At 37.1% G+C, this 115,343-nt stretch carries 116 protein-coding genes and 1 tRNA gene (2 of these 117 running past the window's edge); 38 read left to right on the forward strand and 79 right to left on the reverse strand.

The window, feature by feature from the left end:
* The 8 genes from DCS32_RS02235 to DCS32_RS02270 form a co-directional block, all read left to right on the forward strand.
* Positions 1 to 220, forward strand: the end of a protein-coding gene (locus DCS32_RS02235) for an FMN-binding negative transcriptional regulator (protein ID WP_108876813.1). It extends 398 nt beyond the left edge of the window; the window shows 220 of its 618 coding nt (coding positions 399-618); its start codon lies off the left edge, out of view; its stop codon occupies positions 218 to 220.
* Positions 221 to 269: 49 nt separating this feature from the next.
* Complete coding sequence (locus tag DCS32_RS02240; protein ID WP_108876814.1) at positions 270 to 1,670, forward strand: FAD-dependent oxidoreductase; 1,401 nt, start codon at positions 270 to 272, stop codon at positions 1,668 to 1,670.
* A gap of 15 nt (positions 1,671 to 1,685) precedes the next feature.
* The gene (locus tag DCS32_RS02245) at positions 1,686 to 2,132 is read left to right on the forward strand and encodes a RidA family protein (RefSeq protein ID WP_013751407.1); all 447 of its coding nucleotides are present in this window, start codon (positions 1,686 to 1,688) and stop codon (positions 2,130 to 2,132) included.
* Positions 2,133 to 3,575: an aldehyde dehydrogenase gene (locus DCS32_RS02250; RefSeq protein ID WP_108876815.1), complete on the forward strand. Its 1,443-nt coding sequence runs from the start codon at positions 2,133 to 2,135 to the stop codon at positions 3,573 to 3,575.
* 58 nt (positions 3,576 to 3,633) lie between these two features.
* On the forward strand, positions 3,634 to 4,413 hold the full coding sequence (locus DCS32_RS02255; RefSeq protein ID WP_108876816.1) for an SDR family oxidoreductase: 780 nt from the start codon (positions 3,634 to 3,636) through the stop codon (positions 4,411 to 4,413).
* The gene (locus DCS32_RS02260) at positions 4,414 to 4,875 is read left to right on the forward strand and encodes a DUF1648 domain-containing protein (RefSeq protein WP_108876817.1); all 462 of its coding nucleotides are present in this window, start codon (positions 4,414 to 4,416) and stop codon (positions 4,873 to 4,875) included.
* A 79-nt stretch (positions 4,876 to 4,954) separates the two neighbouring features.
* Positions 4,955 to 6,046: an amidohydrolase family protein gene (locus DCS32_RS02265; RefSeq protein WP_108876818.1), complete on the forward strand. Its 1,092-nt coding sequence runs from the start codon at positions 4,955 to 4,957 to the stop codon at positions 6,044 to 6,046.
* 65 nt (positions 6,047 to 6,111) lie between these two features.
* Positions 6,112 to 6,753: an O-methyltransferase gene (locus DCS32_RS02270; RefSeq protein WP_108876819.1), complete on the forward strand. Its 642-nt coding sequence runs from the start codon at positions 6,112 to 6,114 to the stop codon at positions 6,751 to 6,753.
* A gap of 64 nt (positions 6,754 to 6,817) precedes the next feature.
* Here the strand turns inward: DCS32_RS02270 and DCS32_RS02275 are convergent, their stop codons facing one another.
* Positions 6,818 to 7,099 carry a twin-arginine translocase TatA/TatE family subunit gene (locus DCS32_RS02275; protein ID WP_013751401.1) on the reverse strand — a complete coding sequence of 94 codons (282 nt, stop codon included), beginning with the start codon at positions 7,097 to 7,099 and terminating at the stop codon, positions 6,818 to 6,820.
* Between the two features lie 360 nt (positions 7,100 to 7,459).
* On the opposite strand from DCS32_RS02275, the gene DCS32_RS02280 reads away from it, so the two are divergent.
* Together DCS32_RS02280 and rpe are read left to right on the forward strand one after the other, a co-directional pair.
* The gene (locus DCS32_RS02280) at positions 7,460 to 8,323 is read left to right on the forward strand and encodes an RNA polymerase sigma factor RpoD/SigA (protein WP_108876820.1); all 864 of its coding nucleotides are present in this window, start codon (positions 7,460 to 7,462) and stop codon (positions 8,321 to 8,323) included.
* 286 nt (positions 8,324 to 8,609) lie between these two features.
* Positions 8,610 to 9,272: a ribulose-phosphate 3-epimerase gene (gene rpe / locus DCS32_RS02285; RefSeq protein WP_108876821.1), complete on the forward strand. Its 663-nt coding sequence runs from the start codon at positions 8,610 to 8,612 to the stop codon at positions 9,270 to 9,272.
* Here the strand turns inward: rpe and DCS32_RS02290 are convergent.
* From DCS32_RS02290 to DCS32_RS02300, 3 genes are all read right to left on the reverse strand, one after another.
* Positions 9,269 to 11,500 (reverse strand): transglycosylase domain-containing protein, encoded by a 2,232-nt coding sequence (locus DCS32_RS02290; protein WP_239057550.1) that lies wholly within the window; start codon positions 11,498 to 11,500, stop codon positions 9,269 to 9,271. The genes rpe and DCS32_RS02290 overlap by 4 nt on opposite strands.
* A gap of 197 nt (positions 11,501 to 11,697) precedes the next feature.
* Positions 11,698 to 12,399 (reverse strand): Bax inhibitor-1 family protein, encoded by a 702-nt coding sequence (locus DCS32_RS02295; protein WP_108876823.1) that lies wholly within the window; start codon positions 12,397 to 12,399, stop codon positions 11,698 to 11,700.
* Between the two features lie 191 nt (positions 12,400 to 12,590).
* Positions 12,591 to 13,124, reverse strand: coding sequence for a hypothetical protein (locus DCS32_RS02300; RefSeq protein WP_108876824.1), 534 nt, complete (start codon positions 13,122 to 13,124; stop codon positions 12,591 to 12,593).
* A 173-nt stretch (positions 13,125 to 13,297) separates the two neighbouring features.
* On the opposite strand from DCS32_RS02300, the gene DCS32_RS02305 reads away from it, so the two are divergent.
* The 3 genes from DCS32_RS02305 (at position 13,298) to DCS32_RS02315 (ending at position 16,012) form a co-directional block, all read left to right on the forward strand.
* The gene (locus DCS32_RS02305; protein WP_108876825.1) at positions 13,298 to 14,002 is read left to right on the forward strand and encodes a DUF4331 family protein; all 705 of its coding nucleotides are present in this window, start codon (positions 13,298 to 13,300) and stop codon (positions 14,000 to 14,002) included.
* Positions 14,003 to 14,021: 19 nt separating this feature from the next.
* Complete coding sequence (locus tag DCS32_RS02310) at positions 14,022 to 14,645, forward strand: hypothetical protein (protein WP_108876826.1); 624 nt, start codon at positions 14,022 to 14,024, stop codon at positions 14,643 to 14,645.
* 77 nt (positions 14,646 to 14,722) lie between these two features.
* Positions 14,723 to 16,012: a tetratricopeptide repeat protein gene (locus tag DCS32_RS02315; protein WP_108876827.1), complete on the forward strand. Its 1,290-nt coding sequence runs from the start codon at positions 14,723 to 14,725 to the stop codon at positions 16,010 to 16,012.
* 476 nt (positions 16,013 to 16,488) lie between these two features.
* Here DCS32_RS02315 and DCS32_RS02320 read toward each other — a convergent pair whose 3' ends face one another.
* From DCS32_RS02320 to mraZ, 18 genes are all read right to left on the reverse strand, one after another.
* Positions 16,489 to 17,286, reverse strand: a complete 798-nt coding sequence (locus DCS32_RS02320) for an anti-sigma factor domain-containing protein (RefSeq protein WP_108876828.1) — start codon at positions 17,284 to 17,286, stop codon at positions 16,489 to 16,491.
* Positions 17,283 to 17,822 (reverse strand): RNA polymerase sigma factor, encoded by a 540-nt coding sequence (locus tag DCS32_RS02325; protein ID WP_108876829.1) that lies wholly within the window; start codon positions 17,820 to 17,822, stop codon positions 17,283 to 17,285. The genes DCS32_RS02320 and DCS32_RS02325 overlap by 4 nt, the downstream gene beginning before the upstream one ends.
* Positions 17,823 to 18,603: 781 nt before the next feature.
* Positions 18,604 to 18,677, reverse strand: a tRNA-Arg gene (locus DCS32_RS02330).
* A 38-nt stretch (positions 18,678 to 18,715) separates the two neighbouring features.
* Positions 18,716 to 20,674 carry an OmpA family protein gene (locus DCS32_RS02335; protein ID WP_108876830.1) on the reverse strand — a complete coding sequence of 653 codons (1,959 nt, stop codon included), beginning with the start codon at positions 20,672 to 20,674 and terminating at the stop codon, positions 18,716 to 18,718.
* Positions 20,675 to 20,878: 204 nt separating this feature from the next.
* The gene (locus DCS32_RS02340; protein WP_108876831.1) at positions 20,879 to 21,328 is read right to left on the reverse strand and encodes a GatB/YqeY domain-containing protein; all 450 of its coding nucleotides are present in this window, start codon (positions 21,326 to 21,328) and stop codon (positions 20,879 to 20,881) included.
* A 203-nt stretch (positions 21,329 to 21,531) separates the two neighbouring features.
* Positions 21,532 to 23,547 (reverse strand): cell division protein FtsZ, encoded by a 2,016-nt coding sequence (ftsZ, locus tag DCS32_RS02345; RefSeq protein WP_108876832.1) that lies wholly within the window; start codon positions 23,545 to 23,547, stop codon positions 21,532 to 21,534.
* A 93-nt stretch (positions 23,548 to 23,640) separates the two neighbouring features.
* Positions 23,641 to 24,990, reverse strand: coding sequence for a cell division protein FtsA (ftsA, locus tag DCS32_RS02350; protein WP_108876833.1), 1,350 nt, complete (start codon positions 24,988 to 24,990; stop codon positions 23,641 to 23,643).
* A 71-nt stretch (positions 24,991 to 25,061) separates the two neighbouring features.
* On the reverse strand, positions 25,062 to 25,682 hold the full coding sequence (locus DCS32_RS02355; RefSeq protein WP_239057551.1) for a cell division protein FtsQ/DivIB: 621 nt from the start codon (positions 25,680 to 25,682) through the stop codon (positions 25,062 to 25,064).
* An 85-nt stretch (positions 25,683 to 25,767) separates the two neighbouring features.
* The gene (gene murC / locus DCS32_RS02360) at positions 25,768 to 27,120 is read right to left on the reverse strand and encodes a UDP-N-acetylmuramate--L-alanine ligase (RefSeq protein ID WP_108876835.1); all 1,353 of its coding nucleotides are present in this window, start codon (positions 27,118 to 27,120) and stop codon (positions 25,768 to 25,770) included.
* A gap of 55 nt (positions 27,121 to 27,175) precedes the next feature.
* Positions 27,176 to 28,264, reverse strand: coding sequence for an undecaprenyldiphospho-muramoylpentapeptide beta-N-acetylglucosaminyltransferase (murG, locus tag DCS32_RS02365; RefSeq protein WP_108876836.1), 1,089 nt, complete (start codon positions 28,262 to 28,264; stop codon positions 27,176 to 27,178).
* Positions 28,251 to 29,459, reverse strand: coding sequence for an FtsW/RodA/SpoVE family cell cycle protein (locus DCS32_RS02370; RefSeq protein WP_108876837.1), 1,209 nt, complete (start codon positions 29,457 to 29,459; stop codon positions 28,251 to 28,253). Before DCS32_RS02370 ends, murG begins: the two co-directional genes overlap by 14 nt.
* Before the next feature lie 102 nt (positions 29,460 to 29,561).
* Positions 29,562 to 30,899 (reverse strand): UDP-N-acetylmuramoyl-L-alanine--D-glutamate ligase, encoded by a 1,338-nt coding sequence (gene murD / locus DCS32_RS02375; protein WP_108876838.1) that lies wholly within the window; start codon positions 30,897 to 30,899, stop codon positions 29,562 to 29,564.
* A gap of 58 nt (positions 30,900 to 30,957) precedes the next feature.
* The gene (mraY, locus tag DCS32_RS02380) at positions 30,958 to 32,196 is read right to left on the reverse strand and encodes a phospho-N-acetylmuramoyl-pentapeptide-transferase (RefSeq protein WP_108876839.1); all 1,239 of its coding nucleotides are present in this window, start codon (positions 32,194 to 32,196) and stop codon (positions 30,958 to 30,960) included.
* Entirely contained in the window at positions 32,196 to 33,659 is a 1,464-nt protein-coding gene (locus tag DCS32_RS02385) for a UDP-N-acetylmuramoyl-L-alanyl-D-glutamate--2,6-diaminopimelate ligase (protein ID WP_108876840.1), read from the reverse strand. Before DCS32_RS02385 ends, mraY begins: the two co-directional genes overlap by 1 nt.
* Entirely contained in the window at positions 33,656 to 35,647 is a 1,992-nt protein-coding gene (locus DCS32_RS02390) for a penicillin-binding protein (RefSeq protein WP_108876841.1), read from the reverse strand. Before DCS32_RS02390 ends, DCS32_RS02385 begins: the two co-directional genes overlap by 4 nt.
* A gap of 4 nt (positions 35,648 to 35,651) precedes the next feature.
* On the reverse strand, positions 35,652 to 35,972 hold the full coding sequence (locus DCS32_RS02395) for an FtsL-like putative cell division protein (protein WP_108876842.1): 321 nt from the start codon (positions 35,970 to 35,972) through the stop codon (positions 35,652 to 35,654).
* An 8-nt stretch (positions 35,973 to 35,980) separates the two neighbouring features.
* Complete coding sequence (rsmH, locus tag DCS32_RS02400; RefSeq protein ID WP_108876843.1) at positions 35,981 to 36,877, reverse strand: 16S rRNA (cytosine(1402)-N(4))-methyltransferase RsmH; 897 nt, start codon at positions 36,875 to 36,877, stop codon at positions 35,981 to 35,983.
* On the reverse strand, positions 36,864 to 37,334 hold the full coding sequence (gene mraZ / locus DCS32_RS02405) for a division/cell wall cluster transcriptional repressor MraZ (RefSeq protein ID WP_108876844.1): 471 nt from the start codon (positions 37,332 to 37,334) through the stop codon (positions 36,864 to 36,866). Before mraZ ends, rsmH begins: the two co-directional genes overlap by 14 nt.
* 316 nt (positions 37,335 to 37,650) lie before the next feature.
* On the opposite strand from mraZ, the gene DCS32_RS02410 reads away from it, so the two are divergent.
* Positions 37,651 to 38,415: an alpha/beta fold hydrolase gene (locus DCS32_RS02410; RefSeq protein WP_108876845.1), complete on the forward strand. Its 765-nt coding sequence runs from the start codon at positions 37,651 to 37,653 to the stop codon at positions 38,413 to 38,415.
* A gap of 113 nt (positions 38,416 to 38,528) precedes the next feature.
* A complete protein-coding gene (yihA, locus tag DCS32_RS02415; RefSeq protein WP_013751371.1) occupies positions 38,529 to 39,140 on the forward strand; it encodes a ribosome biogenesis GTP-binding protein YihA/YsxC in 612 nt (203 codons plus the stop codon).
* A gap of 10 nt (positions 39,141 to 39,150) precedes the next feature.
* On the opposite strand, the gene DCS32_RS02420 is transcribed toward yihA, so the two are convergent.
* The 5 genes from DCS32_RS02420 to DCS32_RS02440 all read right to left on the reverse strand — a co-directional run bounded on the left by DCS32_RS02420 (position 39,151) and on the right by DCS32_RS02440 (position 43,038).
* Positions 39,151 to 39,516: a GTPase gene (locus DCS32_RS02420; protein ID WP_108879221.1), complete on the reverse strand. Its 366-nt coding sequence runs from the start codon at positions 39,514 to 39,516 to the stop codon at positions 39,151 to 39,153.
* A gap of 137 nt (positions 39,517 to 39,653) precedes the next feature.
* Positions 39,654 to 40,631 carry a hypothetical protein gene (locus DCS32_RS02425; protein WP_108876846.1) on the reverse strand — a complete coding sequence of 326 codons (978 nt, stop codon included), beginning with the start codon at positions 40,629 to 40,631 and terminating at the stop codon, positions 39,654 to 39,656.
* A gap of 547 nt (positions 40,632 to 41,178) precedes the next feature.
* Positions 41,179 to 42,063: a DUF5777 family beta-barrel protein gene (locus DCS32_RS02430; RefSeq protein WP_108876847.1), complete on the reverse strand. Its 885-nt coding sequence runs from the start codon at positions 42,061 to 42,063 to the stop codon at positions 41,179 to 41,181.
* Positions 42,056 to 42,601: a YceI family protein gene (locus tag DCS32_RS02435; RefSeq protein WP_108879222.1), complete on the reverse strand. Its 546-nt coding sequence runs from the start codon at positions 42,599 to 42,601 to the stop codon at positions 42,056 to 42,058. Before DCS32_RS02435 ends, DCS32_RS02430 begins: the two co-directional genes overlap by 8 nt.
* Before the next feature lie 11 nt (positions 42,602 to 42,612).
* Positions 42,613 to 43,038: an OB-fold protein gene (locus DCS32_RS02440; protein ID WP_108876848.1), complete on the reverse strand. Its 426-nt coding sequence runs from the start codon at positions 43,036 to 43,038 to the stop codon at positions 42,613 to 42,615.
* A gap of 205 nt (positions 43,039 to 43,243) precedes the next feature.
* Here DCS32_RS02440 and DCS32_RS02445 point away from each other — a divergent pair, with 205 nt between their 5' ends.
* Positions 43,244 to 44,380, forward strand: coding sequence for a LytR/AlgR family response regulator transcription factor (locus tag DCS32_RS02445; RefSeq protein WP_108876849.1), 1,137 nt, complete (start codon positions 43,244 to 43,246; stop codon positions 44,378 to 44,380).
* 228 nt (positions 44,381 to 44,608) lie between these two features.
* Here DCS32_RS02445 and gldC read toward each other — a convergent pair whose 3' ends face one another.
* Both gldC and gldB read right to left on the reverse strand, forming a co-directional pair.
* Positions 44,609 to 44,947, reverse strand: a complete 339-nt coding sequence (gene gldC, locus DCS32_RS02450) for a gliding motility protein GldC (RefSeq protein ID WP_108876850.1) — start codon at positions 44,945 to 44,947, stop codon at positions 44,609 to 44,611.
* Positions 44,948 to 44,950: 3 nt separating this feature from the next.
* A complete protein-coding gene (gldB, locus tag DCS32_RS02455; protein WP_239057552.1) occupies positions 44,951 to 45,904 on the reverse strand; it encodes a gliding motility lipoprotein GldB in 954 nt (317 codons plus the stop codon).
* Positions 45,905 to 46,016: 112 nt separating this feature from the next.
* Between gldB and nadE the strand changes: the two genes are divergently transcribed.
* Together nadE and DCS32_RS02465 are read left to right on the forward strand one after the other, a co-directional pair.
* Complete coding sequence (nadE, locus tag DCS32_RS02460; protein WP_108876851.1) at positions 46,017 to 46,826, forward strand: NAD(+) synthase; 810 nt, start codon at positions 46,017 to 46,019, stop codon at positions 46,824 to 46,826.
* A gap of 124 nt (positions 46,827 to 46,950) precedes the next feature.
* Positions 46,951 to 47,589, forward strand: coding sequence for a response regulator (locus tag DCS32_RS02465; RefSeq protein ID WP_035335970.1), 639 nt, complete (start codon positions 46,951 to 46,953; stop codon positions 47,587 to 47,589).
* Here the strand turns inward: DCS32_RS02465 and dnaG are convergent.
* The 5 genes from dnaG to rsmG form a co-directional block, all read right to left on the reverse strand.
* Positions 47,586 to 49,562, reverse strand: a complete 1,977-nt coding sequence (dnaG, locus tag DCS32_RS02470; RefSeq protein WP_108876852.1) for a DNA primase — start codon at positions 49,560 to 49,562, stop codon at positions 47,586 to 47,588. The genes DCS32_RS02465 and dnaG overlap by 4 nt on opposite strands.
* 193 nt (positions 49,563 to 49,755) lie before the next feature.
* The gene (locus tag DCS32_RS02475; RefSeq protein ID WP_108876853.1) at positions 49,756 to 50,850 is read right to left on the reverse strand and encodes a hypothetical protein; all 1,095 of its coding nucleotides are present in this window, start codon (positions 50,848 to 50,850) and stop codon (positions 49,756 to 49,758) included.
* Between the two features lie 51 nt (positions 50,851 to 50,901).
* The gene (locus DCS32_RS02480) at positions 50,902 to 51,702 is read right to left on the reverse strand and encodes a hypothetical protein (RefSeq protein WP_108876854.1); all 801 of its coding nucleotides are present in this window, start codon (positions 51,700 to 51,702) and stop codon (positions 50,902 to 50,904) included.
* Positions 51,686 to 52,255: an RNA polymerase sigma factor gene (locus DCS32_RS02485; protein WP_108876855.1), complete on the reverse strand. Its 570-nt coding sequence runs from the start codon at positions 52,253 to 52,255 to the stop codon at positions 51,686 to 51,688. The genes DCS32_RS02480 and DCS32_RS02485 overlap by 17 nt, the downstream gene beginning before the upstream one ends.
* A gap of 152 nt (positions 52,256 to 52,407) precedes the next feature.
* The gene (gene rsmG, locus DCS32_RS02490; protein WP_108876856.1) at positions 52,408 to 53,037 is read right to left on the reverse strand and encodes a 16S rRNA (guanine(527)-N(7))-methyltransferase RsmG; all 630 of its coding nucleotides are present in this window, start codon (positions 53,035 to 53,037) and stop codon (positions 52,408 to 52,410) included.
* A gap of 199 nt (positions 53,038 to 53,236) precedes the next feature.
* On the opposite strand from rsmG, the gene DCS32_RS02495 reads away from it, so the two are divergent.
* From DCS32_RS02495 to DCS32_RS02515, 5 genes are all read left to right on the forward strand, one after another.
* Positions 53,237 to 54,334, forward strand: coding sequence for a fatty acid desaturase family protein (locus tag DCS32_RS02495; protein ID WP_108876857.1), 1,098 nt, complete (start codon positions 53,237 to 53,239; stop codon positions 54,332 to 54,334).
* A gap of 111 nt (positions 54,335 to 54,445) precedes the next feature.
* Complete coding sequence (locus DCS32_RS02500) at positions 54,446 to 55,630, forward strand: pyridoxal phosphate-dependent aminotransferase (RefSeq protein ID WP_108876858.1); 1,185 nt, start codon at positions 54,446 to 54,448, stop codon at positions 55,628 to 55,630.
* A gap of 267 nt (positions 55,631 to 55,897) precedes the next feature.
* Entirely contained in the window at positions 55,898 to 57,682 is a 1,785-nt protein-coding gene (locus DCS32_RS02505; RefSeq protein WP_108876859.1) for a DUF885 domain-containing protein, read from the forward strand.
* Between the two features lie 60 nt (positions 57,683 to 57,742).
* Entirely contained in the window at positions 57,743 to 58,906 is a 1,164-nt protein-coding gene (purT, locus tag DCS32_RS02510) for a formate-dependent phosphoribosylglycinamide formyltransferase (protein ID WP_108876860.1), read from the forward strand.
* A 6-nt stretch (positions 58,907 to 58,912) separates the two neighbouring features.
* On the forward strand, positions 58,913 to 59,410 hold the full coding sequence (locus tag DCS32_RS02515) for a MepB family protein (protein ID WP_108876861.1): 498 nt from the start codon (positions 58,913 to 58,915) through the stop codon (positions 59,408 to 59,410).
* 24 nt (positions 59,411 to 59,434) lie between these two features.
* On the opposite strand, the gene DCS32_RS02520 is transcribed toward DCS32_RS02515, so the two are convergent.
* From DCS32_RS02520 to rpsL, 38 genes are all read right to left on the reverse strand, one after another.
* Positions 59,435 to 60,349: a dimethylarginine dimethylaminohydrolase family protein gene (locus DCS32_RS02520; RefSeq protein WP_108876862.1), complete on the reverse strand. Its 915-nt coding sequence runs from the start codon at positions 60,347 to 60,349 to the stop codon at positions 59,435 to 59,437.
* Positions 60,350 to 60,435: 86 nt separating this feature from the next.
* Positions 60,436 to 60,933, reverse strand: a complete 498-nt coding sequence (locus DCS32_RS02525; protein WP_162533580.1) for a GyrI-like domain-containing protein — start codon at positions 60,931 to 60,933, stop codon at positions 60,436 to 60,438.
* Positions 60,934 to 61,036: 103 nt separating this feature from the next.
* Positions 61,037 to 62,323 (reverse strand): citrate synthase, encoded by a 1,287-nt coding sequence (locus DCS32_RS02530; protein ID WP_013751353.1) that lies wholly within the window; start codon positions 62,321 to 62,323, stop codon positions 61,037 to 61,039.
* 743 nt (positions 62,324 to 63,066) lie between these two features.
* Entirely contained in the window at positions 63,067 to 64,356 is a 1,290-nt protein-coding gene (eno, locus tag DCS32_RS02535; RefSeq protein ID WP_108876864.1) for a phosphopyruvate hydratase, read from the reverse strand.
* Positions 64,357 to 64,506: 150 nt separating this feature from the next.
* Positions 64,507 to 65,619: a glutamine-hydrolyzing carbamoyl-phosphate synthase small subunit gene (gene carA / locus DCS32_RS02540; protein ID WP_108876865.1), complete on the reverse strand. Its 1,113-nt coding sequence runs from the start codon at positions 65,617 to 65,619 to the stop codon at positions 64,507 to 64,509.
* Between the two features lie 75 nt (positions 65,620 to 65,694).
* Positions 65,695 to 66,411, reverse strand: coding sequence for a hypothetical protein (locus DCS32_RS02545; RefSeq protein WP_108876866.1), 717 nt, complete (start codon positions 66,409 to 66,411; stop codon positions 65,695 to 65,697).
* A 155-nt stretch (positions 66,412 to 66,566) separates the two neighbouring features.
* Entirely contained in the window at positions 66,567 to 67,040 is a 474-nt protein-coding gene (gene rplQ, locus DCS32_RS02550; protein WP_108876867.1) for a 50S ribosomal protein L17, read from the reverse strand.
* Positions 67,041 to 67,097: 57 nt separating this feature from the next.
* Positions 67,098 to 68,090: a DNA-directed RNA polymerase subunit alpha gene (locus DCS32_RS02555; protein WP_013751347.1), complete on the reverse strand. Its 993-nt coding sequence runs from the start codon at positions 68,088 to 68,090 to the stop codon at positions 67,098 to 67,100.
* A 25-nt stretch (positions 68,091 to 68,115) separates the two neighbouring features.
* Positions 68,116 to 68,721, reverse strand: a complete 606-nt coding sequence (gene rpsD, locus DCS32_RS02560; RefSeq protein WP_013751346.1) for a 30S ribosomal protein S4 — start codon at positions 68,719 to 68,721, stop codon at positions 68,116 to 68,118.
* 87 nt (positions 68,722 to 68,808) lie between these two features.
* Complete coding sequence (gene rpsK / locus DCS32_RS02565) at positions 68,809 to 69,192, reverse strand: 30S ribosomal protein S11 (protein ID WP_013751345.1); 384 nt, start codon at positions 69,190 to 69,192, stop codon at positions 68,809 to 68,811.
* Positions 69,193 to 69,201: 9 nt separating this feature from the next.
* Positions 69,202 to 69,576 (reverse strand): 30S ribosomal protein S13, encoded by a 375-nt coding sequence (gene rpsM / locus DCS32_RS02570; RefSeq protein ID WP_013751344.1) that lies wholly within the window; start codon positions 69,574 to 69,576, stop codon positions 69,202 to 69,204.
* A 5-nt stretch (positions 69,577 to 69,581) separates the two neighbouring features.
* On the reverse strand, positions 69,582 to 69,698 hold the full coding sequence (gene ykgO, locus DCS32_RS02575; protein ID WP_010519235.1) for a type B 50S ribosomal protein L36: 117 nt from the start codon (positions 69,696 to 69,698) through the stop codon (positions 69,582 to 69,584).
* Positions 69,699 to 69,715: 17 nt separating this feature from the next.
* Positions 69,716 to 69,931, reverse strand: a complete 216-nt coding sequence (infA, locus tag DCS32_RS02580) for a translation initiation factor IF-1 (RefSeq protein WP_013751343.1) — start codon at positions 69,929 to 69,931, stop codon at positions 69,716 to 69,718.
* Positions 69,931 to 71,283 (reverse strand): preprotein translocase subunit SecY, encoded by a 1,353-nt coding sequence (secY, locus tag DCS32_RS02585; RefSeq protein WP_108876868.1) that lies wholly within the window; start codon positions 71,281 to 71,283, stop codon positions 69,931 to 69,933. The genes infA and secY overlap by 1 nt, the downstream gene beginning before the upstream one ends.
* A 13-nt stretch (positions 71,284 to 71,296) precedes the next feature.
* On the reverse strand, positions 71,297 to 71,749 hold the full coding sequence (gene rplO, locus DCS32_RS02590; RefSeq protein ID WP_013751341.1) for a 50S ribosomal protein L15: 453 nt from the start codon (positions 71,747 to 71,749) through the stop codon (positions 71,297 to 71,299).
* Positions 71,750 to 71,761: 12 nt separating this feature from the next.
* A complete protein-coding gene (gene rpmD / locus DCS32_RS02595) occupies positions 71,762 to 71,941 on the reverse strand; it encodes a 50S ribosomal protein L30 (protein WP_013751340.1) in 180 nt (59 codons plus the stop codon).
* Between the two features lie 10 nt (positions 71,942 to 71,951).
* Positions 71,952 to 72,476, reverse strand: coding sequence for a 30S ribosomal protein S5 (gene rpsE / locus DCS32_RS02600; RefSeq protein ID WP_013751339.1), 525 nt, complete (start codon positions 72,474 to 72,476; stop codon positions 71,952 to 71,954).
* Between the two features lie 5 nt (positions 72,477 to 72,481).
* The gene (rplR, locus tag DCS32_RS02605) at positions 72,482 to 72,838 is read right to left on the reverse strand and encodes a 50S ribosomal protein L18 (RefSeq protein WP_013751338.1); all 357 of its coding nucleotides are present in this window, start codon (positions 72,836 to 72,838) and stop codon (positions 72,482 to 72,484) included.
* 11 nt (positions 72,839 to 72,849) lie between these two features.
* Entirely contained in the window at positions 72,850 to 73,392 is a 543-nt protein-coding gene (gene rplF, locus DCS32_RS02610) for a 50S ribosomal protein L6 (RefSeq protein ID WP_108876869.1), read from the reverse strand.
* Between the two features lie 20 nt (positions 73,393 to 73,412).
* The gene (gene rpsH, locus DCS32_RS02615; RefSeq protein WP_013751336.1) at positions 73,413 to 73,811 is read right to left on the reverse strand and encodes a 30S ribosomal protein S8; all 399 of its coding nucleotides are present in this window, start codon (positions 73,809 to 73,811) and stop codon (positions 73,413 to 73,415) included.
* A gap of 86 nt (positions 73,812 to 73,897) precedes the next feature.
* Positions 73,898 to 74,167: a 30S ribosomal protein S14 gene (rpsN, locus tag DCS32_RS02620; protein ID WP_013751335.1), complete on the reverse strand. Its 270-nt coding sequence runs from the start codon at positions 74,165 to 74,167 to the stop codon at positions 73,898 to 73,900.
* A gap of 3 nt (positions 74,168 to 74,170) precedes the next feature.
* Positions 74,171 to 74,722 carry a 50S ribosomal protein L5 gene (gene rplE / locus DCS32_RS02625; RefSeq protein WP_013751334.1) on the reverse strand — a complete coding sequence of 184 codons (552 nt, stop codon included), beginning with the start codon at positions 74,720 to 74,722 and terminating at the stop codon, positions 74,171 to 74,173.
* Positions 74,723 to 74,724: 2 nt separating this feature from the next.
* Positions 74,725 to 75,036, reverse strand: coding sequence for a 50S ribosomal protein L24 (gene rplX / locus DCS32_RS02630; protein ID WP_013751333.1), 312 nt, complete (start codon positions 75,034 to 75,036; stop codon positions 74,725 to 74,727).
* Between the two features lie 13 nt (positions 75,037 to 75,049).
* Positions 75,050 to 75,418 (reverse strand): 50S ribosomal protein L14, encoded by a 369-nt coding sequence (rplN, locus tag DCS32_RS02635; RefSeq protein ID WP_013751332.1) that lies wholly within the window; start codon positions 75,416 to 75,418, stop codon positions 75,050 to 75,052.
* The gene (gene rpsQ, locus DCS32_RS02640; protein ID WP_013751331.1) at positions 75,418 to 75,675 is read right to left on the reverse strand and encodes a 30S ribosomal protein S17; all 258 of its coding nucleotides are present in this window, start codon (positions 75,673 to 75,675) and stop codon (positions 75,418 to 75,420) included. The genes rplN and rpsQ overlap by 1 nt, the downstream gene beginning before the upstream one ends.
* Positions 75,676 to 75,686: 11 nt before the next feature.
* The gene (gene rpmC, locus DCS32_RS02645; protein ID WP_013751330.1) at positions 75,687 to 75,875 is read right to left on the reverse strand and encodes a 50S ribosomal protein L29; all 189 of its coding nucleotides are present in this window, start codon (positions 75,873 to 75,875) and stop codon (positions 75,687 to 75,689) included.
* Positions 75,876 to 75,886: 11 nt separating this feature from the next.
* Complete coding sequence (gene rplP, locus DCS32_RS02650) at positions 75,887 to 76,309, reverse strand: 50S ribosomal protein L16 (protein WP_013751329.1); 423 nt, start codon at positions 76,307 to 76,309, stop codon at positions 75,887 to 75,889.
* Between the two features lie 21 nt (positions 76,310 to 76,330).
* The gene (gene rpsC / locus DCS32_RS02655; protein WP_108876870.1) at positions 76,331 to 77,053 is read right to left on the reverse strand and encodes a 30S ribosomal protein S3; all 723 of its coding nucleotides are present in this window, start codon (positions 77,051 to 77,053) and stop codon (positions 76,331 to 76,333) included.
* A gap of 4 nt (positions 77,054 to 77,057) precedes the next feature.
* Positions 77,058 to 77,468: a 50S ribosomal protein L22 gene (rplV, locus tag DCS32_RS02660; protein ID WP_013751327.1), complete on the reverse strand. Its 411-nt coding sequence runs from the start codon at positions 77,466 to 77,468 to the stop codon at positions 77,058 to 77,060.
* 6 nt (positions 77,469 to 77,474) lie between these two features.
* Positions 77,475 to 77,756, reverse strand: coding sequence for a 30S ribosomal protein S19 (gene rpsS, locus DCS32_RS02665; protein WP_108876871.1), 282 nt, complete (start codon positions 77,754 to 77,756; stop codon positions 77,475 to 77,477).
* A 6-nt stretch (positions 77,757 to 77,762) separates the two neighbouring features.
* Positions 77,763 to 78,587, reverse strand: coding sequence for a 50S ribosomal protein L2 (rplB, locus tag DCS32_RS02670; RefSeq protein ID WP_013751325.1), 825 nt, complete (start codon positions 78,585 to 78,587; stop codon positions 77,763 to 77,765).
* Positions 78,588 to 78,596: 9 nt separating this feature from the next.
* Positions 78,597 to 78,887 (reverse strand): 50S ribosomal protein L23, encoded by a 291-nt coding sequence (gene rplW / locus DCS32_RS02675; RefSeq protein ID WP_013751324.1) that lies wholly within the window; start codon positions 78,885 to 78,887, stop codon positions 78,597 to 78,599.
* 6 nt (positions 78,888 to 78,893) lie between these two features.
* A complete protein-coding gene (gene rplD / locus DCS32_RS02680; RefSeq protein ID WP_013751323.1) occupies positions 78,894 to 79,523 on the reverse strand; it encodes a 50S ribosomal protein L4 in 630 nt (209 codons plus the stop codon).
* A complete protein-coding gene (gene rplC, locus DCS32_RS02685) occupies positions 79,523 to 80,134 on the reverse strand; it encodes a 50S ribosomal protein L3 (protein ID WP_108876872.1) in 612 nt (203 codons plus the stop codon). The genes rplD and rplC overlap by 1 nt, the downstream gene beginning before the upstream one ends.
* Before the next feature lie 153 nt (positions 80,135 to 80,287).
* The gene (gene rpsJ / locus DCS32_RS02690; RefSeq protein ID WP_013751321.1) at positions 80,288 to 80,593 is read right to left on the reverse strand and encodes a 30S ribosomal protein S10; all 306 of its coding nucleotides are present in this window, start codon (positions 80,591 to 80,593) and stop codon (positions 80,288 to 80,290) included.
* A gap of 11 nt (positions 80,594 to 80,604) precedes the next feature.
* Positions 80,605 to 82,731 carry an elongation factor G gene (gene fusA, locus DCS32_RS02695; RefSeq protein ID WP_013751320.1) on the reverse strand — a complete coding sequence of 709 codons (2,127 nt, stop codon included), beginning with the start codon at positions 82,729 to 82,731 and terminating at the stop codon, positions 80,605 to 80,607.
* A gap of 3 nt (positions 82,732 to 82,734) precedes the next feature.
* Positions 82,735 to 83,211, reverse strand: a complete 477-nt coding sequence (rpsG, locus tag DCS32_RS02700; RefSeq protein ID WP_013751319.1) for a 30S ribosomal protein S7 — start codon at positions 83,209 to 83,211, stop codon at positions 82,735 to 82,737.
* Between the two features lie 25 nt (positions 83,212 to 83,236).
* The gene (gene rpsL, locus DCS32_RS02705) at positions 83,237 to 83,611 is read right to left on the reverse strand and encodes a 30S ribosomal protein S12 (RefSeq protein ID WP_013751318.1); all 375 of its coding nucleotides are present in this window, start codon (positions 83,609 to 83,611) and stop codon (positions 83,237 to 83,239) included.
* 231 nt (positions 83,612 to 83,842) lie between these two features.
* On the opposite strand from rpsL, the gene DCS32_RS02710 reads away from it, so the two are divergent.
* From DCS32_RS02710 to rlmB, 13 genes are all read left to right on the forward strand, one after another.
* Complete coding sequence (locus tag DCS32_RS02710; RefSeq protein ID WP_108876873.1) at positions 83,843 to 85,489, forward strand: POTRA domain-containing protein; 1,647 nt, start codon at positions 83,843 to 83,845, stop codon at positions 85,487 to 85,489.
* A 198-nt stretch (positions 85,490 to 85,687) separates the two neighbouring features.
* Positions 85,688 to 88,717 carry a SusC/RagA family TonB-linked outer membrane protein gene (locus DCS32_RS02715; RefSeq protein ID WP_108876874.1) on the forward strand — a complete coding sequence of 1,010 codons (3,030 nt, stop codon included), beginning with the start codon at positions 85,688 to 85,690 and terminating at the stop codon, positions 88,715 to 88,717.
* Positions 88,718 to 88,730: 13 nt separating this feature from the next.
* Complete coding sequence (locus DCS32_RS02720; RefSeq protein WP_108876875.1) at positions 88,731 to 90,182, forward strand: RagB/SusD family nutrient uptake outer membrane protein; 1,452 nt, start codon at positions 88,731 to 88,733, stop codon at positions 90,180 to 90,182.
* A gap of 20 nt (positions 90,183 to 90,202) precedes the next feature.
* Positions 90,203 to 91,054, forward strand: a complete 852-nt coding sequence (locus DCS32_RS02725) for a DUF1735 domain-containing protein (protein WP_108876876.1) — start codon at positions 90,203 to 90,205, stop codon at positions 91,052 to 91,054.
* Between the two features lie 481 nt (positions 91,055 to 91,535).
* Entirely contained in the window at positions 91,536 to 94,739 is a 3,204-nt protein-coding gene (locus tag DCS32_RS02730; RefSeq protein WP_108876877.1) for a SusC/RagA family TonB-linked outer membrane protein, read from the forward strand.
* A 4-nt stretch (positions 94,740 to 94,743) separates the two neighbouring features.
* Positions 94,744 to 96,342 (forward strand): SusD/RagB family nutrient-binding outer membrane lipoprotein, encoded by a 1,599-nt coding sequence (locus DCS32_RS02735; RefSeq protein WP_108876878.1) that lies wholly within the window; start codon positions 94,744 to 94,746, stop codon positions 96,340 to 96,342.
* Between the two features lie 333 nt (positions 96,343 to 96,675).
* Positions 96,676 to 99,888 (forward strand): SusC/RagA family TonB-linked outer membrane protein, encoded by a 3,213-nt coding sequence (locus DCS32_RS02740; RefSeq protein WP_108876879.1) that lies wholly within the window; start codon positions 96,676 to 96,678, stop codon positions 99,886 to 99,888.
* Between the two features lie 10 nt (positions 99,889 to 99,898).
* Positions 99,899 to 101,548: a SusD/RagB family nutrient-binding outer membrane lipoprotein gene (locus tag DCS32_RS02745; protein WP_108879224.1), complete on the forward strand. Its 1,650-nt coding sequence runs from the start codon at positions 99,899 to 99,901 to the stop codon at positions 101,546 to 101,548.
* A 13-nt stretch (positions 101,549 to 101,561) separates the two neighbouring features.
* A complete protein-coding gene (locus DCS32_RS02750) occupies positions 101,562 to 103,058 on the forward strand; it encodes a hypothetical protein (protein WP_108876880.1) in 1,497 nt (498 codons plus the stop codon).
* Between the two features lie 213 nt (positions 103,059 to 103,271).
* Positions 103,272 to 104,924, forward strand: coding sequence for an aryl-sulfate sulfotransferase (locus DCS32_RS02755; protein WP_162533581.1), 1,653 nt, complete (start codon positions 103,272 to 103,274; stop codon positions 104,922 to 104,924).
* 102 nt (positions 104,925 to 105,026) lie between these two features.
* Positions 105,027 to 105,737, forward strand: a complete 711-nt coding sequence (locus DCS32_RS02760) for a hypothetical protein (protein WP_108876882.1) — start codon at positions 105,027 to 105,029, stop codon at positions 105,735 to 105,737.
* A 191-nt stretch (positions 105,738 to 105,928) separates the two neighbouring features.
* Positions 105,929 to 106,660 carry a DUF6503 family protein gene (locus DCS32_RS02765; RefSeq protein ID WP_108876883.1) on the forward strand — a complete coding sequence of 244 codons (732 nt, stop codon included), beginning with the start codon at positions 105,929 to 105,931 and terminating at the stop codon, positions 106,658 to 106,660.
* A gap of 34 nt (positions 106,661 to 106,694) precedes the next feature.
* Positions 106,695 to 107,429, forward strand: coding sequence for a 23S rRNA (guanosine(2251)-2'-O)-methyltransferase RlmB (gene rlmB / locus DCS32_RS02770; protein ID WP_108876884.1), 735 nt, complete (start codon positions 106,695 to 106,697; stop codon positions 107,427 to 107,429).
* Here rlmB and DCS32_RS02775 read toward each other — a convergent pair.
* Entirely contained in the window at positions 107,424 to 108,179 is a 756-nt protein-coding gene (locus tag DCS32_RS02775; protein WP_108876885.1) for a rhomboid family intramembrane serine protease, read from the reverse strand. The genes rlmB and DCS32_RS02775 overlap by 6 nt on opposite strands.
* A gap of 99 nt (positions 108,180 to 108,278) precedes the next feature.
* Between DCS32_RS02775 and DCS32_RS02780 the strand changes: the two genes are divergently transcribed.
* Complete coding sequence (locus tag DCS32_RS02780; protein WP_108876886.1) at positions 108,279 to 109,556, forward strand: replication-associated recombination protein A; 1,278 nt, start codon at positions 108,279 to 108,281, stop codon at positions 109,554 to 109,556.
* Positions 109,557 to 109,563: 7 nt separating this feature from the next.
* Here the strand turns inward: DCS32_RS02780 and DCS32_RS02785 are convergent, their stop codons facing one another.
* The 6 genes from DCS32_RS02785 to radC form a co-directional block, all read right to left on the reverse strand.
* Positions 109,564 to 110,394, reverse strand: coding sequence for a hypothetical protein (locus DCS32_RS02785; protein WP_108876887.1), 831 nt, complete (start codon positions 110,392 to 110,394; stop codon positions 109,564 to 109,566).
* Between the two features lie 7 nt (positions 110,395 to 110,401).
* On the reverse strand, positions 110,402 to 111,808 hold the full coding sequence (locus DCS32_RS02790) for a DUF5723 family protein (RefSeq protein ID WP_108876888.1): 1,407 nt from the start codon (positions 111,806 to 111,808) through the stop codon (positions 110,402 to 110,404).
* Position 111,809: 1 nt separating this feature from the next.
* Entirely contained in the window at positions 111,810 to 112,331 is a 522-nt protein-coding gene (locus DCS32_RS02795) for a hypothetical protein (RefSeq protein ID WP_162533582.1), read from the reverse strand.
* A 95-nt stretch (positions 112,332 to 112,426) separates the two neighbouring features.
* The gene (locus DCS32_RS02800) at positions 112,427 to 113,110 is read right to left on the reverse strand and encodes a YjjG family noncanonical pyrimidine nucleotidase (protein ID WP_013751301.1); all 684 of its coding nucleotides are present in this window, start codon (positions 113,108 to 113,110) and stop codon (positions 112,427 to 112,429) included.
* Positions 113,103 to 114,386 (reverse strand): polysaccharide deacetylase family protein, encoded by a 1,284-nt coding sequence (locus DCS32_RS02805; protein WP_108876890.1) that lies wholly within the window; start codon positions 114,384 to 114,386, stop codon positions 113,103 to 113,105. Before DCS32_RS02805 ends, DCS32_RS02800 begins: the two co-directional genes overlap by 8 nt.
* Positions 114,387 to 114,400: 14 nt before the next feature.
* Positions 114,401 to 115,114, reverse strand: coding sequence for a RadC family protein (gene radC / locus DCS32_RS02810; protein WP_013751299.1), 714 nt, complete (start codon positions 115,112 to 115,114; stop codon positions 114,401 to 114,403).
* A gap of 197 nt (positions 115,115 to 115,311) precedes the next feature.
* On the opposite strand from radC, the gene DCS32_RS02815 reads away from it, so the two are divergent.
* Positions 115,312 to 115,343: the 5' portion of a MarC family protein gene (locus DCS32_RS02815; protein ID WP_108876891.1), read on the forward strand. Its footprint extends 586 nt past the window's final position; only the first 32 of its 618 coding nucleotides appear in the window; its start codon is at positions 115,312 to 115,314; its stop codon lies beyond the right edge, outside the window.

Below are 115,343 nucleotides of genomic sequence, written 5' to 3' on the forward strand. Positions count from 1 at the left end.
AAATCCAATAGATATGGATGCGCTTTCTGAAAAAACTTTACGACAAATAAACGGCGTCGTGGCATTTGAGATTGAGATCAAGAGTATTGAAGCTGTAAAAAAGATGTCACAAAACAGAAACGATAAAAATCACGCTGCTGTAGTATCTAGCTTACGCGAAAATGGAACTCCAAACGATAAAGCCGTCGCAGACGAAATGGAGTGCTTGAGAAATAAATAAAATTTAAATAGTACTAACGGAGAAATCACGTTAGTAATCACAGTATTATATGGCACAACAAGAACACATACTCATTATAGGCGCAGGCCTTTGCGGTTCGCTTCTAGCCTTACGTATGGCGCAACGTGGTTATAAAATCACCTTGATGGAAAAGCGCCCAGACCTAAGAGCCGTACATCAAGATGCTGGTAGAAGTATCAACCTAGCCCTATCAGACAGAGGTTTAAAGGGAATACGCCTCGTAGGTCTTGAGGATCGAGTAAAAGATTTGTGCATCCCTATGAATGGAAGGATGTTGCACGACAAAGAAAGTAACACGCTTTTTAGTCCGTATTCTGGACGTACAGATGAGTACATAAATTCTATCTCTCGTACAGACCTCAACATTATGCTACTCAATGCGGCAGATGAGTATGACACCTTACAAGTTCACTTTAACCAAGCTTGCACAAACGTAGATCTTAAAAATGCTACCGCAACCTTTACAGATTATCACACAAAAGAAGAGCAAACCATCACTGCAGATATTATTCTAGGAGCAGATGGTGCAGGATCTGCAGTGCGTAAGAGTATGTATATGAGTCGCGACTTTTTATTCAGCTTCTCGCAAGATTACTTAGGTCACGGTTATAAGGAACTCACCTTCCCTCCTGCCGAAAATGGCGAATACCGCACTGAAAAAAATGCCTTACACATCTGGCCACGAGGTCGAGATATGATCATTGCTTTGCCTAATCTAGATGGGAGTTTTACTGTAACGCTATTTATAGATTATGAAGATGCACCAGATAGTTTTGCATCGCTAGATAGCCCAGCTGCAATTACAGAATACTTTACACGCCAGTTCCCAGATGCGGTGCCTATGATGCCAGAACTGGTGAAGGAATACGAAGAAAATCCCGTAGGACCTCTTGGCACTATAAAGTGCCATCCTTGGAGCGCCTTTGGAAAAACGTGTATTATGGGAGATGCGGCACACGCCATTGTTCCATTTTATGGACAAGGGATGAATGCTAGTTTTGAAGATGTGGTCGTTTTTGACGAGACGCTCGATGCATTTGGCGATCAAGGGTGGGAGAAAGTTTTCAAAGAATTTGAAAAAACCAGAAAACCAGATACAGATGCCATTGCAGACCTTGCGGTAGATAACTTTCACGAGATGAAAGAGCACACAGCTCACCCTATGTTTCAAGAGAAGAGAAAACTCGAGACACAATTTGAGAAAGAATTTCCTACGGAGTATTACTCAAAATATAGTTTAGTAACTTTCAACGAGGCGATAGGATATAAAGAGGCAATGACCCGAGGTAGAGCACAAAACAAAGCTATTTTAAACCTACTGGATGACGGATTGCTACCTGATTCTCTTTCGCTTAAAGCGAAATTAAAAAAAGTACAACAGGCTACAGAAGACATCTTGCACGACGATGCCATAGCCGGAAACATATAACAAAATCATATACTTATGAGTGATAAAGATTTAGACCTACGTTTACAAGGCGATCCTTTTAATGAAAAGAAAGTGACACCTAGAGGAGCTTATCCTCATATTAAAAGAGCTGGAGATTTTCTATTTGTCTCGGGCACTAGCAGTCGAAAAGCAGATAATACTTTTGCTGGCGTGCACGTGATAGATGCAATGGGCACAATGCACCTTGATATCAAAGAGCAAACCAGAGCCGTACTAGAAAACATAAAGAAAACACTCGCAACCGCAGATGCAACGATGGAAGATGTGGTAGATGTCACGTCATTTCTTGTAAATATGAATGATTTTGGCGGTTACAACGAAGCCTACGGAGAGTTTTTTAATAAAGAAACCGGCCCTGCAAGAACCACCGTAGCCGTGCACCAGCTACCACACCCGCATCTAGTAGTTGAGATTAAGGTGATGGCTTATAAGCCAGAATAGATGAACATCAAAAACTACATACACGGCGACTATAGAAATCCAGCATCAAACGATTGGTTAGATAATTATGAACCGGCTTCTGGCGAGGTATATGGGCAGATTCCTAATAGTAGTGCGCAAGATGTTGAGGAGGCTACCGCTTTCGCGAAAGCGGCATTCCCGCAGTGGTCTAGCACCACACTTGATGAGCGCAGTCGGATCTTGATGAACATTGCACGTGGCATTGAAGCTAGACTTGAAGAACTCGCTCAAGCCGAAAGTCGAGATAATGGGAAACCGGTGTCACTTGCAATGGCGGTAGATATCCCGAGGGCGGCAAGCAACTTTCGGTTTTTTGCAAATGCTATCACTCAGTTTTCGGCTGAGAGTCACGAGGGTGTTGGGCTGAACGCAATGAATTTTACCCTACGTAAACCCATAGGTGTGGTAGGGTGCATCAGCCCGTGGAATTTACCACTGTACCTCTTCACCTGGAAAATCGCTCCGGCAATAGCCGCTGGCAATTGTGTGATTGCAAAACCTAGTGAAGTCACTCCTATGACGGCTTACCTCCTAGGTGAGATTTGTACGGAGGCTGGACTTCCTCCCGGTGTTATCAATATTGTGCACGGACTGGGACACACAACGGGACAAGCTATTTTAGAACATAAAGATATTAAAGCGATAAGTTTTACGGGAGGTACAAAAACGGGAGCTCATCTCGCAAAAACGTGTGCCCCTATGTTTAAAAAACTCTCACTAGAACTAGGTGGCAAAAACCCGAACCTCATTTTTGCAGATTGCAATTATGAAGATATGCTTGCCACAACCGTGAGAAGCTCCTTTGCAAATCAAGGGCAAATCTGCCTCTGTGGGAGTCGCATTTTTGTTGAGCGATCTATTTATGACCGATTTAAAAGTGATTTCATTTCAAAGGTCAAGAAGTTAGTCGTGGGACACCCATCACAAGAGAAAACAAATCTAGGAGCACTCGTTTCAAAATCGCATCTTGAGAAAGTAGAAGATTACATTAACAACGCACAGGCTTACGGAGGCACTGTCCTTTGTGGTGGCAAGCGAGTTAATGTGATAGGATATGAGAATGGCTATTACTTAGAACCTACAGTTATTGAAGTAAACAGTAATGACTGCAAACTGAATCAAGAAGAGATTTTTGGACCTGTGGTGACTATAATGCCTTTTGACACCGAAGAAGAAGCACTTGCACTAGCAAACGGAACAAAATACGGACTCTCTGCAACGGTATGGACTCAGCAACTGGACAGAACAATGCGTTTAAGCAACGCACTTGAAGTTGGTATTATCTGGGTGAATACGTGGATGAATCGAGATTTGCGCACACCCTTTGGCGGAGTGAAAGCTAGCGGCGTAGGTCGTGAAGGCGGCTTTGAAGCGCTGCGATTTTTTACTGAGGCAAAGAATGTTTGTATAAAATATAATTAGAAAATAAAATTAGAGCTCACTCGGACAGATTAGTTCGCTACGCTCGCAATCACATACTATGAAACTAAACCTAACTAATAAAAACGCCCTCGTCTGTGGCTCTACAGCGGGGATAGGACTAGCAACTGCTATGGGTCTAGCAGAAGAAGGCGCAAATGTAACCCTTGCAGCTCGTACAGAAGAGAAGCTCAAAGTCGTAATCACACAGTTACCTAATAACGGCTCACAAAAGCACAGCTATGTGGTGGCAGACTTTACCAATCCACAGGAGGTGGCTGCTGCTGTTTCGGCAACGGGCAATGTGTATCACATATTAATCAACAACACGGGTGGACCTCCAGGTGGACCGATTGTGGATGCAGATGTTACCGCTTTCGCGAAAGCGTTTAGACAACACCTACAAACCAATCATCTATTAACACAAACCGTACTCCCAGGAATGAAAGCCGAAGGATATGGACGTATCATTAACGTGATCTCAACCTCTGTAAAGCAACCGCTAGATGGTCTAGGCGTGAGTAACACCATACGTGGCGCCGTGGCAAACTGGAGTAAGACGATGGCAAATGAACTAGGGCAATACGGGATTACCGTAAATAACGTGCTTCCTGGCGCAACCGCCACTGGCAGGCTCTCTGAGATTATAGAAAACAAGGCAAAAAGGACTGGAAAATCTATAGAAGAGGTATCGCAAACTATGGCAAACGCTTCACCAGCAAAACGTTTTGCCAAACCTGAGGAGGTAGCAAATGCAATCGTTTTTCTCGCTAGTGAAGCAGCTTCATTTATTAATGGAATCAATGTTCCTGTAGATGGAGGACGCACAAAAAGTCTGTAGATGGATATTAAAAAGATTTTCTGGATACTAAGTTGGCTCGTGGCGGGGGTTACCTTTGCGATGATTCTGATACATTATAGTGACATTCCAGACGAAGTACCTATGCACTTTGATGCGACTGGGGTGGTAGATAGATATGGGTCAAAAAATGAACTTTTTATCTTACCCGCAATTAGCGTCTTACTTATCTTACTATTCCAGTTTATGACAGGCAAGTCTATAAAGATTAACAAGCATAAACAAGGGGTTAAAAATGAGGCGCAGGTTACCATTACAAAAACCTTTATGTCACAAATGGCGCTGTATTGCACCCTACTTTTTGGCTGGCTGGTATATCAATCTATGGCAGTTGCCGTGGGCAAACAGGCGGGATTAAGCAGTTATTTTTTGGTTGCAACCTTTGGCGGTTTTATTATACTACTCGTCTTATATTATATACAACTCAAGAAGGTAAAACAGTAAGGCGGTACTCATATAATAATTGTATTTTTAAAAACACAACAGCGATTGCGTAGTACGCTTTCGCGAAAGCATACTCAATATGTCACATAAAAAACTTCGCATAAACGGCCACTCTCACCTACTTCCCTATCCAGAGGAAATTCCTCAGTTTATGAAAGACAAGGGTATATTTTGGGTAGACAAAGACCGAAAGTTTATGCTCCAGAAAGACTGGAGTAGGCCTGTGACAGACTCAAGTTTTTTCTTGCACGAAAAACTGGAGTGGATGGAGCGCAACAAAGTAGACCACGCCGTGGTACTTAACCTCTCGCAGCTTTATGGAAATGGACTACGTCTAGAAGAAATGAAGCAAGCACTAAAGTTTCAAAATGACTTTAATGCGAGAGTGCAACAAGAACATCCAGACAAGTTTACAACTGGTTTTGTGGTACACCCAGGGTTTGTGCGTGGCGCTTTATGGGAAATAGAGCGCTGTGTAGAGGTGTTAGGTATGGATTTACTATGCTTACCTACGCACTATATGGACACCATCGGGACGTGGCGATGTATTTTTGACGAAGAAAATGAACCTATTTTTGAGCTTGCAAGTAAGTATAATCTAGCAGTAGAGATTCACCCTTATGATGGTGAGAAGTTTATAAAACTGCAGAATACAAACTGGCGTTTTCACCTTATATGGATGCTTGCACAATGTGCAGATGCCTACCACTTCCTTACGCTTAATGGATATGCAGATAAGTATCCGGGTATGCGCGTTTGTTTTGCTCACGGAGGACAACTAGCGCAGATTAACCTAGGTAGGCGCATACAAGGTTTTGACGGAAGGCCAGATCTTTTTGAAGGAAAAACACACCCTCGTAAATCTGTAGGGCATCCTAATATCTTTTTTGACACCTTAGTACACGACACAAATTCGCTTAAAATGGTGATTGAAAACCAAGGAAGCAAGCAGGTGGTTATGGGACTCGATGATCCGTACCCGCTAGGTGAGATGGAAAGTGACAACCAGAGTAGTTACCCTGGTAAAATATTAGATCTTGCTTTAGAACGTGAGATTATTAATGCTACCGAGTATGACCAGATATGGGATGATAACGTAGTGCGCTGGTTATATGGAGATGATGAGAAGCGCAAGGAAGCTTTCAGGAAAAGGATATTAGGTCAAAAATAAATTATTGTATTACCTAGACTTATCTCAAAAACGATAGGTAATTTTGTCTTTCAAACTTATTTATAATGCACTTTTTACCAGAGGAACTTGATGATTATGTAGTTGCGCACTCGGCACAAGAACCAGCCCATCTCAAAGCACTTACTAAGGAAACATACCAAAAGATATTACAACCTCGTATGCTTTCTGGCGCATATCAAGGTAGAGTGCTTAGTATGATTTCAAAATTAGTAAATCCTAAGAGCATTTTAGAGATTGGCACATTTGCTGGTTATAGTGCTCTATGTTTGGCAGAAGGGCTTCAAAGTAACGGAACACTTCACACTATTGACATAAAGGAAGAGATGCAAGATTTTCAGCGCAAGCATTTTAACGCTTCGCCTTACGGATCACAGATTATACAGCATCTCGGTCAAGCACTAGATATTATTCCAACCATTGATACTACTTTTGATCTCGTTTTTATAGATGCAGATAAGCGCAACTACATTAATTATTTCCATACTATAATAGGTAAAATGAATCCTGGCGGAATTATCCTTTCTGACAATGTATTATGGAGTGGTAAAGTGGTTGAACCACTAAAGAAAAAAGATGTGGACACAAAGGTGTTATTAGATTACAACATGCTTCTTAATGAAGATCCTCGAGTAGAAACGGTATTACTACCTATAAGAGATGGTCTTACAGTAAGCCGTGTTTTATAAATTTTATTTCCTAAGCTATTTAAAAAATATAAATTAAAATCTCAATGCTGAGATTGGTCTAGAATTATAGAGATCTCTTGATAGGACCAGTAATATCATTAATATCTTCCTTAGCCTTATCAATCTCCTTTTTAATATCCTTAGTAAGATCTAAGTCGATATCATTTCTTTCGGCAGTTTTTGTGATTTCTGATTTGATATCATTTGTAGCGTCTTTAAGTTGGCGCATGCCCTTCCCTAAACCGCGAGCGATTTCTGGAACTTTGTCTGCACCAAAAACCATAATCACTATAAAAATAATGAAGGCAATTTCGGCACCAGAAATAAATAGTGGTAAGCTTATCATAGATAACAAAGGTATTTAATAGCGCAGTAGTTTAAAAATTTTCAAATAGAATAATAACAAACTATATGAGATTGTTTTAAGGATATAAAATACGCTTTCGCGAAAGCGTAACTATTCACACATCACGCTCAATAACAACACATTCTCAGAAATCAACACCTCGCACCTTATAAATCACGCTATGTAAGGATTACTGAAAAATCGCAAATCATTAATTTACATTGAGTTATGCCAATTAAACAAGTTGCATAAGCTATAACTTAAAAATCATTTAAAAAAAACTTTAAGTTTTTTGTAACATTTTGCAACTTTGCTGCGTATAACAGTTATAATAGACAAACCCTAGTTCATTACAACCCTATGAGACAGCTTAAAATTACTAAGCAGGTCACCAATCGTGAGACCGCATCCTTAGACAAGTACTTACAAGAAATCGGTAAAGTTGACCTTATCACGGCAGATGAAGAGGTGGAACTAGCACAGCGTATAAAAGCTGGTGATCATCGTGCTCTAGAGAAGCTTACTAAAGCAAATTTACGTTTTGTAGTTTCTGTGTCAAAACAATACCAAAACCAAGGACTTACCCTCCCAGATCTCATTAATGAAGGTAACTTAGGGCTTATAAAAGCTGCACAGCGCTTTGATGAAACTCGTGGTTTTAAATTTATATCATATGCGGTATGGTGGATACGCCAGTCCATCTTACAAGCACTAGCAGAGCAATCTCGTATTGTACGTTTACCTCTCAATAAGATTGGGTCTATTAATAAAATTAATAAAACCTTTGCTTTTCTAGAACAAGCAAACGAACGCCCACCTAGCCCTGAGGAAATTGCCAAAGAGCTAGACATGTCTATTAATGATGTAAAGGAATCTTTAAAGAACTCTGGACGTCACATAAGTATGGATGCGCCTCTAGTAGAAGGAGAAGACTCAAACTTGTATGATGTCTTAAACTCTGGTGAATCACCAAACCCTGATCGCCAACTACTACATGAATCCCTTAAGACAGAAATAGAACGTGCTCTTGAAACACTTACTCCACGTGAGGCAGATGTGGTTAGACTTTATTTTGGCTTAGGCGATCAACAGCCTATGACCCTCGAGGAAATAGGAGAAACCTTTGATCTTACTCGTGAGCGAGTGAGACAGATTAAGGAAAAAGCGATTCGTAGATTAAAACATACTTCACGTAGCAAGATTCTTAAGACTTATTTAGGATAACCTTATCATTTTTACCGATAATGTGTTAAAACCAATAGCCAATGCTCTTGGTTTTTTTTACAGTGAAAAGATTTGGTATCTTTGTAATACAAAAATGTAATTAACGCCACTGGCGACTTAATAATGACAACAACAGTTTATCATAACTGTTCGTTTTTTGATTGATGAATGAATCCCCGGCTGATTACCGGGGATTTTTCATTTTAAATATTCTGGGTTACAAAACTTAATACTTAATCTTCATACCTTAGAAGAGAATCATATCTTTACATAAAACATCTATTATATGTCGACCACGCTCATTGCCCCATCCATACTTGCTGCAGATTTTGCAAACCTTCAACGTGATATTGAGATGATAAATGCTAGTGAGGCAGACTGGTTTCATATAGATATTATGGATGGTGTTTTTGTTCCAAACATTTCTTTTGGAATGCCAGTGCTACGTGATATTGCAAAACACGCTAAAAAAACTATAGACGTCCACTTGATGATTGTAGATCCAGATCGTTATGTACAAATGTTTGCAGATCTAGGAGCAAACATACTCACCGTGCATTATGAAGCATGTACTCACCTACACAGAACACTACAAGTAATTAAAGCTGCTGGGATCAAAGCTGGTGTAGCTCTTAACCCACACACGCCTGTGAGCCTTCTTGAAGATGTTATACAAGATATAGACTTAGTCTGTATGATGAGTGTGAACCCAGGTTTTGGAGGACAACAGTATATAGAGAACACGTATGATAAGGTTACTGCTCTCAAAACTCTAATCACAAAAAAAAATGCTCCCACGCTCATAGAAATTGACGGCGGTGTAAGTGATAAGAATGCTGCGCAGTTGGTTCAAGCTGGAGCAGATGTACTTGTAGCTGGAAGCTTTATTTTTAAATCATCCAATCCTACGGAAACGATCAAAGAACTTAAAGATATTGCAGCTCGCTAATTAACAATAGGATCAACTACTTGAACCTTTGCTGTATCTTGAATGACAGGAAGCACCTCATCAATAATAAGCGTATCCCTTCTTCTAAGATTATATAAGTACGTCGTATCTGATTGTGCAAATGTTTTTGCTTCTGTCGCATCCATTTCTAAAAACGAAGGACATGGAAAATAGTCAAAATCGTATTCAAAATTTGTGAGCATGGGTGATTTCCAAGAGCTCAGTCCTTTAAATACAGATGCTACCATAGGCATTGCTGTATTTGCACCAGAGCCGTGATAGGTTTTTTCAAAGTGCACTCTCTTATCTCTTGTCCCTACCCACGCTCCTACTACAATTTCTGGTGAGGCACCTATAAACCAGCCGTCCCCATTATTTTGGGTAGTGCCGGTTTTACCTATGAGGTTATATCCTATTTCATAATTTTTCATTCCTGAGGCGCTTCCTTCAGTTATTACCTCTTCCATCATTTTCTGTAATTCCTTTACATGCTGTACACTGGCTACACGCTTTCCAGCAGTAGGAGTATGTTTGTATAATTCATTACCATCCTCATCTTCTATGCGCTGTATTGTATAAGGTTGTATACGTGTTCCACCGTTTGCTATACTTGCATAAGCAGTAACCATTTCAAATAAAGTAAGCTCTGCAGTACCAAGCACGATACTTGGTACTTCTGGAAGAGTGGTAGTAATACCCATCCTCTTTGCCTGATCCATCACTTTCTCTATCCCTACATTGAGCTGTAATTGTACAGATACTGTATTTACAGAATTTGCAAGCGCTCCGTGCATACTATAGCTCCCTCCATATCTTCCACTAGCATTTTTAGGCTTCCAATCTTCATACTGCTTATAGGTTACTAAAGCATTATTATAATAGTTACAAGGATCTTGCCCTCTCTCTAAAGCAGCTAGATAAGTGATAGGTTTAAAAGTCGAACCCACTTGTTTTTTAGTCACCACGTTATCTGTCTGACTAAAACCATAATCTATCCCTCCCACATATCCTAAAATAGCACCAGATCTACTATTTACCGTAAACACTGCTGCGTGTAATCTATTAAGACTTGTAGCTATGGAGTCACGTAGAGATTGAAGCCTTGGCTCATATCCTTTACCTATATTCCAGAAGTCACGTTCTTTAACTTTCATCGAGAACTCGGCAATAGAGGCTGCTGTAGCATTCTTAGCTTTCATTCTTTTTACAGCTGTTTGCTCTTGAACTATTTTATCTAAAAGAGCTTCCTTACCTCCTTCTGTGGTGGTAGCCGCCCAGTATTTATCCATCAATACTTGTAATCGTTCTACTTGTTTTTGTAGCGCCTTTTCTGAGCTTTTCTGTATCGAACTATTGAGCGTCGTAGTAATCTTTAGTCCATCCGTGTGTAGATTATAAATATGACCATCTGCAGCTGGGTGCTGTTGCGCCCACGTATTAAACTCGGCTTCTACAAAGTTTTTATAATAAGTGGAAAATGAGGACTGTTTTTTACTTGCTTGATAATTGATTGCTAGAGGCACTTGCGCTTTTATTTTCTCCTCATCGCTAAGGAAACCATATTTCACCATTTGGTTTAAAACCGTATTGCGCCTGCGCTCTGCACGTTCTGGATGATTGCGCGGACTATAATAACTAGGTGCTTTGAGTAATCCCACGAGCGTAGCACTCTCTGTAGTGGATAATTGCTCTGGAGGTTTATTAAAAAAGCGTAAAGATGCTTTTTCTATACCGTATATATTTTCGCCAAAAGACACTGTATTAAAATACAGCAGTAAAATTTCATCTTTACTATATACAGACTCTAGCCTTCTAGCGATAAAGAGTTCTCTAAACTTATTTATAGGAGTACTGAGAAAAAACTGCTTTTTACGTCCAAAGATATTCTTTGCAACTTGTTGTGTTACCGTACTACCACCGCCTGCATTCTGACCTAAAATAACAGATTTTATAAATACACGACCATAGCTTTTATAATCTATACCTCCATGCTCATAAAAGCGAGCATCTTCGGTTGCCACGAGGGCATTTTTAAGTGCTTCTGGAAGTTGAGCTAAATCTACATTTGACCTGTTTTGCAAAAAGTAAAGACCGATGGACTCGCCTCTAGCATCGTATAATGTAGAAGTAACTGGATTTTTTAATTTTTTGAGATAGTCGGCTGTTGGTATTTTTCCAAATACACCTAAGTAAATACTCAATAAGAATACTGCAAATAATCCGACCATAGTGAGCACCGCATATCTTATTGCTCTAAAAGGTTTGGCTTTAATTTTTAACCAAATTGCCTTAACCTTACTTTTATAACTATACAAATGACTTTGAATTAAAAGATTGAATTAGAATTTCTCGCATTGCTCCATAAAAAAATGCGCACTCCTATTATCTAGGAAAGTACGCATTTATTTTTAGTAATTGAGAGCCCTTAATCTCTTGACATAAATATTCTCAAAATATACCAGAATAATAACATCAGTGAGGCAAATAAACCTAAAGCCGCAGCAACGTACTGCTCTTCATCATATTTATGAACCATATTTGAAGTAGTATATAATATAGACCCTGCTGCAAGTGCAACCATAGCAACACTAAACCATAAGCCGAGGTCAAATCCAAAGAGAAGTCCAGCAACCATAAGGCCTATTGCTAGAAAAAATCCAATGGCAAGTATAGATCGTAAAAATGAAAAGTCTTTTTTAGTAAGAATCACAACTGCAGATAATCCTGCAAATAATGCAATGGTCATCACGGCAGCCTTTTGTAAAATCTCTACTCCATCTATCATAGAAAATGCCTTAAAAAGTAGAGGAATAAAAATAAAAGCCTCTGCAACTACATAAACCCCTAAGGCTAAATAGTGCTGGTATTTATCTCTAGTCTTGAGTGCTAACCCCTCTGCATAGTTTGTGATAAACATAAATGCACCTAACAATAATAGCCAGCTCCAACCTCCTGTGAGGGATAAAGCAAAATTCACAATCACTGGTGATTGAAAAAATAAATATTCGGTGATGATGAATAATAATACTGCAAGTGCTACATAGGTGTATGTCTTGCGATAAAATGCCACTCGGCGCTCATCAGATAATGCACTTACTGGTACTATTTGTGGTTGATATGATTCCATTGATGTTGTTATTTTTAGTTTTGAAAGTGAAGTATAAATGTAAACAAACTAGAAATACGCTATTCCTAAAAAGTAAATATTGTAAATATCTTAGAGAAGTATCTTATATCTAACGGGATGTATTTATTTTTTGCTTTCGCGAAAGCGTACTTATATCATAAATAATCTGCTATATCTAATTACCTCAGCAGTTACTTCTTAGAAGACGCACCTTTAAAGTTTTGAGATGAATTTTTGAACAATACATTGAAGGTTGTGAGACTACCATAAATACGAGTAATGTACTGCTGGAGATCAATTTTATCTTGATCATCAAGTGTTTTACTAGCATTAATCTTTTGCTCCATCACGCGCACACGGTCGCGCACCATCACAATTTTATGGAAGAAGCTTTCTATAGAAATATCCTTTGATGACAAGTTGCTATCCTCTGGAGATAATGTCATCGTTCCTCCTCTCCACTTATCTGCTATAGGCACCACCTCAGATATGTCGCTATATCTCTTGAGTAAATCTCTAAAGGTCTTTTCTACCTCATACATACTCACACTATCTACCTCACCTTCTATTGCTTCTATTACTTCAAAATTATCATCTAGTGTTATAGTCTCGAGTCCACCGTCTATAAAAGTTACCCAGTATAGCTCTGAGGTAACATTTGTAATTACTCCTTTACCTAGCTTGTTGTGGTCTATCCTACTTCCTATTCCTAATATGGTATTCATAATATTATATATAGTTTCTTTTATGTTATTACTTATTTACGAACGCTAATATATGTAATAACGTCCTTGTGTTTTGGTTTTAGATATTTTTCTCTTAACAAGAATTTAACGTCTTAATAGAAACCTTGCGATTATTAACTGCGTAAGTGTTCTCAAATAAACAATATACAACAATGAAAAAATTACCAAAAATTCTAATCGCAGGTGCTGTCTTACTTGGAGTAGGTGCACTTATCGCAGCCGATCACTTAGATGCTCCTGCCGTAGGCGGAACAACCGCAGACATTACTGATTACTTCGCATTTGAAAGTGCTGAGAATTCAAGCAACACCGTATTTGCAGCAAACGTACAAAGTTCACTAGCTGGAGAGGCTGAGTTTGACGAGAACGTTCTTGTTGAATTCAACATCGATAATGACGGTGACTTAGTAGAGGATAGAGTAATACAAGCAATTCCAAGAGACGGAAAAATGTATTTCTTTGGACCTTATGAAATTTCTTCAACTGGACTTAACAGTACTATTGACGAAAGTGCTCTTATTGGATCTGTAGATATCTCTACTGGAGCTGATGCAATCACAATGACTACTACTAATGGAATTAAAATATTTGCTGGATTAAGAGCAGATCCTTTTTTCTTTGATTTTACAACTTTTAATGCTGTTGTAGGAAACCCTGCAGGACCTTTTACAGGAACAACGGGACCAAACGGTGGTTTTCAAACTGCTGAAAATGCTTCTGATCCTTTTGAGGGAACAAATGTACTTTCTGTAGTGGTTGAAGTTCCAAACACGTTATTAGGTGGTACTTCTGCACATCCAGCTGGAACAGGTGTTCAAGTTTGGAATACTTGGGTTGAAGCAAAAACAAAACAATAATAGTTAAAAGACAAATATCATGAAATTACAAAATATAAAATATCTATTTGCAGCAGTTCTTCTAGCAGGAGTTGTATCATGTAGCGACGACGACGATAACACACCTATCACAATTGATCCAGTACCAACGCCTACAGAAGTTGACTTTTCTGGAACGTTTGCTCAACAAGATCAAATGGGACGTGCAGCAATTAACACTGTATTAGGAGGAGACAGCGCAGCTAAAAATAGCTTCAACACGACAATCCCTTCTGAAATGGTTGCAGGATTTCAACAAGCCTTTCTTGACAAAGCTGTAGCATTACACGGTGCATTTGGCGTAGAATATGAAGAAAACATATTAGCTTTAGATGCTCAAACACTAACAACATTATTAGCTCAAGACGTATTACAGGTTGCACCAGACGCACCTACTACTTATTTTGATGGAACTAATGTTCTTACTGGTCGTACTCTTAGTGATGATGTTGTAGATGTATCTTTAATTTTACTTTTCGGAGGAAATAATGGAGACAAATACAATGGACAAGATCTTGATGATGATGGAACTCCAGATTTACCAATCTTAGTTACAGATAACGTAAGTGCTGGTACAGGTGCTATGGGGACTACAACATTCCCTTACCTAGTAGGACCACAATAAAAATTTAATTATTTTTAATTAGCTTAAAAAAGGGTCTGAATTTTTCAGGCCCTTTTTACATAAAACCAATTGATCTTATGAAATATATAACCTTATTATTACTCACAACCGCCTTAATAATCTCTTGTTCTAATGAAGATGAAAAAATTCTCAATAAAGCCGATTATGAGAACTACCTAAAGACTGAAAATTCTCAAGAGATTGCAAAAGCAGAAAAAGAATTAAGCTTCTGGAATGAACGTATAAAAAAAGATAGTATCCAACTTATTGAATTATCAAAAAGTGCAGGAATGCAGACAAAGATTTTTCAACTTAATGCATCTATAGAGCAACTCAAAAATGCAGAAAAAAATCTTACAAGATCTGCGCTAGTAACAAACATAGGCAAAGACGGAAAACTACTGGCATTAGCACAAAACTACATCACTCAGCATCGCTTTAAAGAAGCAAAGACTCTCGTTGATAGTGCTCGCATAGTAGCTGGAGGAGAAATTAAAGCAATTAATCTAGTTGCATTTGATGTAGCAATGGAACTAGGTGATTATGAAAATGCAGAAAAGATCTTAACAAAAGAAACAGACTTCTCAGACTACAACTACTTGATTAGACTTGGAAAACTGGAAGATTACAAAGGTAATCTTGACAAAACAATCCAGCACATGGAAGCTGCAAAAGCTATTGCAGAAAGTAGTAAGCAAAAGGGATTACAAGTGTGGGTCTACACAAATCTCGCAGACTATTATGGACATGCTGGAAGAATTAATGATGCTTACAACCACTATCTCAAGGCACTAGCAATCGATCCTAGCAATACTTACGCAAAAAAAGGAATTGCCTGGATTGCATATTCTTATGAAAACAATCCTACTGAAGCTTTACGCATAATTGAAGCTATAGAAAGAGATAGTAAAAGCCCAGATTACGAACTTCTCAAGTCAGAGATTTACGAAAGTACTGGCGATGAAGATAAAGCAAAAGAAGCGTTAAACAATTTTTTATCCCGAGTTTCAAATCCAAATTATGGAGATATGTATGGAGCATATCTTGTCGAAATATATGCAGGCAACCCTGAGACATCACAGCAGGCCATTACGATAGCTCAGAAGGAAGTAAACAATAGACCTACTCCGATGTCTTACGATCTACTAGCACATGCTTACTATGGAAATGGAGATTATAAAAAAGCCTTAAGCATAACTCAAGAACATGTAATTGGTAAAACTCATGAGCCTATGGCGCAGTTTCACACAGCACAAATTTATAAAGCTCTTGATATGAAAAATGAACTAGCTCCTATCAAAGAAGAGTTACTGGAAACAAGCTTTGAACTAGGCCCTGTTACCTATAAAGAAATACAAAACTTATAATTTTCCTAATCTATGAAACCGCTTCACAATGTTTTACGTAGATATAGTAAGGTTATTAGAAAACTATTAATGGTTGGATAGTTTTTGATTTTGTTTGTATGAGCGTCTTACTCTTTTGAGTAAGACGCTTTTTTATGACCTATAATTCGAGTTAGCTTTATTACCTTTTCTTAAGCGCAAGTCACACATAATAGTATATAACCTACACACAAAAGCTGTCGTCATCCTGCTTGTTTAAATCATGCTCATTTAGTGCCTTTTTGATGACAATTGAGTAAGCATAACAACTAGACAATTCATATAATCTATAGATAACATGAACAGGTTATATGAGTAGTTATTTGACTAGCGAGCTTATTGATTAGTAAACGAATTGATAGCGCATAAAAAACTCCTTGCTATAGAACTAGCAAGGAGTTTTTAGATTGATACTATACCTATATATGTTACATGTAATTAGAAAGCTCTCGTACATCTTAAGATGATGCAACCACTCCTAATGTATATAGTTGCTCAAGTGTAGGAGAAGCACTTCCTCCTTCTGGCTCTAACGTAATACCAAAGGCTTCAGACTCATTAGGATTACTTAGCTCAAAGATTTGATTTCCGCTAGCATCATATTGATCAAGAACTCCTATGCTCGTAGGCGTAAGAGGTTCTAAGGTAAGTGACCACACTTGGTAAACCTTCCCTTCAGGAGGTTCTGGTAATCCTTTTACATCTATATACGCTTTACCACTTTTCTTATCCCAATACACAGATGCATAAGCTTCTGGTGCAATAGCTTGCGCTCCTAGTGGCACTGCTATTAAATCTTGTTTACGTATTACATTAAGTAATCCTCTGGTTTGATCGAGGTTTGTTTCTGCAACTTGTGTTTTACCTTCTTGAAGCAACAATTCTCTCTCCGTATCCACGATACGATCTTCAAGCTTGTTATTTTCAGTATATAAGTAACCTACACCCGCAAGCAGTAATATTGCAGCAGCCCATCCCATAAAAGTGATGATAGGAGTTTGCTTTCGCGAAAGCGGGATTACTTTAGTTTCATTATCGTTTATGTACTTTCTTAGAACACTAACATCCTTAGGCTCACCAGGAGCGGCTGCCTTAGCAAGATGCATTAAATGGTTTTCGATCTCTACTACCTCTTGTAGTAATGCTGTATCTTGAGATACCTCACGAGCAATCTCCACCATTTCCTCCTCAGGAAGTGTTCCATATACAAAGAGCTCGAGAACCCCTGAATCTATATATGTTTGTGAATTTTTCATACTACGCCTACAATATCTCTTAGTTTTTTTATACAAATTCTATTTCGTGTTTTTACGGTACCTAAAGGAATATCTAGCTCTTCGGCTGTTTCCTTTTGTGTATATCCTTGAAAAAACAAGAAGTGAATTATCTTTTTACAAAGCGGTTCTAGAACGTCTACATACTTCTTGATACCAATGGCATCTACCGAAGTATTAAAGCTTCCTTTCGCCTCGAGAATATCTACGAAATATTCGGCAGTATGGTTTTTCTTTTGATTTTTGAAATCTTTAGAACGTGTTTTGTCTATAGCACCATTGCGAGCTATATTAAGCATCCACGTAAAAAATCTTCCTTTAGAAGGGTTGTACTTATCTGAATTATTCCAGATTTTAACAAAGGTGTCTTGCAATAACTCTTCTGCTACCTCTTGGTTATGTACAACACTATTTATAACTCCAAATAAGCTCTCGCTATAGAGTTCATAAATTTTCTCAAAAGATGCAGGATCTTTCTGTAGAAACTTATTAATTAATGCGTCTGGTTGTGTCATCATAGATTAGACTACCAATGTAGGATTATGATTTACCATATGCAACTATTTTGCTGTTAAAGCCTGTAATAATTTACTTGTGCTATTAATAAATCAATCTCACTCTCCTACTAGCTTATGAAATATACATCTGTAATTGAAACTTTCACGAAAGGATTATCTCCGCTGCACTTCGGTGATCCCACAAAGCTCCGCTTTGAAAATAGAAGAGCCCCAATTACAAATTCAAATACACTTGATTTACTATGAGAATTTTGTGCTCATTAGTAACTTGAAAGGGTCAGAATTCAAACTTTTTGAAGGAAGACATAACTGTAATGGAAACTTTCACTGAAGGATTACCTCCGCTGCGCTTCGGTGATCCTCAAAGCTCCGCTTTGAAAATAAAAAAGGAGAAAAATAATTTCTGAGCAAGCTCAAATTATTTTCTCCTTAGTTAACTCAAAGGCACGAGTTCAAACTTTCTGAAGGACGACATAACTATAATGAAAACTTTCACGAAAGGATTACCTCCGCTACGCTTCGGTGATCCTCAAAGCTCCGCTTTGAAAATAGAAAAGGAGAAAAATAATTTCTGAGCAAGCTCAAATTATTTTCTCCTTAGTTAACTCAAAGGCACGAGTTCAAACTTTCTGAAGGACGACATAACTATAATGAAAACTTTCACGAAAGGATTACCTCCGCTACGCTTCGGTGATCCTCAAAGCTCCGCTTTGAAAATAAAAAAGGAGAAAAATAATTTCTGAGCAAGCTCAAATTATTTTTCTCCTTTTCTATTTATTCGTGACCCAGAGAGGATTCGAACCTCCAACCGTCAGAGCCGAAATCTGATATTCTATCCAGTTGAACTACTGAGCCTACTTTTTTTGCTTTCGCGAAAGCGCAAATGTAAATCTTTACTGAGTAATCACAATAAATTCTGAACGACGATTTAATTGATGTTGCTCCTCTGTACAGTCTGAGTTGTTATCACAGGTATTTACGAGCTCTGTCTCGCCATAACCTTGACCAGATATCCTATTGGCATCGATACCTCTAGAGATAATGTATGCCACTGTAGATTTTGCTCTTCTATCTGAAAGTGACAGGTTATAATCATCCTTACCTCGACTATCTGTATGTGACCTTACGCTTATCACCATATCTGGCACTTGCTTCATTGCAGAGATCACTTTTGTAAGCTCTAACGCAGCATCTGGTCTTATGTCAGATTTATTATAATCAAAGTAAATAGGATTAAGATTAAGAAGTTTTGCAAGATCGTCACCTACTCCTACTTCTGTAAGTCTCAACTCGAGCTCTATATCCTTTTGTAATGTTTCTGGCTCTGCCGGTGTGATCACAATAACCTCTTTTGCATAATATAATTTTGAGGTCGCACGTATTACATAATTTTCTGAGCATACGAGACTAAATCTATATAAGCCACGTGCATTTACATCAACTTCTTTTACCACTTCATTATCAGCATTCATGAGCTGTACTTTTGCATCCGTTATAGGTTGCTTTGTCACCGCATCTGTAATAAAACCTAAGACATCTACATCACATCGTGGCTCTGGCTTTTCCTTTTGCTTGAATCTATAAATATCATCACTACCCATTCCCTGATTACGACTTGAAGAAAAGAAACCAGTTTTTAAAGTGTCATTCACTATGTAGGCAAAATCATCTGCAGAGCTATTAATAGGTTCACCCAAGCTTGCAACCGTAATCTCTTCTGATGATGGGTTAGTCACAAAAATATCAAGTCCTCCCAGCCCTGGATATCCATCTGAGGCGTAGTAAAGATTCCCTGTACTACTCATAAATGGAAAGGCATCTCTTCCTTCTGTATTTATAGGTTTCCCAAGATTTACAGGCTCACCAAAGCTTCCATCACCATTAATAGCCACTTTCCAAATATCTGACAGCCCTACACTCCCTGGCCTATCTGATGAGAAATAAAGTGTTTTTCCATCTGGGCTTAACGCTGGGTGGGCAGTAGCATATTCTTCTTCATTAAATGAAACTTCAACCGCTTCTGACCAACTTCCTTTTTCCTTATCTAATAACCTAGATTTATAGATTTTCAATTTATTAATCCCATCTGACGATTTTGCAAAATCTCCATCTGTAAAATTATTTCTTGTAAAATACATTGTCTTTCCATCCTTAGTAAACGTAGGAGTACTCTCATGGAAGATGGTATTTACCTTGCGGTGAAAACGTGAAGGCGGAGACATGCTTCCATCTTCCTTCATAGTGGACTTATATAAATCCAAAAATGGCTGATTGTTCCACTTATGTATACGTCTTGTAATAGAACCCGTATCTCTTGCCGAAGCAAAAATCACTTGATTCTTATAATATGACGGACCAAAATCTGAGTATCGAGAGTTCATCTCTCGTATCATATTAACCGTATAATAGCTTTCTCGGTAGCCTTCTACCTTTGTATAATCTGGATTTTCTTTGAATAATTTTGCTCTGAAGTCATTTCCGCTTCGATCTGCAAAGATTTGCATCATCTCATCAGACTTATCATATTCTTTGATAGCACGTAGTGTTTGCGCATATCTAAAATAGTGCTCATCACTTACAGAGTCTGCATAGCTTTCTGTAAGTTTCCCATACCATTCTTGAGCTTGGGAGTACTTACCATTGTAATAGTAGGCTTCTGCTATTTTATTAAAAACTTGATAAGATTTAAAACCTTCTGCTACGAGGTCTTTATAGATTTCAATCGCATCTATATAAGCTAACTGATTAAACTTTTTATTTGCTCTAGCAAGCTTTCCTTGCTGTGCATTAGCACTAGTAATTGTACTAAAAATAATCACTAAAATAAAGGCGCACCTCATAAATCCCTTCATAACCTCTTGGTATAAAAGTTAAACGTTAAAAACTATTTAGGGGGTTTATTTAAAGACTGCTTGAGTCTCGCTGGGGAACACAATATTAGTAAACCTTTTTTTCAAATGACACAACTATGTTGTCAATTCGATAAAAAGACTGCTTTCACGTATAAAAGGCTATTATATAAGAATTTTAAAGTAAATCAACTGACTACAAGACTATTATGAAAGACGAGCCTTCACAATTGTACTAATGGTTTTACCATCTGCTTTTCCAGTAAGTCTAGCATTAACTTGTCCCATCACTTTACCCATATCTTTCATTCCTTGGGCACCAGTTGCGGCAATTATCTCATCTACTACTTTAGTTACATCTGCCTCACTCATTTGTTCTGGTAAGAATTGAGAGATTACTTCTGCCTGTGCTATTTCTGGATCTGCAAGATCATTACGTCCTTGCTCTGCAAAGATAGCTGCACTATCCTTACGCTGCTTTACAAGTTTCTGTAATAACTTAAGCTCTTGCTCTTCGGTGATCTCTTCTTTTGCTCCTGTCTCTGTCTGCGCAAGTAAGATTGCAGATTTTATGGCACGTAGCGATGTTAATGCATTTTGATCTTTAGCTTTCATAGCTTCTTTCATTGCAGTCATCACTTGTGTAGATAGGCTCATAGTAGTATATATTTTTTTACTCAACACTCCTAATTAAGTTATGGAGTTTAAGAGATAATTTTATTGATTATAAATATCTTATTAAAGTCACGAAGATACGAGAAATGGTGAAATTAAATACACACCCAAGTAGCTTATAAAAAAGAAACCCGACTATCTTGGGGAAGATAGCCGGGTCGCTAAAAACTCTAAGCAGTAGCTGCCTAATCTACATTATCATGTAAAAATGAGTTATTACTTCTCAATTGAATTTCATCATTATCGTCTGTAGAAAGTGATGTTCTAGACAAACTTCCATCTTTTGCTGGTGTTTCTTCTAGATCAATCCCCATACGCTTATACGCAGGTTGCTTTTCTATCTCCTCTATACGAGACTGATTTGTGCGAAATTTATAATTGAATTCTTTCATCTTGCGCTTACGCTCAGAAGCTCTATCTATAAGAATCTGTGAGATAGGACTATTCATTGGGTCTATCTCTGCATTTTCATCTTCACTCTTTTGTTGAGGAGCAACAGTTTTTGTTTCAAAAACAATAGTTTCTTCTTCAATATCGCTTTCATCTTCATCACTAGATGCGTTAGAAAGTGTTTCCTCAAGCTCCATGTAATCTTCAAGACTATATCGAGTTTCTCCAGTATTAGAATGCTCAGTTACTGGTACAATTTCTATAGGCTCCTTAACTTCAATAGATGCTGTAGTGTCATCAAGATCAAACATGATAGGCTTCTCATCTTCCTCTACAGGCGCTTCTGTCGTTAGTGGCATATCAAAAAATAACATTCCATTATTTTCTGGCTCTTTATGCTCTACTCTAGTCGCTTCATGACGCACTGTAGTATCTATGATTTCAAAATCTGCTTCATTCTCTAGAAGTATCTCATCATACACAACTGTAATATTCTTAATTACATCTGTAGTAGGAACTATATCCATACTATATTGCTGCGCAGGAGGCTGTACTGGCTCAGCTTTAGGAGCCTGCTCTGGCACAGCTTGTTGCCTTGTAATTTCTTTTACTGGCGCTTTCGCGAAAGCGGTAGGCCTCTTTTCCTCTATTTCATCAAGATCAAGTGTATGCACTATTTTCTTAGGAGCAACCGGTGCTTGTGGAGCTACTGGTGCCGAAGGTGGAATCTCTACAGTAGCATCTGGCATTAAATCTTGCTGTGCTCTTTGCTCCTCTTCTAGTGTATGAATGATTTTCTTAGTCTCTACGTTTACAATCTCATTCTGCTGCTCTGCATTAAATCCTGTAGCGATAATCGTTACAGAAATTGCATCGCCTAGAGAGTCATCTTCACCTACACCCATGATGATGTTTGCGCTGTGACCTGCCTCTGCTTGAATGTGATCGTTAATTTCTCCTATCTCGTCTATAGTAATCTCATCACCACCAGAAACTATGAGTAATAATACATTCTTAGCTCCAGTAATTTTATTATCGTTAAGCAATGGAGAGTCAAGCGCTTTTGATATCGCCTCATTTGCACGACTTGTACCACTAGCAGTGGCGCTACCCATGATAGCTGTCCCTGATTTACTTAAAACTGTTTTTGCATCACGTAAATCGATGTTTTGTGTATAGTGATGTGTAATTACCTCTGCAATACCACGTGAAGCGGTTGCAAGAACTTCATCTGCTTTACTAAAACCTGCTTTAAAACCAAGATTACCGTAAACCTCACGGAGCTTGTTATTATTAATAACAATAAGTGAATCTACCTGGGCACGAAGTCTATCTACTCCTTTTTGAGCTTGCTCATTACGCATTTTACCTTCAAACTGGAATGGTATCGTGACAATCCCTACGACTAGGATATCAAGCTCACGAGCCATTTTGGCAATAACTGGCGCAGCACCCGTTCCTGTACCACCACCCATTCCGGCAGTAATAAATATCATCTTTGTGTTAGTACCAAGCATTTGCTTGATATCCATCTCACTCTCTATAGCCGCTTGTTCTCCAACATCTGGATTTGCTCCAGCACCAAGACCTTCTGTAAGACCTACTCCCAGTTGTATCTTATTAGGTACTGTACTATTTTCCAGTGCTTGTGCATCTGTGTTACAGATTACAAAATCTACCCCATTTATTCCCTGCTGGAACATATGGTTAATAGCGTTACTACCTCCACCACCTACACCTATCACTTTAATTACGTGACTTTGGTTTTTAGGTAGATCAAATGTGATGTTATCAAATTGTGTCGTACTCATATGATTTGTTTTTGCCCCTTATTCTTATACAATCAATTACTACTTGCGTAGCCGTCTTATTATTCTCTATTTACTCTTTACTGATCTTATAGACTACTCTGCGTTGTCTAGAAAATCTTTAAACTTATCTGCCCATCTATCAAATATGCTTCTCTTAGGCGCCTGTGGTTTTTTAGGCCTTGCCTCGATATCTGTTTCTGGCATTTCATTAATGGTGTCTGTAAAGACCTCTTCTTCTTTTGCAATAATTTCCTCTTCTGGCTCTAACTGACTGTTATATAAACCGTGCTCAAGGCTATTCATTACTAATCCCACAGCAGTAGCATACAGCGGACTCGTAGTCTCTGCATCACTATCTCCAGCAAGATGCTCATTAGGATATCCTATACGAGTATCCATACCTGTAATATATTCTACTAGCTGTTTTAAGTGCTTGAGTTGGCTACCTCCACCAGTAAGTACAATACCTGCAATGAGCTTTTTCTTTTGCTCCTCGTGTCCGTAATTTTTAATTTCTAAATACACTTGCTCAACAATCTCCACTACTCTCGCGTGAATGATTTTTGATAAATTCTTTAGTGTTATCTCTTTAGGTTCACGGCCTCGTAACCCAGGAATAGAAACAATCTCGTTGTCTTTATTTTCTCCTGGCCACGCAGAACCAAATTTAATTTTAAGAAGCTCTGCCTGCTTCTCAATAATTGAACATCCTTCTTTTATATCTTCTGTAATAATATTACCTCCAAAAGGTATTACAGCTGTATGTCTAATAATACCATCTTTAAAAATAGCAAGGTCTGTTGTACCACCACCTATATCGATAAGTGCTACTCCAGCTTCCTTTTCCTCTTGGCTCAACACTGCATTTGCAGATGCCAGTGGCTCTAGTGTGATGCGATCAAGGTTTAACCCTGCGCTTTTCACACAACGACCTATATTTCTTATGGATGCTACTTGCCCTACGACCACGTGAAAATTTGCTTCTACGCGACCACCATACATCCCAATAGGCTCTTTAATCTCGCTTTGCCCGTCTACTTTATACTCTTGTGGTAATACATGAATAATTTCCTCACCTGGAAGCATTACCAGTTTATGTACTTGGTTACATAATGCATCAATATCTGCTGCATCAATTACCTCTTCAGAGTTGTTACGGGTTATATAATCACTATGTTGTAATGAACGTATGTGTTGCCCAGCAATACCTACGACTACATCTTGAATTTTGATTCCTGATACATCTTCTGCTTCCTGTACAGCTTGCTGCACAGACTGTATGGTCTGGGTGATATTATTTACCACACCACGGTGTACACCAAGACTTTTGGACTTCCCTATACCGAGAATCTCCACCTTGTTATACTCATTGTACCGCCCTATCATTGCCACGATCTTCGTGGTCCCTATGTCCAGCCCTACTGCGATATTTTGATTTTCCATACCTTTAATTTTGAGAGTTTACTCCCTCCCGATAGCTATCGGAATAAGCGAAAGTTTACTCAATCCCCGTTTTATTTTTTCTCACAAACTACTTGCCCGTCATACTTGAGCTCTATAGTTTTATACTTATCTAAACTTTTATCTCTAAGTGCTTTTTGATAAAAAGCCTTATAATTACTAAATCTCTTTTCTAACGCTTCTACCTTACCTAGTGATACAGTATACCCTAGTTTTCTAACCTTTAACATATACTCTGCGTTCTTACTTCGAGATATACCTATAATGTGCTTTGCAAGAAACTCATCCTTCCTTATAAAATTTACAAGCTTATAAACTTCGCTTATTTCTTTCTCGGTTGCTCCGGTTACAAGGGGAACGTGCGCGGAGTGATTTTGTGATAATGGCATCACCTCACCACTCTCATCTATATAAAAAGAAATAGCACCGCTAAGTCGTGCTATAGGCTTACGTTGCTCTATTGCAACACCTATATCACCACCCATCGTTACGTAAACATCTGCATTCTTGATAATTGGATGCGCCTTCACGCGCTTTTCCATCTCACTCAAAGCTATATTTTCTTTTACCTTTCCTGCAAGCTTTTCGTTACTTACTATCAACAATTTATTAACGGTCTCACGCGTCACAAAAGGAGCACTTTCATCCTTAAATGAAACACTAACTTCAGCCACTGTGCGCGCCTCATTTCTTTGAATTGCAAACGCAAACAAAAACACCGTCCACAGCAGTAAAACCGACATCTTTATGTAAAACCAGTTAACCTTCACCCCGCAGTTCTTTTGTTACTTTTAAAATCTCTACACCTATATCTCCAGCACCCATCATCACAACAATTTTATGCTTCGTACCTTTTACTAAAGCAATAAGCTCATTTTTCTGTATAATTTGCTTTCGCGAAAGCGTCATTTCACTAAGCAATACTTCGCTAGTTATACCATCAATAGGCTCTTCTCTTGCTGGGTAAATATCAAGCAGTGCTACTTCATCAAAACGAGAAAGCGCTACTGCAAAATCACTCATAAAATCTTTTGTTCTACTAAATAAGTGTGGCTGAAAAATAGCTAGCACACTCTGCTCTGGATACATCTCTCTTACACTTTGATGCACCGCAGCAATTTCTGTAGGGTGATGCGCATAATCATCTATTAACACCATATCTTCTTTCTGGATACGGTATGTAAATCGGCGATTAACGCCTGAATAGCTCGCTAGTGCTTCAATCAACTGTTCTTTAGGACTACCATACGATAATGCCATCCCTAATGCAGCTACAGCATTAAAAAGATTGTGTCTTCCTGGCAGGCTAAATCGTAAATTCTCCAAAACACCACCTGGGTAGTGCAAGTCAAAGACATAAGCACCATTCTCTATACGCACTCGCTGCGCAGTATAATCTGCATCCTCCTCAATACCAACCGTATTTCCAGCTAGTGGAAGTCCGCTTTTTACAAAACGCTTATCTTTTGGAGCTAGTGCCCCAAATTCTTGGAACGTAGCGATAAGGTCTGCCTCATCTTCATAAATATCAAGATGATCTGCATCCATAGAAGTCACACAGAGAATATCTGGCCTAAGCTGTAGGAATGAGCGATCAAACTCATCTGCCTCCACAACCACAACGTCACTTCCTTTTTGGATTAAATTACCATTATAATTATTTGTGATACCGCCTATAAATGCAGTTACCGGGGCTCCGGTTGCCGCCAGTAGATGACCCAAAATACTAGAAGTAGTCGTTTTACCATGCGTTCCCGCAACAGCAAGTGAGAAGCTTTGATTTGCAATCATGCCCAATACTTCTGCTCTTTTTTTAAGGGTAAATCCGCTTTCGCGAAAATATACTAGCTCTCCCATCATTTTAGGAACAGCAGGAGTAAACACCACTAGGGTATCCTCCTTACTCGTAAACGAACTATCAATTGCCTCTTTTTTATCTTCAAAATGAACCTTAATCCCAGATGCTTGCAAAGCTGCCGTTACATCTGAAGGCGTTTTATCATAACCCGCTACATTCTTGCCCTCCTTATGGAAGTACAACGCTAGCGCACTCATACCTATCCCACCGATACCGATGAAGTAAATGTTCTGTATGTCTTTTAAAGGTTTCATTTATCTATGCTACAAACCACAGTTTATAAACTACGGTTGTTATGTTTTCAAATTATTATTTAAATAATTGCTCTACCTCATCCACAATGTCTGCTGTGGCATTTGGTAATGCAAGTGTTTTTATTTTTCTTCCTAGCTCAAAGCGAACTTTCTCATCATTGAAAAGCGCTTTAAATACGAGCTCAAACTTTTTATCGAGATCCTTTTCTGCAATTAAAATTGCAGCACCCATTTTCTCGATAGCTTGTGCATTTTTAGTTTGGTGATCTTCGGCAACGTTTGGAGAGGGAATAAAAATGGTCGCCTTTCCTACAATGCATAACTCAGATACAGACCCTGCTCCAGCTCTAGATATAATAATATCTGCAGCTGCATAAGCCATATCCATCTGATCGATATATGCCATCACCTGAACACCATCTGCCTGATGATGCTTGTATTTATCGTAATATAGCTTACCTGTTTGCCATAAAACCTGCACTCCTTTTCGTTTAAATATTGGGAGTTGCTTCTCTATTAAATCGTTTATAGCTCTTGCACCTAGACTTCCCCCTATAACTAACACTACTTTTGAACTATGAGACAAGTCATATTTCGCCAAAGCAGTACTACGTTTACTTTCTATATCCAATAGATCTGCACGTACTGGGTTACCGGTTTTTACAATATTTTCTGCTGGAAAAAAGCGATGCATATCATCATAAGCCACGCATACTTTCTCAACCGACTTACCCAACAGTTTATTTGTAATACCTGCATAGCTATTTTGCTCTTGAATCAGTGCAGGTATACCTACAATTGTAGCCATCTTAAGCAGTGGCCCACTTGCAAATCCGCCAGTACCTATCACAACATCTGGCTTAAATTTCTTAATAATCTTACGAGATTTCATCAAGCTACTAATGAGCTTAAATGGAAACATAAGATTATCTACCGTGAGCTTGCGCTGTATTCCAGCAATCCACAACCCTTCTATCTCAAAGCCTGCTTGCGGTACTTTTTCCATTTCCATGCGATCACTAGCTCCTACAAATAGAAATTGTGCATCAGGATGACGGCGCTGGATTTCATTTGCAATAGCAATAGCAGGATAGATATGACCTCCTGTTCCTCCTCCAGATAATATGACTCTATATGGCTTCACTAAGTATGTCTAAAGGGTTTAACTCACTCTCATCTTTTGGCACAACTGGTGCTCGTTTTGCACTTACACTAAGTACAATCCCTACGGCAAGACAGGTCATCCATATAGAAGTACCTCCACTACTCACTAGTGGTAATGTTTGCCCCGTAACAGGAAATAACTCCACGGCAACTGCCATATTAATTAAAGCCTGAAAAACAATAGGCAATCCTACACCTACCACAACTAGCTTTGCAAAGACTGTATCTGCCTTATGAGCAACTACGGTAATTCTAAACAATAGCAACATATACAAAAACAGTAAAAATCCTGCTCCCGCAAGACCAAACTCCTCTACAATTATTGCATATATAAAATCTGAGGATGATTGTGGCAAAAAGTTTTTCTGAACACTTTTACCTGGACCTAGACCAATGACTCCGCCTGAGGCTATGGCAATTTTCGCTTTTTCTATTTGGTAATCTGCATCTGCGTCTACTTCGTTATTTGCAAAATTTTCTACACGACTTATCCAAGTATCAACACGGTTAGGAAATACGCCTGGAAAAGCTTTTGCTAACAACACGAAGAACAGAAGTGCAACAACACCAGTGGCAATAACAATACCTAAATATTTTAATGGATAACCTCCCAGGAATACTAAAGCTACTACCATTGCTGCGATAATCGCAGTAGTAGAAAAGTTAGCCGGAAGTATCAATGCAAGAACAGCAGCCACTGGCAACCATAGAGGCACAATAGTTTCTTTAAATGTTACTGCGGTATCCTTAATTTTTGCAAGATACCTAGCCACGTATACCATCAACACAACACCTGCAAATGTGGAAGTCTGAAAACCAACTCCCAGAATCGGGATTTTAATCCATCTACTTGCATTTGCTCCACCCATGGTAGTTCCCTGAGCGAGTGTCACTATGAGCAGTATAATCACAACTGGAAGCGCAATAAAGGAAAGCCCTTTAAAGTAATGATGTGGTATTTTATGAACCCCATACAACATTGCAAACCCTAACACTAAATGCATACCATGTTTAATAAGAAACCTCACCGTATTCCCATCACCTTTAATATATGCGAGGTTACTTGCCGCGCTATACACAGGTAAAAAGGAAAACAATGCAAGAAGGGCAACAATAGCCCATATAGTCTTGTCACCTTGTAATCCTGCAAATATGTTTTTAAATGTGGTACTCAACGCTTAGTAATTATTTGTTATTCGGTTTCTTTAACTAATAAATTCTGACAAGCTGATTGCCTTACACGGGGGAATGAAGTACAATCAGCTTTCAAATCAGAATTAAAGGTTACGTACAGCCTCCTTAAACTGGCGGCCGCGATCTTCATAATTTTCAAACAAGTCAAAACTTGCACAAGCAGGAGAAAGTAATACGTTATCTCCGCGCTCAGATACTTTATAAGCTATTTTTACAGCCTCAGACATAGAAGGTGTTTCTACAATAATATCAACCATGTTTCCAAAATGACTCATCAATTTTGCATTATCAACACCTAAACAGATAATAGCTTTTACCTTCTCGTTAACAAGTGGATATAAATCACGGTAATCATTACCTTTATCTACACCACCTACAATCCACACTGTAGGCTCACTCATACTATCTAAAGCATAAAAAGTTGCGTTTACATTAGTCGCTTTACTGTCATTAATGTATTGTACATTATTGATTTTAAGCACTTGCTCTAATCTATGCTCAACACCCTGAAAACCTTCTAAACTCTCACGAATAGTAGCCTTACGGATATTTAATAGATTTGCTACAGTAGAGGCAGCCATTGCATTTTTCTTATTGTGTTGCCCTTTTAAAGCGAGGTTATTTGTAGCCATGGTAAAGGTGTTATTATCGAGTTGTACTGTTAGGTTATTGTCTTTTATAAATGCGCCATTTTCAAATTCTTTATCAAGTGAAAAAGGCAATAATTTTGATTTAACTGGATGTTTTTTGAGCCAGTCTACACTCACAGGGTCATCTGCATCGTAGATGAGATAATCTGTTTCTTTTTGGTTCATTGCTATTCTAAATTTTGAAGCAATGTAATTTTCAAACTTATAATCGTATCGATCTAGATGATCTGGCGTCACATTTAATACCACCGCGATATGTGGTGCAAAATCTGCGATTCCATCTAACTGAAAACTGCTTATTTCTAGCACATACGTATCAATCTCTTTCTGTGCCACCATCTTTGCATAGCTGTCACCTATGTTACCAGCAACACCTAGATTGATTCCCGCTTGCTCTAGAATAAATCCAGTAAGCATCGTCGTAGTGGTTTTTCCGTTACTTCCAGTAATACCCACAATAGTGGCGTCAGTATATTGAGAAGCAAATTCTATCTCAGAGATTACAGCCACTCCCTTTTCGAGTAACCTCTGCACAATAGGCGCTTTGTCTGGTATTCCAGGGCTCTTCATCACGACATCTGCATTAAGAATCAATGCCTCTGTATGACCTTCTTCTTCCCAAGCAAATCCCTCGGCAACTAGTATCTTTTTATAATTATCCTTAATTTTTCCAAAATCAGATAAGAATACATCATACCCTTTGGCCTTACCTAAAATGGCAGTTCCTACGCCAGATTCTCCGGCTCCTAATATGACTAAGCGTTTCTTCATTTTTATACCTTCTAACTTTAGCAGGTTCAGTGTTAACTTCGCTTTCGCGAAAGCGTGATTATCTAATTTTCAATGTTATAATAGAAAGTACAGCCAGTAAAATCCCTACAATCCAAAATCTGGATACAATTTTACTCTCGTGGATACCTTTCTTTTGATAATGGTGGTGTAGTGGTGACATCAAAAAGATGCGTCTACCTTCACCAAATTTCTTTTTTGTGTATTTAAAATATCCCACCTGCAACACCACCGAAAGATTCTCCATTAAGAAAATTCCGCATAGTATTGGGATGAGCCATTCTTTTCTAGTTGCAATGGCAAGTACCGCTATAATTCCTCCTATGGTAAGACTACCTGTGTCTCCCATAAAAACTTGCGCTGGATAGGCATTGTACCATAAGAATCCTATAAGCGCTCCTACAAATGCAGCAATAAATATGAGCATCTCCCCAGTACCTGGTATGTACATCACATTGAGGTAATCACTAAAAATTATGTTACCAGATATAAATGCAAAAATCCCAAGTGTAAGCACAATAATCGCACTTGTTCCTGCTGCCAGGCCGTCAATACCATCAGTGAGGTTTGCACCATTAGAAACCGCTGTGATTATAAATATTACAATAGGTATAAATATGATCCACGCATACCCTTTCCAATCTTCGTTAATGCTTGTAAGGATTGTTTCATAATTGAGTTCGTTATCCTTGACAAATGGTATGGTAGTTTTTAAACTCTTATGCGCTTCATCAAATTTTGCATCTCCTCTTACAGTAGTAATTTCTACTTTTTCTGTACCAGCAGTTTGTTTGATCTCTCCACGGATAGTGATATCACTATGAAAAAACATCGTTGCACCTACTATAATTCCTAAACCTACTTGACCTATTACCTTATACTTACCAGCAAGTCCGTCTTTATTTTTTTGCATTTTCTTCTTATAATCATCTAAGAAGCCTATGATTCCCATCCATACCGTTGTAACGATAAGAAGGAGGATATATATATTTTGTAAGTCACCTAACAGTAATACAGGAATAAGCGTAGCACCTATGATAATAAGGCCTCCCATAGTAGGAGTTCCTGCTTTTTCTGCCTGACCTTCTAGCCCTAAATCGCGTATTTGCTCTCCCATTTGCTTGCGCTGCAAGAGCTTAATAATACGCTCTCCATAAATAGTAGAAAGTCCTAACGATATTAATACCGCAAGTGCAGCACGAAACGTACTGAACTGAAACAACCCTGCACCAGGCAAGTTATAAGCTTCGTCTAACCATTGAAAAAGATGATACAGCATTACTTATTAAGTTGTTTAAGGGTTTCTTGTACTATTTTATAATCGTCAAAATCAAATCGCTCTCCCATAATCTCTTGGTAAGTCTCATGACCTTTACCTGCGATAAGAATTATATCTCCTGGATTTGCAAGTTGGCAAGCTGTTTTTATAGCTTGCTTTCTATCTGTGATAGATAAAATCTTCTTGTAGTTAATAGGCTCAACACCTGCTTCTACTTGCTCGATAATTGCTTCTGGCTTTTCTGAGCGCGGATTATCACTTGTGATAATAGCTTTCGTACTCAGCGCACTTGCAATGTGCCCCATCTTAGGACGCTTTGTAGTATCTCTATCTCCACCAGCTCCTACAACCGTAATAAGCTCCTCATTTTTAGTGCGGATGTCATTTATGGTCTCTAGTACATTTTTAAGAGCATCTGGCGTGTGTGCATAATCTACTATTGCTGTCACATTACCTTCTGAAATAAAGTATTGGAAACGCCCAGACACACTTTCTAACTCACTTAAAAGCTTTAATGCTTCCATTTGATCTAGTTCCAAAAGCTCTGCCGTTGCAAAAATGGCTAGCAAATTATAGGCATTAAATGACCCAATAAGCTTTACCCAAACTTCTTGATCTTGAATTTTAAGTAATAATCCAGACAGTTGGTTTTCTAAAATTTGCGCTCTATAATCTGCATATGATTTTAAAGCGTAGGTTACTTTTTTTGCTTTTGTATTCTGAACCATAACAGGTCCATTTTTATCATCGTTATTTACTAGCGCAAAAGCAGTTTTAGGCAACTCATCAAAAAATTTCTTCTTAACATCTCTGTACTCTGCAAAGGTGTCGTGGTAATCTAGATGATCGTGAGATAGGTTTGTAAAAATTCCTCCCTCAAAACGCAAACCTTCTGTACGCTTTTGATGAATCCCATGTGAACTCACCTCCATAAAGCAATACTCAACACCTGCCTCAGACATCTCAGCCAGATATTTGTTTATTGTTAAACTATCTGGAGTAGTATGCGTTGCTTTATACTCGGTTTTATCAACTAAAATCTTTACCGTAGAAAGCAATCCTGTTTTATAACCTGCCTTTTGAAACAGTTGGTATAGCAAACTAGCGATAGTGGTCTTACCATTAGTTCCCGTAATCCCGATAAGCTTTAAATTAGCCGATGGGTTTCCATAAAAATTAGAAGCTATTGTAGCGAGTGCGCTAGAAGTATCTGCTACCTTAACGTATGTTATCCCGTTTACAATTTGCTCTGGAAGTTCCTCACATATAATCGCTATTGCACCTTGATTTACAGCGTTAGTTATATAATCATGACCATCACTTTGCGTTCCACGTACGGCAACAAATACATCATTAAGAGACACTTTACGTGAGTCAAAATGAACATTAGTTATTGCCACAGCAGTATTACCCACCACAGTTTCTAGCGTTACTTTATATAATATGTCTTTAAGTAGTATCAAGATAATTGTAGCGTGATTATTTTATTCTTCTCTATTTTATCGCCAGCTTTTATAGACTGACTTTTTACTTTCCCGCTTCCGCGAAAATTTACTTTTAAACCTAGATTTTCTAGTAATGCAATTGCATCCATCCCAGGCATTCCTTTTACATTAGGCATCTTGCTATGTGCTTTATTCACATTTGCATAATACTTCTGATAATCTCCCTCAATAACCTTTGAATTACCTGTAGGCAACTTCACCTCATCAATTACTGGAGTATCTGTATAAATCTTTTGAGCAATCTCCTTAAATACCGGTGCAGCAACAATATTTCCGTAAAATCCGAGAGACTTTTTAGGTTTATTTACTACCACAATACAAGAATACTTAGGCTCATCTGCTGGAAAATAGCCTGCAAATGATGAAATATACCTCCCTGCTTCTATCCAATACTCCGTCTGGCAAGTACCCGTCTTTCCAGCCATTGAAAACTCTTCGCTGTAAATATTTCTAGCCGTTCCACGCTCAACAGTTTTTTTCATCATCTCCTTTACTACATTAATAGTAGCCTGAGATGCGATACGAGAATTGATCACCTCTTTATCAAAAGTCTCAATGGTTTGATCCCATTCTTTCACCTCTTTAATAAAGCGAGGCTTTACCATCTCTCCATCATTTGCAATCGCATTGTAAAATGTGAGTGTTTGTAAAGGCGTTAACTCTATCCCGTAACCAAAAGCCATCCATGGAAGCGTTGTCCCATACCAGTTTTTATCTCCTGGGTAAGGAAAATTTGGTTTTCCTTCTCCTTTAATTTCAAGTCCTAGCTGATCATTAAGCCCCATATTAAAAAGTCGTTTTACAAACTTTTCTGGCTCTGACGCGTAGTTATCGTTTATCATTTTGGCGAAAGCCGTATTACTACTCAGCTCAAAAGCCTTTGCCGCTGTTATCTTACCATAACCTCCACGCTTAGAATCTATCGCGGTGCGATCATAAAATTTTACACGTCCATTTTCTGTGTCAAAAACTGTACTTGAGTCTATTACTTTATCCTCAAGTGCGGCTACCATAGTCATCAACTTAAATGTAGAACCTGGCTCGTGCGCCTCGCCTACCGCATAGTTAAGACGCTCATAGTATTTACCTTCAGGAGTTCTACCTAGATTTGAGATTGCTTTAATCTCTCCAGTTTTTGTCTCCATAACGACCACACATCCATGGTCTGCTTGATATTTTTGTAGACTTGCTAATAATGCATTGTGTGCTACATCTTGAATATTTACATCTATGGTTGAGATTACATCATAACCATCTCGTGGCTCGATCACATTACCTACACCAAGAGGCTTCCATTCTCCTTTTGCAATCTTCTGCTTAAGACGACGACCTTCTTTCCCACGCAAGTAATACCCATATGCTCCCTCAAGACCCACGCGTGTGTAGTAACCACTATCATCTTGACGCTCATACCCTACGGTACGCTCTGCCATTTTCTCAAGTGGATGCTCACGCTCTGTATGCTCCTCGATAATAATCCCGCCTCTAAATTGACCTTTATTAAATAATGGTAGAGACTTAATCTTCACATACTCTGCGTAGCCTAGTTTTCTAGCAATAAACAGGTAACGGTTTTTGGTATTACGTGCTTTACGTAGTCTATTCTCATAATAAGATTGAGGCTTCCCTAAAACTTTAGAAAGACCCTTAGAAAGACCAACTATATTCTCGTTGAAATTCTCCTTAGATGGTGCTACTGCGTCCCATCGTATATCGTATTTGATTTGTGAAGTAGCAAGAAGACTCCCATCTTCTGCATAAAGATTACCACGAGTAGCTGGGATGGTCACCATCTTCTCTGTGCTAGTAGTAGCAAGCTCACGATACTTAGCACCTTGAAACACCTGAATCACAATAAGCTTGTATGCAATTATGATCGCTAGGAGGAACATACATCCAGCGACGAAATAAAGGCGGTTTAATATGTGCTTCTCTGTGGTTGCCACGTTATTAATCTGTTTCTTGCGTTGTTACTTTTATCTTTTTGGGCGGCACATTAGAAGGTTTAATTCCTCTTGCCTCTAACGCTCTTGCCACACTACTATTTGTTTTTAACTTCCAGAGATTTACTCGGCTGTCTACCGCTTCGCTTCTCAGCTCGGCTACTTCTTCTTTTAATCTTGCAATCTCATAGACCTTCTCATCTGCTCTGTGCGAACTAGCAATCATGATTAATGCTAGAACTGAAATGAAAATGATCATCCTCCAGTTTTTAAAGGCGTCCTCATCTACTAGAAATTTACCCTTGAGTATATTATTAAACTTGCTCACTGCGTCCCTTAAAGTTTTTCAGCGATTCTCAACTTTGCACTGCGCGCTCTGTTGTTTAATTTTATCTCTTTACCGTCTGGAATAATGAGCTTTCCTACTTTCTTAAAAGGAACCTCAAAATTCCCATACATATCTTTCTCCGGCTCACCTTCAAACATCCCACTCCTTATATACCTTTTCACTAGACGGTCTTCAAGTGAGTGATAGCTTATCAAGCTTATTCTCCCACCTGCATCAAGCAGTTGCTCTGTTTGCATTAAAAACTCCTTAAGCACTTCGATCTCCTGATTTACTTCTATGCGAATTGCCTGGTAAATCTGAGCAAGTATTTTATGCTCTCTATGTTTAGGCAAAAATGGAGCTAACACTTTTTTAAGGTGCTCACTTGTTTTTATAAACTGACTATTGCGCTCTTGAACAATAGTGCTAGCAAGTTTAGGCGCATTACGAAGTTCTCCGTACTGCCAGAACACTTGTCTTAAATCTTCTTCCTCATATTCATTGATCACATTATAAGCAGATAAAGCATCCTTTTGATTCATCCTCATATCGAGATCACTCTCAAAACGAGTAGAAAAACCACGTTCTGCAACATCAAATTGATGTGAACTCACCCCAAAATCACCAAGAATTCCATCTACTTTTTTCACACCATGAAAGCGCATAAATCGCTTGATGTATCTAAAGTTTTCTGGAATAAGCGTGAATCGCTCATCCTCGATTATATTCTCCTGAGCATCTATATCTTGATCAAAACCATAAAGTTTTCCCTCAGGACCTAGCCTACTCAAAATCTCACGAGAATGACCACCACCACCAAAGGTGACATCTACATAGACACCATCTGGCTTGATATTGAGACCATCTACCGTCTCTTTTAATAATACTGGGTTATGATAATCCATCTGGTATATCGCTATCTCCCATCACTTCCTCAGCAAGATCTGCAAAATCTAGTGCTGCCTCATCAATGGCTTTTTCGTATAAATCTTTATCCCAAATCTCCAGAATATTGAAAGCAGCATTTACCACAATCGACTTCTCAAGTTTTGCAAAATTTCCTAAATCTTTAGACACTAAAACTCTTCCTGTTCCATCAACTTCTACTGGCTTAACACCTGCATTGAAACGACGTATAAACTCATCATTCTTCTTATTAAAACGATTAAGCTTATTCACCTTTGCACTTAGCGTGTTCCACTCTGCAATAGGATATAACTCAAGGCACTTTTGAAACACAGCGCGCTTAAGCACAAAACCATCCTGAAGGATAGGAGCCAGCTGCTTTTTAAACGCTTGAGGCAACATGAGTCGGCCCTTAGCGTCTATTTTACATTCGTATGTTCCAATGAGGTTAATCACTCGAGATAGGTTAGTTTTTATGTATTAACTCAAATATAGCGCAAATATTACCACTTTTTACCACATTCTACCACTTTGTTGATAAGTTATACCACCTACCTCCACTTGTTAACAATATGTTGATGAGTAGAATTTTATAATTTTCTTTCTCTTTTGAGCTTGATTTTCTTTTTTTTGCTTTCGCGAAAGCGTACTAAAACAACTTGCTATAACCTTAAAAATGCTCAGTATCACGCATTAAGACCATTGTAAAAAAAGAGCAACTAATCAAAACCGAAATAAGTATATTTGCTTATACCGATTACTAACCACTTTTATGAAACACGACTTAATTACCGAAGGGAAATTTACTTATCTAGAAAAAGGCGAAGGAACACCGATTATCATTCTTCATGGTTTAATGGGAGGCCTGAGTAATTTTGATGCAGTGACTTCTCATTTCTCGGAAAATGGGTATAAAGTGGTAATCCCGGAACTTCCAGTATACACGATGCCTCTTATTAAAACAGGGGTGAAATCGTTTGCTAAGTATCTTGACGAATTCATTGAAATGAAAGGCTATGAAGAAGTAATTCTTCTAGGCAATTCTATGGGTGGTCATGTGGGACTGTATCACACTAAAATGTCTCCAGAAAAAGTAAAGGCTCTTGTAATTACAGGCAGCTCTGGACTTTATGAAAGCGCGATGGGAGAAAGCTACCCTAAGCGTGGTGATTATGAGTACATCAAAAAGAAAGCACAAGGAGTATTTTATAATCCTGAGTGTGCTACCAAAGAAATTGTAGACGAAGTTTACGACACAGTAAACGATCGCAATAAATTACTTAAGACGCTTGCTATAGCAAAAAGTGCAATACGTCATAACATGGCACAAGACCTTCCAGATATGAATACACCTACTTGTATTATCTGGGGACGTCAAGATGGTGTTACTCCACCTGAGGTTGCAGAAGATTTTAATAAATTACTTCCAGACTCAGATCTGTTTTGGATAGAGGAATGTGGTCATGCAGCTATGATGGAAAAGCCAACAGAGTTTAACGACATTTTGTTGAAGTGGCTTAAACAAAGAGAGTTTTAAAAAGCCTCAACCACAACAAACATACATAGACAACTCATACTCATTCTTGAGACTTTGAGCATATAATGTGCTTCATATTCTTTATTAAACGATTACATTACTATTTTTGCGATATGAAAATCAAGTCTGCCTCTTTTGTAGTAAGTAACTCCGAAGTCACAAAGTGCCCTAACACTCGCATTCCAGAATATGCCTTTATAGGCCGCTCTAATGTAGGAAAGTCTTCGCTTATTAATATGCTTACTAACCGTAAGAGTCTGGCAAAAACATCTGGAAGACCTGGTAAGACGCAGCTTATTAATCACTTCTTGATTAACGAAAACTGGCACCTCGTAGATTTACCTGGTTACGGATATGCTCGTGTATCTAAGAAAGATAAAAAATACTTTCAAAAATTCATTACAGATTACTTTGAGCAACGCGAGCAAATGATCTCTGCCTTTGTGCTTGTAGATTGTCGTCACGAGCCTCAAAAAATCGACATGGAATTCATGGAATATTTAGGCGAAAAAGAGATTCCATTTTCTATCATTTTTACCAAAGCAGATAAGCTACGTCCACAAGCGCTCGAACGCAACATAGAAGTCTATAAAAAGATTATGCTTGATGGTGTATGGTGGGAATTTCCTAAATACTTCGTGAGCAGCGCATCACATGGTGATGGTCAAGATGAAATTTTAGGCTACATAGAAGACCTCAACGAGAACCTAAAGCCAGGCTACTAAACTAAGTCAACTAATAAGATTCTATAATTTTATTGACTTGCTCAATAAGCTCTTGAGAAGATGCAATACCAGTAAATGCATCTGCACTTATTACAACTTCCAGACCAGCTTCTGTAACCGCTAGTACCACGGGAAATTCATACTTAGGCAACCACTTAGATTTATAAGCTTTTAAAAATTCATCCTTGTGAAGAAATTCTAATGGTGTTTTAACGCTTTCGCGAAAGCGTAACCATTCCTCCTTTTCCTTAAACACTCCAAAGGTTAAACTGCACAAATCACACTCGTAGGTTTCTGGACGTATCCATTTGTGCGCACTATCCATAAGTGCATTGAGTTTTCCTGAATTTGCGTTATAAACAAATAGTAGCTTCATTAGAACAAATATAATATCACTTACCTTGAAGCAAAGCAACATTTACTGACTGTTTCTAATTAAAAAAAAGGACGCCCATAAAAGACGTCCTTTTTTCCAACAATAATTAAATAATCATTTTTTTCAACTACAGATTACTACCAGAATGTTACTCCTACATCTTGAGCACCTCCTGTAAAACTATACTCATCTGCTTGTGCTACAAAATTACCTGCACTATCCCATCTACCTGCAGCTACTGCTTGATTTGCTCGTGCTTGATTTGCTGCTCCCCATTGTACATAATCCAGTAATATTGTAGGATCTGAAGAGCTAAATGTATTTGTAGAGAAAACACCTAAACCACCAGTAGCTGGATTTACGTTATAAGGAAGTGTGATCGTTGCATTTGCTCCCAATACAGTACTTCCTGTCGCAACATTTGCAACATTCACATACGTTCCAGGACCTAGACATAACCAGTAAGGACCTACATCTACACTTGTGTTTCCAAAATTTGTTAAGGTTACTAAGTCACCTTCTGCATCTACATTAAGAACACGTACGGCAACAAAAGGATCTTGACCACTCCAAAAAGTAGACCCTACATCTGAGGAAGTACCATCAAAGGTATAGAGACTTACCCCTGCTGCAAAACTAGTTGCACTATCCCATCTTCCAGCGGCTACTGCTTGATCTACACGAGATTGATTTGTTGCTCCCCACTGCACATAATCTAATAAAATGTCTGGATCAGAGCTAGAAAATTCACTGGTAGCAAAAACCGCTAGTCCGTCTTGTGCTTCATTTACATCATAACTTAATGTTATAGACCCATTAGGCGCGACAGCGGTATTATCACTAGTAAGACCAGAGATGGCAGCGTATGTTCCAGGACCGAGACACAAGAAATAACTTCCTAATTCTAGCGTACTATCGCCTAGGTTTGTTACAACTACAAGATCGTTTGTTGCATCTACTTCTGTAATTCTAATAAGACCGGCCACTGACTCCTCTGGCTCATCCGGTGTTTCTGTTACAGGGACTATTACATCTGGTGTTACTGTGTTGTCATCATCACTGCTACAGCTTATTGTCATTAAAACAATTAATAATGGTAAGAAAATCTTTTTCATGTTACGTTTATTTTTAATTCATTTATACTTTTTACTTGGTACAAATAAACTCCAAATCCTTTCTTTTCTTTCTGTAAAATACAGTGAGGAGGAAAAAAAAGCCTTAAAACGGAAAGAACAAACTCTTTATACATGGGCTTTGAGGCAATATTACTATCTAGTTTATTAAAAACCCTTTTTACAGCTGCCGTATCTATTATGGAACACATAGCATTTGATCTATATATTATTAGTGCAATGCATATAGTGCATATTACTACAAAAGAGCTGTATTAAAAAAAGCTCCTAAGATTTAGAAAGGAGCGATGCAGTACTATTTATAGACTACATTAAATGGTTAAAAATAATATGCAATTACATAATATGAGTCTAATACAACTTACATTGCATAACAGCGACTAGTAAATGCCTTTTCTTTAAAGTAGTATTCCCAATACACTTACTTTCTACATTACCCCTATCTTACAGCAAATTGTTAAAACATAAAAAAGCGATACTGTATATTAATACAGTATCGCTTTTCATTAAATACTTTATTTTATCTGGCTTACAGCTGCAAAAAATAGGTGGCATTAAAACCAAAGAAGAAGTTCCCATCTCTAAAGTTAAAATTCTTTCTAGTTTGTGTAATAAAAGAGTCTTCTGTAAACGTTGGGTTATTAGTCATTGAAAATTGTAATAAAATATGTCTTACACTCCAATTGACTCCTAAGGCAAACGCGCCAAATGTCTCGATACTTTCTAACTCATTAGCCACATAATAATACTCTGACACAATACTAACATGATGTGCTACTTTATACCTCCCACCAAAGCCTACAGCAAACTGGGTATTATCATCATTTATATTTCTAGAAGAACTTCGGTACACAAAGGTAGGGCTAAGCTGTAATGAGAAATCTTGAGTAATCTTTCTAGCAATAAGCAATTGCGTTGTAAAAGCTGTTTTTTGAAAAAAATCATCTCTTTCTTCTATATTATTAAACGATTTTGATCTATAAGTAGCGGTTTGTAAACCTGTAATTCCAATAGGGCTACCATTATTATTAATTCCTTGGCGCAATATCCTATACTTTGCATATCCATCTACAATACCATTAGACAGTCCAAAACCAACTCCTGTAGTAAAGCGATCTGTGATAGCGTAGTCTGCACCAAGACGAGTGCTCACTCTATCTGCAATAAAACTATTGCTATTCTCTTGGGTTGTGTTCCAATACCTACTCATAAAGGTAAACTCTAATGCTCCTTTTTTTCTGGTTTCAACAGAATGGCCTAGAGACAATCTATTTCCTTTAAATGTAGATAAGGCAAATTCTGGCTGGACTATAGGTTCCTTATCTAGTAATGTCAATAGATCCTGGGCAACTAAATCTTGCCCGTATACTAATGAAACTAATGCAAGAATATAATGAAGTACTTTATTATTCATAGGGAGTGTAATCAAAATTAAATGCTACCTGAATTTTCTTTGCAATATTAGGCGAAAGCAACGCTGGAATATTAATGTCAAAATCCTGAACTAATATTTCTAGGTTACCATCCACGTAAATAATATTATTTACAACGCGTATGGCAACCTTAAACTCTAGCGGCTTTGTGATACCGCGCAATGTAAAATCACCTCTTACAAGACGCGTGTGAGTATCTTGAATGCTAGCGTCATAATTATCAATACGACCAATGAAATTTGCTTCGGGATACAAATCTGATTCCATATAGCTTTCATTAAAATGCTCTTCCATAAGTGATTTTTCAAATTTAAAAGCTCGCATTAAAACTCGCACTGCAATTTCTCCAGTGTTAGGGTTTAAAAAACTTAAGACTTGAGCATTTTCTGCTTTAATATTCTCGACAGATGTGTAAGACAAAAAGGACATTTTACCCTGTCTAGCAATAACTTTCTCTAGACCTTGAGCATTACTGTACATGGAAACTATAAGAAAAGAAATGAGTACTACTCTATTCATAAATAACATCCTTAAATTTTGATGCAATTTAACAAAATAGCGTCAAGAAGAAATCCTTTAAAAATTCCTTTTACCATTATTTTATCACCCACTTTAAGCTTGCTCATTGCCATATCTTGATCTCTCTGCATTTCACAAATAACGTTGCGTCCCATATTTTCACCTTCTAATATTAAAGAATACACACCATCACGTTGTGTAATGTTTTTTACTACTCCTTCAACTTCGATCGCCTTTTCTACATACCTTGCAAGCTCATCAGGATGGTCATCTTGTAACGGCAGGAAAAAATCTTGTGCCGTCATATTCAATTCTGTTTCTAAAGATTGCGTCTTAGCAGTTTTCTTAGCGCTTATTTTTATAACCACAAACAGCACAACAAAAACCATCATAATTCCTAAAAAAAATTTTATAACTTGATTGTTTGAACCCTTCATACTTACAAATATTGTGTTTTCAATACCGTTAATATTGCTACATAAATACTATTGAAAGTATCAAAAATACATGATCCCATCATCTTAATCATGTAAACAACAAAGAGACTCCCTGAATAGGAATTTCCAGCATTGAAACGGAATATCCCTTACCTAAATCTCAATCAAGAACCACTTTGACTTATCTTTACTGTATTTGAAAAACATGAGAAATTACAAAATCTATCTTTACATTACTTTAGGAACCACTATTTTCTTTTTGATCATTGCTTTTTTTGCAACGCCTTATTTTATCAAAAACACAACGATTACACTTTTAGATAGTGAGATTTCTGCCGCAAAAGCAGAGACTACTCAAATTGCTGTGGTCTTTAGTGAAGGTCAAATTTCTAAAACAGATAAGGAAAAAACAATACAAGGTATACAAAAGGCAATAACAAATACACATAGAGAAGACGTATACCTTTCTCTTATAAACTGGTCGGGAAAAATAGTCTCTCATCCAGATCTCACTTTAATAGGTGCTAAAATTCCAGATCAAGATAACAATACCTCGAGTATAGAAACAATAATGTCTGGAGAAGATCTATACAAGCTTATCAAAAACTCAAAAAAAGATATTTCATTAACCATAAATGATGATATCATCTATATGCTATCTATCCCTAATACGGATCTTATTGTTACCGCATACATTAATAGAAAAAACATTCAGCTACGCATTAAAGAGACTAGAACTCTTTTTAATACAGGTTTTCTCATAATAGGCTTGTTTACACTATTGTTTGTACTAGCGATTATTAGATATATTTCTAGTTATTATGAAGAACAACTAGCATTAAAAACAAGTACAATAGAAGATAGTGTACTTAGCCTTTCAAAGCTTAATACATCTCTAGAAAACTATCAGAAAAATATACTTGAAATAAGAGAAACGCAAGAACTCAACTCAAATGTATCAAAAAAGGAATCTGGAGATGACGTAATTGATACGCAGGAAAAATCTAAACAACGCTTACTTACTTATGTGCGCAACGAACTCTTATCTATATCTACAGATGACATCTCATATATTTATGTAGACAATAGTATTACGTATGTTATAAAAAAGGATGGCCGCCGCAGTACTACAAATGATAGTTTAGATCAAATTTACTCCTCACTTGATCAAGGACTTTTTTTTAGAGCAAATAGACAAATTATAGTTGCTATACACGCCATTGAAAAAATTACGAAATTTGGAAATAGCGCTCTTAAAATTCAAACAAATCCTGAGTCAGAAATTGAAATTATCATTGGAAAAAACAAAGCCGCATCCTTTAAACAATGGCTTGATTTATAAGATTATCACAACTAGCACCATCAACTTCTACGTAAGATAATTCCTTAAAAAAATATAATATGCTAGAATGTATCTGTCACTAGTTCCAATCTTTAGGAACCATTTAATTTATTTAAGGTGATATTTTTTGCTTTCGCGAAAGCATAACACTCCATAAATCTATAGTAGTAACCCAAATTGTTGTGCTAGTTAAGGCGTTCTTATGGAACCAGCCGATAATTATGTGTACTATTTTTCTTTTAGATCAAGGTGTTCTGCAAAATAATCTGCAAAATCTTTCATAGTATCTGCCATTTTCTCATCATTTGTAGCACGACGAAAAGACTCTGTCATACCCACAAGTACTTGGTGAAAAAATTGCTGCATCTCATCTACGGGCATATCTTTTGTCCATAAATCAATACGTACAGTTTCCTTTTGGTTAGGATCCCATAAAGAAAGAAGCATTGCTTTTGCTTCCTCGTTTGCTACTCCACCATCACGTGCAGTCCAAGCCATACTTTCTGGAACACGATTCTCATCAAGTTCGATTGCTATTTTAATTTCAGATTTTTCTTTCTTAGCCATTCCTTAGGGTTTGTATTTTGCGTTTGCAAAGATAATAGTTGCATCTTGATTCAATAAGACTTTAAGCGATACATCGTTGTTATCCATATATGATTTTACAATCTCGTGACCTATATATCTCCCCACTCGACCAGGCGTCTCATTATCAAAGGAAAGATAGAATTTTGAGAAAGGCGCTGGATTTATAAAACGACTTAAAAGCTTTCTATCTGTACTATATAACAGTTCGTTTTTTACAAAAAACTCCCACATATTTTTTTCATTCTCTTGCGCAAATAGTAACTCCTCAGGTGTATAACCTAAGACTTCATGAGCAGGTATCTCACTAAGCAACAGTTGCATGAGGTATAACTTTTTACCTTCATGTATGATCTCAGAAAGGAAGTCCTTTTGACGTAATCTATTAGTTTTTGTTTTTGCAAATGCATCTGCTATATCTACTGGCATCTGCTCTTTTCTAAAATTCTTACTTTGAAATTTTGGAATACCTACATAAAAATGATGATCTGCCCCTAAGTATGTATCTAATCCTACTAACAAAAGGCTGTCTGCTAGCACGACTTTATTTCTATAATCAACTTCTGTCGTTAGGGTTACAATCTTAGGAATTGTAGTTTCTGGGAAGTAATACTTAATATGACGAAAAAGATCTTCTATGGAAGCTTTTTCACTCTCAAAATCTGGAAAAACTTTTGCAATCTCTTCGTTAATTTCTAACTGTATAGTATCTGCAAAACGTTGAGCCCAGTATTCGTCAGGAAATTTTTTTGAAAATAAATAAGGAAACTCTTTCCTTAAAGGTGCTAGGTCTTCCTTTGAAGCAGCAGCAAATAGTTGATCAAATCTCCTAACCTCCATATCTACAGACATTGCTTTGATTTCTGGCGGAGTCTTTGTGTCTTCTGTACAACTAGTAAGGCATACCAGCAATGGCAGAATTATAAGCATTTTATTCATAGAGTTTGTATCTTTATATTTAAGAAAAACGATTCCTTACCTTAAAGCGTATATTAATTATCTTTAAGGACACAAAAGTACCAATTTAAAGCACTTCAAAACAGAGCGACCTATGCAAAGCGATAAAGTAGTAGACCACATTGTAAACTGGCTTAAAGAATATGCAACAAACGCCCGAATGACTGGCTTTGTGATAGGTATAAGTGGCGGTATTGATAGCGCACTTACCTCAACACTTTGTGCAAAAACAGGACTACGTGTTCTCTGTGTAGAAATGCCTATCCATCAGGATGAGCGCCAGGTGACTCGTGCTAAGGAGCATATCAACCAGCTCAAAAAGCGTTTTGCTAATGTCTCAAGCTTGGAGGTGAATCTTACAGAAACCTTCGAACAATTAAAGAGCGCTGTCCCAACTGCAGAAGACAGCGAGCAGCTCAATCTAAGCTTAGCAAACACAAGAGCTAGACTTCGCATGAGTACCCTATATTACTTTGCTGGACTTCACAAATATCTTGTTGCTGGTACAGGTAATAAAGTAGAAGACTTTGGCGTAGGCTTTTATACAAAATATGGTGATGGTGGTGTTGACCTCAGCCCTATTGCAGACCTTATGAAATCTGAAGTTTTTAAACTTGCGGCAGCAGTTGGTGTTCCAGAAAGTATTCAAAATGCAGCCCCTACAGATGGACTTTGGGGAGATGACCGCACAGATGAAGATCAAATAGGCGCAACTTACGATCAACTTGAATGGGCAATGCATCAAGATGAGCTACTTAAAAGTGGTGATAGCAACAAAACTGTTGAATCTTTCACCACAGAAGAAAGACGTGTTTTTGACCTTTACAAGAGATTAAACACTGCCAATTTGCACAAAATGAACCCTATACCCGTCTGCAACATCCCCGTTAACCTAAAAAAGTAGGTATTTGAACGAATAAATGATCAAAAACGTTAAAACTCTGAACAATTGAGCGTACTTTGCAGTGCAAACAAACAAGTACTACCCCTCAATCACTTGTTTCATTACTTGTTAAACAAAATAACTAATGAACAAAGTTTTAATAGCAGATCATCACCCAATCACGCGTAAGGGAATTTCTTCCATACTTCTCGCGGAGGGAAACTATGAAGTAATCGGATATGTTAACGACGGTAATGACCTTCTTAACACCCTGACTACAACAGAGATTGACATCCTCATTCTCGAGATAGACATTCCTAACCTTAATAGTATTACCGCGCTAAAGGCGATAAAAAGAGAATTTCCTCACATCAAGATATTAGTATTAAGCTGTCATCCAGAAGAGATGTATGCTTTAAGCGCTATAAAATATGGAGCTTCTGGTTATGTAGCAAAGACCGCTTCTATACAGCGCGTGCTTAATGCCATAAACCAAGTACAGCGAGGAGGAATCTACCTTAATGAAGCGCTTAGCCAGAGACTCGTAAGTGATGGTAACGCAACACAAGGACTAGCATTTAAGTATAAAAAACTCTCTAGTAGAGAGATAGAAGTATTAAACTTATTATCTAATGGTAAGCGCAATAAAGAAATTGCAGCAGAGCTAGACATTAACGAGAAGACAGTAAGTACTTATAAAATGAGACTCCTTAAAAAACTAGAAGCACAAAACGTTGCAGAGCTTATAAAGCATGCAAGGTTATTACAAAGCAGCCACGTTTAGACAGATAGAACTCGCCCTAGTTTATTACCTAGCAACGTATTAAGAGATTGATAATCAAGAATATCTTTAATGATTTCTTTATTGTCTGTACTATCCTTGGTCTGATTCATCAACTCCTTTATCTTTTCTGTAATAAGATATTTTCTGAGGCTCAGTACCGTTTCTGTAACAAACTGACCTACAGAAGTATCCTTTTTACGCACATAAACCTCTCGGGTATCCCATCTATGAAGCTCATACTTCTCATCATTAAGGATGATATTAGATATCTCACTAGCTTCCTCTGGTGCTAGCTCATTGATAAAATTCTGAACTTGGAAATTTTGATCTAGGTGCATTTTCGCTACTATTTTACCATAGATCACCTTAAAGAGGTCATTTGTAAACTCCACCTCATCATCTTGAAGATCTAGGTAGATTTTTTCAAAAACTCTTGCCTTATGAACTATAGGCTCCAGCTCAAGACTACCATCTTCATTTTCCTTAAGAACAAGATCTTCAAAATCTTCTTCTACCTGCCCGTATAAAAGTAGCGACTCTATGAGCTTACGCTCAAGTTCATATAGCACATTAACTTTCTCAACAGCATTAGGCATCTCATCTGGGACCACAGACATATATTCTGGTGGTGGTGATTGATTACCTCGATCTTGTTTTACTGTTTCTTTTTTATCTTTCTTAAGTATTTGAGCAAGCGTATTATACAACACAGTCTCAGAAACCTCCATTATGCGCGCACACTCTTGCACATAAATTTCTTGCTTTATGGCGTCAGGTATTTTAGAAATACTCTCTACCATATCACGCACAGTATCTGCTTTTTTTACAGGATCGCCAGCCGCTTCTTCTACGAGCAGGTTTGCTTTGTACTGTATAAAATCTTTTGCATTTTCATCAAAAAAAGCAACGATTTCTTCTTTACTATGCTTTCGCGAAAAAGAATCTGGATCCTCACCCTCAGGAAAGGAGCAAACCCTCACGTTCATTCCCTGCTCAAGGATTAAATCAATCCCTCGTAGTGCTGCTCGCTGTCCCGCAGCATCACCATCAAAGAGGACCGTAATATTTTTAGTGAGTCTATTTATTAATCGTATTTGCTCAGGAGTAAGCGCTGTTCCAGAAGAAGAAACTACATTCTCAATACCCGACTGAAACATCTGTATCACATCTGTATACCCTTCTACCAGGTAACAGTTATCCTCCTTTGCAATAGCTTGCTTTGCATAATAAATACCATAAAGCACTTTACTCTTGTGGTAAATATCACTTTCTGGAGAGTTGAGATATTTTGCCGCTTTCTTGCTACTATCTAATATTCTACCTCCAAAACCTAGCACACGACCACTCATAGAGTGTATAGGAAACATCACACGCCCTTTAAAACGGTCAAATTGTTTCTCCTCCTTTACAATGGATAGTCCGGTTTTTTCTAAGTAATCTAGTTTGTATCCTTGGCGTATTGCCTCACTTGTAAAAGCATCCCATTGATCAGGATTATATCCTAACTCAAATTTTTCAATAGTCGCTGCAGTAAACCCACGTTCCTTAAAGTATGAAAGACCTATTGCCTTTCCTTGCTCAGAGTTGAGCATTGTTTTATGGAAATAATCACGAGCATACTCACTCACGAGATACATACTCTCACGCTCATTTGCAGCCTCCTTTTGCTCATCTGTACGCTCTGTCTCCTCTATCTCAATGTTGTACTTTTTGGCAAGGTACTTTATGGCTTCTGGATAGCTAAAATGCTCATGTTCCATTAAGAATGAAACCGCCGAACCTCCTTTACCTGTAGAGAAATCTTTCCAAATTTGCTTAACAGGACTCACCATAAAACTTGGCGTGCGCTCGTCAGAAAATGGAGAGAGCCCTTTAAAGTTTGACCCCGACTTTTTAAGAACTACAAAATCGCCTATCACCTCCTCTACACGAGCAGTTTCAAAAACTTTATCTATGGTTTCTTTGGATATCAAAGCAGTACAGCGTGTTAATTAAGAAGTGCCAGTGGCAGCTTGCAAAAGTACTTTAAATTACAACAGTTTTCAATATAACATACCTTATCGTTGATAAAAAATTGAATCACCCTCAAATAGAAATAGCCTAGACATTTAAATATCTGAGCTATTCTTTTTTTAATCATGCTTTCGCGAAAGCGCAACAACTAACCTATAAGTCTAATCGCAATCCAAGAGAAACATTATTTACCTCTCCCAGCTCTACCGTTTTAAACGCCGAACTCAAATCATACTTAGCATACAAGCTCAGGTCTCCAGTCACTCTTATGTAACTTGACAATCCGTAAACTAGGTTATCTCCGTCAAAGTCTTCTCGTGACTTTGTTTTAATGCGGTCGCCGTTTTCTTTGTATTTCAATTTTTGCTGAGTTCCTAAGCGCACCCCTGCATATCCTCCTATTCCCATTCTAAATTTTCCAGCTGTTCTATAACGAACGTAATCGTCCTTCTGTTCTTTCTTCCATCCTCCAAATTCAAAATGCAATGGTACCACCAGATTTGTAATTCTAAGTTTTGCCTTTTTTAAATCTACTCGGAATTCTTCTAACACATTACCCTCTTCTAAGCTTACTAAAGCTTTATCATCCTTAATAGATAAAAAATTGCTTTGTAAGGAGAGTCCATACTTAAACTGTATGGCTCCAGAATTTTCAAAAACTCTTGTTTTCCAAGCGTACCCTAACTCTACAAACGTAGATTTACCTATAGAAAAGTCATCACCTATATCTGCATTATCACTTACTGCGTTATTAAGACCCGTTGCAAAAACAGTTTCTCCATAGGTGCGCCTGTCATAATTTGTTACTCCAGGTTTATTTCTATTTACAGCAACACCTAATACTCTATTACCATCTCGATCAACACCTCCTAATCCTATCTCTACCGAAGTTCCATAATAGGGATTCATGTGTCCGGTACGCTTCACTAATTCTATTTGATTATCAATAATAGAAATCTCATTTTCTATATTAAGTGCTATTTCCTCTGCTTCCTCTTTTTTTCTCACCTCTACTTCGGCAGCGCTTAGATTTAGCTTCTCTTGTTGCGCATTTATATATTCAATACGTCTTTTAAGTGTTTGTTTCCAGTTTTCTGTTAATTGCTCTTTTCTTTTTTCTAGAGCCGACACTTGACTTACAATATCCTCAGAGACTTCTTTCTTGACTTCCTCAACCTCTTGTGCATGTACATTTTGGGCAAAGATGACCACTGTTGCCGCTAGGGCAATTTTCATAATTGATTTCATAACTGTTTGTGTTTTGTGCGCTCGATGATGGCGCATTATTGATGAATTTTCTTAATTATCTTTATTTGCAACTGCCTCTACGGCTCTATTAAACTCTTTTTTGAGCGTGCGGAACATTCTATCTTTAAAAGAGTCTGGATCTACCTCAGCCTCTACATCTAGTAATAATTCGTTTGCATTTACCACTGGAGTTTGTGCTTCATAGGTTTTCTGTCGCTTTATTTCAGTTTGTGCATTTTTAAGTAACATATCCACTTCATCATCAGTTACCGAGAAGTCACTAGCACCAACAACTTCAACGCCAGTTTTTTCTTGAGACACATATGCCTTGTTAAGTGGCTCATCACTTACGATTCCGACATTATCCTTATCTACCTTCGCTACGGCACTGTTTTTAGTTGAAGCAACTGTGGCTGTTGGCTTATAATTATTGCGGTATGTTTTGGTAGCAGCAGTATTAGTTTTTTGCTTCGCATCACGCTTTCGCGAAAGCGTAACCTCATCCTTCTCCACCTCTGCTGCAGCATCTACTTTTGATGCGTCTACTACCTGTATGTTCTCAATGTTCCTTAAATTAATATTACTTGCATCTTCTTTATCGATGGTATTATTAATAGTTTCTGGCGTTTGTACTATTTGATTTTCTATTCCATCAGTATCACCTCCAAAAATGATAGCTGTAAGAAAAACACCTGCAATAAAACTAGCTGCAATAGCAAGCCAAAAGATTATACCATTCTTCTTTTTACCCTGCTCCGTCTCAAGTTTACCCTCTATACGATCCCAAGCAGATGCGGTAGGTGCTATGCGGCGACCTTCCAACTTTTCTCTAAAATTATCTTCTAACTTCATTGGTCCCATTATTAATTAATTCTTCTTCAAGTTTTGCTTGCAATTGCTTCCTTGCCTTAAACAACTGACTTTTTGAGGTGCTCTCACTAATTCCTAGTGTTTTTGCTATCTCCTTGTGTTTGTATCCCTCTATAGCATACATTATAAAAACTACACGATATCCCTCTGGCAAATCATCTATTAAACTCTGGATGTGTGCCACCTCGAGATCTGTCTGGATATTATTTATGGCATCGTTGCTCTCAATCTCACCATCTTCTGTGAAGTATAACTTCTTTATCGCACGTAAATAAGAAATGCTTTCCCTTACCATAATCCTACGTATCCATCCTTCAAAACTTCCTGCATTTTTAAAACTATCTAGCTTTGTAAATACTTTTAAAAAACCATTACACATTGCCTCCTCCGCCTGATGTACATCTTTTATATAATAACGACACACACTTAGCATCTTAGGCGCATGCTGCTCATAAAGTGCTCGTTGAGCATCTCTATTACCTTTGATAGCTTTTTTAATAAGCTGTTTCTCGTTATTAAACTGTATGACTTTCATACCTGATTGATGGGTTTCTATCTATAAAGACGCAGGCTATTTATAAAAGGTTGCCTCGTACATTGAGAAAAGTTTTAAAATAAAAAATTCCAAAGTCTCCAATAAACATTCTTACTATAAACTTTGGAATCAAATATATGGTTTTAAGAGTTTTACCCCTTAAACTTCATAGGTAAGTGTACTACCTTTTTAGTTTCAAAAAACTCTTCTTCAAAAAATGAAGGAAGCTCATAAATGGTAGTCGTTGTATATTTTTGAAGCTCTTCTGTAAGATCGCCACCTTTTAAATAGAGAATTCCATTTTTGAGTTCGTGAGTAGATTTTTTGGCAACACGACCTTTTACCCAGTGTACAAAAGTTTCCATTTGAGCTACTGCACGAGAGACTACAAAGTCATATTGATCTTTTACAGTTTCAACACGATCATTTGTTGTTTTTACATTTGTAATACCAAGACCCTCTACGACCTCATTTACTACTTTGATTTTTTTACCTATACTATCTACGAGGTGAAAACTCACCTCTGGGTGTAGTATCGCTAGTGGCACTCCTGGAAATCCTCCACCAGTTCCCACGTCAAGAATTTTACTTCCAGGATTAAATCGCTGTACCTTTGCAATGCCCAGTGAGTGTAGTACATGACGTAAGTATATTTCATCAATATCCTTACGGCTCACAACATTGATTTTAAGGTTCCAGTCGTGGTATAAATCCTTTAATTTTGAGAATTGCTCGATTTGAGTTTCGGTGAGATCAGGAAAGTATTTTAATATGATATCCATTAGTAGTATATTAGGACTGTAAAAGTACCATTTTACTCCCTATTATTTTAACGCAGGTTCATAGCTGTGAGCGGGATTAAGTATTACTTTTACAAGGCTATTATAAAAGAAAAACTTTTTCGCGAAAGCGAGAGAAAAACGCTATACAGAGTGCAATATCTTGAATTAAAGTGCGCTATGTAAGGGTAATTACATTATTATGGAAAATACAATTAAATTTTCGCGCACGGACTCAGCAAAATTCTTCAGAACGCTGAATAAACGTGTAAATTCTTATTTTAAAGAAAATGATATTAAACGCACAGGTAACTGGAAATTGTACCTCAAGGCGATTATCATGTTTGCTATATACTTAGTACCTTATTTTTTATTCTTAACCCTTGATATGCCTACGTGGCTGCAATTACTTCTTACTGTTGTAATGGGTGTAGGAATGGCTGGAATAGGTATGAATGTAATGCATGATGGAAATCACGGTTCATTTTCTAGTAAAAAATGGGTTAACAAATTAATGGGTAGTAGTATCTATATTCTAGCTGGTAATGTGTATAACTGGCAAGTACAACACAACGTACTTCACCACACGTATACTAACATACACGGTCACGATGAAGATATGGAAGCTGGACGTGTACTCCGTTTCTCAAAACACGGTAAGTGGCATTGGGCTCATAAATTCCAGCAATACTACTCTGTGTTTTTATACGGACTCCTTACTTTTAACTGGGCGCTCACTACAGATTTTTTTCAAATGAAACGCTACATGAAGCGCAAACTATCTTATGGAAAACTACAAAGTCCTGCGAGACAATGGAGCACACTTCTTATCACTAAATCTATTTATCTAGGTATGTGGATTGTGATCCCGATGATTGTGATGGATCTTGCATGGTGGAAAATTCTAATAGGATTCTTTATTATGCACTACGTAGCTGGAGTAATTTTAAGTGTGATTTTCCAACTTGCACACATGGTTGAAGATGCTCACATGCCATTACCTGATGAAACAGGAACCATGAAAAATACTTGGGCGATACACCAATTATTTACTACAGTAAATTTTTCTACTAAAAATAAAATCATGAATTGGTTTTCTGGAGGTTTAAACCACCAGGTAGAACACCACATCTTCCCTCACATTAGTCACGTACATTATACGAAGATTAGTAAGATTGTAAGAGAAACAGCAAATGAGTTCAACCTTCCTTATCATGAGTATGAAACAACAAGAAAGGCGCTCGTTGCTCACTTCAATCACCTTAAAAATATGGGAATGAAACCTGCGATTACTGCATAAAACAAGCGTAATTTTTCAGAAAATATCAAGTGCCAAATCCCTAAAGGATTTGGCACTTTTCGTTAACTTGCAATACAAAACTTATATCAACATAATATATAATCTCCTAGTATGAATAAACTATCTACCCGTGTAACAGAAATGGCTACCTCTGCAACACTAGCAATGGCTGCCAAAGCAAGAGAATTAAGAGCAGAAGGAAAAGATATCATAGGTTTAAGCCTAGGAGAACCAGATTTCAATACTCCAGACTTTATAAAGGATGCCGCAATACAGGCGATAAATGACAACTATAACTCATACACTCCTGTAGATGGTTATGTAGAGTTAAAAGAGGCAATCATCACAAAATTTAAAAGAGACAACAAGCTCGATTATAAACTACCGCAAATTGTAGTTTCTACTGGAGCAAAACAATCACTTGCTAATATTGCATTAGTATGTCTTGATCCAGGTGACGAGGTAATACTACCATGCCCTTACTGGGTAAGCTACTCAGATATTGTGAAAATAGCAGAAGGTGTGCCTGTTGAAGTACCAACTTCTATAGATACTAATTTCAAAATGACTCCTGAGCAGCTTGAGGCAGCTATTACTCCTAAGACTAAGATGCTTTGGTATAGCTCTCCTTGCAACCCTTCTGGATCTATTTACAGTAAAGAAGAATTACGCGGCCTAGCAGATGTTCTTGTAAAATATCCAAACATCATCGTTGTGAGCGATGAGATATACGAACACATTAATTATGTAGGCGAGCACGCTAGTATGGCTCAGTTTCCAGATATGTACGATCGTACAGTTACTGTAAACGGTGTGTCAAAAGCTTTTGCAATGACGGGATGGCGTGTAGGTTACATAGGCGGGCCAGAATATATAGCTCGCGCTTGTAATAAAATGCAAGGACAGATTACTAGTGGTACAAACTGTATCGCTCAACGTGCTGTGATAACAGCTCTAGAAGCTCCAGTAAGCAAAGTACAATACATGATAGACGAGTTTAAAAGTCGTCGAACTTTAATACTAGACTTACTAAATGATATTGAAGGTTTTAAATGCAACGAACCAAAAGGTGCATTTTATGTATTCCCAAATATATCTTACTACTTCGGAAAAACACTAGGTGGAACAAAAATTGAAAACGCATCAGATTTTTCACTTTACCTACTTGAAGCGGCAAATGTTGCGACGGTTACTGGTGAAGCATTTGGAAATCCAGACTGCATACGTATATCTTATGCAGCTAGTGTGGACAACATAAAAGACGCAATGAAGCAGATTAAAGCTGCCGTTTCATAGTTCTTATTAATTAAGCTTTCGCGAAAGCACAACAATCAAAACCCGCTAATCTCTTAGTGGGTTTTTTTTATAGCTCTATTTCCACAATAAGTCTTAATATTCTTCTGCGTAATAAGGCACCCAAGCGACCACATAATTTATTTACGAATAAGTATCTTAGTAACGTAATAGTGAGTGTGAGAATACCGCTTTCGCGAAAGCGCAACAAACACCTTAAAACAATTTAAACTGCAGAAAACAATAGCTGCAACTTCTATAACCTTCCTTATGAAAAAAACACTACTCGCAGGAATAATGGCCTTAAGCCTAATAGCCTGTAAAAACGATGCCACAACAGAAATAGCTAGTACAGCAGACACATCACTAGCTTTTAACAATGTGCTAGACAACTATTATGAAGATGGACTAAAACTTAATCCGCTTAATGCTACAATGTCTGGAGATAATAGATATAATGACAAATTTCCAGATGCATTATCTCAATCACATAAAGATGCGGTAAAGACGTATTATACTTCGTACCGTGACTCTATCCAGCAGTTTAACGACAGTGACCTCACAGACACAGAGAAGATGAGTAAGGAAGTACTACTCTGGGATATCGCGATCAATCTAGAAGGTATGGAGTTTAAAAAAGACCTTACTCCTATAGACCAGATGTGGTCTCCACATCTTATGTTTGGCCAACTTGCAAGTGGTGCGAGTGCACAACCTTTTAACACTCTAGAAGATTACCGAAACTGGCAAACACGTGTAGACGAATACCTTATCTGGCTCAACAGTTCAGAGCAAAATATGCGTCAAGGAATGACAGAAGGCTACGTACTTCCTAAGTCGCTTATTAAAAAAATCATCCCACAAATGGATGCTATGACGGAAGCAACTGTAGAAAATCACTTGTTTTACAAGCCCGTAGCAAACTTTCCAGAAGGAATAACAGAAGAAGATAAAAACACTTTACGCACAGATTACATTGCCATGATAGAAGGCAAAGTAATCCCTGCCTATGCAAAGATGCGTGACTTTTTACAAAATGAATACCTAGCTGCTGGTCGTGATAGCTCTGGTTATAGTGACTTACCTGCAGGTAGCGATTATTATGACTACGCCATCAAACTTTATACTACCACTACAATGAGCGCAGATGAGATACACCAACTCGGCCTGAGCGAGGTTACTCGCATACGTACGGAGATGGAAAAAGTAAAAGAGCAAGTTGGCTTTAAAGGAGACCTCAAAGCATTTTTTGATGATGTACGTACTAACAAAAAATTAATGCCGTACACTACCCCAGAAGAAATCATTGCAAATTTTAATGCAATGCATGAGACCATTAAACCTCAAGTAGATTTACTTTTTAGCGTACAACCTAAAACAGCTTTTGAAGTGAGACAGACAGAAGCATTTAGAGAGAACTCTGCAAGTGCAGAGTATAATCCTGGATCGCTAGATGGAACTCGACCAGGTATTTTTTACACACCTATACCAGATGCAAGTACTTATAATGTATACTCAGACGAGTCATTATTTTTACATGAAGCTGTCCCTGGACACCACTTCCAGGTTTCTCTAACACAAGAAAGCGAGACACTACCACAGTTTAGAAAAACATTATGGTATAGCGCATATGGTGAAGGCTGGGCATTGTATACAGAATCGCTTGGTAAAGAGCTAGGACTTTATACAGATCCTTATCAATATTTTGGAACACTGGGAGCTGAGATGCACCGCGCAGTTAGACTTGTGGTAGATACAGGAATCCACACTAAAGGATGGAGCCGCGAGAAAGCGATTGCTTATTGTCTAGAAAATGAAGCAGAAAGCGAAGCAGGTATTATATCAGAAATTGAGCGTTATATGGCAAATCCGGGACAAGCGCTTTCTTATAAAATTGGTCAACTTAAAATCAGAGAGTTGCGCACAAAAGCAACCCAAGAATTAGGTGAAAAATTTGATATCAGGGAATTTCATAAAGAAGTACTTGAGACAGGATGTATCCCACTTGCACTACTTGAGGAAAAAATTAATGGTTGGATAGAAGAAAGTAAATAGTACAACTTTCAAGCAAGTGAAGTTTACACGGAGCTTGCCAAAGTGCGAAAGCAAAACATTATGAATAAAAAGATAGTATTACTAGGCTCAGGAGAACTGGGAAAGGAATTTGTAATTGCAGCACAACGCCTTGGTCAAACTGTAATTGCTGTAGATAGTTATGATAACGCTCCTGCAATGCAAGTAGCAGATGGTCGCGAGGTGATAAATATGCTAGATGGCGACGCTCTAGATAGACTAGTCGAAAAGCACAAACCTGATTTTATTGTTCCAGAAATTGAAGCAATTCGCACAGAGCGTTTTTATGAATATGAAAAGCAGGGATATACAGTAATCCCAAGTGCAAAAGCTGCCAACTTCACAATGAATCGCAAATCTATACGCGACTTAGCGGCTAAAGACCTTGGCTTAAAAACTGCAAATTATCGCTATGCAACATCTGCAGAAACATTACAAAAAGCAGTTAAGGAAGTAGGAATTCCTTGCGTGGTAAAGCCCTTGATGTCTTCTAGCGGAAAAGGGCAATCTACCATCAAAACTCCAGATGACATCCAACGAGCTTGGGAATACTCTCAAGCTGGATCAAGAGGAGATGTCGCCGAGGTGATTGTGGAGTCTTTTGTGAATTTCAATTACGAGATTACACTTCTCACTGTTACACAAAGAGATGGTGAGACGCTGTTTTGCCCTCCTGTAGGTCACCGTCAAGAACGAGGCGACTACCAAGAAAGCTGGCAACCAGCAACCATGGCGGATGCTCATCTCAAAACTGCTCAAGAAATGGCATCTAAAGTTACTGCTGCTTTAGGAGGAGCTGGTTTATGGGGCGTAGAATTCTTTGTAGGTGATGATGGGGTTTACTTTTCTGAGCTATCACCTAGACCACATGACACCGGCATGGTAACCCTGGCAAATACTCAAAACTATAATGAGTTTGAGCTACACTTAAGAGCCGTGTTAGGACTATCTATAAAAGAAATTACTCAAGAACGTATAGGCGCAAGTGCCGTGATTCTTGCAACTAAGAATTCTGACAATCCATCTTTCACAGGTATAGAAAATATCGCCGGAGCTCCCAAATCTGACTTCAGGCTTTTTGGAAAACCCACCTCCCGTCCATTCAGACGTATGGGAGTTGTGGTAACCTATGACAAACTAAATGGTAATATTACAAACGTTACCGAAAGAGCAAAAGAGCTCGCTTCGAAAGTCACTGTAATTTAACAGTCAATGACCTCTAACCTGCAACAAATTAAAGCGAGCATTTATGACAAATGCTCGCTTTATATTTCGGATTATCATGACGAGCTCGAAAGCAAATCCTACGGCGCCTGTACATTTACGCTAGCAGGATTAAATATTATATGTAGAGATGCGAAAGTAACGCCTAAAAAAGCAGGCCAATTTGTAACATTCTGGAAGCGCTTGGAAAGCGGAGAAATCTCACCTTTTCACGAAAGTGATGTTATTGATTTTTATGTAGTAAATGTAAAGACAGAAAATGAGTTAGGGCAATTTATCTTCCCTAGATCAATCCTTATCAAAAAAGGAATTATATCAACCCAAACTAAAGAAGGCAAAAGAGCTTTTAGAGTTTATCCAGCATGGGACACTCCAAATAATAAACAAGCTCTAAACACGAAAAAATGGCAATTAGATTATTTTCATCAAGTAGGTAAAGACGTAGATATAGATTTTATTACGTCTCTTTTTACATCCTGTGAATAATAATAAAATGCGTTGATGTAATAACTACTCTCTTATAAGCGGTAGTGTACTACATCTTAGTAATCCTTCTTGCTTTGCAATCTCTGCATAAGCAACTTCTTCTACGGTAATATTCTGATCTCTCAGCCACGTATTTAATCTTGTAAAATTACGTTCAGAAATTACTACTTCTGGCGATATACTGAATATATTAGAATTCATATTAAACATCTCTTGAGACGAGATTTCAAATACATTTTCTTTCCCATAATGGTTTAACAACCAGTTATACTCTTTTTCTTGAAGGAATCCGTTTTTATGTAAAATTGCTTTTCCGTCACCTACTGGCTGGAAACAGCAATCTAAGTGAAGTGCGTTACTGTATGGATCTGTGTTTGATTTTCTAAGATCAAATGACATTACTTTTTTATTTGGGAATAACTCCTGTATCATTCCTACGGCAAGCATATTTGTACGTGCAATGATATAATCTGGATAGTCTGCACCTCTATAAGTCCCGATAAAAATATGATCATCTGCAAGCATCACATCTCCTCCCTCAATATGTGCTTCTTCTGGCAATCTAAACACATGCGTTGGTGCCACTTGCTTTATAATATGCTCTATAGCATCTATTTCCTCTTCCCTATCAGGGAGGATATTAGCCTTAAAAAACTTATCATCAATCACAAATCCTATATCCCTAGTAAAGATCTGATTCATATCTTTTATAAGTTTAGGTCTATACACTTCTACATCATACTTCTTGAATATAGTTGCTACTGCTTCCATCTCTGGAACCATGTCTTTTTCTAGAGGATATGTACCTTCTTTAATATGAAGCGCTGACTTAGGATCGTAAGCATCTTCTAGTGATGGCGTAGGTCCATTACTTTCTGCAGTTCCTAAAACCACGGCTTTAAGACGTGACGTTTCGTTTTTTACATTGAGTTTAAGCATAGCGTGAAATTACAAATTCCACTCTTGAAATCCCAACAACTACGATTAAGTAACATAAAAAACATAGTAATTGAATGAGACTAAAACTATATGATTGGAATCCAGACTTCTTCTTGCGCATCTGGCTGATTAGGTCCTAAATAATCCGAAGCCATGAACTCATAATGTGGTCTATGATCCAATTGATACCCAGATGACGGAAGCCACTCTTGATACACATACTGAGCAAATTTTCCAAAATCACTTGTGGTGCCTTTATATAAAAAAACAGCCCATTTACCCTCTGGGATTTTCAACACTTCTAACTCCTTTGGAATATTATTTTCGGTAGTTACGGCTACTGCTGCCCATTTTACAAACTTGGTTTCTGGTGTAAAAGGAATAGACATAAAATTATCTACATAGCACTGCACGCTATAACTCCCATCATTAGACTTGTTATGGATTAACTTTTTTAAAGGTCCTAAGGTTTGCCATAATTGCATTGTTGTATTATGAGCTAGAGACATTGTAGTCTGTAAACCTGCAAGTATAAGTTCTGGCTGCTCTACAATAATTGGTAATGGGTGGTTGGTAACTTTCACGAAAGTGAATTTACAATTTTTTAGATAGTCTATTACTTACTCTTTTGAGCATAAAAAAAGAGCAAACGAAATGTTTGCTCTTTTATAATTTACTACTGAGTTTTTATCTCTCTGAAACTTCTTTAAAAGATCTTAAGTTTTCACCAGTATATACCTGACGTGGACGTCCGATAGGCTCTTTACCTAATCTCATCTCTCTCCATTGAGCAATCCAACCTGGAAGACGACCTACTGCAAACATCACAGTAAACATCTCTACTGGAATATCTAGTGCACGATAAATAATACCTGAATAGAAATCTACGTTTGGATATAATTTACGGTCTACAAAATATGGATCTTCAAGAGCTTCTTTTTCAAGTCCCTTAGCTATATCCAACACAGGATCTTCTATTCCTAATTGAGTAAGAACATCATCTGCAGCTACTTTAATAATCTTTGCTCTCGGGTCAAAGTTTTTATATACTCTATGTCCAAAGCCCATTAAACGGAAAGGATCTTCCTTATCCTTAGCTTTAGCCATATATTTCTTAGTATCACCACCGTCTTCTTTGATAGCTTCTAGCATTTCAATTACAGCTTGGTTTGCTCCACCGTGTAGTGGTCCCCATAATGCAGAGATTCCTGCAGAAATAGAAGCAAATAAACCAGCATGTGATGATCCAACTATACGTACTGTAGATGTAGAACAGTTTTGCTCATGATCTGCATGTAATATTAGTAACTTATCTATAGCTTCAATAACAGCTTTGTCCACCTTATACTCCTCATTAGGCTTTGCAAACATCATTTTATGGAAGTTCTCTACATAACCAAGAGAATTATCTCCATAATCAAGAGGTTGACTCTTTTTCTTGCGCATTGCCCATGCAGCTAGTACAGGAAACTTCGCTAGAAGTTTTACAATAGCAGCATACATATCTTCTTCAGAATCTACATTTACGGTTGAAGGATTAAATGCTATAAGTGCAGATGTAAGTGCACTTAAAACACCCATAGGGTGTGCAGACTTAGGAAAACCATCTAAGATTTTCTTCATATCTTCATCTACGTGAGACTCAGATTTGATATCTGCGTGAAATTTATCTAGTTGTTGTTTTGTAGGAAGCTCTCCAAAAATCAATAAATAAGCTGTTTCAAGAAAATCTGCTTTCTCTGCAAGCTCTTCTATTGAATAACCGCGGTATCTAAGAATTCCTTTCTCCCCATCTAAAAAAGTAATAGCGCTTTCACAAGACCCTGTATTTTTATAACCTGGATCTATCGTAGTGATTCCTCCAGTAGCTCCTCTGAGCGTCTTTATATCAATTGCCTGCTCCTTCTCTGTTCCTGTAATTATTGGGAACTCGTAACTTTTTCCATCTATCGTTAGGGTTGCTTTATCTGCCATCTATCGTTATATTTTTCTTATTTTATTCTATTGTTTGAAGTTAGGCTAAATTACAAAAAAGAAGTCTCATTTTTTAACATATAGGCTTCATAGAAGGTTAAAAATTAATTAAATTCTTACTAGATAACACAAGAGAGAACTTTCCAAATATAGAAGATACTTATAAACAGACATTTTACACAAAAGCTGATATGCTTCTAGTAGCGCAATAAAAAAGGACATGTACCGTAGCACATGTCCTTTACCCAACTTAAATCTAGATTTTGGATTTCTCCAAAATCCATTTAAAAAAAGAGCGAGTGTACAACATCGAAGCGTAACTGCCCGCTCTTACCCAACTTAAAGTCATACTTGCTTGTTTATTCACTAACGATGCAACGAATGAGCCAGGTAAAAATTTAAAAAACTATATAGATTTAAAATTCGCTTTCGCGAAAGCAAAACCTAGACAACTTCTAAAAGATCATAATTTGGAAATATAAAATTAATGTATTTTAACGTGTTTACCACAGCAATTGAGTAAGATTTTACTTACTTATTGATTTTAACATAAAACACTGAATTACAGAAGTAATAGCTTATGATTTAAACGATAAAGAGTGCTACTAGTTTTAATTTTTAAATGAAAATTACATTACACTAAGCACATAATCCTCAAAATCCGTTATTAATCGGCTCTTATAAAAATAAAAATGCCCTCTCATGGAGAAGGCATTTTTCAAATAATATAGTTCTTATCACTCTTACTTTATCTTAAAGGCATTCATTGCCGGAAAGTATGCGGTATCAGCAAGCATCTCTTCTATACGAATAAGTTGATTGTACTTTGCCATACGATCAGAACGTGAAGCAGAACCTGTTTTAATCTGACCACAGTTAAGTGCTACAGCTAGATCTGCAATCGTATTGTCTTCAGTTTCTCCAGATCGATGAGACATTACAGAAGTATAGCCTGCGTTATGTGCCATGTTTACAGCTGCAATTGTTTCTGTAAGAGTACCTATTTGATTCACCTTAATAAGGATAGAGTTTGCAATCCCTTCATTTATACCTCTTGATAGACGCTGTACATTAGTTACAAATAAATCATCACCTACAAGTTGAACCTTGTCACCAATCTTATCAGTAAGATATTTCCAACCTTCCCAGTCGTTCTCATCCATTCCATCCTCTATAGATATAATTGGATATTTGTCTGCTAGCTCAGCCAAGTAATCTGCTTGTTCCTCACTAGTACGTATTTTTCCAGTTTCACCCTCAAATTTTGCGTAGTTGTACTTTCCATCTACATAAAATTCTGCAGCAGCACAATCTAGCGCAATCATAATTTCGTCACCCCAAGAGTAACCAGCTTTTTCTACAGCTATTTTCACACTATCAAGCGCATCTTCTGTACCGTCTAATGCTGGAGCAAATCCTCCTTCATCACCTACTGCTGTACTCAAGTTACGATCATGTAATACCTTTTTAAGGTTATGAAAAATCTCAGTTCCCATTTGTAATGCATGACTAAAGCTCTTAGCTTTAACTGGCATTACCATAAATTCCTGAAATGCTATAGGCGCATCACTATGTGATCCTCCATTAATAATATTCATCATAGGTACTGGAAGTGTATTTGCACTAACTCCACCTATATATCTATATAACGGCATATTCAATTCGGCAGCTGCTGCTTTTGCACAAGCAAGAGAAACACCTAGGATTGCATTTGCGCCAAGTTTTGATTTGTTTGGAGTGCCATCTAGATCTATCATAAGTTGATCAATAGCGTTTTGCTCAAAAACAGATACTCCAAGTAATTCTGGAGCAATAAGCGTATTTACATTTTCAACAGCTTTCGACACACCTTTACCCATAAAAGCATTACCACCATCACGCAACTCTACTGCCTCGTGCTCACCTGTAGATGCTCCAGAAGGAACAGCTGCTCTTCCCATTACACCTAACTCAGTGAATACATCAACTTCAACAGTTGGGTTTCCTCGTGAATCAAAAATTTGCCTTGCGTGAACTTCTATGATTATACTCATGTTATAGTTGTTTTATTAGTTACGTAAAAATACGATTTTGATGATGATTTTGTAAAGTCTATGTTCTTTTGTAGCGATAACGTTTTCGCGAAAGCAAAATTTTTAAACTAAAAAAATCCCCATCTAACAAATTAGATGAGGATTAGATTTTTAAGCTGTGACACTTTTAATATTATCTATGAACTGATCGAATAAATAAGTAGCATCGTTAGGTCCAGGACTCGCTTCCGGATGATATTGAACGGAAAAGCAGTTCTTATCCTTTAGTTTAATTCCTGCAACAGTGTTATCATTAAGGTGAACATGCGTTATCTCCACATCGTTATTAGCTTCTGCCTCCTCCCTATTAATTGCAAAGCCATGGTTTTGTGAAGTAATTTCACCCTTACCAGTAACCAAGTTCATTATAGGATGATTGATCCCACGGTGTCCATTGTGCATTTTATAAGTAGAAATACCATTTGCGAGTGCTATTACTTGATGTCCTAGGCATATTCCAAATAGTGGATCGTTTGCGCTAATGATATCTTTTGCAACTTGTATTGCATTTTCAAGTGGCTCAGGATCTCCAGGTCCATTAGATAAAAAATATCCATCAGGATTCCATTCTTTCATCTCCTTATAAGTAGTATTGTATGGGAATACTTTTACATATGCACCTCTTTTTGCGAGATTTCGTAAAATATTACGTTTGATCCCAATATCTAATGCAGCAACCTTAACTTCGGCATTTTCTTCGCCAAAATAGTAAGCTTCAGTGGTAGATACTTTTGAGGCTAATTCTAGTCCGTTCATATCAGGAACCTCCGACAACTGCTTTTTCAAACCTTCAATATCATCAACAGCAGTTGAAATAACAGCATTCATAGCACCATTATCACGTATGTGTGCAACAAGCGCTCGAGTATCTACATCCGAAATAGCGAAGAGTTCACTATCATTTAAGAAAGATTCTAAAGACTCCTCTGCATCTTTTCTTGAGTATGTATAGCTGAAATTTCTACAAATTAATCCAGAAATTTTAACAGTGTCAGACTCCGTCTCAACATCTGTTGCTCCATAATTACCTATATGAGCATTTGTAGTAACCATTAACTGACCAAAATATGATGGATCAGTAAAAATTTCTTGATAGCCTGTCATTCCTGTATTAAAACAAACTTCACCAAAAGAAGTTGCTTCTTTGTCTCCTACAGATTTACCATGAAAAATTGTTCCGTCTGCAAGTAATATTATGGCTGGTCTTCTAGATTGATATTTCATTTTTTGTTTTTTCCTTACAGAAGACAAAAGTAGTGAATATAGTCTTTTGAAAAAAGAATAGTTTAATCACTGAAATTAATTCGCAGAAGATCTAAGCGAGCTTAATTTTATAAACATCTTTTTTAAATCTGAATCCTCTTTGTAAGACAACTTATTATCCTTCACATACTGCACCATTATATCCTCATAATCATTGAAAATTGCGAGTACAGAAGATTTCTTTGGCTTAAATTTCTTAAACTCTCCATCACTAATAAGATAATAGTTTATACTACTTACATATTCATCAGGCTCTTGTCCAACTTGTATATCAAATTTTCCCTCTCTTATTCTGACGTTATGGTCTTTCAATAAGGAGATGTCATCAGATTCGTATATAACTTCCATTAATCTAGATATATTATCTTGTGGATTTAACGTTCTTTTGAAAGTTAAATCATTTACACTAACAGAGCCGACAACAAACTGATTTACATCTAATAGATACTCTCCCTCTTTAAAGGAAAATGTACCTCGCTCCATATCAAAATTAACATTACGTACATCTATAACTTGCTTATTCTGTGTTATAACTCTAGCAGAGCTAAACCAATTATCGAATAAAAACTTATCACCCTCTATCTTAGTTGCGGCCTTAAATGTCCTACCCGAGTAGTTTCCCCCATCAAAATTTACTAGTGATCCGTCAATAGCTTGGTTAGAATTTAAACTTGACATAAACGTCACATCTTCAGATTGACAGATTGCTGTAAGAGAATTAATAAGTAAAACGGAGATCAAGAAATATTTCATAACACTAAAGTTGTTTTGTTATAACTAATATAATACCTAAAAACAGAACTCAACAAAAAATAGAAATCTTAACAAGATATTATGAATCTTTTGAAATAAAAAAGGCTCTGCTTAATAGCAGAGCCTTTTTAAAACTGTTTAGACAATAAAATTATCTATTCTTCTTCGTTAGAAGCGTTTTCTTCTGTTGCAGCAGGTGCTACAGCTTCGGCTTTTTTACTTCCACGACGCGTATTTTTCTTCTTTGCTGGTTTTCCTGGGCTGTAAATCTCGTTGTAATCAACAAGTTCTATCATTGCCATATCAGCGTTATCCCCAAGACGGTTACCCATCTTGATAATACGAGTATAACCTCCTGGACGATCACCAATCTTTGCCGCTACATCTCTGAATAATTCAGTAACTGCATCTTTTTGGCGAAGCTTTGCAAAAACGATACGACGATTATGAGTAGTATCTTCTTTTGACTTTGTGATCATTGGCTCAACAAACTGCTTTAAAGCTTTTGCCTTTGCCACTGTCGTGTTTATTCTCTTATGTTCAATTAAAGAGCAAGCCATGTTTGCAAGCATAGACTTTCTATGTGCAGTCTTTCTCCCTAAGTGATTAAATTTCTTTCCGTGTCTCATTGTAATATGTATTTTCCCGCTTTCGCGAAAGCGCTATTGCATTTCTGCTATAGCTAACTAGTCTTTATCTAATTTATACTTAGCTAGATCCATTCCAAAACTAAGGCCTTTTACATTTACAAGCTCTTCAAGCTCAGTAAGTGACTTTTTACCAAAGTTTCTGAATTTCATCAAGTCATTTTTGTTATAAGAAACAAGATCTCCTAATGTTTCTACTTCTGCTGCTTTTAAACAGTTAAGCGCACGAACGGAAAGATCCATATCGATAAGCTTAGTTTTAAGCAACTGACGCATGTGTAGAGATTCTTCATCATAAGTCTCAGTCTGAGCTATCTCATCTGCCTCTAAAGTGATACGCTCGTCTGAGAATAACATAAAGTGGTGAATAAGGGTCTTAGCTGCTTCAGTAAGAGCTTCTTTTGGATGAATAGATCCATCAGTGATGATTTCAAAAACTAATTTTTCATAATCAGTTTTCTGCTCAACACGATAGTTCTCTATACTATATTTCACATTACGGATAGGAGTATAAATAGAGTCTGTAAAGATAGTCCCAAGAGGTGCATTAGACTTCTTGTTCTCTTCAGCAGGTACATATCCACGTCCCTTTTCGATAGTAATTTCCATATTAAGATTTACTTTCTTATCCATGTTTGCTATCACCATATCAGGATTAAGCACTTGGAAACCAGAAATAAATTTTTGAAAATCACCAGCTGTTAATTGATCTACTCCAGATAATGAAATTGTTACAGTTTCGTTATCTATTTCTTCTATTTGTCTTTTAAAACGTACTTGCTTAAGATTAAGGATAATTTCTGTAACATCCTCAACTACTCCAGCCAATGTAGAAAACTCGTGATCTACACCTTCTATACGTACAGATGTAATTGCAAAACCTTCTAATGAAGATAACAATACACGACGTAAAGCGTTTCCTACGGTTAAACCGTAACCTGGTTCTAAAGGTCTAAACTCAAATTTACCTTCAAAATCAGTAGAGTCAATCATAATGACTTTATCGGGCTTCTGGAAATTTAATATTGCCATATCGGTTTTCTAGCTTTAGTGGTTATTACTTAGAGTACAGCTCGACGATGAACTGGGTATTGATGTTTTCAGGAATCTGAAGACGTTGTGGTATTGCCACAAAAGTACCTTCCTTCTTATCGTTGTTCCAAGAAATCCACTCGTAGACGTTACTTGAATTTTGAAGAGAGTTAGAGATTACTTCTAAAGATTTAGACTTCTCACGTACCGCAACAACATCACCAGGCTTAACCTGAAATGAAGGAATGTTTACGATGCTTCCATTTACAGTAATGTGACGGTGTCCTACTAATTGACGTGCACCACTTCTAGAAGGAGACATTCCCATTCTGTGTACAACATTATCAAGACGACACTCACAAAGTTGAAGTAAAACTTCACCTGTAATTCCTGGAGCACGATTTGCTCTGTCGTACATGTTTCTAAACTGACGCTCAAGGATACCGTAAGTATACTTTGCCTTTTGCTTTTCAGCTAACTGTACTGCGTATTCAGATTTCTTTCCTCTACGTCTGTTGTTTCCGTGTTGCCCTGGAGGGTAATTTCTTTTTTCAAAAGATTTGTCTTCTCCGAAGATTGCTTCGCCAAATTTACGAGCGATCTTTGTTTTGGGACCAGTATATCTTGCCATTTTAAATGTATTTGTTGAGGGTGATTAGAAATTAAGGTCAATCCTTTGCTAATCGTTCTCCCTCGAGATATTAATTATAATTTAGTATTAAACGCGACGTCTCTTAGGAGGACGACAACCGTTGTGCGGCATTGGAGTGATATCAATAATCTCAGTCACTTCAATTCCACTGTTGTGTACAGCACGTATAGCAGACTCACGTCCGTTACCTGGGCCTTTAACATACACTTTCACTTTACGAAGGCCAGCTTCGTGAGCAACCTTAGAACAATCTTCTGCAGCAGTCTGAGCAGCATACGGAGTATTCTTTTTAGAACCTCTGAAACCCATTTTACCGGCAGATGACCAAGAGATAACATCTCCTTTCTTGTTTGTTAACGAAACTATGATGTTATTAAATGAAGCAGTTATATGGGCTTCCCCAACTGATTCTATAACAACCTTACGTTTTTTTGCAGTTTGCTTTGCCATTATGCCTTATTATTTAGTTGCTTTCTTCTTGTTTGCAACTGTTTTACGCTTTCCTTTTCTAGTACGAGAATTATTCTTTGTACGTTGTCCTCTTAAAGGAAGACCCACACGATGACGAATACCACGGTAACAACCAATGTCCATCAAACGTTTAATGTTCAAAGAAACTTCTGAACGAAGTTCTCCTTCTATTGTAAATGTACCAACAGCATCACGTATGCGACCTATTTCGTCGTCATCCCAATCAGATACTTTTTTATCTTCTGATACATTAGCAGCTGCAAGAATTTCTTCTGCTCTACTCTTTCCGATTCCAAAGATGTACGTTAATGCAATTACACCTCTCTTTTGTTTTGGGATATCTATCCCTGCAATTCTAGCCATAACTATTAACCTTGTCTTTGTTTAAACCTAGGATTCTTTTTGTTGATTACGTATAATCTTCCTTTGCGACGAACGATCTTGCAATCGGCGCTTCTTTTTTTAATGGATGCTCTTACTTTCATATCCAGCTTTTTTCCGCTTAATAGCGGTAAGTTATACGAGCCTTTGATAAATCGTAAGGACTCATTTCTAATTTTACTTTATCCCCAGGTAATAATTTGATATAGTGCATACGCATTTTACCTGAGATATGCGCTGTCACAACGTGACCGTTTTCTAACTCTACTCTAAACATTGCATTAGACAATGCCTCGATTATAGATCCATCTTGCTCTATTGCTGCTTGCTTTGCCATTATGCTACTGCTTTTCGGTTTTTACCTGATTTCATAAGACCATCGTAATGCTTATTCAAAAGATAAGAATTTACTTGTTGCATAGTATCTATAGCTACACCAACCATAATTAATAGTGATGTACCTCCATAAAACAATGCCCATCCTTGTTGCATACCTAATACATTAACTGCTACTGCAGGAAATATAGCGATAAGAGCAAGAAACACAGAACCCGGAAGAGTAATCTGCGACATTATTCTATCTAAATATTCAGCAGTTTCAGATCCTGGACGTATGCCAGCTATAAAGCCACCACTACGTTTTAAATCATCTGCCATTTTATTAGTAGGTACTGTGATTGCTGTATAGAAATATGTAAAAACAATAATCAATAATGCAAACACAAGGTTATACCAAAAACCAAAAATGTTATTTCCGAAGTTGGTTTGTAACCAAGTTCCAGCAGTGGTATCTGCCAAGAAACTTGCACCACCTATCAACCCAGGAACAAACATAATTGCCTGCGCAAAGATAATAGGCATTACCCCAGAAGCGTTAAGTTTTAGTGGTAAAAATTGTCTACTACCAAAAACATTTTTTTCATAGGCTCCAGTCGCTGTTCTTCTTGCATATGAAACCGGCACTTGACGTACTGCCATAACAAGTAAAATACACAACAAGATAATAACAAACCAAATCACTAACTCTATGAGTATCATGATTAAACCACCGTTTGACTCATTAACACGAGCTACCCATTCTTGTACAAATGATATAGGCATCGTTGCAATAATACCCACCATAATTAAAAGTGAAATACCATTACCGATACCTTTATCTGTAATCTTTTCACCTAACCACATAGCAAAAACACAACCTGTAACTAAAATAAATACAGATGATATATAGAATGTAGGTGTTAAACCCATAACAAAAGCGCTAGAAGGAACTCCTAATGCAGGTAACGCAGCAAGATATCCTGGTGCCTGTAATAAACAGATTGCAATAGTTAACCATCTAGTTATTTGGTTGATTTTTCGTCGTCCACTTTCACCCTCCTTTTGTAGCTTCTGCAGATAAGGTATTGCTATTCCCATTAACTGCACTACAATAGAAGCAGATATATATGGCATAATCCCCAACGCAAAAACTGATGCATTAGAAAATGCACCACCTGTAAATGCAGCTAGAAGACCTAACAAACCTTGATCCGTACTATCCTGAAGACCCCCAAGTTGTGAAGCATCTATACCAGGAAGTACTACTTGAGCACCAAAACGATATACGAGGAGAAGTGTGAGCGTAAGGAGTATTCTATTCCTTAGCTCATCAATCTTCCAGATATTCTTTATTGTATCTATAAATTTCATCCTCTTATATCAATTATAGCGTTACAGCTTCACCGCCAGCAGCTTCAACAGCAGCCTTTGCAGTTGCAGTAAATTTATGTGCAGATACTTTAATTTTAGCCTTAAGCTCTCCTCTACCTAATATCTTAACTAGATCGTTTTTACCAACTAATCCAGCTTCCATAAGAGACTCAATAGATACTTCTTCCGTCAAACGCCCAGCATCAACATACTCTTGTAATGTATCAAGGTTTACACCTGCATACTCTTTTCTGTTGATATTTGTAAATCCAAATTTAGGAACACGACGTTGAAGTGGCATTTGCCCTCCTTCAAAACCAATTTTCTTACTGTATCCTGAACGAGACTTCTGTCCTTTGTGTCCACGACCAGCCGTACCACCTTGACCAGTTGCCTGACCACGACCTTTACGACTATCGTTTTTCTTAACAGCTCCTTTTGCAGGCCTTAAGTTATTTAACTCCATCTGTTATTTATATTAAGCTTCCTCTACAGAAACTAAGTGACTAACTTTACTTACCATACCAAGGATGTTAGGTGTATTATCATGCACCTTTACCTGGCCTATTTTTCTTAACCCAAGAGATTCTAAAATTCTCTTTTGGTTCTGAGTGCGGTTTATTGCACTCTTAACCTTTGTTACTTTGATTTTTGCCATTGTCCTTGATTTATCCTTTAAACACTTTATCTAGTGTGATACCACGTTGCTTTGCAACTGTCTCAGCACTTCTTAACTTAAGTAAAGCATCAAAAGTTGCCTTAACTACGTTATGTGGATTTGAAGATCCTTGATTCTTTGATAATACATCATGTATCCCAACTGATTCAAGTACTGCACGTATTGCACCACCCGCGATAACTCCAGTACCCGCTGCTGCAGGTAATAAAAGTACACGAGCTCCTCCAAATTTACCTTTCTGTTCGTGAGGGATAGTTGCTTTATTTAATGGAATACGAACTAAGTTTTTCTTAGCATCTTCCATAGCCTTTGCAATTGCAGAAGCTACTTCTTTAGACTTTCCTAAACCGTGACCTACTACTCCATTCTCATCACCTACTACAACAATAGCAGAAAATCCAAAAGCTCTACCTCCTTTAGTTACCTTAGTAACACGCTGTACACCAACTAAACGATCTTTAAGATCTAACCCAGATGGTTTTACTAACTCTACGTTTTTATAATCTTGATACATACTTCTTAGAATTTAAGACCGCCTTCTCTTGCGCCCTCTGCTAGTTGTTTAATTCTTCCGTGATATAAGTAACCACCTCTGTCAAATACTACAGCCTCTACTCCAGATTTTGTAGCTTTTTCAGCGATTGCCTTACCTACAAGCTTTGCAGTTTCAGTCTTACTTGATTTTGCAGCTGCGATATCTTTATCACGTGACGATGCTGCCATAATAGTTTTCCCCGTAAGGTCATCTACTAACTGAGCATAAATCTCTTTATTACTTCTAAATACACAGAGTCTTGGTCTCTCCGCAGATCCAGAAATAGTCTTACGAATTCTAAGATGAATTCTATTTCTTTTTTCACTTTTTGATAATGCCATTTCTCTATGTATTATGCAGATTTACCTGCTTTTCTTCTAATTATCTCTCCTACAAACTTGATACCTTTACCTTTATAAGGCTCTGGTCTACGGAAACCGCGTATTTTTGCAGCTACTTGTCCTACAAGTTGTTTATCATGTGAAGTAAGTTTAATAATAGGATTTTTTCCTTTATCAGAAACTGTTTCTACTTTCACTTCTGGAGCTATATCCAAAACTATATTGTGAGAAAATCCTACAGCAAGATCAAGTTTATTACCTTGGTTACTCGCTCTATAACCTACACCTACAAGTTCTAATTTCTTTTCAAAACCGTTAGATACACCTTCAATCATGTTTGCAATCAAAGACCTGTATAGTCCGTGCTTTGCACGAACATCCTTCTTATCTGAGTCACGCTCAAGAGTAATAGTTCCGTCTTCGATTTTAATATCTATACCAGAGTACTCTTGCGTAAGCTCGCCTAATTTTCCTTTTACCGTTACAATACCATCTGCTACGTTTACCGTAACACCATCTGGAACTGTAATTGGGCTTCTACCTATTCTTGACATCTTGTTGTCTTTTTATCTGATTAGTAAACGTAACAAAGTACCTCTCCTCCAACATTGTGTTGAGCCGCTTGCTTACCTGTCATAACTCCTTTAGAAGTTGAAACAATAGCAATTCCCAGTCCATTCAATATACGAGGTATCTCTGTTGATGAAGAATATTTACGTAAACCAGGCTTACTTATTCTTTGTATATCCTTAATAACAGCTTCTTTAGTAATGCGATCATACTTCAAGGCAATCTTGATAGTATCCTGCGCTTTACCTTCTTCAAACTTGTAGCTAAGAATGTACCCTTGGTCAAATAAGATTTTAGTCATCGCCTTCTTAAGGTTTGATGCTGGAATCTCGACCACTCTGTGATTTGCTGCCGATGCGTTACGCACACGTGTCAGGAAATCTGCAATAGTATCTGTATTCATTTAATTATAGTTACGGTAGTGGTTTTCTCTAGTCCCGCTTTCGCGAAAGCATAAAAAGAACCTTCTACCAATTTATACTCTTTGTATTACCAGCTCGCTTTCTTAACTCCTGGTATTAATCCTTGGTTTGCCATCTGACGGAACATCACACGTGATAATCCGAACTGACGCATATAACCCTTAGGACGACCTGTAAGTTTGCAACGATTGTGCTGACGTATAGGTGAAGCGTTCTTAGGTAACTTTTGCAATCCTTCGTAATCTCCAGCTTCTTTTAAAGCCTTACGTTTCTCAGCATATTTTGCAACTGTTTTAGCACGCTTTACCTCACGGGCTTTCATTGATTCTTTAGCCATATCTTAATTCTTTTTAAAAGGTAAACCTAGTTCTGCAAGTAATGATTTTGCTTCCTTATCAGTTTGAGCAGAAGTTTGAAAAGTGATGTTCATACCATCTATTTTCTTGATTCTATCAATATTGATTTCAGGAAAGATAATCTGCTCTGTAACTCCCATACTGTAGTTACCACGACCATCAAAACCTGTAGCATTGATTCCGTTAAAGTCACGTACTCGTGGAAGTGCAGATGTAACAAGTCTATCTAAAAACTCATACATGCGCTCTCCACGTAAAGTAACTTTGGCACCAATAGGCATTCCTTTACGTAATTTAAATGTCGCAACATCCTTCTTAGACATTGTCGAGATAGCTCTCTGTCCTGTGATAAGCGTAAGCTCCTCAACAGCATTTTCTACAAGCTTCTTATCTGCAACCGCAGCTCCAACACCACGAGATACTACAATCTTATTAAGACGAGGTACCTGCATAATATTTTTGTAACCAAACTCTTCTTGAAGGGCTGGCGTTACGCGGTCTTTAAACTCTTGTTTTAGTCTTGGTACGTATCCCATCACTATAATATTTCGTTGTTAGACTTTGCAAAGCGTACCTTCTTATCTCCTTCCATACGGTAACCTACTCTCGTAGTCTTACCATCCTTATCCATCAAAGATAAGTTAGAAATTTGAAGTGGCGCTTCTTTTTCTTTAATTCCACCTTGAGGATTTGCGGCGCTTGGCTTTTCGTGCTTCTTCACCATGTTAACACCCTCAACGATTGCTTTGTTCTTCTCGATAAATACTTTTACGACTTTACCTTCAGACCCTTTGTGATCTCCAGCAATAACCTTAACTGTATCTCCCGTTTTTATTTTAAGCTTTGTCATCTTATTGTCTGTATTAAAGCACCTCTGGTGCTAATGATACAATCTTCATAAACTGTTTGTCACGAAGCTCTCTTGCTACTGGTCCAAATACACGAGTACCGCGCATCTCACCTTGAGCATTTAAAAGAACACAAGCGTTATCATCAAAACGGATATATGATCCATCTGGACGACGTACTTCCTTCTTAGTACGTACAACTACTGCTGTAGATACGGCTCCTTTTTTAATTTGACCGTTAGGTGTAGCATCTTTTACAGATACTACAATCTTATCCCCTACAGAAGCATATCTTCTCTTAGTACCTCCTAATACACGGATAGTCAAAACTTCTTTTGCTCCGGTATTATCTGCTACTTTTAATCTTGATTCTTGCTGTAACATTACTTCGCTCTTTCAATGATTTCTACTAGTCTCCAAGTCTTTGATTTACTCATAGGACGTGTTTCCATGATCCTAACTGTATCTCCTTCGTTGCAGTCGTTTGTTTCGTCGTGTGCTACATACTTCTTCGTCTTTAAAACGAATTTACCATACATAGGGTGCTTTACTTTTTTAACTTCGGCAACAACGATAGACTTTTGCATCTTGTTACTAGTTACTACACCGACACGCTCTTTTCTTAAATTTCTTTTTTCCATCTTAAGCAGCGTTATTGTTCTCTTTTAGTTAATTCAGTTGCAATTCTAGCGACTGTACGTCTCATAGAACGCAGTTGAATAGGATTGTCAAGTGGAGAGATAGCGTGCGCCATCTTAAGATCCATGTAAGATCTTTTTGCTTTTCCAAGCTCTTCTTGCAATTCTGCTACAGATAATCCTTTTACCTCTGATTGTTTCATAGTACTATAATTTATTCAGCTGAAAAATCTCTAGCTACGACATACTTAGTTCTTACTGGAAGTTTTTGAGCCGCAAGACGTAATGCCTCTTTTGCCACTGGTTCTGGAACCCCTCCTAATTCGAACATAATGCGTCCTGGTTTTACAACTGCTGCCCAATATTCTACAGCACCTTTACCTTTACCCATACGTACCTCTAAAGGCTTCTTAGTGATAGGCTTATCTGGGAAAATCTTAATCCAAAGAGTTCCCTCTCTTTTCATGTAACGTGTTGCTGCTATACGAGCTGCTTCTATTTGTCTCGCAGTTACAAAAGATGAATCGAGTGATTTTATACCGAACTGACCGTTAGAAAGCAAATGCCCTCTATTAGCTAGTCCTTTCATACGACCCTTCTGCTGCTTGCGGAATTTTGTTTTTCTAGGCTGTAACATTTTTTACTGTCTTTTTAAAAATTACTTTCTACGACGTGGTCCACGGTTGTCCTTACGACCTCCACCACCTTTTCCAGACTTGCTATTTTGCAGTCCTACTAAAGGAGAAAGCTCTCTCTTGCCATATACTTCACCTTTCATAACCCATACTTTGATACCCAATCTACCATATGTAGTGTGAGCTTCAACCAAAGCATAATCTATGTCGGCTCTAAAAGTAGATAAAGGAATACGCCCATCTTTATAAGATTCTGAACGCGCCATTTCAGCTCCATTCAATCTCCCAGAAATCTGGATTTTAATACCCTCAGCATTCATACGCATCGCTGCTGCGATAGCCATCTTAATTGCACGACGGAAAGAAATTCTTCCTTCTATCTGGCGAGCAACACTTTGACCTACCAGAAATGCATCAAGCTCTGGACGTTTAATCTCGTGGATATTAATTTGTACTTCTTTACCTGTGAGTTTCTTAAGCTCTTCTTTCAACTTGTCTACTTCCTGACCACCTTTCCCAATAATAATACCAGGTCTTGCAGTAGTAATAGTAACGGTTACAAGTTTAAGCGTACGCTCAATTATAACTCTAGACACACTAGCTTTGCTTAAACGAGCGTGAATATAACGTCTAATCTTATCGTCTTCGGCAAGTTTATCACCGTAGTCATTACCTCCGTACCAGTTAGATTCCCATCCTCTGATTATTCCAAGGCGATTTCCGATTGGATTTGTCTTCTGTCCCATCTAATTAATTGCTTTGTGTGTTATCTTTTGCTCCAAGAATCACTGTTACGTGATTAGAACGTTTTCTAATTCTGTGCGCGCGACCTTGTGGTGCTGGACGTAGTCTTTTCAACATTGTTCCAGAATCCACTTTGATCTCTTTAATAAAAAGATTAGCATCTTCGATACTAGCATCCTCATTCTTAGCTTCCCAGTTTGCAACTGCAGAAAGAACAAGTTTCTCAACTTTACGTGACGCCTCTTTATTACTAAATTTCAACAACTGAAGTGCTCTCTCCACCTGCGTACCTCGTACCATATCTGCTACAAGACGCATTTTACGTGGAGAGGTAGGGCAGTTATTCAATTTCGCGAAAGCGATAGACTTATTAGCCTCTTTGCGACGATTAGCCGCTTCTTTTTTACGAACTCCCATCTCCTGTTATCTTTTACCTTTATTTTTCTTATCAGCTCCGTGCCCTCTGTAAGAGCGCGTAGGTGAAAATTCTCCTAGCTTATGCCCTACCATGTTCTCAGTAACATATACTGGTACGAACTGGCGACCATTATGCACTGCAATAGTTTGCCCCACAAAATCTGGGGTAATCATAGAAGCTCTAGACCAAGTCTTGATGACAGTCTTTTTATCGCCTTCTACGTTTGCAGTAACTTTCTTTTCTAACTTATAGTGAACGTAAGGTCCTTTTTTTAATGAACGTGCCATATCTTATTATTTCTTTCTACGTTCTACAATATACTTATTACTCGACTTCGTCTTAGAACGCGTTCTGTAACCTTTAGCAGGTACACCATTACGGTTTCTAGGGTGACCTCCAGAAGATTTACCTTCTCCACCTCCCATTGGGTGATCGACAGGGTTCATAACTACTGGACGTACACGTGGACGACGACCTAACCAACGGCTTCTACCAGCTTTACCAGATACAAGTAACTGGTGATCACTATTAGATACAGCACCTATTGTTGCCATACACGTTGATAAGATTAATCTTGTTTCTCCAGAAGGAAGTTTTACCGTAGCAAACTTACCATCACGAGCCATTAACTGAGCAAATGAACCCGCCGAACGCGCCATAACAGCACCTTGACCTGGACGTAACTCAATACAAGATATTATAGTTCCCAAAGGAATCGCCGAAAGTGGCATAGCATTACCTATCTCAGGAGCTACACTTGCACCAGAAACTAAGTTCTGACCAACTTGCAAACCATTCTGAGCGATAATATAACGCTTCTCACCATCTTGATAATCAAGAAGAGCGATAAACGCCGTTCTGTTTGGATCATATTGGATTGACGCAACAGTTGCAGGAACTCCTTCTTTGTTACGTTTAAAATCGATAATACGGTAACGCTTTTTGTGACCTCCACCTACTTGGCGTATAGTCATCTTACCCGTATTATTTCTACCTCCTGAGCGTTTTTTCGGAGCCAATAGGCTTTTTTCCGGCTTATCAGTCGTAATCTGGTCGAAACCATTTACAACTCTAAATCGCTGCCCTGGAGTGATAGGTTTTAATTTTCTTACTGACATTTTTTTGTCTTAAATGTTGTTATAAAAATCTATTGTATCACCTTCCGCCAGCTGTACAATTGCCTTTTTAATAGCATTTGTTTTACCAGTAAGAACACCAGACTTCGTATGACGAGACTTGCGATCCGGGCGGACGTTCATTGTGCGAACTTTTTCAACTGAAACACCATAAGCAGCTTCTACCGCTTTCTTAATTTCAACCTTATTTGTTCTCATACTCACTTCAAAAGTAAAACGATTCATTTCCTCGCTATCTTTTGTTGCTTTTTCTGTAATAACAGGCTTTATTAAAATACTCATCGTGTCTTATTTTGCTAAATTTGCTTCAACACCTTCTAAAGACCCTTCTAAGAACACAACGTTGTTTGCATTCATTATTCCGTAAGTGCTTAATTCTGAGCTTTTTACGACTTTAGCGGTCTTTAAATTGCGCGACGACAAATATACGTTATTATTTGACTCTCCCAACACTATAAGTGACTTTTTATTCTCTAACCCTAAGGCTTTCAAAACATTCACAAAATCTTTCGTTTTTGGAGCGTCTAGATTAAAATCTTCTATTACAGTGATTGCGTTATCGTTAGCCTTAATTGTAAGTGCCGAACGACGTGCAAGTCTCTTCAATCCTTTGTTTAATTTGAAAGAGTAATTTCTAGGTCTTGGGCCGAACATACGTCCTCCTCCTCTAAAAACACCAGACTTAATACTACCCGCACGGGCTGTACCAGTTCCTTTTTGCTTCTTGATCTTACGAGTAGAACCCGCAATCTCTGCTCTTTCTTTAGACTTGTGCGTTCCTTGACGTTGGTTAGCAAGAAATTGCTTAACATCTAAATACACAGCATGCTTGTTTGGTTCAATTCCAAAAACAGCATCAGAAAGGTCTGCCTTTCTCCCTGTTTCTTTTCCTTTGATATCTACAACTGCTATCTTCATTACTTCTGAATGATTACATAAGCATTTTTGTGACCAGGAACACATCCTTTCACTACAAGTAGATTCTTTTCAGCAACTACTTTCAATACTTTAAGATTTTGAACTTTTATTTTGTCACCACCCATACGACCTGCCATACGCATTCCTTTGAATACACGTGCAGGGTAAGATGCTGCCCCAATTGAACCTGGCGCTCTAAGACGGTTATGTTGACCGTGAGTAGCTTGTCCAACACCACGGAAACCGTGACGCTTTACAACTCCTTGAAAACCTTTACCTTTTGAAGTTCCCGATACATCGACAAATTCTCCTTCAGCAAAATGATCTACAGTAATTGCATCTCCTAATTTAAACTCTCCTTCAAATCCTTGAAATTCGACAACTTTACGCTTAGCAACAGTTCCTGCTTTTTTGGCGTGGCCAGCAGCAGCTTTGTTTGCCTTCTTAGCGTCATCGAAACCAAGTTGAAGGGCTTCATACCCGTCAGCTTCTGTGGTTCTGACTTGGGTGATAACGCAGGGACCTGCTTCGATAACGGTACATGGAATATTTTTTCCATTCTCGTCAAAGATGCTAGTCATACCTACTTTCTTTCCGATTAACCCAGACATAATTATAAATATTTGTTATTAAAAAATCTATTCTAAAAAAAACAAGGCCGAACACGTTCGACCTTGAATGTGTGTTTCCGTTTTTCCCTCGCACGCAGCTCAGGACAAATTAGTGTGGTAATTAATACGCTTTCGCGAAAGCGTAAACATCTATCACACCTTAATCTCTACCTCTACTCCAGATGGTAATTCTAATTTCATCAAAGCATCAATAGTCTTTGAAGAGGAAGAATAGATATCAAGTAAACGCTTATAAGAGCTAAGCTCAAATTGCTCACGAGATTTCTTGTTTACGTGTGGAGAACGTAATACAGTAAAGATTTTCTTATGTGTTGGAAGAGGAATAGGCCCTGTTACTACAGCTCCTGTTGTCTTCACAGTTCTTACAATTTTCTCAGCACTTTTATCTACTAAGTTGTGATCGTAAGATTTTAGTTTAATTCTAATTTTTTGACTCATTTCCTTAGTAATTAATCGTTTGTACCTTTAGATGCTGCAATAACTTCTGCTGCAATATTTGCAGGAGTTTCCTCGTAGTGAGAAAATTCCATAGTAGAAGTTGCACGTCCAGATGATAGCGTACGCAATGTTGTTACATAACCAAACATCTCAGAAAGTGGCACTGTTGCCTTGATAGTCTTTGCACCAGCACGGTCACCCATACTTGCCATTTGACCACGACGACGGTTCAAATCTCCTACAATATCACCCATGTTCTCTTCTGGTGTAATCACCTCAAGCTTCATGATAGGCTCCATTATAACTGCCTTGGCAGCTTTTGCAGAGTTTTTAAATCCAAGCTTAGCAGCAAGTTCGAAAGAAAGTTGATCAGAATCCACATCGTGGTAAGATCCATCTCTCAACGTTACTTTAATTGCATCTACTTCATAACCAGCAAGAGGTCCATTTACCATTGCCATTTTGAATCCTTTCTCAATAGATGGGATAAATTCCTTAGGAACGTTACCACCCTTAATTACTGATTCAAATTGCAATCCTACAACACCTTCGTCTGCAGGCTCTATTGTAAATACGATGTCAGCAAATTTACCACGTCCACCAGATTGCTTTTTATAAGTTTCTCTGTGCTCTGCGGCTCTTGTAATTGCCTCCTTGTACTCAACTTGTGGTTGACCTTGGTTAACCTCTACTTTAAATTCTCTTCTTAAACGGTCTACAATTACATCTAAGTGAAGCTCACCCATTCCTGATATAATAGTCTGACCTGAAGCCTCGTCTGAACGAACTGTAAACGTAGGATCTTCTTCAGCAAGTTTTGCTAAGCCCATTCCTAATTTATCTACATCTGCTTTAGTTTTAGGCTCAACCGCGATACCGATTACCGGATCTGGGAAGTCCATAGATTCCAAAACAATAGGGTGCTTCTCATCAGAAAGTGTATCTCCAGTCTTAATAGACTTGAAACCTACAGCTGCTCCAATATCTCCAGCCTCTATATAGTCAATCGCATTTTGCTTGTTAGCATGCATTTGATAGATACGTGAGATACGCTCTTTTTTACCAGAACGATTGTTTAGTACATAAGATCCAGCATCTAAACGACCTGAGTATGCTCTAAAAAATGCAAGGCGACCCACAAAAGGATCTGTTGCAATTTTAAATGCAAGAGCAGCAAAAGGCTCCTTTACATCTGGCTTACGTAATTCTTCTTTTTCTGTATCTGGGTTTACACCTACGATACCCTCCTTATCCATAGGAGAAGGTAAGTAACGACAAACAGCATCAAGAAGGAATTGAACTCCTTTGTTCTTAAATGCAGAACCACAGATCATAGGAATGATAGACATATCCATTACAGCAGCACGAAGCGCAGCGTGCACTTCATCTTCTGTAATTGAATCCTCATCTTCCATATATTTTTCTAGCAAGTTTTCATCATACGCAGCAACTTCTTCAATAAGCTTACCGCGAAGCATTCTTGCTTCCTCTTTTAAGTTTTCTGGAATATCAACAACATCAAATGTTGCTCCCATTCCTTCTTCATGCCATACGATAGCACGGTTCTTAACAAGATCGACAATTCCTTTAAAATCCTCTTCATCACCAATGTTAAGAACGATAGGCACAGCATTTGAACCTAACATTTCCTTAACTTGAGTACAAACCTCTAAGAAGTTTGAACCTTGACGGTCCATTTTATTTACAAAACCAATACGTGGCACTTTGTAATTATCTGCAAGTCTCCAGTTAGTTTCTGATTGCGGCTCAACACCATCAACAGCACTAAACAAGAATACTAAACCATCAAGTACACGTAAAGAACGATTCACCTCTACAGTAAAATCAACGTGACCAGGAGTATCTATAATATTAAAGTGATAATCCTTAGTATCAGGAAGCGTCTGTGCGTTCTCCATTGGAAACTTCCAAGTACAAGTAGTAGCAGCAGAGGTAATTGTAATACCACGCTCCTGCTCTTGCTCCATCCAGTCCATTGTTGCAGCACCATCATGCACTTCACCAATCTTGTGACTTACACCTGTATAATAAAGGATACGCTCTGTAGTCGTAGTTTTTCCAGCATCAATGTGAGCTGCAATACCTATATTTCTAGTAAATTTTAAGTCTCTAGCCATTTCTTAGAATCTAAAGTGTGAGAATGCTTTGTTTGCTTCTGCCATCTTGTGTGTATCAACGCGCTTCTTTACAGCAGCACCTTCCTCCTTTGCAGCAGCAAGAATCTCTGCCGCAAGTTTTGCAGCCATTGATTTCTCATTTCTCTTACGAGAAAAACTAATTAACCATTTCATAGCCGTAGAGATCTTACGATCTGGGCGGATTTGGTTTGGGATCTGATATGTTGCTCCTCCCACACGACGACTACGTACTTCTACGTGTGGCATCACATTAGATAAAGCATCTTTCCACAATTCAAGAGCAGTTTTCTCTTCGTTTGTGTTTTTTTCTTCTACGATATCAATTGCATCATAAAAAACTTTGAATGCAGTAGACTTCTTACCACTCCACATCATCATGTTAACGAAACGAGTCACTAACTGATCATTAAATTTCGGATCTGGAAGAATTGGTCTCTTCTTGGCCTGTTTTTTTCTCATTACTTCTTCTTAAAGTGTTGTTGATTTACTTCTTAGGGCGTTTTGCACCGTACTTAGATCTCGATTGCGTTCTTCCTGCAACACCAGCGGTGTCTAAGGCTCCACGTACAATGTGATATCTAACTCCTGGCAAATCTTTTACCCTTCCACCTCTTACCAATACTATCGAGTGCTCTTGTAAATTGTGTCCTTCACCACCGATGTATGCATTCACCTCTTTACCATTTGTTAAACGAACACGCGCAACTTTACGCATAGCCGAGTTTGGTTTTTTAGGTGTAGTCGTGTAAACACGAGTACATACGCCACGTCGTTGTGGGCACGATTCAAGGGCAGCAGATTTACTCTTCTTGGTAATCTTGGTTCTTCCTTTACGTACTAATTGTGAAATTGTTGGCATAATTTCTTTCTACCTAATTGTTAATTTTCTTAATCTACCCAAATTTAGGGTTTGCAAAAGTAAGAATAATTTACTAACCATCAAACCCACTTTGATTAAAATTTGGAAAAACTTCTGAATACCAAAAAACTAGCATACTTTCGTAATCCTAAATTCGTTTTAAAACAACACTAAAAATATTACTTGAAACTATTCTATCTATTTTTAATTATTTGCTTCGCCAGACACAATATGTCTGCACAAAAAAATGACGCAAGAATCCAACTAGAAGTAACAAGTAATATTCAATCAGAATCTACCATTCTAGATGACACATATTATAGGACGACATTTGAAGATAGACAGTCCGCATTAGACGAACTGAAAAACCTAAACACACAACTTCAAAATTTAGGATACCTAGACAGCAGCTACGATCTAACTACACAAAGCGACACCTTATACATTGCTACTTTCCTTCTAGAAAAACCATATCCATACATAACTTTAAAAATCAAAAAACACGAAAACCTCGAGAGTTATATAAAACAGACAGGATATAAAATTAAAAATGACAGTATAACTATAGAGACCGCTTTCGCGAAAGCGTACTTAAAGAAACTAAGCTCCATTGCTTCAAACAACGGAAATCCTTTTGCAACGTTTCAAATAACCAACATCACAAAAACAACACAACACAATCTCATAGGATCACTTAAATCTTCTTTTGAAAAAAACAGGACAATTGATAGAATTGAAATAGAAGGTTACACGAATATCCCGAAAAGCTTTCTCAGACATAGTGTCAAATTAAAAGAGGGCGAAATATTTAACCGCGATAAACTCGATAATCAAAGTAAAGACCTCTCCTACCTCCCTTTTGTAAATCAAATAAAAAATCCGCAAGTACTTTTTAATCCGGACAGCACAACAGTCTACCTATACTTAGAACGTAAGAATGCTAATAAATTTGATGGCTTTCTAGGCTTTGCAAATGAGGAAGACAATTCTTTTCGCTTAAATGGTTATCTCGACTTACTCCTTACCAACAACTTTAACTATGGAGAAACATTCATTTTAAATTACAAAGCAGATGGCGGCGATCAATCGCAGCTCCATTTAAAAACCAAGCTACCCTACCTTTTCAAAAGTCCGCTAGGAATTGAAGCATCTCTCAACCTATTTAGAAAAGACAGCACATTTTCCACAACACAGCAGTCATTGGATTTAGTCTATCAACTAAATCAAAAAAACCACCTTACTCTAGGGTACGAATCTGAACAATCAGAAAATCTTAATGACAATACAACTACTCAACTTATAAATCTTGAAGACTTCACCTCTAAAAGACTAACAACATCATTTACACATCAAAATTTATCCACTAATTTATTTTTTCCTACAAAAAGACGTTTGCACTTTAGAGCTACTTTTGGAAATAGAGAAATCACAGAAAGCTTAGACAAACAAATATCCCTTACTGCTATACTAGAAAATGAATTTACCTTAAGCGATAAACACTCCATATTTGCAAAAAGCACCACACAATATTTAATCTCTAACAATTTCTTAACAAACGAGCTTTATCGTTTTGGGGGAATTTTAACTCTTAGAGGATTTGAAGAAAACAGTCTTTTAGCAAACCTTTACAACACCCTTAACACAGAATATAGATACAAATTAAATGAAGGGATCTACATCAACTCAATTTTAGATCTTGGATACCTTGAAAACAATATAGAGAAGACAAAACGAAAACTCTACAGTTTTGGCTTAGGCACTGGCATTCAGACGAAAACGGGAATACTAAAATTAAATATTGCAAATGGTCTATTTGATAATCAAGAGTTTAGGTTTTCAGACACTAAACTCCATATAATTCTTGAAGTAAATTTCTAAGAAACGAGAAAAAACTGATTGACATGTATGCAATAGATAATTCTAATCAAAAGTTATTAGGTTAAAATTTTACCTTCAATTTCACAAACCTAAGTTAACAATAAGTTAAAGTTAAATTATCTTAATTTTTTTAACAAAAAAGTTTGTGATTCAAATAATCTTATTACAGATTTTTGCTTTAAATAAACAAATTTTTTTATGAAAACACTTTTACAAAAAGTACTTGTTCTTTGTACTATTTTAAGTGCCTCCGCCCTGTTTGCACAGGGTCGTATCATTACGGGTACGGTAACTGAGGCTAATGGACCACTTCCAGGTGCGACAGTGGTAATTAAAGGTACCTCTACAGGTACTCAAACAGATTTTGATGGAAACTTTTCTATTGAAGCAGCATCAAGTGATGTTCTTTCTTTTAGTTACGTTGGTTTCAAAACTTTAGACATCCAAGTTGGTAATCAAAACTCAATCAATGCCACTCTTGAAGCTGACAACTCACTAGCAGAAGTTGTTATTACAGGTTATGGAAGTCGCTCAAGAGATTTATCTACAGCAGCTACAACAACCGTAAGTGCTGGCTCTATTGAAGATTTTGTGCCATCTACGAGTGTAGATAACATTCTTCAAGGTAAAGCTGCCGGAGTACAGGTAACTGCTGCAAATGGACAACCAGGTCAAACTGCATTTGTACAGATTCGTGGAGTAGGTTCGATTAATGCTGCAACAACACCATTATATGTAATTGATGGAGCCCCTATTGAGGCTGCGTTTGTTAACAACATCAACCCTAACGATATCGAGACCCTAACTATACTTAAAGATGCTGCTACAGTATCTAAATATGGTTCAAGAGGAGCAAACGGAGTTATCTTAATTACTACAAAAAGAGGTAGAAGTAAAGACGCTAAGTTTGTATTTAGATCTTCTATAGGAACTAGCGAGAGAATTGCAGATCCATTTGATTTAATGAATGCATCTCAAAAATTAGAACTTGAGAGACAATATGCTGCACTAGGTGTACCTCAGGCTCAAGGACTTCCAGGAGCAACATCATCACCTGAAGAATTAGCTAGATTAATTGGAAATGACACCAATTGGGAAGACGCACTTTTGAGAAAAGGTTACATTCAATCTAACTCTCTTGCTATATCAGGAGCTGATGAGAAAATCAACTACTTCTTGTCTCTTGGATATGACAAAAACACAGGTATTATTGATCGTATTGATGGTTTTGAAAGAATCTCAGCCCGTTTAAATACAACTTATGAAGCTAGAGATTGGCTTACAGTGGGAACTAATATTTCTGCGTCTAGAAGTACTACAGATTTACCAAGGGACCGTAACAACGTTCAAAATCCTTTCAGATTTTTATACGACGCAAATCCTTATGAAACTCTATTCTTAAGAGATGGAAACAATGAAATAGTTACAAACGCAGATGGTGAACCTCAATTCAACCCTACGACTTCAGGATTCCCAGTTGCACAGGCACTACAAACTGAACCTGAAACTAACACAAACTTCTTGCTTGTTGCTAATATTTTTGCAGACCTAAAGTTTTCTGATAAATTTTCAAACAGATTTGCAGTAGGTACAACTACTAACAGAGGTAGAACAGTAGCTAGATCTATTGCTGGTGGAACGCTAGACCCTATTGTAGGTGATTCAAACTTCCCTGGTACTCAAAGAGAGTCACTTAATGTAGATTTCCAATATAACGTAAGTAACGTATTTGGATATAAAGATACATTTGGAGAGAAGCACAATATTAGTGCTGATGTACTTTTAGAATACAATGAAAGAATCTTTACTCGTACTAACGTATCAGGTAGAGGATTCCCTACAGCAGATATTCCTTTCTTAGATGTAGCCGCTGATTTTAGTGATGGTGGGTCGACTGAGGTTCGTAACAGTTTATTCTCACAAGGACTATTTGTTGATTATGATTATGACGGTAAATACCTTGTATCTGCATCGGTAAGAAACGATGCGTCATCTCGTTTTGGTCCTGAAAATCAAAATGCGATTTTCTACAGTGGAAGTGCTGCTTGGAATATTGCTAGAGAAGATTTTATGGAAGGAAGTATTTTTAACGACCTTAAACTAAGAGCTTCTTATGGTAGTTCAGGTAATCAAAACATAGGTAACAACCAATTTGTTAACCTTATCGGTTTTGGAACATACAATGGAAATAGCTCTGCAGTACCAGGTGGTATAGCAAATCCAGATATTAAGTGGGAACAACAATTTCTTGCTGATATCGGAGTTGAATTTGGTCTATTTAACAACCGCATTAGTGGTGTTGTAGATTACTACGTAAAGACTTCTGAAGACCTTCTTCTAAATAGACCTATTTCAGGACTTGTAGGTGATGGAAACAATGGAATTTTATCTAACATTGGTAAAATTGAAAACTCTGGATTAGAAGTTGCATTAAACTTTGACGCCATCAAAACAGAAGACTGGAGAGTATCATTAGGAGGAAACATTGCCTTCCTTGACAATGAAGTTAAAGAACTCGTAGATGGTGAAGACATCAATAATGGAAATACAATTTTACGTGTAGGTGAAGAAATCAATACTTTCTTTTTAGTTGAATATGCTGGAGTTAATCCCGCAAATGGTGAACCACTTTACCTTACAGCAGATGGAGATGTAACAAATCAATACAGTGCTGACTTTGCTAAGACTCTAGAAGGTAAATCTCCACTTGCAAACATAGAAGGAGGTTTTTACGGAAATGTACGTTACAAAGGCTTTGGTCTTCGCGGTGATTTTGTTTTCAAAGCTGGAAACTACATCCAAAACTTCCAAAGATCTGCAGGTGTCCAAATCGGTAATATCGATTCAAACCAAAGAGTTGAAGCATTCAATTACTGGCAACAACCAGGAGATCAAAATGTTCTTCCTAACCCATTATTTGAAGCAACAGCTGACCAAACCTCTACTAGATTCTTAGAGAAAGGTGATTATGTAAGACTAAGAACATTAACTCTTTCTTACGACATCCCTAGTCAACTACTAGACAGAACAGGTCTTTCTTCAGTAAGAATTTATGGTACTGGACAAAACTTACTAACGTTTACTGACTATGAAGGAGATCCAGAAATCGGTATTGGTTCTGCTGAAAATAGCGGCCCTGGCGATGCTGGATTTGTACCTGGACAATTTTCTTTATTCAGTTACCCACAAACTAAGTCACTTACATTTGGTGTTGACATCGGATTTTAAAATAAAATAAAATATGAAAACAATAAAAACTTTAATTACGATTTTCATCATGACCCTAGGACTTACGTCTTGTGATGATGAATTGGAGATAGCACCCTTTACACAAGGAGATGCTGATACTTTTTACAACAGTGTAAATAATTTTGAAATTGCTCTTAATGGAATGTATAGTTCATTCTTTGGCTACTATTCAAATGGATCTGGAGTTCAAGGACTTCCGGACATTCTTTCGGATAACGCAATTATAGCTAGAACTGGAAGAGGATCAAATCAAGTTTTTTCTGACTTCACTTATGGAGCAAATAATGGTGGATATATCACTAATGTATTCAATGGAGCTTATACTACAATTCGTAGAGCGAACTTGATGATATCTCAAATTGATAATATTGATGGTGAAGCTGAAAGAGATAATATTCTTGGACAAGCCCTTGCAGGTAGAGCATTTGCTCACCTAGATCTAGTGCGTACTTATGGGAAAATACCTACACAAAGCGCAGATGCAAACGCATCGCTTGGAATTACATACATAAAAGAACCTATTGATGCGTTAAGTCAATTATCTAGAGAAACAGTAGCTAGTAATTATGAAAATATAATTACTGATCTTACTGATGCACTAGCACTTATTGATGAGACGACTCTTGCTAATGGAGATAAAACAGAGGGAGTTTTCAATAAGAATTCCGTAAGAGGTATGCTAAGTAGAGTATATTTATACACTGGAGACTACGATGCTGTAATTGACATTGTAGACGAAATAACAGCTCCTCTAGCTACTAGAACTGAAATACCAGGTGTTTACACAGACTCAAATGATGCAGGTTTACTTGTAGAATTTGCTGTAAACACAGCTTCTGAAAGTAATTTTAATAACGTTGGTGTAATTTACAGTCAAACGATTAGTGGTTCTACAGTTTCAGAATTTGCTGTTGATTTTGGACTATTTAATTCTTTACAATTTTCGGATGTTCGTACGAATATTATAACATTTGCAGCTGAAAATGAAGGGAATAATTACAACGCAATAAATAAGTTTATTGGAGAAACTGATCAAGTAAACGGTCGTGTTGATATTAAAGCTTTAAGAGTAGCAGAAGCTATTTTAAACAAAGCTGAAGCTCAATTTGAGTTAGGTCTAGAAGGTGATGCTTTAATAACTTTAGATTTACTAAGAGCACAAAGATTCTCTCCTTTCACAATTGGAACAGAAACTGGACAAGATCTTGAGGATGCTATTCAATTAAATCGTCGTATCGAACTTGCATTTGAAGGTCACCGTTTTTATGATCTAAAAAGACGTGGTGAAGCTATCGTAAGAGGTACTTTTGGAGACTTAGCAAATGGGACAGGAACACCAAACACAACACAAACTTTAGAAGCTGGTAACTTTAGATTCCAACTTCCTATTCCTCAAGCTGAGATCAATGTTAATCCAAATTACACTCAAAACGAGGGTTACTAATCTTAAAACATATTTATATTATGAATAAATTAAAATATATCGCAGCTAGTTTACTAGTAGGATTTATGACTCTTACTTCATGTGAGGATGCAGAAATCCCTCAAGTAGATGCTGAAAATGGCAGAGCTATAGCTGGTTTCAATGGAGCTACTACAACTCGTACAGTTGTATTTAATCCTGAAGCAGAAACAACTACTACATTTACAGTTGGAGTTTCAACAATATCTTCGTCAGACAGAACAGCGCAATTGTCTATTGATACAGATGCAACAACTTTAGCACAAGAGCTATATAGCGTTAGCACATTAAGTCCTGTTATTCCTGCTGGCCAATTTACTGTGGATTTCACAGTAACTACACTAGGATCACCAAACTTACCTGCTATTACTGATGTTATTGTATTGAATCTTGATTCTGTAGAAGGAGCTGAGATTCTAACTGAAAGTGAGGATCGTTTAACTTTAGGATTAGCAATAGAATGTCCTTCTGTTGATCTTTCTCAAGTAGTAGGATCTGCTGTAACATTAGAAAATCCTTTACTTGAGGCTTTTGGCGTTCCAGCAACCTTTTCAGATCTTAGAACTGTAATAGCTGGACCAGAAGATAACCAGATTACAATTCTTGGAGGAATTTCATCAGATGTTGGTGGTACTGACACAATTCTTACTATTGATCTTGATACTGGATTTGTTATATCTGACCAATCAAGTGATGGCGGGGTTTCTTTCGTAAACGGAAGTACGCCAATACCTACCACTAAAATTTCAGGAAGAGTTCTAACATGTATTAATCAAATTATTATAAATATTGATAATGTGAACTTTGGTCCACCATTTAATTCCTTGAGATTAAAATTACAGGTTCAACCGTAATTTTCTTATTACAAGACCGCTTAATCTAGATTAAGGGTTGAAAATTAAAAGGCTATCTAATTCTTTAGATAGCCTTTTTTTATTTGTTGCAAATCGCTTTCGCGAAAGCGAAACAATGATCACTCAATTATAAACACAAAATATAAATTTAGAAATACCTCTACCTATAAATTATAATCATTTTGAGAGCATTAAATCATTCGAATTCTAAATCCTTATTACTCTAAACAGAACACAATTACTGCTCTCAATATCATGAAAATATAAAGCTATATGTTAAACAAAACTTATCATCAAATAGCTTAATGTTAAATTTTAAGAACTTTAATCACTCATTAAGAACTATTTAACACCTCTAATTGTTAAACAAATTTCATTAATATATCATTTTTGTTAAGACATTCCCAATTTCGTTAAAAGAGTATTAATTAGATTTCTTTATGACTTTATTTGGAATGGCTAATTCAAATAATTTATAAAAATGAAAACAAAGTTTAGTGGAATTTTAACGCTACTACTAGCGTTTGTAGTGCAAGTTTCGTTTGCACAATTAACAGTGACTGGAACGGTGAAAGACGACACCGGCGTACCACTTCCAGGAGCTAATGTCCTTTTAAAAGGAACAAATACAGGTACACAAACAGATTTTGACGGTAATTACTCCATAGAAGCAGAGCAAGGACAATCTCTTGTCTTTACTTATGTAGGTTTTACTGACCAAACTATATTGGTAGGCACTTCTTCTACTATTAATGTAACCTTAGCTGCTGGAGATGCTCTTGACGAGGTTGTGATTACTGCCTTAGGTATTTCTCGAGAGAAGAAATCCCTAGGTTACTCAACTCAAGAAGTTTCTGGTGAAGAAATTGCCGAGACTAGGAACCCAAATGCACTCAACTCGATTTCTGGTAAAGTAGCGGGTGTGCAAATTTCTAATGCTACCGGTAACCTTGGAGGCTCAACACGAGTTGTAATTCGTGGTGCATCGTCAATCACAGGTGAAAACAGACCTCTTATTGTTGTAGATGGTATTCCGTTGGACAACACTAACTACAACTCTACTTCAACCCAGTCTGGTGGTGGTGGTAGAGATTATGGTGATGCTGGTTTTGATATTAATCCGGATGACATTGCAACTATGAATGTTTTAAAAGGAGGACCTGCGGCAGCACTTTATGGATCTAGAGCCTTAAACGGTGTAATACTTATTACTACTAAATCTGGAAAAAAAGGAAGAGCTGAAGTTACAATAAACTCTGGTATTACATTTGAAACTGTAAACATCCTTCCTAAAATCCAAAAATTATACGGAGGTGGTGCTGGAGATGCTAGTACTATTGGTCAAGCTGGGTTCAATCAAGCGACTATAAACGGAACTACGTATGACGTGGTAGATTATGGTACTGATGAGTCATGGGGACCAAGATTTGAAGGACAACAAGTACTACACTGGGATGCTTTTGACCCTGAGTTTGAAGATGATTTTCTTCAGACTCGCGCATGGTCTGCACCTAAAAACAATGTTGATTCTTTTTGGGATACTGGTGTTTCTTATAACAATGGAGTATCATTCTCACAAGGAACAGATAAATCAACAATGCGTTTGAGTGCTAACAATACTAGAACTGATGGAATCGTTCCAAATTCAAACTTGAGAAAAAACTCTATTAACTTTAATGCAACTAGTCAGATATCTGATAAATTAAAAGTTGAAGCAATTGTAAATCTTACTATTACTGAAGGTTTTAACAGACCTGCTTCCGGTTATACTGGTGCGGGTGTTGTACAGCAGTTATATCAATTTGGACAGACTTCTCTTGACTACGGTCGCCTAAGAGATTACAAACTAGCTGATGGATCACAAAGACCATGGAATAGAATTTCTGCTACAAATGGAAATCCAAGATATTCAGACAACCCTTATTGGACCTTGTATGAAAATACTGCAAATGACAAACGTACTCGCTATTACGGAAATGTAGGAGCCACATATAATTTCACTGATGATTTATATGTTGTAGGAAAGGTATATGCAGACACGTATGATTTTAGAATTAATGAAAGAGTTGCTGTTGGTTCACAAGGTATAGCAAGTTACTCTGAGTCAGATCGTGACTTTGAAGAGATAAACTATGAAACTCGCGTACACTTTGACAAAAAATTCTTAGACAACAAAATAAGCCTCAACTCTTTTGTAGGGGTTAACAGAAGAGATACAGAGCGTCATACGCTTTCTGCAGCAACTTCTGGAGGTCTTGTTGTTCCAGGACTTTACAATATAAGTAATTCTACAGATCCAGCTCAAGTTTCTGAATTTGACTCAAGAAAACGTGTAAATAGTGTTTTTGGATCTGTTTCTTTAGGGTATGATAATTTTGCTTATTTAACATTCACAGGAAGAAACGACTGGTCATCATCATTAGCAGAAGATAACCTATCATTCTTTTATCCAAGTATCAACGGTAGTTTTGTGTTTTCAGAATTCATAGAAGCAGATTGGCTTTCTTTTGGTAAGATTCGTGGAGGTTATGCAGAGGTAGGAAGTGATTCAGAGCCTTATCAATTAATAACGCCCTTTTTTCCATCTATCCCATTTTTAGGCGATGTACCTTTCAGCACTTCCAATACTAGCCAAAATCCAAATCTTGAACCAGAATTTAAAAACAGTTACGAGGTTGGTTTAGAGATGGCATTTTTACAAAATCGTATTAGTTTTGATTTTACTTATTATAACGAAGAAACTACAAATCTCATAACACCAGTACAAGTAGATCCAGCAAGCGGATATCCAGCGACATTCACCAATGGAGGAAACTTACGTAATAGAGGTATTGAAGCGTTAGTTAACGCGACAATCATTCAAACTGAAAACTTTTCTTGGGACACAACATTTAACTTCTCAAAAAACAACAGTGAACTTATCGAACTACTACCTGGTATTGAATCATTACAAATCGCCAGTTTCCCGTTTAACTCTGTTACATTGAACGCTGTTGTGGGTGAACCTTATGGAGTTATTAGAGGGACAAACTTTGTTTTTGATGATCAAGGAAATAAAGTAGTTAATTCTAACGGAAGTTTTGCTGAAACTAGAGATCAAGAAAACTTAGGGTCTATATTACCAGACTTTAATTTAGGTATTAGAAATACGTTCCGTTATAAAAATCTAAGCCTAGGATTTCTAATTGATATCCAAGAGGGAGGAAAATACAGATCTCTTACAAATATTTGGGGTAATTACTCTGGTATTCTTGAACAAACAGCTACAGATAACAAACGTGAAGTGGGAACTGTTTTAGAAGGAGTTACGGGAACAGTAACCTATGATGAAAATGGAAATTATAGTGTTACAGACACTGTGGAAAACACACAAGTAATATCTGCTCAACAAGAGGGTACTGATTACTTTTTTGGACCAGATGCAGCAAATGTATTTGATGCAGATTATATTAAACTAAGAGAAGTATCTCTAAGCTATAGACTACCTACTGATTGGATTAAAAATCTTGGTGTATCTGATGTCATGCTTTCAGCTTTTGGCAGAAACTTAGGTGTTTGGGGTCTAGATAACGACAACTTTGATCCAGAAGTAGCTACTTCAGGAAGTGGAAATATTCAAGGCTCTGAAGGAGGATCACTTCCATCAACAAAGAGCTACGGTTTTAACGTACAATTAAAATTTTAAGAAAATGAAAACTAAATTTTATATAATTATGATGCTAGTCATCGCTGGAGCATTTACCTCATGCACCGATGACTTAGTTGATCTAAATATCAACCCAAATCAACCTGAAGTGGTTCCTACTGCAAATATTTTTGCAAGTGCAACAAAAGATTTTACTGATTTCTCAAGAAGTGGATTTAATGAAGGTCGTCTTACATTGCCTTGGATGCAATATTGGGGTCAAACTGCTTATGCTGATGAAGATAGATTCCTTTATCGCGAATCTACTGCAGAATCACTATACACCAATACGTATTTGACGATGACAGACTTCAAGGCAATATTAGATTTAAATACTAATGAAGACACTAGAGAAACTGCAGCGGCGTCGGGAAATAATGACAATCAAATTGCTGCTTCACGTATCATGTTAGCTTATATGTTCTATGATTTGACAAATTTCTTTGGAGATGTACCTTATTACTCATACGGATCTGATAATGAAACTTTCCAAGCCGGGCAATTAAACGATGGAGTCCTATCGCCAGTATTTGCTGCACAAGAGGACATTTACACAGATATCCTTAAAGAACTTAGAGAATCTGCAGATATGATCAACGAAGGTGAAATTGTATTTAACAGTGGAGATAATATATTCAATGGTGATGCAACAAAATGGAAAAAGTTTGCGAACTCACTTATCTTAAGAGTTGCTACAACTATCAAAGGTGTTGACGCTGGTGCATACCAAACAGCTTTTGACGCAGCGATTGCTAGTGGAGTAATGACATCAAATGATGACAATGCTTCACAAGCTTATGATACTGCAGATGCAAATTCATCTCCATTATGGGGAGCATTTCTTACGAGAACTGACTTTGCAGTAGCTGCTCCTTTTATAGAACTACTTAAAGGTGAAAGAGGTAACTTTGATCAAGATCCAAGATTATTTCAAATGGCCGTGCCAATTTCTGTTGACATTGAAGACGTAAAATCTGGAACTGCTGCAGTAACTATGGACTATGACGACTATTTAGGAGTACCTTATGCATTCAGAAATACTAATTTCTTAGATAGAACTACTTATTCATATCCAAGTAGCAATGTAATTAAGCCAGATTATCGTGAAATGCTAATGGAATATGCAGAGGTACAGTTCTTAATATCTGAAAGAAATGGTTTCGCGCAAGCAAACTATGAGAATGGAGTTACAGCAAGTATGGAAAAGTGGGGAGTTCCTGCGGCAGACATCGCTACTTTTGTAGGTAACTTACCAGCGGCTAATCAAGCCAACGTATTAAATCAAAAATATATTGCTTTATATATGCAAGGACATCAAGCTTACACTGAATATAGAAGAACAGGTTTTCCTGATATTCTAGTTCAAGTAGACGAAACTGTTGCATTAGCTCAAGAACAGATTGATGGACTTGCTCCAGAAAACAGAGTTGAAAGTTATGTTTTTGAAGCCGGACCTGTTGACCCTTCAGTATCTGACTTACCTTTTAGACTGAGATACCCACAAGTATTACAAACTCTAAACGGAGCAAACAGAGATGCGGCAGCAGCTAACTTATCGAATGGTGATTTAATAATCAGTAAACTATTTTGGGACGTTAACTAAACTTTCCAAATTAATATCTTAAAAGCCACTCATAATATGAGTGGCTTTTTTTATTTAAAGTTAATAAGAATGTAAACACTATCTTAAAAAAGAGTTAGCCCTCTTAAATTTGTTAATAAAACAAGAATCCCATATTAATTTTACAATTTCATTAACAATTCAAAATTACAACCCAAACCTTTTGTTTACAGCTATTTACATCAAAAAAAGCTTAGTAACAAACCCAAAATCACGTTTATAACATCAATAAATATCCACATTCCGTTAAAGAAATATTAATTTTTATATATAAAATGTTATTTTAGCCACGGCTAATTCAAATAATTTATAAAAATGAAAACAAAGTTTAGTGGAATTTTAACGCTATTACTAGCGTTTGTAGTGCAAGTTTCCTTTGCACAGACAACAGTTTCCGGAACTGTTACCGAAGAAAATGGTCCTTTGCCTGGTGCAAATGTCATTATTAAGGGAACATCAACCGGAACCCAAACAGATTTTGATGGTAACTACTCAATTCAAGCAAGTGCAACAGATGTACTTGTTTTTAGTTTTGTAGGCTTCACTACAAAAGAAGTCACAGTAGGTGGTCAAACAACGATCAACGTAGGTTTGGCTGCAGACAATGCACTTGAAGAAGTGATTGTAACTGCACAAGGTATTAAAAGAGAAAAGAAAGCTCTTGGTTATGCCGTAAGTGAGATTGCATCTGAAGCGATTCAAGAAAATCCAGCATCTGATGTTGCTCGTGTACTTTCAGGAAAAGCTTCTGGAGTGCAAATTACTTCTCAAAGTGGAATTGCAGGATCTGCGACCAATGTTATTATACGTGGTCTATCTTCTTTTAGTCAAAGTAATCAAGCTTTATTTATCGTAGATGGAGTTCCTTTTGATAGTTCAACTAACTCAAATGGTGGTTTTGCTGATGGAAACAATGGTTCTTCAAGATTTTTAGATCTTGATCCAAATAATATTGAAAGCGTGAACGTTCTTAAAGGACTTGCCGCTTCTACATTGTATGGTTCTGCGGGTCGTAATGGTGTGATACTAATTACAACTAAAGGTGGATCTACATCTTCTTCAAAAAATCAAAAATCTTCGATTAATGTAACGCAATCTGTATTTTTTACAGAGATAGCATCTTTACCAGATTATCAAAATGAATATGGTGGTGGTTTTGATCAGGCATTTGGATGGTTCTTCTCAAACTGGGGGCCTTCTTTTTCTCCAAATGGTCCAGCAGGATACTTAAATGATCCTTCTGGAAGTATAGATGAAAATGGAACAGTAGCACACCCTTACTCTACAGCTGCTTTTGCTGCAGACTTTCCTGAATTTGAAGGTGCTCGTTATGAGTTTAGACCATATGATTCTGTTGAAAGATTTTTTAGAACTGGTGTCAACTCTACAACGAGTATTAATGCTAAAGGTGGTAATGGTGATGTAAACTATAACATGAACTATGGTCGTACAGAAGAAACTGGTTTTACACCTGGTAACAAACTTTCTCGTAATGCTATAAGTTTAGGAGGTAATGCAAAACTAAGTAACAATTTTAGAATTGCTGGAACTCTTAACTGGACAAGAACTAACTTCAAAACACCACCTGTTGCTGCATCAGGAGGATCAGGAGCGCTAGGTGATGGTTCATCTATTTTTGGAGATGTATTTTATACGCCAAGAAACGTAGATATTCAAGGACTACCATTTGAGGACCCTGTAACTGGAGCTTCAAGATACTACAGACAAAACAACTCAATACAACATCCACTATGGACTGTACAGAATGCTGTTTTCTCTCAAGAGACTAACCGTGCTTTTGGATCTGCAAATGTATTTTATGATCTATCAGATGATTTAGTGTTAAACTATCGTTTTGGACTTGATACTTATTCTGAAAATAATGTCAACTCTCAAAACAAAGGAGGAGTTGGCGGAAGTACAGCTGTTCAAAATGGTATTTACCAGACTTGGAACAACACTAATAACATTTATGATAACTTCTTAAGTTTATCAGGAAACTATGATCTGACTGATGACATTGGTTTTTCTTTCAACGTAGGTGGAACTTCTAAATTTGAGGAATTTATTCAAAATGGAATATCTAGTTCAGGACAGAATGTTTTTGGCGTGCTTGCACACTTTAACTTCAACACTTATAACCCTATTGAATTTTATCGTCAAAGAAATATTGTTGGTGTATTTGCACAAACTTCATTTGACTACAAGAATTTATTATTTGTAGAACTTGCTGCACGTACTGACTGGGTTTCTAACTTAGACGTTTCAAATAGAAATATCACTTATCCATCTGCTAGTCTTTCTTTTATCCCTACACAAGCTTTCCCTGGTCTTAAAGGTGAAAACGGAAAAGGTTTAAATTATTTAAAACTTAGAGCTGGTTACGGTACATCTGCTGGATTTGCAACAAACTATCCGGTTGCTCAAACATTAGTTTTAGATACACAGGCTTTCCAAAATTCTGATGGAGAGAATGTAGTAAGTAATACTACTTCTACGACATTAGGAAATCCAAATTTAAAGCCTGAGCGTGTAGATGAAATAGAAATTGGTCTTGAGACCAAATTTTTTGATAACCGAGTTACTCTAGACGTTTCTGCTTACACAAGAAGCACAGTGGATTTGATAGTTAACCAACCTCTAGATCCTGCAAGTGGATTTACAAATACTTCAACAAACATTGGAGAGATTCAAACCAAAGGTATTGAAGCTGACTTAGGAGTTAATATTTTTCGTGCAGCAGATGAAAATGGCTTTAGCTGGAACTCTAGCGTGAACTTTACAACAAATACAAGTGAAGTTAAGGACTTAGGAAACACGGATACTGAAGAAATTGTATTTGCAGGTTTTAGTAACCGTGGAAATGCAGCACGTGTAGGTGAAGTATTAGGAGTTATGGTAGGTAGTACAATTGCAAGAGATGATGCAGGAAACTTTATCGTTGGTAGTGATGGTAGTTATATTGAAAATACTGAGAACAGTATTATTGGTAACCCTCTTCCTGACTTCACAACTAACTTCATAAACTCATTTAGTTATAAAAACTTCACACTAGGAATACAAGTAAACTGGACTCAAGGTGGTGATATATATACAGAGACGATAGCGGCTCTTTTAGGTCGTGGATTAACAACAGATATTGGAGATCGTGAAAACACGTATATCCTTCCTGGCGTAAGAGAAGATGGAACAACAAATACTATCCAGATCAATAACTCTGATTACTATTTCTCAAATTTATTTGCTGCTCCTGATGAGACAAAAGTTTATGATGCTACTGTAGTAAGATTACAAGAACTTTCTTTTGGTTATTCTCTACCTCAGAAATTTTTGGAAAAGACTCCTTTCGGAAGTATAAGTATAACTGCAAGAGGTAACAACTTATGGTATAACGCACCTAATGTTCCTAAAGGAACTAATTTTGACCCGAATGTTGCTGGACTTGGTGTTGGTAACGGATCAGGATTTGATTACTTAAATGGTCCAAGTGCTAAACAGTACGGTATCAGTGTAAATGCTTCTTTCTAAAAAAAATATTATGAAAAAAAACACAATTAAATATAACATCTTCTTCATGTTATTGGCATTGGTAGGTTTTACATCATGTGAAACTATCGAGCTTGACCTAACAGAAGATCCTTTATCAGTTGGGCCAGACTCAGCAGACCCACAATTACTATTGAATCAAATTCAGATTGATTTTGCATTTTTCGCAGAAACAAGTGGAGATTTAGGTTCTCAAGTAACGCGTATAGATCATCTATTTGGTCGTCAATACTTAGCCGCTTACGGACCAACATCTTTTGACCGTCTTTGGAGTAGAGCGTATCGCGACATACTTGCTGACATTCGTATTATGAATCCTCTGGCTGAAGAAGCAGGACTTTCTAAGAATGTTGGAATAGGGCAATTTATAGAAGCTTATACAATTGTTACTCTTGTTGATTTATTTGGTGATGTACCATATTCAGAAGCTATTGATGCAACTAATATTAATCCTGTGGCAGATGATGATGCAGAATTATATGATAGAGCAATTGTTTTATTAGATAATGCTATTGCAAACTTTAATACAGCTGGTCCTGATCCTGATACTGATTTTTATTACAATAACAATTTTGATAACTGGATTAAGGCTGCTAATACGTTGAAAATGAAAATCTACTTATCAAGTAGATTAGTAAATACTGATGCTGCCGCTGCATTCAACGCTATAGTATCTTCTGGAGACTTTATTAGCGACAATTCTGAGGATTTACAATTTTCTTTTGGATCAAACGAAGTATCTCCTGACACACGTCACCCAGATTATGCAGCTCAATACACTGGACAAGGTGGAGGAGCTTACCAATCGAACTGGTTAATGAACCAGATGAACTCTTCTAATGACACGAGAATAAGATATTACTTTTACCGTCAAAATGCTATGACACCTGGAGCTGATGGAGAAGATCCTTCTCTTGAAACTTTGGCATGTTCTGCTACTCTAGCACCACCTCACTATGATGGATTTACTTTTTGTTATTTATCTGACGGATACTGGGGAAGAGATTCAGGAGACGATGGAGGTATTCCTCCAGATGGATTACTAAGAACAGCATACGGAGTTTATCCTACTGGTGGTCAATTTGACGACGACACTTTTGGAAATATCGCTCAAGGTTCTGGTGGTGGTGGAGCTGGAATACAGCCTATTTTACTTGCATCTTCTGTTGATTTTTATAGAGCTGAATTTGCACTTATAGGTGGACAGTTACCAGAAGCTAGTAACTTCGTTAGAAGTGGTATCACAAAATCCATTGCAAAAGTTCAAGCATTTGGAGATTTAGACACCAATGCAAACCTTGCATCTTTTGCTCCAAGCGCTAGTGACAATGCATTATTCATAAACGACATTGTTGCCTCTTTTGATGCAAATAACACTGAAGGACGTTTCAACATTTTAGGTGAGCAATTTTTTGTTTCATTATTTGGAAATGGAATGGATGCATACAACTTTTACCGTCGTACTGGATTCCCTAGTACTCTTCAACCAAACATTGAAGCAAATCCAGGAGCATTCATACGTTCTATGTTGTACCCACAAAGTTATGCAGCTACAAATTCTAACGCACAACAGAAACCTGATCAAACGGTACAGGTATTTTGGGACACGAATCCTGCTTCAGGCTTCCCATTATCTAATTAAATAAAAACTTACAATGAAAAAAATAAATAGAATATTTCAAGCGTCATTGATAGGCTTGTTACTTTTCTCCTGTTCTGCAGACGATATTGTAACCGATCAAATTCAAGCCGATGTAACAAACGGAGCTTTCGCAAGAATTATTGAAGAGTTTGGAGTAGCATCAAACGCCACTTCTACTTCAATCACATTTGATAAGGATGGAACTGCAAATCCTTTTACACTTTCTAGTACCGATGAAGCTATTGGAACTGTTGAATCTGAAGTTTTTTCTGTAGGATTAGAGTTAACTGATAACCAAGAAGGAGCTTTAATAGAATCTATAGATGTATTTGTATCTTTTGAAGATCGTACTATCTTAGACGGTGAAACAGAAGATTTTTCAACTACTGAAAGTTTTGTAAAATCAATTCCTGCATCTGAGTTTACTACTACTGTAAATGGTCTTCCTTTTGCGTTAATTACTCTTAATGAGGCAGAACTATTCCCTGGAGTAGACGTAGTAACGGCAATTTCTAATGATCGCGCTGTAGTCCGCATGGCTCTTAACTTAACAGATGGTAGAACATTTAGTGTAAATGACACCAATGCTAACGTTGGAGGTCTTGGAACTTTCTACAACTCACCTTTTCAATTCTTTGTAGTTGTAGATTCATTAGTTGACATTGTATTATCTGATGCCTCACCTGCCTCTTTTAATGAGGTAAATGTAGGCGCTGGTGCTCCAAATACGGGTTATGCAGAAAATGTAGAAATCATTGATCCACTTATGCAGTTTGATTCTGTAGATGTATTTTTAAAATTAGTTGATAATAGTACATTATTACCTACAGATAATGACGTATCGTTTTCTGAAATACTATTAGAAACTGTTTCTGCCACAGACTTCACAGTTAATGCAGATGGGAACCTAGCGAGAGATTTTGCTTATGACCTTACTACTGTATTAAACGGTATTGATCTAGCGGATTTGAAAATTGGTGATACGTTTGTTATTCGATACAATGTAAATCTTGCAGATGGAAGCTCACTATCAGCTAACAATGCTCCTTTTGAATCGACAATACCTGTATTAGAATGTTCAGCTCCTCCACTAGAAGATATCACTTATTTTACGGGTGATTATCAGATGGAGCAAACTGACGGGGTTGATCCTTTCTTCCCTAACTATGGATTAGCATTTGACTCTCAAGTTATAACAGTGACAAATCCAGACGGTGATAATGGACGATTTTTCAACTTTTCATACTTCCCAACAGCATTTGGAAGTCCATATTTCATGGAATTAGATTTAATATGTGATTTTATGTTATTCACTACTGATATTGTCCCAGGAAACGGAACTTTAGGTTGTGGTGATGGATCTATTACTGCTACAGAAAATCCTGCTTTGCCTTCAACTTTTGATTTAAATGATGATAGTGTTATTATTCTTAATGTACTTGATTTTGCTAATGACGCTGGTTGTGGAACAGGATCTGCACCTGTTCAAGTTACTTTGACAAAGCTATAATTGATAGACAATTCTTTTGATTAATTTATTAATGCCGTCTACTTAACTGTAGACGGCATTTTTACTTAATAGAAATCCTATAACGCTCCATTCAACACAACAAAATAATACTCTTACAACGAAAATGACATAATTCATTTAACTTGTAATTCTCAATATATTATACTTATGTCCTCCTATTACACTCTAATTAGATTATTAAGTCCAAATAAAATGTATCGACTCAACTATGTTATCATTATAACAGCTCTTTTTGCAACTCATTATCTCACATCACAAAATACAATAGGTACAGTTTTAAATACGCCACAAGCATTTGATGGCTTAACGCTTATCACCCCAAACTCCAATGAAATTCCTAATTTCACCTATTTAATAAATAATTGTGGTGAAATAGTTAATCAATGGGAAAGTGACTTTAAAGGACAGGGCGCAGATATCATAACTACTACAGGAGATTTGTACAGAGGTGCTTTTGACGACAATTCGACCTTAAACTATGCTGGAAATAACGGACGACTTGAACGTTACAATTGGGATGGTGACTTAACTTGGAGCCTTACTTATTCTGAAGAAAACTTTAGCTTTCATCACGACTATTATGTTCTCGATAATGGCAACATTCTTTTATTAGTTGCTGAGCGTAAAGGATTAGAAGCAGCCATAGATGCAGGACGTGATCCATCTACACTTATTCAAGATGACTTATACACAGAAAAAATAATTGAAATAGAACCTATCAACGAAAACGACTTTAATATTGTTTGGGAATGGGATTTTTGGGATCATCTGATTCAAAATTTTGATTCTACTAAAAATAATTTTGGTGTAATTTCTGAACATCCCGAGAAACTTAACATCAACTTTGTGGGTTTAAGTAATAATATAGCAGATTGGATTCACCTGAACTCAATTGACTACAATAAAGATGTCGATCAGATATTAATAAGCTCTAGATTCACAAGTGAATTTTACATTATAGACCATTCTACAAATTCTACGGAGGCTAGCGGCAGTTTTGGAGGTAATTCAAACAAGGGAGGAGATTTTCTATATCGATGGGGAAATCCTCAAGCTTATAATCAAGGAAATGAAGAAAACCAACAACTCTTTGGACAACATAGCGTTCATTGGACAAACAGTACGAACGAAAATTTTGGGAAAATTCTTTTATTCAATAACGGATTAACACGAGGATATTCTAATGTAGTACTTATAGATACTCCGGACACAGATGATAATGGTAATTATCCAATAATTCCAAATGAAGCCTTTCTTCCATTAAACTTAAATATAGTATATGAAGCAAATCCAAAACAGGATTTCTTTGCACCATTCCTGTCCAGCGCATATGAACTAGAAAACGGAAATTTTTTAATAAATAATGGACCAATAGGAGAAACTTTTGAAGTAGATAGTCAGGGCCTTAAAGTTTGGAGTTATATATCCCCAATAACTGTAACCAATGGCACGTTATCTCAGGGAGATAGCCCACCAGGAATAAATGCTCGTTTTTTTAGAACTAGAAAATACATACTAGATTATGAAGGATTTGAAGGGAGAGATTTAACATCCTCAGGTTACTTAGAAAACAACCCACAGCCAGAAAACTGCGATACACTATCTACTCCTATGGTTAAAGATTCGACTAATTTGTCTAAGCTATACCCTAACCCTACCAATGGCAGCTTTGTTATAGAAAGTTTTAATGAAATCTTATCTACACAAGTATATAATTTACAAGGGAGATTAATCATTTCTTCTAATAAAAATCAACTAGATCTCACAAACTATGCGGACGGAATTTATATAGTCGTTATCAAAACGTCTAATGAAACAGAACGTATTAAATTAATAAAAAAATAATATCACATTATCTTTAATAATTATAAATTATTGATATTCAATATTTTGAATTTATTAGGCACAATTATTGATTACTTTATTCACTCATTAAAACCACTCATTATGAAAATTATCATTTTATCCGCTTCTTTTTTATTTTTAGGTTTATCTAGTAGTAAAGCAGTTTCACAAATTGTTACTTCTAAAACACAAACTGGATTTTCTGCTCAAGCTAGACAATATAACACACTACAAATTCAGCGCATTATTGCATCTGCAAATGAGTTTCCCGATTTAAAAGAAATACAAGGATCTCCATACTACACTGAAAATTTTGTTATGAGCAATATTTCTTTAGATGATAAAGTTCTCGATAGAGAATTGACAAGGTATAATGCCTATTCAGATGAAATGGAAATACCTGGTCCTGGTGAGGAAACACTTGCTATCTTAAAATTTGAAGGTCAAACTATTTTAACTCCAGAAGTAAAGTTTACCTGTCGAAAAAAAATAGGTGATAATCTTGGATACTATATTTTACATGGCTCAGCAGATGACGTTGAAATTTTGGAATCAATAGAAAAAGTTTACGACCAGGGTCGCAAGGCGCAAACAAGTCTAGAAAGAGAAGTGCCAGCTTCATTCAAGGAGAGGAATAAATATTTTCTATTTGATACTAAAGCAAATAAAATGACAGAGATTAAATTGTCTTCAAAAAGAAAACTTAGTAATGAACTACAGAAAATAAGACCAGAATGGAAAGAATCTGTAGCCGAGTATAATAACAAAATTAAAACTCCATCAGACTTAATACAAGCACTAAATAGGAGATAACTACAATTATTATAAAGACAAAGTACATAAACTTAACTAAGTCCAGTGAACACTAATTCACTGGACTTAATTTATTAAATTGCATCTTTCTTATTAAAGTAATAAAATTAACTAGTGGGAGTTTAATCTATTCAAGGACATAAATGTTTACACGTCATAAAAAATCAAATAAATCATTATTCACTCTATTAATGATCATAACATTATTTGCATCATGTAAGAATGAAAACAAGACCCTAGATGTAAATACAGATCCTTTAGAGTTATTTGATAAACTACTAGACAATTATGGAGGCTCTAAATTTTGGACTAGTACATCGACCTTTAATTATGGAGATATTTATTACACGGCTCTACGTAATAATAATATCCTAGAATCGTCTATGTCAATTAATGGAGATGGTAAAAATTATTTAGCCACTTACAAAAATGGATTTAGTGAATATTTTATCGATTCTATTCCTCAAAATGACAACAATTATAAAAGTATCTTCATAGACTCAAAACTTGATGCATTCATTTATCTTCTATCGATACCTCATTCATTAAGTGGTACTGACGTAGCTCTTAACAATAAAGACAACGTATTGATAAAAGGAAAAAGTTATAACGTTTTACATGCTAAATATAAAGTAGACCCAAATCAAACTGGTGATGAGTTCTACCTATATATTGACACTGATGAATTAAAAATAAAATTTATAGCATACCACTATAAGCTTTCTGGAGCAATGAACAAGTTTAGAGCATATGACAATTTCAGAATTGAAAATGGAATTGTTTTTACTGATTATGATGATTACATCTCGTCATCACCAGAAACCCCTCTAGAAGAATTCTACAAATTATTTAATGAAGATAAATTAAAATTAAAAGATAGTGTTGCTCTTACGAATATAGAAGTGACTCCTACAAAACTTTAAGCAGAAAATGATTATTTAAAACTATCTTTGCACTATGCAAAAAGACCTACAAATCTTTGGTACTCGTGCCATCATAGAAGCTATACAAGCTGGTAAAGAAATAGATAAAGTTTTCCTTCAAAAAGGACTTCATAATCCTTTATTGAGTGAACTCAATACACTCATCAAAAAGAATGGTGTACAGACTTCTCATGTACCTATTGAGAAACTTAATAAGCTGACTCAACAAAATCACCAAGGAGCCATTGCAGTAGTAAGTGCGATTTCATTTTATGATTTTGAAGAACTTGTAAATGCTGTTGTAGAAACTGAAGCTGCTCCCCTATTTATATTATTGGATCAATTATCTGATGTAAGAAATTTTGGTGCCATCATACGTACTGCAGAGTGCACTGGTGTACATGGTATTATTATTCCTAAAAAAGGTGGCGCACCGGTAAATGGTGTTGCTATAAAAACTTCGGCAGGTGCTGCTTTTAATATTCCTATTGCAAAGGTTGATCACATCAAAGATGCTATTTATTACCTACAAGGATCTGGTGTACAAGTAGTGGCTGCGACTGAAAAGACTGAGACTACTTTATTTGAAACAGACTTTACTTCACCTACCGCTATAGTAATGGGTCGTGAAGATAGTGGTGTATCTCCTGGGGTTCTCAAAATTGTAGATAAGCAAGCAAAACTCCCTCTTAAAGGCTCTATTGCTTCATTAAATGTATCGGTAGCCTGTGGTGCTTTTCTTTATGAAATAGTTAGACAACGCTCATAAATCACCTTTTTCAGGTGTTTTATGTTCTTTAAACTCATAACTTATCACAATAGTTTCTGTTTCCTCATCTGGATCAATTTCTGGAGGTAACTCAAAAAAGTTTCCATTTTCATCAAACTGCTGCATGAATGGATCTTCATCTGACACATAATCGGGTTTTTCCCAGTTGTATGTGAGTGGTTTTGGCACGCTTTCGCGAAAGCATAACGCAACCAATCCTCCGGCTATAAATCCAGATAAATGTCCTTCCCAAGATATAGTCTCACTAGTGGGAAGTGTTCCCCATATCAGACTACCATAAAGAAAGACAACTATTAATGATAGTGCAATAAGTCGAAAGTGCTTTGCTAGGATTCCTTTAAAGAAGAGAAAAGAAACTAGCGCATATATCACTCCGCTCATTCCGATATGGAAAGAGTCTCGACCTATTAACCAAGTACCTGTGCCGCTTAAAAGAACAAGAAGCAAAAGAACACGCCAAGATATTCTCCTATAAAAATAAAACAAGGCAGCACTTAGCACTAATAATGGAACAGTGTTGTGCCATAAATGTTTAATTCCAGAATGAATAAATGGTGAGAAAATCACACCTCTTATTCCCGATACAGTACGCGGTTTTACACCCCACCTTGTGAAGTCTAACCCAAACTTTATTTCTACCCAAAATATGATCCACATCACGAGCACAAATAACAATGGATACACTACGACCCCGTTATAAAACTTAAAATAATCTGCTTCTTTGTTCATAATACTGTGATTATCTCTTTAACTGCAATTTAACGCCCACATGTGAAGTAGATGTAATATTGTCACGAAAGACCTCATCAAAATAGCTATTTTTGTACCATGAATACTCCTCTTGCAGAAAGGTTACGCCCTAAAAAATTAGAAGATTACCTCAGCCAGCAACACCTTGTAGGTCCTAACGGATCATTACAGCAGGCGTTAAAAGCAGGTATTATTCCGTCGCTTATTTTATGGGGACCTCCAGGCATAGGAAAAACAACCCTCGCTACTATTATCTCTGAAGAGTCTAACAGACCCTTCTACACATTGAGCGCAATAAACAGTGGCGTTAAAGATATACGCGATGTTATTGATAAGGCAAAACAAAGCGGAGGGCTATTTACTCAGAAGAATCCTATTCTTTTTATAGACGAAATTCATAGATTTTCAAAATCTCAGCAAGATTCACTACTAGGAGCAGTAGAGCGTGGCTGGGTTACCTTAATAGGTGCCACTACAGAAAACCCTAGTTTTGAAGTTATTCCCGCATTGCTATCCCGTTGTCAGGTATATATACTGAAACCTTTTGACAAGAAAGATTTAGAATTATTACTTAATAGAGCAATTAAAGAAGATAGTATTCTCAAGAAGAAAGATATCACACTTAAAGAAACGGAAGCACTACTGTTCTTAAGTGGAGGAGATGCTCGTAAACTGCTCAATATATTTGAACTAATAGTGACTACAGAGCCTCAAAAGGAGGTAATTGTTACCAATGATATGGTCCAGTCTAAAGTGCAACAAAACATTGTGCGTTATGATAAAACCGGAGAGCAGCATTACGATATAATTTCTGCTTTTATAAAATCAATACGAGGAAGTGATCCTAATGCGGCAGTTTACTGGCTTGCCCGTATGATAGAAGGTGGAGAAGATGTTAAATTTATTGCTCGCCGTCTTATTATAGCAGCTTCTGAAGATATTGGGAATGCAAATCCTACGGCACTGGTAATTGCTAATAATTGTTTTCAAGCAGTAACTACAATCGGGTATCCAGAAGCACGTATTATACTCAGTCAGTGCGTGACTTACCTTGCCACCTCACCAAAAAGTAATGCCTCATACCTTGCAATTGGAAAAGCGCAGCAGCTAGTAAAACAAACAGGAGATCTCTCTGTACCACTTCCGTTACGTAATGCTCCTACCAAATTAATGAAAGAAATAGGGTGTGGTGATGATTACAAGTATTCACACGACTTCCCAGGTAGTTTTGTAAATCAAGAATTTATGCCACCTGAAATAAGTGGCACTAGGTTTTATGAACCAACTAATAATGCAAGAGAAAAAGCTTTACGTGAAAGCTTAAAAGAGAAATGGGGTTCTAAGTACGGATATTAAAATTGTCCTACTTTTTTATAAAAATCATCTCGATAGGATCTGCAATACCTTTTATTACACGTTCCACAATAAGTCGTCCTTCCTTTAAATATCCTTTACCAGTAAATTGCGTTGTCTTAACTTGAAAAGGAGCATCTACATTTACATTAGTCACCTCACCTATTTTTTGAGAATTTTCAAAAAACTGAATAGATGAACCAGCGGTTAGTGCCTCATAAGCGCCATCTGTACTCACATAAGATTGTACCGCTAACACAGCATTTTTGGCAAGTGACTCATTACCTACTTGCTCTTGACTAGAAGTAGTAGACTTAACCATGTTATCTACCTCAGGAGTTTTATTTACTGTAGGTTTTTCAACATTTTCTGTCATAGTAGGTTCTTCCTCAACTACCACAGTGTTATTTTCCTGATACGTATAATTAAGCTCTTCAATAGATTCAAAAGCTCTTCTTAAAGCTTCATGATAACTTTTCTTATACTCTTTGAGCTTGCTAGAACCTTCTTCTGAAACAAAGACTACGGCATCATTACAATCTAATAATTTCACTTGCAATTTGGTTCTTAGCATTCCTGAAGATTCTACAACATCTGCACGAAGCGTATTACAACCGTTACGTTTGTAATCTAGCGGAAGATTACTTGCCTTTTCCACATAAGCTTCAAACCCATACTTATTGAAAAGAAATGTAGTTAAGCTATTCAATTGATATTGATCTTTTTCATTTAAAAAATCGAATTTCTCTGGGACAATGACGTATTTATAATCATTTACAGATTGAGATATTAAAGAAGATCCTATAAATACAGTAAATAATAAGCTAAGTAATAATTTCATTTTGGGATTATTTGTTATTGAAGACTAGCTGCATTCCAAGTTGCAAACTAGCGCCTCTAGCTTTTGCTAGATTTGTATATTCTAATAAATTATCTGCAGCAAGATAGAGATTAAATTTATCAATTTTTGCACTCATTAAAAGTCCTATGTTTTTACTCGAACGTTTGTCATAAGTATATGTAACTCGGGATAGCAACTTATTGCCCCACTGTTTTTCATAGTAACCCGTAAATGCTGTTTGAAAACCTCTAGGCCTTTTTACACTATATAAATGAGCACCTACTCGATTTTTATAACTTCTTTTTAATTGTGATATACAATTACAGGCCTCTCCCCTATCCTCTCCAAAGGAATACTGTATAGAGCCATTTATTTTTAAGGGACGCCAACTTGTATAAGGATTAGACAAGCTATCTTCAAGGGTAACTGCATCCTCAAACTCATCCTCTAGCTCCTGCCAGTATGGAGTAGTCTCGACACCTTGTAAAGAACCGGGAAATTCAAGCTCAATACCACTTGTCTCGTAATTTCCTATCGCACTAAAATTTCTCACATCTCCTTTATGCTTTACAAAACCAATATCTATAAGACTTCCTGTAACTGTCCATTGATCATTGAGAAAGTGTGTAAATCCTATGTCTAGCCCCATGCCAATATTATCACTTAGGAAAGCATTACTAACGATTTCCCCAACATCAGTAGACTCCTGATCATCAAATAATGATGCAATTCCAGACGTGTTAACTCCTAGTCTTGCATTACGAAGCTGATGACTATAAAAATTAGGCCCCTCCGGTGTGCTTCTAGTGACAAAGGTTCCAGTGTTATCTATACTATTTACATTTGCTACGCTCATATAGACTTTGGCTCTTATTCCTAATTGCCAAGAGTCATTTACTTGTTTCTGTAATCCAAAGTGATATACAGAGAGTGACTCTGCTGTAAATGAAAGATCAGAAAAGTCAAATGCCTTATCAATATAGTCTGCATTACCTCTATAGGCTAGCACTGCGATATCTTTAGGAAAGTACACAAGTGCATCTATCTCATGATACAAACCTCCAGAGTAATAAATCTCAGATTTTCTTGACCTCCACCCAAAAGATAAAATCTCTAGCTGCTGATTTAAGCTAAAATAATCCTTATTATCAAGCTCGGCGATGGCAATATCAATAGAGGTATTAATATCACGATCTGACCTAAAGAGGTCATAAGCACTTACTCCAGAAGATCCTACCTCAACAGAAAAGCCTGATAAAAGTGGTATACCTATATGTTTATCAAAATTAATAACGCTTGCAGGATTACTTAGTAGTGACTGAGGCAACTCTTGAACATTATACAAAAGTTGTCTGTTTTGTGCAGACAACATATTATATGATACTAGAAAGATTATAATTGCTAGTATGCGCATACTAAAGATCTGAAAGTTCTAATGAATATATTGCTTTACTCTGCAAGGTTAAAATTCCCTCATTTACAACTCCATTAGTAAATAATGTCACTTCATTTACTAGCTGTATGGAATTTCTAATAGCTTCTATATCGTTTTCAGAAAGAATTACTTGATACCTTGTAGTAGCTATCTCCCCATTTTGTGATGCGGTTATAGGAAAGCTCACTTCATATTGAATAGCTCCAGTATTGTCTAAAAATAAAGATCTATTTATAAGAGCACTATCAAATGTATTATCAGAACGATATGTGAGCTCTATTTCTTTTAAATTTTCTTGGACCACATTATCATCAAGAAACTCGAGTCTAGTTGTATCTCTCACAACTAACTGAGCAGTATTTATATTTGCAGTTTCAAAATCTGAAGCGTTGAGGGTAAAGAAAACAAGGTCTGCATCTATTTTTGGAGTAAGAACAACCTCATCAATACGATCTAGGTCTATATCACTTACACAAGAAGTAATTAATAATAGCTGAAGCACTACTACAATAACAAATTTTAACCGTCTATAATAACCCATATATGATACGTATTATGCCGTGAATGATTAAAACGATAGTTACGCATTTATTATTGCTATAAATGATCTCTAAGCTGAATGATACTATTGACTTCTTTTATTCCCTGCGGTAATACTAGTTTGTGGTAATTAAAACAAATAGCATCCATACCTACATTAATAGCACCTACAACATCTGCTTCATAAGTATCGCCTATCATAATGCTACTACCGGCTGTTGCGCCTGCCTTTTCCATAGCTACATGAAAAATTTTAGGATTTGGCTTTTTCACATTGGCAGACTCGCTAGTGGTCATGGTTTTAAAATAAGGTGCAAGACCTGACTTTTCCATTTTAGTAGTTTGTACTTCTTGAAAACCATTAGTAATAATGTGCATCTTATAATTAGGCGCTAGATAATCTAGTAGTTCTATAGTTCCATCAAATAGAAAGTTATTCTCTGGTAGGTGATTAATATAATCATCAGAGAGTCTATCGATAATATCATCTGTCACAGAGATACCCATTTTATCGAAGGTTTTTTTAAACCTTCCGTAGCGCAGTTGTGCTTTTGTAATGCGCTCTTCTCGATACCATTTCCATTGCTGGAAATTTATAGGGCTATAAACTTCTAAGAACTCGTCGTAATTAATAGACAGATTGTTGAGTTCAAAAATTTTGGCGAAAGCCAAACCACTATTACGGTCAAAGTCCCACAATGTGTGATCTAGGTCAAAAAAAATATCTGTAATGTTAGCCATTTGCTAGTAAGTGTCTAAAGAGTTTTTTACTGTAAATATCATCAAAGGAAGCGTTAGAAAATGAAATTCTAAACACGCCTCCCATGCTTTTAAGGCGATCTTGTAACTCCTTGAGAAGTACAAAATCAATAGTATGGTTTTTATAATTTATAATTGCATCAGACTGCATACACACGGGATTTATCACTAGTGGCGTCTGGATTTCATAATCGAGATCATAGTATAAAAATGATTGCGATGTACCTGCTCTAAAGCCTATAATCCCATCATATCCCATGGTAAAATCTTGTTGAATCTCTTGATCTAACGCATCTCGATATACGTGTGGCAAATTCAATTTAAAATTTGAGATATGTATACTGCGCAACGGTCTGTGCTCTATTTCTTCAAGACGCTTACGTTCTAAACCTAAAGAAACCTTATCACGTGCTGCTTGTGGTGAAACCAGCAGACCTACTTTACAATAATCTCCCACCATTTTTATGGTGCTTTGAAAACTGCGCTTAGAATGCTTTATATTCTTCCCGTCCTTACCATAATCTCCTACTTGAAAAAATACCTGAAAGAGACACTTCTCATTTTTTTGCACATTTGTAAGCCACCCAAAAGTGTCATAAGGATCTTTACGAGCGCCTACTAGAACTTGGGTGCGCTTTAAAATTTCGCGTAAGCGTAATTTACCTATATCTCGCATATAACCACCTAGCATACGCAACACGCCTAGCTTTCTATATTTAAAAGCTTGAGGTACGGTAACCATCATGTGGGTATGATAGGTACTATCCTTTAATTCTATTGCCGGAAAACTATTTACTAATACCGCAGCAAAACGATGTATCCAGATATCAATGACTGGCTGCTGTAAAAAACCATGCATTCCCGCCAGACTCTCTGAGGCAGGAAAGCGTCCTAACTCATCTTTTACATGTGGCAAATACTCTTCATACCTACTTAACAAGTAAAATGTTGCAGCAAAAATATCATAAGGAATCTCTGTCGTTGCTTCTCTTATTTGGAAAAAGCACGGAACTCCATCCCAGTCTTGCACACTTACATCCATAGAGAGCACTCCTTGATCAAAGAGCAAGTCTGTACTTCTTATGTGAAGTTCGTTACCTAATTTTTTGTTGGTATATGAAAGTTTAGGCCCCTCGTGAGCGATAAAAGCTTCTAGCTTACTAGTGAACTGCACTGGCACTCCAAGAATACGCGTACATATATGCTTGAATGTATATGAAACACGAGGTGTAATTTTATGCGTATAAACGAGTAACATGAGGCAGACAGTGATTATAGAATGCCGTCATCGGCAAAGCTAAAATACTGCTTTTCGGTCACAATAATATGGTCTAAGACTTGGATATCTAGACTCTGCGCAGCCGTTTTTAGTTTGGCCGTAAGTAACTTATCTGCCTGAGATGGTTTAAGAGTTCCAGAAGGGTGATTATGTCCTAAAATCATACCGACAGCACTGAGTTCTATAGCTGTTTTCATGACTAACCGCACATCAACTAATGTTCCCGTAAGTCCGCCTTTACTCACTTGTTCCTTGCGTAGCACCTTATTTGAATTATTTAAAAAAAGCACCCAGAATTCCTCATGACCAAGCTCTCCTATTATAGGTTGTAAAATTTGATAAGCATCTTTTGAGGAAGAAATACGCTTTCGCGAAAGCGTCTCTCCACCACTTCTCCTTCTCCCTAGTTCTAGCGCAGCAGCAATAGTAACTGCCTTTGCCTCTCCTATTCCTTTAAATTTCATTAAATCTTTTACCGAAAACTTACCTAGCTCTGAAAGATTATTCTCAGCTTGTGAGAGAATGCGCTTACTTAGTGCAACTGCGCTTTCTTCACGAGATCCAGAACTTATTAAAATAGCGATTAACTCTGCATCAGATAATACAGATCGCCCTTTAATCATCAATTTCTCTCGGGGCCTATCATCTTCAGACCAATTTTTTATAGAAATATAGGAAGCTGCGTCTGTTGATGTTTTTATTGCCATAAGCCCTAAATATAATGCTTTAGTCTGAATATCTGCATCTTAGCAATAAATCAACATCAGTTTATATTAGGATTACAAGTTCTAAAAGCAGTCCACTTGATAATACAGACACCTTATATTATTTAAAAGGGTCTTACAATTTGAGAATATGAAGAATGAGAAAATAGTACATTTACATTTCATTAATAAAGCGACAAATGTCTGAAATCATCACTTCCATTTTCTTCAT

Origin of the sequence: Dokdonia sp. Dokd-P16 (assembly GCF_003095655.1) — a bacterium.
Taxonomy (GTDB): domain Bacteria; phylum Bacteroidota; class Bacteroidia; order Flavobacteriales; family Flavobacteriaceae; genus Dokdonia.

What these genes read in the sequence shown, in the direction of transcription:
- murD (WP_108876838.1), bottom strand. Translation starts at nt 30,899, where the DNA reads ATGAAGAAACGCTTAGTCATATTAGGAGCCGGAGAATCTGGCGTAGGA.
- DCS32_RS02545 (WP_108876866.1), bottom strand. Translation starts at nt 66,411, where the DNA reads ATGAAATATTTCTTGATCTCCGTTTTACTTATTAATTCTCTTACAGCA.
- DCS32_RS02465 (WP_035335970.1), top strand. Translation starts at nt 46,951, where the DNA reads ATGAACAAAGTTTTAATAGCAGATCATCACCCAATCACGCGTAAGGGA.
- DCS32_RS02790 (WP_108876888.1), bottom strand. Translation starts at nt 111,808, where the DNA reads ATGCGCATACTAGCAATTATAATCTTTCTAGTATCATATAATATGTTG.
- rplQ (WP_108876867.1), bottom strand. Translation starts at nt 67,040, where the DNA reads ATGAGACACGGAAAGAAATTTAATCACTTAGGGAGAAAGACTGCACAT.
- DCS32_RS02800 (WP_013751301.1), bottom strand. Translation starts at nt 113,110, where the DNA reads ATGGCTAACATTACAGATATTTTTTTTGACCTAGATCACACATTGTGG.
- gldB (WP_239057552.1), bottom strand. Translation starts at nt 45,904, where the DNA reads ATGAATAAAATGCTTATAATTCTGCCATTGCTGGTATGCCTTACTAGT.
- rpsL (WP_013751318.1), bottom strand. Translation starts at nt 83,611, where the DNA reads ATGCCAACAATTTCACAATTAGTACGTAAAGGAAGAACCAAGATTACC.
- DCS32_RS02305 (WP_108876825.1), top strand. Translation starts at nt 13,298, where the DNA reads ATGAAAAAATTACCAAAAATTCTAATCGCAGGTGCTGTCTTACTTGGA.
- gldC (WP_108876850.1), bottom strand. Translation starts at nt 44,947, where the DNA reads ATGGCTAAGAAAGAAAAATCTGAAATTAAAATAGCAATCGAACTTGAT.
- DCS32_RS02410 (WP_108876845.1), top strand. Translation starts at nt 37,651, where the DNA reads ATGAAACACGACTTAATTACCGAAGGGAAATTTACTTATCTAGAAAAA.
- rpsE (WP_013751339.1), bottom strand. Translation starts at nt 72,476, where the DNA reads ATGTATCAAGATTATAAAAACGTAGAGTTAGTAAAACCATCTGGGTTA.
- DCS32_RS02780 (WP_108876886.1), top strand. Translation starts at nt 108,279, where the DNA reads ATGAATACTCCTCTTGCAGAAAGGTTACGCCCTAAAAAATTAGAAGAT.
- mraY (WP_108876839.1), bottom strand. Translation starts at nt 32,196, where the DNA reads ATGCTGTATCATCTTTTTCAATGGTTAGACGAAGCTTATAACTTGCCT.
- DCS32_RS02530 (WP_013751353.1), bottom strand. Translation starts at nt 62,323, where the DNA reads ATGGCAGATAAAGCAACCCTAACGATAGATGGAAAAAGTTACGAGTTC.
- rpsQ (WP_013751331.1), bottom strand. Translation starts at nt 75,675, where the DNA reads ATGGAAAAAAGAAATTTAAGAAAAGAGCGTGTCGGTGTAGTAACTAGT.
- ftsZ (WP_108876832.1), bottom strand. Translation starts at nt 23,547, where the DNA reads ATGAGTACGACACAATTTGATAACATCACATTTGATCTACCTAAAAAC.
- rsmG (WP_108876856.1), bottom strand. Translation starts at nt 53,037, where the DNA reads ATGGATATCATATTAAAATACTTTCCTGATCTCACCGAAACTCAAATC.
- DCS32_RS02495 (WP_108876857.1), top strand. Translation starts at nt 53,237, where the DNA reads ATGGAAAATACAATTAAATTTTCGCGCACGGACTCAGCAAAATTCTTC.
- secY (WP_108876868.1), bottom strand. Translation starts at nt 71,283, where the DNA reads ATGAAATTTATAGATACAATAAAGAATATCTGGAAGATTGATGAGCTA.
- radC (WP_013751299.1), bottom strand. Translation starts at nt 115,114, where the DNA reads ATGGCAATAAAAACATCAACAGACGCAGCTTCCTATATTTCTATAAAA.
- rpsG (WP_013751319.1), bottom strand. Translation starts at nt 83,211, where the DNA reads ATGAGAAAAAAACAGGCCAAGAAGAGACCAATTCTTCCAGATCCGAAA.
- rpmD (WP_013751340.1), bottom strand. Translation starts at nt 71,941, where the DNA reads ATGGCAAAAATCAAAGTAACAAAGGTTAAGAGTGCAATAAACCGCACT.
- rplV (WP_013751327.1), bottom strand. Translation starts at nt 77,468, where the DNA reads ATGGGAGTTCGTAAAAAAGAAGCGGCTAATCGTCGCAAAGAGGCTAAT.
- DCS32_RS02435 (WP_108879222.1), bottom strand. Translation starts at nt 42,601, where the DNA reads ATGAATAGAGTAGTACTCATTTCTTTTCTTATAGTTTCCATGTACAGT.
- DCS32_RS02555 (WP_013751347.1), bottom strand. Translation starts at nt 68,090, where the DNA reads ATGGCAATATTAAATTTCCAGAAGCCCGATAAAGTCATTATGATTGAC.
- DCS32_RS02295 (WP_108876823.1), bottom strand. Translation starts at nt 12,399, where the DNA reads ATGGAATCATATCAACCACAAATAGTACCAGTAAGTGCATTATCTGAT.
- DCS32_RS02430 (WP_108876847.1), bottom strand. Translation starts at nt 42,063, where the DNA reads ATGAATAATAAAGTACTTCATTATATTCTTGCATTAGTTTCATTAGTA.
- DCS32_RS02425 (WP_108876846.1), bottom strand. Translation starts at nt 40,631, where the DNA reads ATGAAAAAGATTTTCTTACCATTATTAATTGTTTTAATGACAATAAGC.
- rplD (WP_013751323.1), bottom strand. Translation starts at nt 79,523, where the DNA reads ATGAAGATAGCAGTTGTAGATATCAAAGGAAAAGAAACAGGGAGAAAG.
- DCS32_RS02315 (WP_108876827.1), top strand. Translation starts at nt 14,723, where the DNA reads ATGAAATATATAACCTTATTATTACTCACAACCGCCTTAATAATCTCT.
- DCS32_RS02320 (WP_108876828.1), bottom strand. Translation starts at nt 17,286, where the DNA reads ATGAAAAATTCACAAACATATATAGATTCAGGGGTTCTCGAGCTCTTT.
- DCS32_RS02335 (WP_108876830.1), bottom strand. Translation starts at nt 20,674, where the DNA reads ATGAAGGGATTTATGAGGTGCGCCTTTATTTTAGTGATTATTTTTAGT.
- rplP (WP_013751329.1), bottom strand. Translation starts at nt 76,309, where the DNA reads ATGTTACAGCCTAGAAAAACAAAATTCCGCAAGCAGCAGAAGGGTCGT.
- DCS32_RS02500 (WP_108876858.1), top strand. Translation starts at nt 54,446, where the DNA reads ATGAATAAACTATCTACCCGTGTAACAGAAATGGCTACCTCTGCAACA.
- DCS32_RS02475 (WP_108876853.1), bottom strand. Translation starts at nt 50,850, where the DNA reads ATGAAATCAATTATGAAAATTGCCCTAGCGGCAACAGTGGTCATCTTT.
- DCS32_RS02755 (WP_162533581.1), top strand. Translation starts at nt 103,272, where the DNA reads ATGTATCGACTCAACTATGTTATCATTATAACAGCTCTTTTTGCAACT.
- DCS32_RS02515 (WP_108876861.1), top strand. Translation starts at nt 58,913, where the DNA reads ATGACCTCTAACCTGCAACAAATTAAAGCGAGCATTTATGACAAATGC.
- DCS32_RS02730 (WP_108876877.1), top strand. Translation starts at nt 91,536, where the DNA reads ATGAAAACAAAGTTTAGTGGAATTTTAACGCTACTACTAGCGTTTGTA.
- rplE (WP_013751334.1), bottom strand. Translation starts at nt 74,722, where the DNA reads ATGGGATACGTACCAAGACTAAAACAAGAGTTTAAAGACCGCGTAACG.
- rpsS (WP_108876871.1), bottom strand. Translation starts at nt 77,756, where the DNA reads ATGGCACGTTCATTAAAAAAAGGACCTTACGTTCACTATAAGTTAGAA.
- DCS32_RS02785 (WP_108876887.1), bottom strand. Translation starts at nt 110,394, where the DNA reads ATGAAATTATTACTTAGCTTATTATTTACTGTATTTATAGGATCTTCT.
- DCS32_RS02245 (WP_013751407.1), top strand. Translation starts at nt 1,686, where the DNA reads ATGAGTGATAAAGATTTAGACCTACGTTTACAAGGCGATCCTTTTAAT.
- rplB (WP_013751325.1), bottom strand. Translation starts at nt 78,587, where the DNA reads ATGTCAGTAAGAAAATTAAAACCTATCACTCCAGGGCAGCGATTTAGA.
- DCS32_RS02735 (WP_108876878.1), top strand. Translation starts at nt 94,744, where the DNA reads ATGAAAACTAAATTTTATATAATTATGATGCTAGTCATCGCTGGAGCA.
- DCS32_RS02440 (WP_108876848.1), bottom strand. Translation starts at nt 43,038, where the DNA reads ATGAAGGGTTCAAACAATCAAGTTATAAAATTTTTTTTAGGAATTATG.
- rpsC (WP_108876870.1), bottom strand. Translation starts at nt 77,053, where the DNA reads ATGGGACAGAAGACAAATCCAATCGGAAATCGCCTTGGAATAATCAGA.
- rsmH (WP_108876843.1), bottom strand. Translation starts at nt 36,877, where the DNA reads ATGGATTATCATAACCCAGTATTATTAAAAGAGACGGTAGATGGTCTC.
- DCS32_RS02725 (WP_108876876.1), top strand. Translation starts at nt 90,203, where the DNA reads ATGAATAAATTAAAATATATCGCAGCTAGTTTACTAGTAGGATTTATG.
- DCS32_RS02325 (WP_108876829.1), bottom strand. Translation starts at nt 17,822, where the DNA reads ATGATGACACAACCAGACGCATTAATTAATAAGTTTCTACAGAAAGAT.
- DCS32_RS02765 (WP_108876883.1), top strand. Translation starts at nt 105,929, where the DNA reads ATGATCATAACATTATTTGCATCATGTAAGAATGAAAACAAGACCCTA.
- DCS32_RS02255 (WP_108876816.1), top strand. Translation starts at nt 3,634, where the DNA reads ATGAAACTAAACCTAACTAATAAAAACGCCCTCGTCTGTGGCTCTACA.
- DCS32_RS02270 (WP_108876819.1), top strand. Translation starts at nt 6,112, where the DNA reads ATGCACTTTTTACCAGAGGAACTTGATGATTATGTAGTTGCGCACTCG.
- rplR (WP_013751338.1), bottom strand. Translation starts at nt 72,838, where the DNA reads ATGGCATTATCAAAAAGTGAAAAAAGAAATAGAATTCATCTTAGAATT.
- DCS32_RS02760 (WP_108876882.1), top strand. Translation starts at nt 105,027, where the DNA reads ATGAAAATTATCATTTTATCCGCTTCTTTTTTATTTTTAGGTTTATCT.
- DCS32_RS02805 (WP_108876890.1), bottom strand. Translation starts at nt 114,386, where the DNA reads ATGTTACTCGTTTATACGCATAAAATTACACCTCGTGTTTCATATACA.
- rplW (WP_013751324.1), bottom strand. Translation starts at nt 78,887, where the DNA reads ATGAGTATTTTAATAAAGCCTGTTATTACAGAAAAAGCAACAAAAGAT.
- infA (WP_013751343.1), bottom strand. Translation starts at nt 69,931, where the DNA reads ATGGCAAAGCAAGCAGCAATAGAGCAAGATGGATCTATAATCGAGGCA.
- rpmC (WP_013751330.1), bottom strand. Translation starts at nt 75,875, where the DNA reads ATGAAACAATCAGAGGTAAAAGGATTATCTGTAGCAGAATTGCAAGAA.
- DCS32_RS02300 (WP_108876824.1), bottom strand. Translation starts at nt 13,124, where the DNA reads ATGAATACCATATTAGGAATAGGAAGTAGGATAGACCACAACAAGCTA.
- DCS32_RS02250 (WP_108876815.1), top strand. Translation starts at nt 2,133, where the DNA reads ATGAACATCAAAAACTACATACACGGCGACTATAGAAATCCAGCATCA.
- rplX (WP_013751333.1), bottom strand. Translation starts at nt 75,036, where the DNA reads ATGACAAAGCTTAAAATAAAAACGGGAGATACAGTTAAGGTTATTGCT.
- rplC (WP_108876872.1), bottom strand. Translation starts at nt 80,134, where the DNA reads ATGTCTGGGTTAATCGGAAAGAAAGTAGGTATGACTAGCATCTTTGAC.
- fusA (WP_013751320.1), bottom strand. Translation starts at nt 82,731, where the DNA reads ATGGCTAGAGACTTAAAATTTACTAGAAATATAGGTATTGCAGCTCAC.
- DCS32_RS02275 (WP_013751401.1), bottom strand. Translation starts at nt 7,099, where the DNA reads ATGATAAGCTTACCACTATTTATTTCTGGTGCCGAAATTGCCTTCATT.
- ykgO (WP_010519235.1), bottom strand. Translation starts at nt 69,698, where the DNA reads ATGAAAGTAAGAGCATCCATTAAAAAAAGAAGCGCCGATTGCAAGATC.
- DCS32_RS02445 (WP_108876849.1), top strand. Translation starts at nt 43,244, where the DNA reads ATGAGAAATTACAAAATCTATCTTTACATTACTTTAGGAACCACTATT.
- rpsJ (WP_013751321.1), bottom strand. Translation starts at nt 80,593, where the DNA reads ATGAGTCAAAAAATTAGAATTAAACTAAAATCTTACGATCACAACTTA.
- rplF (WP_108876869.1), bottom strand. Translation starts at nt 73,392, where the DNA reads ATGTCAAGAATAGGTAGAAGCCCAATTACAGTTCCAGATGGTGTTACG.
- DCS32_RS02745 (WP_108879224.1), top strand. Translation starts at nt 99,899, where the DNA reads ATGAAAAAAAACACAATTAAATATAACATCTTCTTCATGTTATTGGCA.
- DCS32_RS02485 (WP_108876855.1), bottom strand. Translation starts at nt 52,255, where the DNA reads ATGAAAGTCATACAGTTTAATAACGAGAAACAGCTTATTAAAAAAGCT.
- DCS32_RS02265 (WP_108876818.1), top strand. Translation starts at nt 4,955, where the DNA reads ATGTCACATAAAAAACTTCGCATAAACGGCCACTCTCACCTACTTCCC.
- eno (WP_108876864.1), bottom strand. Translation starts at nt 64,356, where the DNA reads ATGAGTATAATCATAGAAGTTCACGCAAGGCAAATTTTTGATTCACGA.
- DCS32_RS02505 (WP_108876859.1), top strand. Translation starts at nt 55,898, where the DNA reads ATGAAAAAAACACTACTCGCAGGAATAATGGCCTTAAGCCTAATAGCC.
- murC (WP_108876835.1), bottom strand. Translation starts at nt 27,120, where the DNA reads ATGAAACCTTTAAAAGACATACAGAACATTTACTTCATCGGTATCGGT.
- rpsN (WP_013751335.1), bottom strand. Translation starts at nt 74,167, where the DNA reads ATGGCTAAAGAATCAATGAAAGCCCGTGAGGTAAAGCGTGCTAAAACA.
- rpsD (WP_013751346.1), bottom strand. Translation starts at nt 68,721, where the DNA reads ATGGCAAGATATACTGGTCCCAAAACAAAGATCGCTCGTAAATTTGGC.
- DCS32_RS02240 (WP_108876814.1), top strand. Translation starts at nt 270, where the DNA reads ATGGCACAACAAGAACACATACTCATTATAGGCGCAGGCCTTTGCGGT.
- DCS32_RS02720 (WP_108876875.1), top strand. Translation starts at nt 88,731, where the DNA reads ATGAAAACAATAAAAACTTTAATTACGATTTTCATCATGACCCTAGGA.
- DCS32_RS02740 (WP_108876879.1), top strand. Translation starts at nt 96,676, where the DNA reads ATGAAAACAAAGTTTAGTGGAATTTTAACGCTATTACTAGCGTTTGTA.
- rpsM (WP_013751344.1), bottom strand. Translation starts at nt 69,576, where the DNA reads ATGGCTAGAATTGCAGGGATAGATATCCCAAAACAAAAGAGAGGTGTA.
- rplO (WP_013751341.1), bottom strand. Translation starts at nt 71,749, where the DNA reads ATGGAGTTAAATAACTTAAGGCCTGCAAAAGGAGCTGTTAAGAAAAAC.
- DCS32_RS02290 (WP_239057550.1), bottom strand. Translation starts at nt 11,500, where the DNA reads ATGGTCGGATTATTTGCAGTATTCTTATTGAGTATTTACTTAGGTGTA.
- DCS32_RS02280 (WP_108876820.1), top strand. Translation starts at nt 7,460, where the DNA reads ATGAGACAGCTTAAAATTACTAAGCAGGTCACCAATCGTGAGACCGCA.
- yihA (WP_013751371.1), top strand. Translation starts at nt 38,529, where the DNA reads ATGAAAATCAAGTCTGCCTCTTTTGTAGTAAGTAACTCCGAAGTCACA.
- rplN (WP_013751332.1), bottom strand. Translation starts at nt 75,418, where the DNA reads ATGTTACAGCAAGAATCAAGATTAAAAGTAGCAGATAATACCGGAGCA.
- DCS32_RS02310 (WP_108876826.1), top strand. Translation starts at nt 14,022, where the DNA reads ATGAAATTACAAAATATAAAATATCTATTTGCAGCAGTTCTTCTAGCA.
- DCS32_RS02775 (WP_108876885.1), bottom strand. Translation starts at nt 108,179, where the DNA reads ATGAACAAAGAAGCAGATTATTTTAAGTTTTATAACGGGGTCGTAGTG.
- DCS32_RS02420 (WP_108879221.1), bottom strand. Translation starts at nt 39,516, where the DNA reads ATGAAGCTACTATTTGTTTATAACGCAAATTCAGGAAAACTCAATGCA.
- rlmB (WP_108876884.1), top strand. Translation starts at nt 106,695, where the DNA reads ATGCAAAAAGACCTACAAATCTTTGGTACTCGTGCCATCATAGAAGCT.
- carA (WP_108876865.1), bottom strand. Translation starts at nt 65,619, where the DNA reads ATGAAATATCAATCTAGAAGACCAGCCATAATATTACTTGCAGACGGA.
- rpsH (WP_013751336.1), bottom strand. Translation starts at nt 73,811, where the DNA reads ATGAATACAGATACTATTGCAGATTTCCTGACACGTGTGCGTAACGCA.
- nadE (WP_108876851.1), top strand. Translation starts at nt 46,017, where the DNA reads ATGCAAAGCGATAAAGTAGTAGACCACATTGTAAACTGGCTTAAAGAA.
- DCS32_RS02715 (WP_108876874.1), top strand. Translation starts at nt 85,688, where the DNA reads ATGAAAACACTTTTACAAAAAGTACTTGTTCTTTGTACTATTTTAAGT.
- DCS32_RS02340 (WP_108876831.1), bottom strand. Translation starts at nt 21,328, where the DNA reads ATGAGCCTATCTACACAAGTGATGACTGCAATGAAAGAAGCTATGAAA.
- DCS32_RS02260 (WP_108876817.1), top strand. Translation starts at nt 4,414, where the DNA reads ATGGATATTAAAAAGATTTTCTGGATACTAAGTTGGCTCGTGGCGGGG.
- rpsK (WP_013751345.1), bottom strand. Translation starts at nt 69,192, where the DNA reads ATGGCAAAGCAAACTGCAAAAAAACGTAAGGTTGTTATAGAATCAGTT.
- DCS32_RS02710 (WP_108876873.1), top strand. Translation starts at nt 83,843, where the DNA reads ATGTCTGCACAAAAAAATGACGCAAGAATCCAACTAGAAGTAACAAGT.
- rpe (WP_108876821.1), top strand. Translation starts at nt 8,610, where the DNA reads ATGTCGACCACGCTCATTGCCCCATCCATACTTGCTGCAGATTTTGCA.
- DCS32_RS02480 (WP_108876854.1), bottom strand. Translation starts at nt 51,702, where the DNA reads ATGAAGTTAGAAGATAATTTTAGAGAAAAGTTGGAAGGTCGCCGCATA.
- ftsA (WP_108876833.1), bottom strand. Translation starts at nt 24,990, where the DNA reads ATGGAAAATCAAAATATCGCAGTAGGGCTGGACATAGGGACCACGAAG.
- DCS32_RS02750 (WP_108876880.1), top strand. Translation starts at nt 101,562, where the DNA reads ATGAAAAAAATAAATAGAATATTTCAAGCGTCATTGATAGGCTTGTTA.
- DCS32_RS02520 (WP_108876862.1), bottom strand. Translation starts at nt 60,349, where the DNA reads ATGCTTAAACTCAATGTAAAAAACGAAACGTCACGTCTTAAAGCCGTG.
- purT (WP_108876860.1), top strand. Translation starts at nt 57,743, where the DNA reads ATGAATAAAAAGATAGTATTACTAGGCTCAGGAGAACTGGGAAAGGAA.